The organism is Leisingera sp. S232 (assembly GCF_049800895.1).
GTDB lineage: Bacteria > Pseudomonadota > Alphaproteobacteria > Rhodobacterales > Rhodobacteraceae > Leisingera.
Genome location: NZ_JBNAFX010000015.1, coordinates 1 through 87,295, shown reverse-complemented (window position 1 = coordinate 87,295; position 87,295 = coordinate 1). Strand labels below are relative to the sequence as shown.

Below are 87,295 nucleotides of genomic sequence, written 5' to 3'. Positions count from 1 at the left end.
GGCGCCTTCTGGATTTTTCAGAAGTCCTGCCAGAGATCGCGTGCGGCGTTGCTGCCGCTGTCGGCTGCCGCGGCGGCTGGGGCCGGGCTGGCTTCGAGATCCCAGCTGTTGTCGCCATGTGCGGAAGGGGCCGGGCTGGCGGCCGGTGCGGTCGGTGCTGCGGCAGCGGGGGCTGCCCGGCGGGCGGCAGGTGCTGCGCTGCCGGAGACCCGGAAATGTGCGACCATCTCCGCCAGTTTGCCTGCGTCGGTGTTCAGCATGTGGCCAGCCGCGGTGGCCTCTTCGACCATTGCTGCGTTCTGCTGGGTCACCTGATCCAGCTGGGTCACGCCGGTGTTGATCTCATGCAGGCCGGTCGATTGTTCGGCGGCGCCTTCGGCGATGCCAGACACCAGCTGCGAGATATGGGTGACCTGTTCGACGATGCTCTGCAGCGCCTCGCCGGCCTTGCCGACCAGATCGACGCCGCGTTCCACCTGTTTGGAACTGTCGCCGATCAGCGTCTTGATCTCCATCGCCGCGTCAGAGGACCGCTGCGCCAGGGCGCGCACCTCGCTGGCAACCACCGCAAAGCCCTTGCCGGCCTCGCCTGCCCGTGCCGCCTCGACGCCGGCGTTCAGCGCCAGCAGGTTGGTCTGGAAGGCGATGTCGTCGATCACGCTGATGATCTGGCTGATGTGGTTCGAGCTCTGCTCGATCTCGGTCATCGCCGAGACCGCGCTCTGCACCACTTCGCGGTTGTTCTCCGCCTCGGTGCGGGCCTCGGCCATGGTGGTTTCGACGCTGCGGGCGCCGTCGGCGGCGGATTTGACGCTGGCGGTCAGCTCATCCAGTGCCGCAGCTGTCTGCTCCAGCGTTGCCGCCTGGCTTTCGGTGCGGTGCGACAGGTCGTCGGAGGCCTGGCTGATCTCGGCGGCGCCATTGCGGATACTGCCGGAAGCTTCGATCACCTGCTGCACAGTGCCGCTAAGGTTGCTGACGGTGCTGTTGAAGTTCTGCCGCAGCTGCTCGTATTCTTCCGGGAAGGCAGAGGTGATCGGCTGCGAGAAATCGCCATCCGCCAGCTGCACCAGGCCGGCGCTGAGGTTTTCCACCACCTGCTGTTGCTGGCGCTGCATCTCGGCGCGCTCCTCTTCGGCGGCGCGGGCCAGCTTCAGGTCGTCCTGCATGGAGACCAGGGTCCGGCCGATCTTACCGATTTCATCGCCGCGGTTTGCCGCGTCGACCTCGATGTCGAGATCGCCCGAGGACACGGCCTCCATATCGGTGCAGATCCGGTCAATCGGTCGGGTCACAGACCGCGCGAACAGCCAGCCAAAGAGCGACACAAAACCGGCGCAGATCAGCGAAATCATGATCATGATCTGACGCTGCGCGTTCGCCGGGGCGAGAATTTCTGCTCGGTCCAGTTCTGCAACCAGCGCCCATTGCAAGTTGCGAAAGGCTACTGGCTCTGCGACGGCGGATACGATCCGGCCGCCGGGTTTTTCGATGGCGGGATAAAACGATACCGCATGGGCGGAGCCAGCCTCTGTAGAATGCTCAGGCGCAGCTGCGATTGCATCTTGAATATGAGGCAGCCGACCGACGTCGCCAAGAAGACCATGGCCGCCATCCTGCCGGGACATGGTCCGAGCCTTGAAGTCCGGTCCGACCAGATAGATGTCGAGTGTTTCAAGATCACCGCCGAACGTGGTCGTGATGCTGGAAATCTCATCAATTGCGACCTGCAGCGCAAAAACTCCGAGATAGTGCCCGTTGCTGTCCAGGATGCGGGTAGCGGCAAAGGCCGCCGGAGCGTCCGCACTTGGGGCATAGGGGGCGATGTCGGAGAAGTAGACCTGCTCTTTTTCTCCCTGGGCGGCCAGTTCAAAGGCCTCAGCCAGCCCGGTTTCCTTGTAAAGGCCGGAAATCAGATTGGTGGCATAGTCTGCTTCCTTGGTGACCGAGAAGATCACGTCCCCTTCGGGGTTGATCAGGAAAATGTCGTAAAAGCCAAGCCTTTCCATCATCGCCTGGAAGGCGGTGTGATTGCGGTCGAAGTGAATGTCATAGGGCGATGCAGCCGTAGCAAACATCGACAGGGCGCTGACCTCGGCCTGGTCGCCGCTGCTGCGGCTGCTCCAGGTTGCTCCCATGTCTTTCATAGCTTTGGCCGTTGAGGGCACGGAAGAGACCGTCAAAGTCGCGGCTTCAATGGATTTCAAATAGGATTGAAGCGCGGTTTCGCGGTCCCGGACCAGGGATTGCAGAACAATCTCGGCATCGTGAACGATGCTGCGGCGAAAGTAGCTGCTGCTGAAGGAAATCAGGACAATCGTTACGGTCAGTGCTGCGCCGACAATCAGTAGGGGAAGCTTGCGGGCAGTGCTGCGCCGACAATCAGTAGGGGAAGCTTGCGGGCCAATTTCAGGTTTTTGAACATCGATATGTTTCACTTCTGACAGAAGGCTGACGGCTTGACGCCGCGCAGAAAGCTGCGTTTGAGATGGATACAACGCCAGATTGATTTTTTATTCATTAACGCCGGGCAGGTTGGCGGCGAAAATTGTTCAATTTGATACTTTCTGTCGCCATGCAACAGCCGCCTGAGGTCAGGCACGTGCCCTGCGCAGGGCAGGCAGCCTGCGGGATTGGTTGACTGTCGCATAACTTTCTAAGCCTGGCTGGGAAGCCCATCTGAAACCCGGCGCCGCTGGGTCATGCCGGGTTGGGAGCAACCGCCAAATTTCACAGTGAGCCTTTGGGGCTGACGAGAGAGGTGAAATTAAGGTTTTGGGCGCCGAATGGGCTGAGCAGCCTGCGTGCCGTGTGCCGAGAGCACTGCTTCCTGCAGCCAGGCATGTTAACCAAACTGGCCGTTGGACGGCCGAATCGAAGCCTGTGCGGGCCGGGTTGCGCCTGTTTCAGCCGCGGAAATCTTCTTTATTGTTCGTAGGTTGGAAAAAATATTTACTGTTTGTTTACTTTTCCTGGCCAAGCCCCCGGTTTTTTTGCCATGGTTAAGCATCAATAACCGGGGGGTTAGGGAATTGTTAACGCTGCCGCATTCTGCCCACTTTTTAGTCTCAGCCCGTCGATTTTGGGTCTCATTCCGGCCGCACGCCTGAATGACGATCCCTTTCGTGGGAACCTGGAGTGGGTTATGAGACAGATTATTGCTGCAATTGCGGCGTGCCTGACCCTGGGCACGCCATTCAGCACAGCCGCGGAAGAACCCCGGCAGCGTGCTGGATCAATTCAAGGGCTGGACGCCGTCGGGCGGCTGAATATCGCGAATAAAACCATGTGCACCGGCGCATTGGTGGCGCCGCAGCTGGTGCTGACAGCTGCGCATTGCTTGTTTGATCCCCAAACGGGGGCAAGGATTGATCCGCATAGCATCCGGTTCGAGGCCGGGCTTTCCGGGCGCCGCGCGGTTGCTTTGCGGCAAGTGGTAAAGGCTGTATTGCATCCGCAGTACCAGTACCGCCCGTCCGGCACCCATCAAATTGGTAGTGACATAGCTGTTTTGCGTCTGGACCGGCCGATCAGCCGCAGCCAGATTGCTCCGCTGGTCATGGATGTGGGGGCTGAGCGCGGGGATACTCTGGACGTTCTGTCCTACACGCAGAATCACGCGACACGACCCAAACTGAATCGCTCTTGCAGCGTTCTGGCCCGCAAAAGCCGCACGTTGGTGATGTCCTGTTTGGTGGACTTCGGGGCCTCTGGTTCGCCCGTTCTGACCAGGCGCCCAGGCCAGGCGCCCCGTCTGGTTTCAGTGATATCGGCCAAGGCTGCCATGGGGCACCGTGCAGTGTCGATCGGCACAGCCCTGGATGCGACGCTCCGCGACCTGATCCGCCGGGCCGGCTGATCAGCCGGGTTCTGCCTGTCCAGGCTGATGGGCCGCTGCATGATGGCGCGGTTTACGGTTCGCGCAGGGCTTCGCGGGACTTGTACAGCGGTTTCAGCAGGTATTGCAGCACGGTTTTGGACCCGGTCTGCAGCTCTGCTGTGGCCCGCATCCCCGGGCGGATTTCAATGGATTGCTGACGTTCGTTAAACCCGGATTTGTCGACCCGCACCGTCACCCGGTAGTAGGACTCGGCACGGGGGTTGCGTTCATCTTCGAAGGTATCGGCAGAGACGAAATCGACCTTGCCGCGCAGCGAGCCGTAGATGGTATAGTCATAGGCCGACAGCTTGATCGTGGCATCCTGGCCGGGCTGTACGCTGGCGATGTCTTCGGGCTTTACGCGTGCCTCGACAAACAGCTCTTCGCCCAGCGGGATAATTTCCAGGATCTCCTCTCCGGGGCGGATAACACCGCCAATTGTCGTGACCGCAAGACTGTTCACAATCCCTGCCATCGGCGAGGTGATGATGGTGCGGTTCAACTGGTCCACCGCCAATCGCTGTTCCTGCCGCAGAGTGGTGATCTCGCGCAAGGTCTGGGCGTATTCCTCGGCCTGCTCAAGTTCAGCGTGTGTCCCGATTTCGGTGTATTTGGCGCGCGCATCGGTGGCTGACTTGCGCGCCTTGTTCACCTCTATCAGTGCCACGATCTTCTGCTTATAGAGCGTTTCCATGTTGGCGAGCTCTGCGTTCAGCTGGTTCATGATCTGCCGAGCACTGTCGCGGCGGCTGGCAAAATCTGTCTGCCGCGCGGTCAGTAGTCCGCGTTCTGAGGCGAGGATGCCGGGTGAACGCTGCGCCAGCATATCCGGCACGGCGAATTCAAAGGCGCCTTTCATCTGTGCTTCCAGCCGGTGGCGTCTGATCTCCAGCGCGTCAATCTGGTTCTGAAGCTCATCCGCAGCAGTGCGGAATTTGGTGTCCTGTAGCTTGGCCAGCATTTGGCCTGCAGTGACGATATCGCCCTGACGCACATGTAGTTCTGCCAGGATGCCGCCTTCGAGGTTCTGCACGATCTGCGCACGGGAGGACGAGACCACCTGACCTTCACCGCGCACAATCTCGTCGATGGAGGCAAAGGCAGCCCAAATCAGGAAGGTGGCAACGGCTGCCAGCGCCAGGTAGATTATGCGGCTGGCGCTGCGCGGCGTCTCGGCATTGCCATAGGGGTCGTGCAGCGCCATGCTCATTTACCCTCTCCGGCGGCCAGATGGGCCAGAACCTGATCACGCGGCCCGTCCACCACCATCCGACCTGATTGCAGGATCAGGGTTCGGTTGGTCAGGGAAAGGATCGGCATCCGGTGGGTTGCGATCACTGCGGTGCGACCTTCCAGCCAGCTTTCCAAGCGGCTCACCAAGGTGCGTTCCAGCGTTTGGTCCAAGGCCGCTGTGGGTTCATCCAGCAGCACAACAGAGGGGTTCTGCAGCCATAGCCGCGCCCAGCCGATCGACTGGCGCTGGCCGATCGACAGCCCATGGCCGCCGTCGCTGATAGCCAGATCCAGCCCTTTGTGGTGGTTGCGCACATGGGCGCCGAGCCCGGCAAATTCCAACGCCTCCATCAGCCGGTCGTCGTCGCGTTCCAGCTGGTTCAAGTTCAGGTTGTCGCGCAGAGAGCCTGCAAACAGCCGCACATCCTGGCTGAGGTAGCCGATGTTGGCGCGCAGGTCGCGTGGATCGATCTGCGCCATATCAGTGCCGTCAAGCAGAATGCGGCCCCTGTCGGGTGCGTAAAGCCCCGACAGAAGCTTAAGCAGGGTCGACTTGCCGGAGCCGTTGACGCCCAGCACTGCAATCCGCTGGCCCGGCGTGACAGCCACCGCCTGCACATCCAGCGTCGGTGCGGCATCATCTTCATACCGGAACATGATCTCGCGCAGCTCAAACCGGCCTTCGATCTTCTGGCGGCGCAGGTAGGTGCGTTCTTGTTCTTTCTCCTGCGGCGCCTGAGCAATGGCATCCAACCCTTCCAGAGCCGCTTTGACGTTGCTCCAGCGGGCCAGGGTGGCGGCAAACTGTGTCAACGGCGCCAGCGTGCGGCTGGTCAGGATGCCGGTGGCGATGATGGTACCAACAGTGAATTCACCGGCAAACACCAGCAGGGTGCCCAGTACCACGGCGGTGATATAGGTTGCCTGCTGCACGCCCTGCGACCAATAGGTAAGAGCGCTGGACAGCTTGCGCTGCTCGGTCGCGGAATGGGAGGACAGCGTGTTCAGCTCATCCCACAGCCGCAGCACCCGCTCCTCTCCGCGCTGGGTCTTCACGGTGTCCAGTTCGGTGACCACCTCATGCAGCAACCGCCCGGCCTTGGCATTGGCGCCCTGTGTCTGCCGGGTGAATGTAATCATCTTCTTCTGCATGAAGTAGGCAGGCAGCAGCATCAGAATGCCGCCCGCGATGATTACCCAGACCACGGGCCCCGCAATCGAAGCAACCAGCAGCAAAAACACGGCAATAAAGGGGATATCAGCCAGCGTCGAGATGGTCGAAGAGGTGAAAAATTCCCGGACTGATCCAAAATCGCGCATCGCTGCAAACAGGCCGGAAGGCGGCAGCGGCTTCTTGTCGGAGCGCATACCGATCAGGCGGCGCATCAGGTTGTGCTGCACCGATAGTTCGATCTGGCGTCCGGCTGAATCTGTCAGCCTTGCGCGGGCCAGTTTCAGCATCGCTTCCAGTGCAATTGCCAGGAAGGCACCGATGGCAAGCACCCATAGGGTGGCGTGCGACTGGTGTGGGACCACTCGGTCATAAACCTGCAAGGAAAACAGGGCGACGGACACCGCGAGGATGTTGGCGACCAGCGACCCCAGCATGATCTCGCCGACCTGGCGGCGGTACTTGGGGAATTCGCTCCAGAACCAGTGCCCGGGATCAATCTGCGGCGTATGTTTGGCCGCCATTTGCTTAAGTGAGGGGCGGGCGGACAGAACTGTTCCGGTGAAATATGGCGAGAACTCCGCCATCGGCACTTCAGTGCGGTTGTCCGCGCAGGACGTGTCGTAAATTGTCAGCACGTCCTCTGCCTGGCTCAGCACCAGCACGCATTGGCCGCCTGACATCACCGCCAGGGCAGGCCACAGGGCCGGAGTCAGGCTCTGTTTTTCCAGCACCTTGGGCTGCAGCCCCGTGGATTGCACAGCTTTGGCAAGCGTGTGCAGTGACAAATCGCCCGGCGTTTCCTTCCACAGGAAAGCGGCGATATCACTGACTGGCACCTCACTGCCTTTCAAGGCGGCGAGGGTGGCAATCAGGCTGGCGCGGTGCTGGATGCGCGCAGCTGCGCCTTCCAGAAGAGAGCCGACTTCAGGCTGCGCGTCCTGTGGTTTGGGGCGGTTGTCGGTTTTCGGCTTTATCTGCGCAGTCGGATCAAGAGCGGGACCGGGGGCGGAGGACGGGCCGGGGGCTGGCTCCGCGGCAGTCTGCATTCCACTTTGTGCCGTGGTTTCAGGAGGGGCTGCCGGAACGGCCCGCAGCATTGGTTTGCTGCCGGCGGCGGGCAGGGGATGCGGAGGCTTTTGCGTGGTGTCGGTCAAATCTTGTCCCCATCAGCCAGAAGCCCCAGATCGCGTGCCAGCGCCAGCTGGATCAGCACAACCTCGTATTTTGCATCGATAAAGGCCTGCTCCCGACGCACCAGTTCTTCATAGACCTGGATGACGTCCATGACCGGGCGCTGGCCCGCCTCGAACTGCTTTTGGAACAAGTCATAGGTCTCGCGGCTGCGCCGCACCAAAACCGCGGTTTCGCCCTCCTGCCGCTGATAGGAGGCGATCTGCTGCACTTGGCGGCTATAGGCGCGGCGTGCGGCTTCTTCGGCTTCGCCGACTTGGCGGGTTGCGGCCTCCTTGGAAGCTTCCAGCGCCTGAATGGCTGCAGGTGTGCCCAGACCCAGCGGTTGGCCCACGCCCAATGTGAGGCCTGCACCAGAGCCATCTGACGTCACGTTGCCAGAGGCGGCGATCTGCGGCAGCAGTCCGGCGCGGCCGGATTTGGCTTGTGCAATCGTGCGTTCGGCCTCGGCTTCTGCCCTGAGCACGGACAGGAACTGTCCCTGTCCGGGCGGTGTGCCAATGGACAGATGAGAAGGTTTCTGGCTGAAACTTTGTCCCGTCATGGCCTGCAACTCTGCACGTGCAGTGGCCGCAGCGTCCTGTGCAGTGGCGGTGGAAGTGCGGATGCCGCTGATCTTGCTGTCCACGACATTCAGGTCTGCACGGTCGGATACGCCGCCATCGACCCTGCCTTGCACAATCCGGCGGAACTCCTGCATCCGGCGCAAGGCGCGATCCCCATAGGCGGCTTTTTCGTCGCCGCGCAGCGCCGCAGCATAAAGGCCGACGGCGGTTTCCACCCGACCGTTCATGTCCTCCGACAGGCTGACGGCAGCCACTTCGACATCGGCGGCCGCAAATTCACGCTCCGCTTTGCGGCGGCCGTTGTCGAACAGCACCTGCTCAATCAGCAGGCCGGCAACCAGATCGCCCAGGTCGGTCAGGCTGACAGATGGCCCCAGGGTCGGAAACCAGTTCTTAGACGCAGCTTCGGCTCGCAGTTTGGCACTGATCAGCTCTGCTTCTGCCGCCCGCGAGGAAGCTGCGATAGCGGCGGTGGCCACCTGTCCGTAGGCGCTGTCTTCTGTCAGCAGCGAGCGGCGGTCCATCAGTGCGCTGATCACCGCAGAGGAGGTCTCTCCAGTCTGCGCGAAATTGCTGCGCGGAGCGCCTTCTGGCGCATCTCCGGCAGTGCCAAAAGGGGCGGGTGTGCAGCCCATTAGGCTGCACATCGCTGCGATGGCGCAAAGAAAGCGTCCCGGTTGCATCCTGCCCCTTGCCCTTTGCCCTTTGTTCAAGGCTTTTGATGTGTTGGGCCTGGCGGCAGTAACCGCTGCCAGGCCGGAAAATCAGATTATGGTGTTGATGTCTTCATCGACCACGACCGTAGTGCCGTCGTCACCCAGAGTGTAGACGGCGTAGGTTTCGCCATCGATGGTCTCGGTTTCACTTGTCTTGGCTGCTCCGGAAATGGTGAGCGTATCCTGCTCTCCGGCCGCGTCATCCTTGCTGCCGTGCACAACCAGCCTGTTGCTATTGCCCGACAGGCTGTTGATGTCTGCTTCGGTCAGGGTCAGGTCGGCATTATCTGCATGGATCAGATTGATTTCGCTGATGTTGAACCCGGACAGTCCCGCATGGTTTAGGTCCGCTTCATCGGCATCGCTCTGGAACGCAACCAAAGTGCCTGAGCTGTTCCCTGCTGCATCCACACGGTTTACCACCAGTTGCGAGCCGTCCGGAACATCTGCGTCGAAGTCAAACAGGGTCCTTCCGCCGCCCAGATCTGTCAGAGTTCCGCTGACCTCCGAAACGCCGCCTGTGCTGGTCAGCTCATGCACGGTGTCGCCCGCTGCGAAATCCTCGCTGAAGAAGCTGCTAACGCCGGTGCCGGAACTGATGACTTCGCCAACGTTCGGAGCGTCATAGTCGGTGTCGACGCTGAAGGCTTTACTCAGAGAGGCGGTGTTTCCGGCCGGGTCGGTCGCGGTTATTTCTGCCGTGGCTTCATAGGTGCCTTCTGGCAGGTCGCCGGCATCGAATTCCACGCTCCAGTTGCCATCGTCATCGACGGATGCAGCCCGGGTCACGCCTTCAATGGTGACATCGATCGTAGAGCCGGGTTCCACCGTGCCGGTCAGGGTCAGCCCCGCAGACTGCTCGGCGACATTCACGATGTCATCATCGGTTACGCTGTCAGCCTCGAACGGCACGACCTCAGTGTCGATGGTCAGGGTGTCGGTGATTTCCGCAGTGTTGCCGACTGTGTCCGTTGCAGTAACGATAACATCGGCTTCGTAGCTGCCTTGCGGAATGTCAGAGGCCGCGAAATCCACGCTCCAGTTGCCGTCGCTGTCCACGGTTGCAGTTTCGGTCGCATCGCCCAGCTGCACAACCACGGTTGAACCGGGCTCTACGGTTCCGGTCAGAGTGACACCGTCGCTGTGCTCGTTCTCGTTGACGACGCCATCTCCCTCGACGGTCGCTGTTTCGACTGTGAGCGGGTCGACCAGGGTATCCACATGCAGGTCCGCAGTGGCGGTCGCAGTGTTTCCTGCTTCGTCGGTCGAAGTGACGCTGATCGTTGTGTCATATTCGCCGGCAGGCAGAGATCCGGCTTCGAATTCTGCAGCCCAGTTGCCATCGGCGTCCACCGTGGCGGTCCGGGTCACGCCCTCAACGGTGACGCTGACCGACGCACCAGCCTCGCCAGTACCGGTCAGGGTAAGGCCCGCTGTGGCTTCTGCATTGTTGACGATGTCGTCACCGCCTGCCTGATCAGCGTCGATGGCCACTGAGGTGATGGTGTCTACACGGACTGTTCCAGTAGAAGTTTCTGTGTTGCCATAGGCATCGGTTGCGGTGGCGGTCACTTCTGCGTCGTATTCACCGGAACTGATTTCCGACGCGGCAAAAGCGGCGCTCCAGGTCCCTTCGTCGGTGGCCGTTACCGTACGCGTGACCCCTTGGAACGTCACCTCCACGCTGGCCCCGGCTTCAGCAGTGCCAGTCAGGGTCACCCCGTCCGCGGCCTCTGCGCCATTGATCATGTCGTCGCCGCCAGCCTGGCCGGCATCAACTGCAACCTCGGTTTCCGTGTCGATATGGAGCGTGGACGTGGCTGTTGCCGTGTCGCCGCCAGCATTTGTAGATGTCACAGTGACCGGCGCATCATATTCGCCGCCGGTAATCTCAGAGGCTTCGAAATCTGCGCTCCAGGTCCCTTCATCTGTAGCTGTGACTGTCCGGGTCACGTCCTGAAAGGTGACTTCTACAGTGGAGCCAGCCTCAGCGGTGCCAGTCAGGGTCACGCCAGAAGCGGCTTCGGTTGCACTGATGGCGTCGTCGCCGCCAGCCAGGCCGCTGTCGATAGCCACAAATGTGTTGCCGTTGTTGCCGCCACCTGTGCCGCCGCCATCGTCGTCACCTCCGCCGCCGCTGCCGGCAATTACTGCGGCTCCGACGACGCCCGCAGCAGCACCTGCCGCGCCCAGGCCGCCGAACAGCGGCGCCACGAGCGGTGCCACCACCGGTTCGATCCGGTCAACGTCCAGGAACACCATCTCGTCATAGGCGCTCCATTTGCCAGCCAGATCCAGCGGTTCATAGGTCGCAAACAGCATGCCGCTGGATTTGTCCTCCAGCACCACTTCAACGAACTGGCCTTCTTGGCTCAGGAACAGGTTTTTGCCGCCGGTTGCGCCAAAGGCGTAGTAATTCTCCAGCACCAGCTCCTGACCGTTTGCCAGAGTGATGTGCAAATTGTTGCCTTGGCGGGCGTAGCTCTCGACATCGGCAGGGCTGAGATTCAGCGAAATGTCCTTGGACTGGCCCGCATCAATGCGTGCCGGCGTGCCCTCGGAAAAATTGCCATGCTGTGTGGTGCCCGCCGTATCGCGGGTGATAAATGCGACCGTGCTCATAAATTACCGCCCATCTCACTGGAGCCGCGGCCGGAAAATCGGCCTGCAGCATATGGTTTCGTTGCCTGTGTTTCGCCTCACGACCGTCTTCTGCGGCCATTTTGAGGCCACAATGCGACAAATTTTGCCGTTCTGTCCAGTGCGTGCGGGCGTTTGGCGGGGCAAATTTCATGGCACCGTGTCTTGCTTGCCGCAGATTCATAGAGTTTTTTGACGCTGCTATGACGCTGTGTTTGCCATATCGGCGGGCACTCGAAGCGTATCCGCTGAGTGGAATAGCTCTTGTCAGCGCTGTGTTATCTGTCGGTCGCACGGGTCTGGAATGCTGCCTTTGACCGCCTTTAATACACAGGTGGTTTTTGTGGTTTTATCCCGCATATGCTGCGACGCAGCGACGTCATGCGCTGACAGTGATCGCTGTAATGTGACTACAATTTCTCGCAAAAGTTTCTGGCAATTAATTAAAAATACACCACTTTCAGATAGTAAGAAGTTCGTAATTGGTGTAAGCTCGAAAGTAAGCGATACGACGCCGATAGCCTGGAACCCGGGCGCAGGCCGCCGCCAAGAGCGGCCAACCGGACGCATAACGCCAGAAGCGGCGCCGAGCAGAAATCAGAACTCAACACTAACGCGGACATACATGCCCACGTGCTGGGCACACTCTGTCCGTGCGTGAACTAGAAACGCCAGGAGGAACGGCGCCAGTAAACCAGGAGGCTTGATTCAAAATGAAAGACATTGCCGAACTTTTTGCAGAGCAGTACGGCGAAACGCGCGAGCAGGAGATGCCGCTGCAGGAATATTTGAATGCCTGCCGTGACGATCCCAGCATGTATGCGAACGTCGCCGAGAGGATGTTGAAGGCGATTGGCGAAGAGGAGCTTGTGGACACGTCCAAGGACGCCCGGCTCGGGCCGATCTTTCAGAACAGGACAATCAAGCGCTACCGAGCCTTCCACGATTTCTTCGGCATGGAGGACACAATCGAGCGGATTGTCGGCTACTTCCGCCACGCCGCCCAGGGATTGGAGGAACGAAAGCAGATCCTTTACCTTCTTGGCCCGGTCGGCGGCGGCAAGTCTTCCTTGGCAGAGCGACTGAAGCGCCTGGTCGAAGACCAGCCGATCTACGTACTGAAAGCCGGCGATCAGATTTCGCCGATTTTTGAAAGCCCGCTTGGCCTGTTCGACCCGGTCCGCATGGGTAAAATTCTCCAAGAGGAATACGGCATTGCCCAGCACCGGCTGCCGGGGCTGATGTCACCCTGGGCGGTGCAGCGGCTGGACGAATTTGACGGAGATATCAACAAGTTCACGGTTGTTCGCCTGTATCCGTCACGCCTGCGCCGTATCTGTGTGGCTAAGGTCGAACCCGGCGATGAGAACAACCAGGACATCTCGACCCTCGTGGGCAAGGTCGACATCCGTCAGCTGGAGCATTTCAGCCAGGACAACCCGGATGCCTACAGTTTCTCCGGCGGGCTGAACCGGGCAACGCAAGGGGTGCTTGAATTCGTCGAGATGTTCAAGGCGCCGATCAAGATGCTACACCCGTTGCTGACGGCGACGCAGGAAGGCAACTATATGGGCACCGAAAGCTTTGGTGCGATCCCCTTCAACGGCCTGATCCTGGCGCATTCGAACGAAAGCGAATGGCAGAGCTTCAAGAACAACAAAAACAACGAGGCCTTTATCGACCGGGTGTCGATCGTCAAAGTGCCCTATTGCCTGCGGGTTTCGGATGAAACTTCGATCTATGAAAAGCTGATTGAATACAGCGAATTGCGGGATGCCCCCTGTGCGCCTGAGACAATGAAGATCCTCAGCCGCTTCTCGGTTCTGACGCGTCTGAAGCCGCATGAAAACTCGAACCTCTATTCCAAGATGCGGGTTTACGATGGTGAAAGCCTGAAGGACACCGACCCCAAGGCCAAGACGGTGCAGGAATACCAGGACCGTGCTGGTGTGGACGAAGGCATGAACGGCATTTCCACCCGCTTTGCCTTCAAGGTGCTCTCTACCACTTTCAACTTCGACACCAACGAGGTGGCGGCGGACCCGGTGCATCTGATGTATGTGCTGGAACAGATGATCAAACGCGAGCAGTTCCCGCAGGAGACGGAGCAGAAGTATCTTGAGTTCATCAAGACCGAACTGGCGCCGCGCTATGAGGAGTTCATCGGCAACGAAATCCAGAAGGCGTACCTCGAAAGTTATACCGAATACGGCCAGAACGTTTTTGACCGCTACATCTCCTATGCTGACGCCTGGATCGAAGAGCAGGATTACAAGGACCCCGATACCGGCCAATTGTACAACCGCGAAGTTCTGGACGCTGAGCTTTCCAAGATCGAAAAGCCGGTGGGCATCGCAAATCCCAAGGATTTCCGCAACGAGGTTGTCAAATTTGCCCTGCGCCATCGGGCCAATACCGGCAAGAACCCGGCCTGGAACTCTTATGAGAAACTGCGCGATGTGATCGAAAAGCACATGTTCAGCCAGGTCGAAGAATTGCTGCCGGTGATCTCCTTCGGGTCCAAGAAGGACAGCAAGACCGAAGGCAAGCACCAGGAGTTCGTCGAGCGTATGCGTGGCCACGGCTATACCGACCGTCAGGTGCGGCGTCTGGTTGAATGGTACATGCGTGTCAACAAGGCGGGCTAAAGAGGAGCGCTGTGCAATATGCATCATTTCATCGACAGGCGCGCCAATCCAAAGGGCAAAAGTCTCGGGAACCGGCAACGGTTCCTGCGGCGGGCCCGGGAGAACATTAAGGAGCGTGTTGACCAGTCGGTCCGGAGCAAGTCGATCCAGGGCAGCAGCGGTCTCCCGGACGAAGGCGAACAGGTCACTATTCCAACACGGGGGCTGAAAGAGCCGCGGTTCTTTCATTCTTCCAAGGGCGGCCTGCGCCGCCATGTACTGCCCGGCAACAAGGAATTTGTTGTCGGCGACACGATCAAACGGCCGCAGGGCGGCGCCGGAGAAAGCGGCCGCCAGGCCTCTGAGGACGGGGACGGGGAGGATGAATTTTCCTTTACCCTGACGCAGGAAGAATATCTGGAGATCCTGTTTGAAGGGCTGGAGCTGCCGGATCTGGTGGAAAAAGCCACGGTGGAGACAGAGACCATTGGAACCCGCCGCGCAGGCCTGACCACGGCAGGGACGCCGAATAATCTCAATCTGGTGCGCACCATGCGCAACTCACTGGGGCGGCGTATTGCCTTGCAGCGCCCGACGACCAAATCCCAGCGCGAGCTGGAGGACCAGATCGCTGAACTGGAGGCGCTGGAGGAGCGCACCCCGTCACAGGAGGAGGTTCTGGAGACGTTGCGCAAAAGGCTTGAGGGCATCACCCGCAAGCGCAAGGTCGTCGGTTACATCGACCCGCTGGACTTGCGCTATGACACTTTCGTGCCGGAAAAGATCCGCAACTCCCGCGCCGTGGTGTTCTGTCTGATGGACGTCTCCGGCTCCATGCAGGAACGCGAGAAGGATCTGGCCAAACGCTTCTTCCTTTTGCTGCATCTGTTCCTAGAGCGCTGCTATGAACACACTGAACTGGTGTTCGTGCGCCATACCCATCACGCTCAGGAAGTCGATGAGGATACGTTCTTCTATGCCCGTGAAACCGGCGGCACCATTGTGTCTACCGCACTGGAGAAGATGAAGGAGATCATCGAGGAACGCTATCCGCCGGATGAGTGGAACATCTACGGCGCCCAGGCCTCCGACGGTGAAAACTTTGGCAATGACTCGGTGCGCTGCAAGAATCTGCTGCTGAACGACCTGCTGCCGGTCTGCCAGTTCTATGCTTACCTGGAGATTGTGGACGAGGCGGCGGAAATGCTGCTCACCAACCCTGAAGCAGGCGAAGACCTGTGGCAGAATTTCCGTGAGGTGAAAGCGCAGGCCCAGCATTTTGAAATGCAACGGGTTTCGCTGCCGGGCCATATCTATCCGATTTTCCGGGAGTTTTTTCTCCCCAAGGTGAAAGGATTGCAGCATGCAGGCAGCTGAAAAGGCGCGCGAACCGCTGTTTGACGGGCCGGAGTGGACCTTTGAGCTGATGGGAAAGGCGCGCGACGCGATCGAAGAGATCGCGCTGGGCGACCTTGGGCTGGATGTGTATCCTAACCAGATCGAGATCATCTCAGCCGAGCAGATGCTCGACGCTTACTCCTGTGTCGGCCTGCCGCTGATGTATCAGCATTGGTCTTTCGGCAAACACTTCGCCCGCGATGATGCGCTTTATCGCACCGGTCGCCAGGGGCTGGCCTATGAGATCGTGATCAATTCCAACCCCTGCATCAGTTACAACATGGAAGAAAACACCATGGCGATGCAGACCCTGGTGATGGCGCATGCGGCCTTCGGACACAATCATTTCTTCAAGAACAACTACTTGTTCCGGCAATGGACCGACGCTGACGGCATTCACGACTATCTGGCCTTTGCCAAGAACTATATCGCGGCCTGCGAAGAACGGTATGGCCCGTTGGCTGTCGAAGAGGTGCTGGATGCGGCCCATGCGATGCAGTCTCAGGGCGTGTTCCGTTACGGCCGACCGCCCAAACCCACCAATGAGGAACTGGTGGCAATGCAGAAAGTGCGCGAGGGATATGAAAGCAGCCAGAGCGTGCTGGACATCTGGACCGATTCCACGTTGCGCCGGGACAAGCTGGAACTGGTCGAGGACACCGATTTCAGCGCGCGCCGAAAGATGATGAACCTGCCGCAGGAGAACATTCTGTATTTCCTGGAAAAACACAGCCCGGTGCTGGAACCCTGGCAGTGTGAGATCTTGCGCATCGTGCGTATGCTGGCGCAGTATTTTTATCCGCAGAAACAGACCAAGGTGATGAACGAGGGCTGCGCGACCTTTGTGCATTACTACATCATCAACAAATTGTATGAGCAGGGCCAGATCACCCAAGGCGCCTATATGGAGATGCTGCACAGCCATACCAATGTGGTGATGCAGCCGGAATATGATGATCCACGCTACTCCGGCATCAACCCTTATGCGCTGGGCTTTGCGATGATGCAGGATATCCGCCGGATTTGCCAGGAGCCGACAGAGGAGGATCGGGAGTGGTTCCCGGATTTTGCCGGCAACCCTGATTGGCGCGGGGTGCTGCGCGATGCCTGGGCCAATTACCGCGATGAAAGCTTCATCCAGCAGTTCTTGTCACCGCATCTGATCCGCAAATTCAAGCTGTTCACCCTGACCAATGATGCTGAGCTGCCGAACCTTGTGGTCAGCCAGATCCACAATCGGGCCGGCTACAAGGCGATCCGCCGTGATCTGGCGAAACAGTATGACCTTGCGTATCTGGAGGCGGACATTCAGGTGACCGACGCCGACTTGCGCGGCGACCGGGAGCTGAAGCTGACCCATACCGTGCGCGATGGCATTCATCTGGATGAAGATGACCAGGAGGAGGTGCTGAAACACCTTAGACGCCTCTGGGGTTATGGTGTTCGCTTGGACGCTGTGGAAGCCACCACCGAAACCTGATGGCAGGCTTGTCCTGCTGTTCTCTCAAATAGAAAACGCAGGCCCAATGGCCTGCGTTTTCCTGTTTCACATGAATCCGGTATCAGAACTCAACCACAGCCCGGATCGACTTGCCTTCGTGCATCAGTTCGAAACCTTCGTTGATCTGGTCCAGTGTCAGCTTGTGAGTGATCATCGGGTCGATCTCGATCTTGCCGTTCATGTACCAGTCGACGATCTTGGGCACGTCGGTGCGGCCCGATGCGCCGCCAAAAGCAGTGCCACGCCAGCTGCGACCGGTGACCAGCTGGAACGGACGGGTCGAGATTTCGGCACCGGCAGGCGCTACGCCGATGATGATCGATTCACCCCAGCCCTTGTGGGCGCATTCCAACGCGGTGCGCATCACATTGACGTTGCCGGTTGCGTCAAAGGTGTAATCCGCGCCGCCGCCGGTCAGTTCCACCAGATGTGCCACCAGATCGCCTTCGACCTCAGCCGGGTTGACGAAATCGGTCATGCCGAAATGCTTAGCCATTTCCACTTTGCCGGGGTTCAGGTCAACGCCGACGATCTGGTCGGCGCCGGCCAGCCGCAGGCCCTGGATCACGTTCAACCCGATGCCGCCGAGGCCAAAGACCACCGCGCGGGAACCGATTTCCACCTTGGCGGTGTTGATCACAGCACCGATGCCGGTGGTGACGCCGCAGCCGATGTAGCAGATTTTGTCAAAGGGCGCGTCTTCGCGGATTTTGGCCAGCGCGATTTCCGGCACCACGGTGTGATTGGCGAAGGTGGAGCAGCCCATGTAGTGGTGGATCGGGGTGCCGTCCTGCATCGAGAACCGGGTGCTGCCATCGGGCAGCAGGCCCTGGCCCTGGGTGGAGCGGATTGCCTGGCACAGGTTGGTCTTGGGGTTCAGGCAGTAGTCGCATTCGCGGCATTCCGGCGTGTAAAGCGGAATGACATGGTCGCCCGGCTTCAGGCTGGTGACGCCTTCGCCGACCTCAATCACAACGCCCGCGCCCTCGTGGCCGAGGATCGCCGGAAAGATACCCTCAGGGTCGTCGCCAGAGCGGGTGAACTCATCGGTGTGGCATAGGCCGGTCGCCTTGATTTCCACCAGAACCTCGCCCGCTTTTGGGCCTTCCAGGTTCACTTCCATGATTTCCAGCGGTTTGCCGGGGGCAACCGCAACGGCAGCGCGGGTCTTGATCATGTGTTTGGTCCTTCGTCGTTATTCGCCGGGTCATGCCCGGGGTGAATTCCTTGCCAGCGGCGATGCCGTTTCTGGTCCGGTTCAGCGTTACATTTGCGGGCCACTGCACGCAAGCATTGCCTCGGCATCCTAACAGGGAAGATGTGCCGGGCTTTACTCCGGATGCGACAGCCGACTGGCAGTCCGCGCCATTCCCGAATTTGGAAAAGCTCTCCCTTACAGGGGCTTGCCTGTGGGCTTTCTGTTTTGGGAAGGTTTTTGGCCGCTGCCTCTTGACCTTCCCCTGACTGGAACCCTCATATCTCCTGTCAAAGTACCAAATTCCGGCGGTTTCCCGATGCCAGACACAACCCGTTACGCCTTACAAATCACCGGTCTCAGCTGTGCGGGCTGCGCTGGTCGGGCCGAACGCGCATTGACGGGGGTTGAAGGGGTGCTGGGCGCGTCGGTAAATCTGGCCCATGCCACGGCCCGGGTGGAAGCAGTGGCAACGGTGCCGCTGGCGGATTTGACCCGCGCCCTGACTGCCGCGGGCTATCCGGCAGCGGAATCGGAGGCTGCATTGCTGATCAGCGGAATGACCTGCGCGTCCTGCATCGGCCGGGCTGAGCGGGCTTTGCTGGCGGTGCCGGGGGTGCTTGGGGCACAGGTCAACCTGGCCAATGAAACTGCACAGGTCCGCTACCTGACAGGCATGGTCCGCGCCGCGGACCTGGCCCGCGCAGTGACGAAGGCAGGCTATCCCGCCCGCCTTAGCGGCCCGGCAGAGGACGAAGCAGAGCAAGCCAGTCGACGCAATGCGGAGGCTGTTTTCGCGCTGGGCCGTCAGGTTCTGATTGCCGCACTGCTGACCCTCCCGGTGTTCCTGATTGAGATGGGCGGCCATGTAATCCCGGCGTTGCATCACTGGGTGATGGAAAACATCGGTATAAAAAACAGTAATTTACTGCAATTTGTGCTGACTTTTGCGGTGCTGGCGGGGCCGGGGCGGCAGTTTTACACCAAAGGGTTCCCGGCATTGTTCCGGGGTGCCCCCGACATGAATGCGCTGGTGGCCTTGGGAACCTCAGCGGCCTTTGGATTTTCCATGATCTCCACATTTGCGCCCGGCCTGCTGCCTGCCGGCACCGCCAATGTCTACTATGAGGCAGCCGCAGTGATTGTCGCGCTGATCCTCACCGGGCGCTTCCTGGAGGCCCGTGCCAAAGGCCGCACCGGTGCTGCGATCCGCAAGCTGGTGGGACTACAGCCGAAAACCGCCATGGTGGTCTTGGCCGGTGATCCGATTGAAACCCTGGTCGAGGAGATTGGCGTTGGCGATCTGATCCGGGTCCGCCCAGGCGAACGAATTGCAGTGGATGGCGAGATCAGTTCCGGCAGTTCCTACATTGACGAAAGCATGATTTCTGGCGAACCGGTTCCGGTTGCCAAATCCCACGGCGATGAAGTGACGGCAGGCACCATAAACGGTAACGCCGCGCTGGAATTCCGCGCAACCCGTGTGGGGCGCGATACTGTGCTGGCACAGATCATCCGCATGGTGGAACAGGCGCAGGGCGCCAAGCTGCCGGTGCAGGGGCTGGTCGACCGTATCACCCTGTGGTTCGTGCCGGCGGTGATGGCTGCTGCGGCGCTGACAGTGCTGGCCTGGTCGGTGTTCGGCCCGGCGCCGTCGCTGCCCTTGGCCCTGGTGGCTGGGGTCTCTGTGCTGATCATTGCCTGCCCCTGCGCCATGGGGCTGGCAACACCGACCTCGATCATGGTTGGCATTGGCCGTGCCGCGCAGATGGGGGTGCTGTTTCGCAAGGGCGACGCGCTGCAGCGTCTGCAGGAGGTGCGCGTGGTGGCACTCGACAAGACCGGCACCCTGACCGAAGGCCGCCCGGCGCTGACCGAGCTGATCTGCGCTGAGGGCTTCACCCGTGAAGAGGTGCTGCGCCTGACGGGGGCCGCCGAGGCGCAGTCCGAACACCCTGTCGCCCGCGCCATCACGGCTGCAGCAGGCAAGGGGCTGGCCAAGGCTGAGGCCTTTGAGGCCATTCCCGGCTATGGCCTGCGGGCAGAGGTCGAGGGCCGCACGGTGCTGGCCGGTGCGGCCCGTCTGATGGCACGCGAAGGCATCACGCTTGGTCCGCTGGAGACAGAGGGGCAAAGGCTGGCTGAGCGCGGTGAAACCCCGCTTTTTGCTGCCATTGACGGTACGGCGGCGGCGGTGATGGCGGTGGCAGATCCGGTCAAGCCCGGCACTCCGGCTGCGATCAAGGCGTTCCATGATCAGGGATTGAAGGTGGCGATGATCACCGGCGATGCAGCAGCCACAGCACAGACAATTGCCGCGCGCCTTGGCATTGATGCGGTCAAGGCTGAATGCCTGCCTGCAGACAAGGTCACAGCCCTTCAGGAGTTGCAGACGGAACATGGTGCGCTGGCTTATGTCGGCGATGGTATCAACGACGCGCCGGCCTTGGCCGCAGCGGATGCGGGCATCGCCATCGGCACCGGCACCGATGTGGCCATTGAGGCAGCAGATGTGGTGCTGGTCTCCGGCGATCTGCGCGGTGTGGTCAACGCGCTGACTGTCAGCCGTGCCACCATGCGCAACATTCGCCAGAACCTGGGCTGGGCTTTTGGCTACAATGTGCTTTTGCTGCCGGTGGCGGCAGGCGTGCTTTATCCTTTCGGCGGGCCGCTCCTGTCGCCCGCGCTGGCGGCCGGCGTAATGGCACTGTCGAGCGTTTTTGTACTGTCGAACGCGCTGCGTTTGCGCAGGCTGAAACCTGCAATAGATGAAGAGCGGGCCGCACCGGTACCCGAGACAGGCGGCAAACAGGAGGTGCGTGCATGAATATCGGGGATGTTTCCAGTCGCTCGGGCCTGCCTGCCAAGACGATCCGCTATTACGAGGACATCGGCCTGATCAAGCCGCATCGCAGCGCCAACGGCTACCGCTGCTTTGCCGAGACTGACCTGCACAAGCTGGCCTTTCTCGGCCGCGCCCGGGCGCTGGGGTTCACCATCGAGGATTGCCGCACCCTGATGGCGCTTTATGAGGATGAAAGCCGCGCCAGTGCTGATGTAAAACAATTGGCACAGGAGCATCTGGCCAAGATCCAAGCCAAGATTGCCGACCTGCAGGCAATGCGGGACACATTGGATGAACTGGTCAAGGGCTGCGCGGGCGACAGCCGCCCGGATTGCCCGATACTGAAGGATTTGTCAGGCAAGCGGTGATCCGCAGAGGGCCATGGCATCCGCACCCGTGACTGCGCTGGTAGGGGGCTTGTTGCACACTTCGGCGGTGAGAGCCGGTTTACCTGCACCAGAGTGCCCGTCCAGGATATTTGCAGGCTCGCACAGCTTCGTTTCGCGCGTTAGCTCCCGTGGTGGTTGGCTTCCAAAGTTGGGCATTCTGACGCGGCGGGATGATGGCGACGCGCAACGTTTTCTGGCGGCGACACAGAATTCTGAAGTCCAGTATGTTTCAGTCAAAGCCTGCCAACTGCAACACGCTTTGGACGAGCCTGCCTCGCCATGGTTTCTCGGACCGGTGGCGTTCCCATGGCTCGATCTGGCGAAGTATCGTAAGCGTGAGACAAACTTGGATTGCCGCGTCGCTGAACGCGCGCTGCCTGGGTGCCCTGTTGTATGAAGTCCGGTTTCTGGTCTTTGTACGTCTTAGGGGAGCAACGGCTCATGCGTTGTTGCCACCCCACTGGTTTCAAACAGGGAAACTCTCACGCCGTTGGGGCGGCAAAACCCATTGCTCTGGCTGCCGCCGCTACCGTTTGGCTCTGAAATTCAATGAGACTGGAGCCTACGTCCAGAGGGGAAGGGGGCGTCAGGCCGCAAGAGGGAGTTCTGCAACAACGCCCCTTTGATGCGCGCTTTGCGTGTTTATTCAACGCGTTCATGTCGAAAAGGAGCGGAGGGAGCAGTCGAAAACAATCAATCTCCCTAAGAGGGGCGTGTGGTAATATTATTAATTTACAGTACATTATGAGGATTGCCCGCACAGTCTTTGCTGATTGTGGGTGTGCAGATAGTATGTTTAGCAATCAATGATTGCAAAACAACCTAAAGATGTTCAACATGACGGTGCTTTAATATTGAATGTATCACGCGTTAAGTGGGGGTGCGGATGACCGTCCTTTTGAATATTCGCCGGTTTGGTGCTTTTGGTGTCTTCCATGCGGATGGAGCCTGTCTCCAGCTTGGCGCCAAGCATCAAGCTCTCTTGGCTTTGCTGACCACCGCCGAAGGCGGGATCCGGACACGGGCCTTTTTGGAAAAGACGCTGTGGTGCCTGGCGCAGCCGGAACAGGCCAAAGCCAGCCTGCGCACTGCTTTGTCAACATTGCGTCGGCATTTGGGGCCAGAGGCCGCCCGGCTCCTTTATGCCAACCGGGAGCGGGTCATTCTGGACCTGGATCGGGTTGCGCTGGACAGCCGTACCGGCAATGCCGAGTTCATGGAGGGGTTTGAGCTGCCGCATGAGGCGGTGTTCAACGTTTGGCTGGAAGAGACAAGGGCAGAGTGCTCACTAAGGCCAGCAGCCCCGGCAGCACGGATCGGCGCACCGCCGGGCCGGGTAGTTTTGGACGGGTTGCTGCCCTCCATTGCGGTGCTGCCCTTTGCACACCGATCGCCAGGAGAGGCCACCGCGCCGCTGGGGTCGCTGGTCTCAGAGGAGCTGTCGCGCTGCCTGTCCCGCAGCTGGGCGTTCTCCGTCACCTCTTATTTGGCTTCCCGCCAATTCAACCCCGGCACTGTGCGGCCTGCGGATGTCTCTGTGGTGGCGGGGGCAGATTACCTGGTGTCAGGCGCCGTAACCTGCAGTGGCAGTGGCTTTCATGCTGAGATCGACTTGCATGACGCGGTGCGGGAAAAAGTGATCTGGTCGCGCCGCTTTGAAGGTTCGATGGACAAGCTAATGCAAGGCCGCAGCGCAGTTCTGCGCGATGCAACCCTGCAGATTGGCCAGACCGCCGCAGGAGAAGCGGTGCGGCTGGCGGATTTCAAGCCGCTGCGGGAGCTGGAAAGCCACACCTTACTGATGGCGGCCATATCCCTGATGCAGGAAATGAGCCTGCAGAAGTTCCAGCAGGCTAACAGCATTCTCGCCCATTTGCTTGAGCGCGAGCCCGGCCATGCGCTGCCGCTGACTTGGATGGGGTTCTGGAATGTGATGCGGGTCGAACGCGGTTTGTCCAGCAACCGAGTGGAGGACTGTCGCCTTGCCAGCCAGCTGGCGGATGCGGCAATCGATGCGGCTCCGGGATTTTCGCTGGCGCATACGCTCAAAGGGCTGATCTGCAGCCATCTCACCTTCCGCTTCGATCAGGCGCTGGATGCTTATGACCTGGCGCTGCGCGACAACCCGAATGAGGCGCTGGCGCTGCTGCTCAAAGGGGCGACGCTGGCCTATCAGGATATGGCTGACGAAGCGGTGCAGATGACCGATGCTGCCCGTCGGCTGACGCCGTTGGGGCCGCAGTGTTACTATTTCGATGCGCTCTCGGCGCTGGCCAACCTGTCGGCGCGCAATTTTGGCCGCGCTATTGAACTCTCGGACCGCTCGCTGCAGGCCAAGGGCGCCTTCCCGGTTCCGCTGCGCTCCAAGGCGATCGCCCAGCAGATGTCGGGCCAGAACGCAGAGGCCCGCAGCACTGTGCAAGAGCTGCTGGAAGCGGCACCGGAATTCAGCCTGTCGCAGTTCCAGCGCGACAATCCGGCTGCAATGAGCCCTGCTGGTCAGGAGTGGGCCAGCGCCCTGCGGCAGGCCGGAGTGCCGGAGTAAGGCGGGCTTCGGCCGGTCCTGGTCGGCCGTCGCGGCCTTAGGCGGCGGCACGGTCTCCGCAATAGGATTACTAAAATGCGCAGGAATATTTGCGCCATTCTCACCCTTTCTTTACGTCTTGCCCCCTTCTTTAGAGCAGAAGCAGGCCGCTGCGCTGTGTGCCTGCGCCGCAGAAATGGCCCGGGAGCGCAAGATACGGGCAAAAGGCTTGGGTGATAGTATGAGTTCTACGAAAGACCTCCCGGTCAAAGGCAGGTTTCGGCTGTTCTCCAGCATTGGCGCCAAAATAACGCTGATCTTGATGGCAATGGGGGCCACAGCCGCGGTTGGCGGCGTTCTGGTTACCCTGGTGTTTGCCCAGGCGGGCCGCCAGATGGAGATCCTGACCGGTGAGAAGGTACCGCAGCTGGAACTCAGCAGTGCCTTGGTCAATGCAGCCAGCAAAACCAAGAACGCAATGATTGGTGTTCTGCAGTCGCAAGCCGGCGATCAGTTGGCAGTGGCCGAACAGGAGGCTGCTGAAGCCATCGCAAATCTTGAAAGCACAGTTGGCAGCCTGTCCGGCGCTGAGCGCGATCAGTTTGCCCAAGGCGCAGCTGCGGCATCGGCAATGCTGCACAATCTGATCGCCGCTCGCCAGGGCGCGTTTCGGAACCAGCATGGCATCGACCAGCAGATTGCCAGCCTGCAAACCCTGAGCCAGGCCTTGCAGCAAAAGCTGGTTACAGTGGCATCCGAGGCACGCATCGGGCTGCAGGCCGGCGGTGAGCAAACCATTGACCAGGTTGATGCGGTTCTGGAAAATCTTGTGATACATGAATTCGGTGCGGTCCAGGAGCTGATGGAGGCGCGGGCGGATATCAGCATCCTGTCCGGTGCGGCACTGTCGCTCAGCTACGTGCGCGACGCAGCGACCAAGCGGACTCTCAGAAAAGTGGCGCAGGACTCGCTGGAGCGGATCGCCCCGGTGCTGGCAAGGCTTGAGGAGCTGGGCCTGGATGCTTTCCGGGGCAAGAAGGTGCGCAGCGGTATAGAAATGTTTGAGAAAACCCTGACGGCCAGCAGCAGCGAGCTGCGGGGGATGCGCAAAAAGGTGATTACAGCGCGCAATGCCAGCGTGCGTCCGCTGACCAAGGCTATGGACCGCAAAGTGGCGGCTTTGGCTGAGGCTGCGGCCCAGGCAGGGGCAGACAACAGAAGTGCAATTCAGGACTTGCTGGACAATCAGGTCGGGGTGCTTGGGAAACTGCTTGAAATCAATGGCTCAATCAACGCGTTCCAGATTGCGGCGATGGAAGTGGCCGGTGCCGCCAGTATTCCTGCGGCATCCGCAGCTGCAGAGCCTTTGCAGCAGGCCGCGCGCGTGCTGCAGGGCTTCACCGGGTTCAACGGTGGGGTTTTCGCGTCTGAACTGGAAGGGATGATTGCGCTGGCGGTTTCAGAGCAGGGGCTGCCTGTACTGAAGATTGCCTCCTTAGAGGCCGCGTCAGCCGCTGCGGACGCCACTATGGCAACGGTGGAGGCGGTGCTTGAGTTTGCGGGCGGCGCAACCGCTCTGGGCAACGAAAGCCAGCTGGAAATCGCCTCGATTGCCGGAGGTCTGGCGGCTGACGTAGCAAATGCCCAACGGCAGTTGCAGATCCTGGCGGCGGTCGCTGCCGGGGTGTTCGTGCTGGCTCTGATCTTGGCCCGTATCCTGATCCTGCGCCCGCTGTCGGACATCAGCGGCACAACGGAACGGCTGGCGGCAGGCAACTTGCGCCCGGTAAAGGGCTACGAGCGCTCCAGCGACGAGATCCGCAGGATTGCTACGGCCTTGGCTGTGTTTCGCGACGGGCTGGTGGAAAAGGCTGAGGTTGAAGCCGCCGCCAACGAAGAACGCAATGCGCACCTGGCAGAACAGACGGTCGCCGTGACTGCTATTGGCAAGGGGCTGGAGCGGCTGTCCCAGGGGGATCTGACGATCCGCATCCACGAAGAGATGGGGGAAGGCTATGCCAAGCTGCGCGACGATTTCAACGCGGCGCTGGAACAACTCGAAGCTTCGGTCCGCAGTCTCAGCGCCAACGGTCAGTCCATCGTCGGCGTCAGTGCTGAAATCTCCGCCGCTTCTAACGATCTGTCAGAGCGTTCCGAACGCACTGCCCAGACCCTGGCGGGCACCGCTGCAGCAGTGAATCAGCTGTCGGTTTTGATCACCGGCACTGCTCAGGCCTCGGGCGAGGCTTCCGCGTCTGTTGAAGCGGCCCGGCGCAACGCGACCGACAGTATCGAAGTGGTAAAGCGCACCTATGGCGCCATGGAGGCGATCAAAGAAAGCTCAGAGAAAATTTCCCGCATCATCGGCATGATCGAGGCGATTGCCCAGCAGACCAATCTGCTTGCACTGAACGCCGGTGTCGAAGCCGCCCGCGCCGGCAACGTCGGCAAAGGTTTTGCAGTTGTTGCCTCGGAGGTCCGCACCCTTGCGCACCGTTCCAAAGAGGCGGCGACTGAAATTGCCGCTCTTGTGGATGAAGCGGGTCAAAACGTTGAGCTGGGCGCCGATCTGGTTGAACAGACCCGCGCAGCCATCAGCGAAATCTCAGGGTCTGTTGTCAGTGCTGCAGATCTGATGAAAACGATTTCCGAAGCGTCCTCTGAACAATCCGGCAGCCTGCAGGAAATCAACTCTGCGATGGCCAACCTGGACGACGCCACCACCCGGAATGCCGGCTTGTTTGAGGAAGTCACCTCTTCCAGCCACGGGCTGTCCAAGGAAGCGCAGGCTATGGCCAGTGCTCTTGGGGCTTTCCGCACAGATTCTGCCACGGCGGAACCGACTTGGGAGGAAGCGGAGCAGCCCGGCAACGACGACTGGCGGCTGCAAGCGTGAATCCACCTTGCCGCGTGCCCTGTGCCGGACGCAACCGGGCGCTGTCGCATCCTCAAACCATTCAAAGTCTTAACTGGCAACAATCCTCTGAATGATGAGGAGAGGTGCATGGTTTTGCCCTTGGTGTAAAATATGTTTTAAAGCAGGGGCTTGATGGCATGTTGAAGGGCGGAGCTTGCCTCTCAGTCTATGAGGAATTTCGGTGCAACAGCCACTGCGGCCTTCTCTGGGTCAGGGTTTACCAACGCGGCCCAAGGTTGCGACAAGGCGAAATCTCGCAGCATGGCCCGCATCAAAAACCATAAGCGAAGTGCTTTTGGCCGATGGCCACCGAATGTCAGCTTTGAAAGCGGTGTCAATCACCGTCGGCGACGCCTTGTGCTTTGGCCCGAGAGCGGCGGGCGCGATAGCTGGGAAGGGCAACCAGCAGACCGGCAATGACCAGAAGCCCAAGTGTCATTGGGCGTTCCCAAATGAATGCGATCCCATCGTAAAGCTGCATTGAACGGGCGAAATTGTCTTCTAGCATGCCTCCCAGAATGAAGCCGATCAGTAGCGGTGCCAGCGGATAGTCGGCAAATTTAAGCGCAGTGGCGCAGATGCCGAAAGCAACCAGCAGTAACAGCTCTGTCGCGTTGTTCTGGCCGATGTAGGCCCCCATCAGGGTGAAGAACAGGATGAACGGTATCAGGTAGTTGCGAGGGATGGTCAGCACTTTGGCGATATAGGGGATCAGCGGCAGGTTCAGGATCAGAAGCACCAGATTGCCGATGAACATCGAGGCAATGACCGCCCAGAAAATCTGGGGCTCGTCGATCATCAGGCGTGGGCCTGGCGTGACATTAAGTGCGATCAGAGCGCCCAACAGAATGGCCGTGGTGCCGGAACCAGGAATACCAAGCGTCAATAGTGGCACAAACGATCCCGTACAGGCGGCGTTGTTGGCGGTTTCCGGCGCGGCAAGCCCCTTGATCGAGCCTTTGCCGAATTCTTCCTGCTCCTCCTTGGGCGCGATATTGCGTTCGACGGCGTAGCCCAGGAAACTGGCAATCGTGGCCCCGGCACCGGGCAGGACACCGATGAAGAAGCCTTGCAGAGACTGGCGTCCAACAACTGGTGCAATGGCCCGGGCCTCTTGGCTGGTGATGCGCAGGTTTTTGATTTCACTGCTTTCGCCGGATGTGGTTTTCGGTTTCAAAACAAGGAACAAAGCTTCGGGCAAGGCAAACATCGCCATGGCAAGGGTGATGAAGCCGAAGCCCGATTGCAGATCCATCAGGCCCATCGTGAAACGCGGCATGTTAAACAAGGCGCCTTCGCCGACCGTGGCAAGGATCAGGCCGAGGATCGTCATCATCAGCGCCTTGGCGACCTGGCCGGACCCGGCAAATGCGGCAATCGCCGACAGGCCAACCACCATCAGGGCGAAATACTCGGCGGAATGGAACAGCAATGCGACGGTAGACAGGGCTGGTGCGAAGACCATCAAAAGAAGCGCGCCGATCGTGCCGCCGGCGAAACTGGCGATTGCGGCAATGGTCAGGGCCTTGCCGGCCTTGCCCTGCCGTGCCATCGGATAGCCATCAAAGCTGCTGGCCACTGTTCCAGCCACCCCGGGTGCGTTGAGCAGGATCGATGAAGTCGAGCCGCCGAAAATCGCGCCATAGTATACTCCGGCCAGCAGGATCAGTGCGGCGGAAGGATCGCCCATCGAGATCGCAACCGGTATCATTATGGCGATGATCGACATAGGCCCGAGGCCTGGCAACATGCCGATAAACGTGCCGATCAGGCAGCCGCCTATGACCATCAGAAGATTTTGAATGGAAAAGGCCGTTTCCAGACCGATTAAAAGTCCTTCGAGCATGTCAACCTCCCATTCCAAACGGCAGCGGGCGCAGGTAGATGCCTAGTACCTGCTGCACCAAGTACCAGACGATACCGGTGGCGATCAGAGCAACTGGCACCATCATGAGCCATTTCCGTTCGCCGAGAATGACCGGGCCAAGGACCAGAAAGCCCGCGGTGGAGAGCAAAAAGCCCAACGGGCGCAGGCACAGCGCATAGATCACCATCAGCCCCAGAAGCATCAGTGCCTGCCCAAGGTGGTAATCGCCAAGACGGCGGTAGTCGATATCCGGTTCTTTGAACGCGCTCTTTTCAAGGCCGAGCACGATGACCATGGAAACAAGGATGCCGAGAAGCGACAGGAGCTTGGGGAAGGTGCTGGGCCAGATCGGGTTGCGCCGCATGAAAGGCGCCAATCCGCTGTCCATGGTGAACCATGCCGCATAGCCATAGGACAGGCAGATGCCCAGAAGTATCAGTCCGATCCAGCGATCCAGTGCCATTTTTTCTTCCTCTGTTGGATCGGCAGAGCGGTTGTCCGCTCTGCCATAGTCAGCTTCAGAGGAAGCCGAGTTTCTTCATCAGATCGCCAATGACCTTTTCCTGCTCTTCAAGGAAGGTTCTGAAGTCATCGCCTGAATTGTGGATGTTGACCCAGCCGTTGCGTGCCCGGACTTCTTCCCATTCGGGGGTGTCGTACATCTTGGTCAGGGCCTCCTGGTACATGGCCAGCTTGTCTGCGGGCAGACCGGGAGCACCAAAGAAACCGCGCCAGTTGACGAAAGTAGTATCGATCCCCTGTTCCTTCATTGTCATGGCATCTGGCGCTGCGGCAACACGGTCCGCTGAGGTCACGCCGATGATTTTCACTTCACCGGCCTTGGCCAGATCAACCGCTTCGGAAAAGCCGGTGGAGAGCGCCGCGATTTCACCGGATAGCAGGGCCGCCATCGCCTTGCCGCCCGCGTCATAGGGGATGTATTTCACGCCCAAAGCATCCTTGCCGGCCGCTTCCATCACCATCGCGGCGACAAGGTGGTCCATGCCCCCGGGAACCGAGCCACCACCGATCGCCGTGGCACGCGGGTCGGCGTCATAGGCGGCCATCAGGTCGGCCATGGAATTGATCGAGCTGTCTTTGCCGACAACCATGGCCGCATAGTCACCGATGGTACCGGCCACCAGCGTCAGGTCGCGGAAATTGTGCGGGAACACCCCGGTCAGCGAGCGGATCACGATCGGAGTCGAGTTGACCATCAGCGTGCCATGCTGGCTGTCCGCATTCTCGATCATGTAGCCGATGGCTTTGCCGCCACCGCCCCCCGACATGTTTTCATAGGATGCTGTGCCAACGATCCCGGACTTGGTCAGGGCCTCGCCAGTGCCGCGCGCGGTGCCGTCCCAGCCACCACCGGCACCGCCGGGGATCAGGAAGTGCAGGCTGTCGAGAACTTTTTGCCCATCTGCGAGTGCCGGTGTTGAAAAACCCATTGCGGCAACAGCGCCTGCGATCAATGCGCGGCGGCCGAATTTGAATGTCGTCATAACTCTCTCCCATTTGACAACTGGCCCGAAGGCGGCACAGTTGAGGCAAGACAAGCACACCAACCTGACACAAACCTGTCATGTGCCCGCAAACGTTCGCCGGGTCCTGGAAAGGGCGATGAAGTTTCTATTGATCGAAGACAATCAAGAGCTGGCTCATGCGGTGATGAATCGTATGCAGTTGGATGGCCATGTTATTGACCACGCACCGAATATTTCGGACGCGGTGGCGTTTTCCGACACGGGTGACTATGACTTGATCTTGCTGGACATCATGCTACCCGATGGAGATGGGCGCGATTTTCTGACCCGTCACCGGGCCGGGGAAAAGGACACACCGGTGATCGTTCTGACTGCGCGGTCACAGGTGTCGGACAGAATCAGCATGTTGGATATGGGCGCAGACGACTATGTCACCAAGCCCTTCGATCACGCCGAATTGCAGGCCCGATGCCGTGCCGTTCTGCGCCGCAAGGCGCGCACCGCGCAATCGGTGATCCGGCGCGGGAATGTCGCGCTTGATCCGGTGGCCGGACATATCGAGGTGGCCGGAAAGACTGTCACGCTGCGCAATCGAGAATTCCGGCTGCTTGAGCTGCTGTTCAACGCACCGGGTCAGGTGTTTTCAAAGCAGAAACTGGTCGACCGGTTGTTTTCCTATGACGATGACGTGTCCGAGAATGCAGTCGAAGTATATATCGCCCGGCTTCGCAAACACCTTGATCCATCGAATGTGAGCATCACAACGCTGCGCGGTTTTGGGTATCGGCTTGATCATGGCTGAGACGGCCAACACATCCGGATCGTTGCGCGGACGCTTGATGATCACTTTGATTGGCGGCGCAGCGATCCTGACGGTGGTTCTGTTCCTGGTGGTGCGCAGCTTTTCCGCTCAGATAGCGCAGCAAAGTCAGGACAATGTCCTTGGAGCTTCGGCACGATCCATCCTGGATGCTGCGGTGATCCGTGACGGCCAGGTCGAGGTGGATTTCCCCTATGCTTCGTTTTCAATGCTGAGCACACCATCTGACGACCGGATTTTTTATGTCATATACCAGGATGACAAGGTGCTTTCTGGATATCATGATCTGCCCTTGCCGACATTGCTGGACGACCCGGACACGAAGTTTCTTACCAACTCTTACCTTGATGAAACCGTGCGGCAGGCTGTAGTCTCAAGGCAGCTTGTCGGCGCAGGTCTGCGCACGCGGATCACCGTTTCTGTTGCCCAGACGCAGGAAAACTTTGCGGGTACGCTTGCCCGAATATCGCGCAATGCGTTGATCTTCGGGGCCGGTTTTTTCTGCCTGTCGCTGCTGCTGGCACTCTGGACCACGTCAGCCACCATCGGTCCGCTGCGGCGATTGGCAAATTCGGTGGCGCAACGCGGTCCCAAGGATTTGCGCCCGATCGCGAAACCTGTTCCATCCGAAATGGCGCCACTGGTGTCGTCGCTGAACACATTGATGGGCCGTTTGGGCCAGTCCTTAAACCAGTCAGAAGAGTTTATAGCAGAGGCTGCTCATCGGGTCCGCACCCCTTTGGCCACCGTGCGGTCCCATGCCGAAGCAACGCTGCACCGGGTCGACAAGGAGGACAACCGAAACGCGCTCAAAGCAATGATCCGGGCCATCGATGAAAGCTCGCGCGCAGCAGGGCAGCTGCTTGACCATGCTATGATCACCTTCCGGACCGATCACCTTGAACGTCACGAGGTTGATTTCGCGGCGTTGGTGGATGACGTGATCGACCGGCTGAACCCGGTTGCCGAAATGAAGGATGTCGAATTCACGACACGTGGCGACCGCCCCATCATCGTATCGGGTGACCCCATCCTTTTGCAAAATGCGGTGCGCAACCTTATCGACAACGCTTTGAAATATTCGCCCAGCGAAAGCGAGATTGCGGTTGAACTGCGGGCGACCCCATCACCGCGCCTGATCCTGCAAGATCAAGGCCCAGGTTTTGTGCCGGAAGAAATCGAAACCTTGTCAATGCGGTTTACGCGTGGCCGCAACGCGCAGGGCACTGTTGGTTCGGGTCTTGGATTGGCCATCGCACAGGACGTGGCCATGGCCCATGGCGGGGCGCTGGTATTGGAAAACCGCAAGGAAGAGGGCGCATGCGTTACGTTTTCACTTTGATTCTGCTGATGTCCGCTACACTGGCAGGTGCTGCTGACTGGGAAGACCAGCAAGTGTTCAATCCCGGTGATGGGCGGCAAGTGCTTCGCGTGATATCCAACACGGATACGTCTGTATTCCTGCCGATCCTTGAGGGATATCTGGCCAAGAACCCGGATGTCAGTATTGCCTATTTCGTGGCCAGTTCCCAAGAAGTGTACGAAAGGTTTCGCAACGCACCGGAACAATTTGATCTGGTGATTTCGAGCGCGATGGATCTGCAGCTCAAGCTGGTAAATGATGGCTTTGCGCAGCGTGTCGAAAATGTGCCTCATCCATCATGGGCACAATGGCGAGAGAGCCTGTTCGGCTTTACCCGTGAACCTGCCGCCATCGTCATCAACAGGGATGCCTTTTCCGGTCTCGCTATCCCGCGTTCACGACAGGAATTAATCGAGATCCTGCGTGCCCACCCTGACAGGTTTCGCGCCCGCGCCGGAACCTATGACATCCGCCAGTCGGGGCTGGGTTATCTGTTCGCCACACAGGACGCGCGCGCCTCTGAAACCTATTGGCGGCTGATGGAAGTGATGGGGAGCCTGCAAGCGCGGCTTTACTGCTGTTCCGGCGACATGATCGATGATTTGGCGAGCGGGAAACTGGCAGTTTCGTACAATGTTCTGGAAAGTTATGTTTCGGCGCGGACGGACATTCCGGAAACCATCCAAGTCATCCTGCCTTCGGACTTTCCAACGACCATGATGCGCACTGTGTTTGTCGCACGCGAGGCGGCAAGTTTTCAGCAGGCAATAGATTTCGTGAAGTATTTGTCAGCAACCACGCTGCGTGGACCGGACCTTGACCGTTTTGCCCTACCAGCATTGGGTGTGGAAACAAATTTGGGTGCACAATCCACTATCACGCTGGATCCGGGGTTGATGATCTTTCTGGACGATTTGAAACGGAGAACCTTCATCGCGGAATGGGAAAACGCAGTTATTCAGTAACAGAATTGCAGACGTTCATAGGTTGTGCCGCATTCGGTGCTTTGGGCAGATTGCGTTGAAAAACGCGTTGTTTTGGCGGCCAGCACGAGGCAGACTTTACTTCTTGGGACAGATCTCTTCCATTTTCATGTCTCCACCATCCCCGCTCGCGCCTCTCGTTCCTCCGGTGGCGAAGCCCGCTCTGATTTGCTCCGCGAGAGGGTTGCGGCGGACATTGCCTGAAGCCTTTTCCAAAAGGCACAGCGGGCGGAACTTGGCCATCCGTCAGCACTGCTCTGCCTTATGTCAGCCGACAGATCATTCCGGGAAAGGTCTTTAATCTCCTGATTGTGGCCTATACTGATGAAAGGATAGTCGTTTAAGGCTCGGCTTCAGCGGCATTTTCAGTGCTGCAGACAGGAGTGTTTTTGCCGGGAAAAGTTTGAGTAAATGTATACATCGGATTTCGCCGCCGGAGATTTGCAGCCGGAGCAGAAAAGTGTCTACTTCTCTTGGCTTAGCGCCTTGCAGGACGGCATTTTTCCGTAGCTGACTGCGTTCGGCCTGCCCAGCACGCAAACTGCCCTGGACGTTCTGTCCATCTACGAAATCGAACGTTGCAAAGCTGGCGCTGCCACGGACTTCAAGGCGCTTTACGCCCGCACCAGAAACAGCGACACGCTGCGGAACAAATATGTCGGAACCCGATTGTCCGAACATGCCGGTTTCGGGCCGGGGTCGATGATGTGGGGGTGCTTTTGCGAGATGGCAGAAAACCCGCGGCCTCTGCTGGTTTCGCTGCCGTATGTCGGTGCATTGCCGGGCTATCACTGCACATCTGAGATCTACCTTCCGTTGCTCGGGGAGCAGGGGAGAGCTGATTATGTGTTTGTCGGCGTGGTCCTACTGTCGGCGCAACACTGCGATCAGTAAGCCGAACATGCCCTTCAGGATTGCATGACAAGTTGCGTTTCGCCTTGCCCGGCAGGGCTTTTCCCTTGCGTGCATCCGGGAATCCGCCTATATCGCGCGCTGTCAGAACATGGGCGGCAAACGTCCGGGCGGCATATCTGAGCAGGGCTGGGGACTACCTCGGCCCTTTGTGTTTGTTTGATCAGATATGCTCCGGGCCACGTTCTGGACTGGCTTAACCAAGACCGGCGGAGACAACCGCCCGGCCAGAAACACTAGTAAAGGAAACCTGAGACCTCATGGCTCAAAACGTATCAATGGAGGATTTCGAAGCCCTCCTGAACGAAAGCTTCGAAATGGACACCCCGGACGAAGGTTCGGTTGTCAAAGGCAAAGTACTGGCAATCGAAGCCGGTCAAGCCATCATCGACGTCGGCTACAAAATGGAAGGCCGCGTTGATCTGAAAGAATTCGCAAACCCCGGCGAAGCGGCTGAAATCGCAGTCGGCGACGAAGTGGAAGTGTTCCTGCGCGCCGCCGAAAACGCCCGTGGCGAAGCTGTCATCTCCCGCGAGATGGCGCGCCGCGAAGAAGCCTGGGACCGCCTGGAAAAAGCCTACGCAGACGATCAGCGCGTCGAAGGCGCGATCTTCGGCCGCGTCAAAGGCGGCTTCACCGTCGACCTTGGCGGCGCTGTTGCCTTCCTGCCCGGCTCACAGGTTGATGTGCGCCCCGTGCGCGACGCAGGCCCGCTGATGGGTCTGAAGCAGCCGTTCCAGATCCTGAAGATGGACCGCCGTCGTGGCAACATCGTGGTGTCGCGCCGTGCGATCCTCGAAGAGTCCCGCGCCGAGCAGCGCGCCGAAGTCATCGGCAACCTGTCCGAAGGCCAGGCAGTAGACGGTGTCGTCAAGAACATCACCGAATACGGTGCGTTTGTTGACCTGGGCGGCGTTGACGGCCTGCTGCACGTCACCGACATGGCATGGCGCCGTGTGAACCACCCGTCCGAGATCCTGACCATCGGCGAAACCGTCAAGGTTCAGGTTATCAAGATCAACAAAGAGACTCACCGCATCTCCCTCGGCATGAAGCAGCTGCAGGAAGATCCGTGGGATCTGGTTGGCGCCAAGTACCCGCTGTCCTCCGTGCACAAGGGTCGCGTCACCAACATCACTGATTACGGTGCATTTGTTGAACTGGAGCCGGGCGTCGAAGGTCTGGTTCACGTTTCCGAGATGTCCTGGACAAAGAAGAACGTCCACCCGGGCAAAATCGTCTCCACTTCTCAGGAAGTCGACGTCATGGTTCTGGAAATCGACGGTGCCAAGCGCCGCGTGTCCCTGGGCCTCAAGCAGACCATGCGCAACCCGTGGGAAGTCTTCTCCGAAGCCAACCCGGAAGGCACCGAAGTCGAAGGCGAAGTCAAGAACATCACCGAATTTGGTCTGTTCATTGGCCTCGACGGCGACATCGACGGCATGGTTCACCTTTCCGACCTGTCTTGGGACGAGCGCGGCGAAGATGCGATCCAGAACTACCGCAAGGGCGACATGGTTTCGGCCGTTGTTTCCGAAGTGGACGTTGACAAAGAGCGCATCTCGCTGTCGATCAAAGCTCTGGGTGGCGACAAATTCGCAGAAGCGGTTGGCGGCGTGAAGCGCGGCTCGATCGTGACCGTGAACGTGACGGCCATCGAAGACGGCGGCATCGAAGTGGAATATGAAGGCATGAAATCCTTCATCCGCCGCTCCGACCTGTCCCGTGACCGTGCCGACCAGCGCCCCGAGCGTTTCAGCGTGGGCGACAAGGTCGACGTGCGCGTCACCAACGTCGATTCCAAAACCCGCCGCCTGGGCCTGTCCATCAAGGCGCGTGAGATCGCGGAAGAGAAAGAAGCAGTGGAACAGTACGGCTCCTCGGACTCCGGCGCATCGCTGGGCGACATCCTGGGCGCCGCACTGAAGTCGGGCGACTAATCTCCCCGGCCTCACGGTTTTAAAACGGAAAAGCCCCGCAGCAACTGCGGGGCTTTTTTGTGGACATATGTCCCAATGCATGCCCCGGTGCGCCACAGAGCATCATGTGCTGCACATTTGATATGCTGGGGCGCTGTGCTATTTTCATCCGATGCATGCAGAAGCCCTTTGTTGGCGAAGCTTTTGTTTCAACCCTATGGAGGCGCAGGCTGTGGCCGCAATGCAGTGATGGAGCCAGACTACTGTGTCAATTTCTACCTCAGCCCTTCCAGATCTCAGGACGCTTTTGCAGGTCGGTACTTCTGCTGATGGAGGTGATGATCGTCTGGGGGCTCTGGAGAAAACATGGTGTTTGGTAGTACAGGGGCGGCGCTGTTGTCGTTCATAGCGCAGGCTTGATCAAATTTTTTGGGGTCTGCCAGCGCTTTCGATCACTGCGGAATACTTCGATTTCGGCTAGGAGTTTTTGCGAATCAATGGCTTTCAGCCCGCCTCGGCTGCACACGCTGCATCGCAGCAGGATTGGCAGGCTCCGGATTTTGATGATGGCAGACACAAAAAAGAGCAAAATCACAGGTCAGTTTGCCTCATGCCGATGCGGCATTTTGTTCCCACACGGCAGAGTTTTCCCTATACTCTCAGAATAATAGCCAAAACACACCGGCATCCTGGGAGGAAAAAGAACATGATCCGCTCTGAGTTGATTCAGAAGATTGCAGACGAAAACCCGCACCTGTATCAGCGGGATGTGGAGAGGATCGTGAACACGGTGTTCGAGGAAGTAACTGATGCCATGTCCCGCGGCGACCGGGTCGAACTGCGTGGCTTCGGTGCCTTTTCGGTCAAGAAGCGGGACGCGCGCACCGGTCGCAACCCGCGCACCGGCGAAACGGTCGAAGTCGATGAAAAACATGTGCCGTTCTTCAAGACGGGTAAACTCTTGAGGGACCGCCTGAACGGGAAATCCTGATGCGTTACATTCGCTACGCGGTTCTTGCAGCTCTGGCCATTGTGCTGGTATCGGTAGCCTTGGCCAACAGAGCCTCTGTTGAACTGAAACTGATGCCTGACGCCTTTGCCGAACTGGCCGGATTCAACCATGGCATTTCGCTACCATTGTTTGTGGTGGTGTTGGGCGGGGTTGGCGCCGGGCTGGTGATCGGATTCCTGTGGGAATGGTTGCGCGAGCACAAGCACCGCAGCGAAGCAGCTCAGAAGACACGCGAAGCACGCAGGCTGAACCGTGAAGTGACCCGTCTCAAGAAACAAAAGAACGAAGGCAAGGACGAAGTTCTGGCACTTCTGGAAGACGCAGGCTGAAACAGCCATGTCAGACATCCGGGTCAAGATCTGCGGGTTGAAAACCCCGCAGGATGTGGCTGCTGCTGCCGCGGCAGGGGCGGCCTATGCAGGGTTTGTCTTCTTCGCGAAGTCACCGCGCAACGTGAGCGCCGAACAGGCCGCCGCATTGGCCGTTGAGGCGCCCATCGGCCTGTGCAAAGTGGCTCTGACGGTCAATGCTACCGATGCAGAGCTGGATGCCATCACTGGAGCGGTGCCGCTCGACATGCTGCAGCTTCACGGGAAGGAAAGCCCGGAACGTGTGGCTGAGGTCCGCACCCGCTATGGCCTGCCCGTCATGAAGGCTGTGGGCATTGCGGATGCCGCCGACATGCCGCAGATCGCGCTGTATGAACAGGTGGCCGACCAGTTGCTGATCGACGCCAAGCCGCCCAAGGACGCGGAACTGCCGGGCGGCAATGGGCTTGCCTTCGACTGGCGTCTGCTGGCGGGCCGCAAATACTGGCAGAGACCTTGGATGCTGGCCGGAGGGCTGACACCCGACAACCTGGCAGAGGCGGTCCGCATGACCGGGGCGCGGCAGGTCGATGTCTCTTCCGGTGTAGAAAGTGCACCGGGTGAAAAAGACAAAAGCCTGATCGAAGCCTTCACCAAGGCTGCTCAGGCCGCCCGCGGCTGAGGGCTCGTGGAGCCGCGGCCTTCTGCCTTTGTGGCTGGGGCGGGATTTGAGTATTTGAGGAAAGATGAAATGACCGGGCCTGCGTCTTCATCTTTCTAAAAATACTCACGGCGCATCAGTCGCGCCATGGAACGCCGTCAAGATGTTGCACACTCCACGCGTGCTGGTCTCACAAGGTTTTACGCGGCGCCTGCCACATTGTTTCCTGATCAGCGTCATCTGCCGGGGCTGACACCTCAAGCACCTTGGAACAGGGCCCTTTTGCAGGAACGATCAGAGATAACGTTCAGTGTGCAGCAGGAAACCCCGTCCCGCTTTCGCCTCCTTGGTGGCAGTGCCATTCTATATCTTCCAGTCTTTGTAGACAGGCGGTATGGCGCTTCGGAACTGGCAGGCATCGGCAGGGCAGGGGCCTTGGCCGGGCGTCACCGGTTGGGCTATTTCCCTTGACCAAGCCCCTTTACCAAGGCACCGCCGCGCTATAGTCATGGCGGGCGCTGCGAAAGTGAGGAAAGAACCATGGCCGACGATCTTTTCAACAGCTTCATGAACGGTCCGGATGAACAGGGCCGCTTTGGCATCTTCGGCGGGCGTTTCGTCTCTGAAACCTTGATGCCGCTGATCCTGAGCCTTGAAGAAGAATACAACAAAGCCAAGGATGATCCTTCCTTCTGGGCCGCGATGGACGACCTGTGGAAACATTATGTCGGCCGGCCCAGTCCGCTGTATCACGCGGAGCGCCTGACTGCAGAACTGGGCGGCGCCAAGATCTATATGAAGCGCGACGAGCTGAACCACACCGGCGCGCATAAGGTGAACAATGTGCTGGGTCAGATCCTGTTGGCGCGGCGCATGGGCAAGACCCGCATCATTGCCGAAACCGGCGCAGGACAGCACGGCGTGGCCACCGCGACCGTCTGTGCCAAGTTCGGCCTCAAGTGCATTGTCTACATGGGCGCCCATGACGTGCAGCGTCAGGCGCCGAACGTCTTTCGCATGCGGCTTTTGGGCGCTGAAGTGGTTCCGGTCCAGTCGGGCCGCGGCACCCTGAAGGATGCGATGAATGATGCGCTGCGCGACTGGGTGACCAATGTGAACGATACGTTCTATTGCATTGGAACCGCGGCCGGCCCGCACCCCTATCCGGCGATGGTGCGTGATTTCCAGTCGATCATCGGCAAGGAAGTCCGCTGGCAGCTGGCTGAGCAGGAAGGCGAAGGCCGCCTGCCGGACACAGTGATCGCGGCGATCGGTGGCGGTTCCAATGCCATCGGCCTGTTTTACCCGTTCCTGGATGACTCTTCGGTCAATATCATCGGAGTCGAAGCCGGTGGCAAAGGGGTGGACGACCGGATCGAGCATTGTGCCTCGCTGACTGGCGGCCGTCCTGGTGTCCTGCATGGCAACCGCACCTATCTTCTGCAGGATGCGGATGGCCAGATCATGGACGGATATTCGATCTCGGCGGGGCTGGACTATCCGGGCATCGGCCCCGAGCACTCCTGGCTGCATGAATCGGGGCGCGCGCAATATGTCTCGATCACGGACAAAGAGGCGCTGGAAGCCTTCCAGCTCAGCTGCCGCACCGAAGGTATCATTCCGGCGCTGGAGCCCAGCCACGCGCTGGCCCATGTGACCAAGATCGCGCCGAAGCTGCCCAAGGACCATATCATTGTCATGAACATGTGTGGCCGCGGCGACAAGGACGTGTTCACGGTGGCCAAGCACCTGGGCTTTGACATGTCCGACACCGAAGAGGGCCGCAGCTTCGAGGAGTGACGGGTTTCTGTAGGACAGTTACGGGCTATTTTTAAGCGGCACCTCTGAAAGAGGTGCCGTTTTCTGTTGCGGAGTGGAGCGCGGGGGGACAGGCTTTTGGCAGCCCCGGGCTGCCGGTAATGCTGCCGGATAAACCTGCGGTCTACCGGCGTTCAGCCCCTGGGCAGAAGCAGATAAACCAAAGTTCAATGGCTTGTGAACGCTTTGCGTGGCTCCATATGTGCGGCAGTATAGACGCTGGAAGGATGCCCATGACCCCGCAAATGCCTTGCCTGAAACTGACGCCTGGCCGAGGGCCGCAATGCCCGCAACAGCTGCGCAGTGCGTTGGAAGTCAAACTGTCCCGCCTTGGCTATGGCCGCATCTGCTTTATCGAGGAGGGAGCGGATCTTTTGGTAACGGCCCGCAAGGGGGATCTGGTGCTGGGCGCAGTTTATGACGTGCCCAGCGGTGCGCTGATGGCACAAAACACCTGGCAGGCAGGGGGCGCGGGTGATCCGGATCTTTTGGCCGGGTGATGGCAAGGCGATGGCCGCGCCAGGCCATGCAGAGCAGCGGTAGCAGCTGTGTGCCTGTGTGACGGAAGCAGCCCGGTGTTTTGCAGCCGGAAAGGGACGGCTCAGGCCGGGTCGGCCGCGTAGCTTTGCAGCACGTTCAGTGGCACAATTTCAAGCGCCCGGGCATGTGTGGCTTCCAGATGGACCTTGGGCGCGCAGCCCTCGTCCGCGGCCTGCAGGAACCGCGCAGCGCAGAGGCACCAGCGGTCACCGGGCTGCAGGCCTGTGAAATCGAACTCGGGCCGCGGCGTTGACAGGTCGTTGCCGACGTATTTGGAGAAGGCGAGAAACTCTGCTGTGGTCACCACGCAGACTGTACGGCTGCCATGATCATCGGCGCAGGTGTTGCAATGCCCGTCGCGGAAGAACCCTGTTACCGGTTCGGTGGAGCAGGGCGCCAATGGGCCGCCAAGAACATTGATGCTTTTGTCTTTTTCCATTGAGGGCCTGCCCTTGCTGCGTGCTTCTGTAACTGTAGAGCGATTGCGCCGCCCGTCCCGGGGTTTCCAGCCTCCCGGATTATCCGGTGCAGCATTGACCTATGCGCCCGCAAAAGGCAAACCGCCCGCCAGCATAGCTGACGGGCGGCAGGAATTTCCACTCTGACAGGGGCGAAAACCCGCGTGTCAGGTGTTGAACAGGAAGTGCAGCACATCGCCGTCCTTGACGACGTAGCTCTTGCCCTCGGCCCGCATCTTGCCGGCTTCCTTGGCGCCCTGTTCGCCATCACAGGCGATAAAGTCGTCATAAGCAATGGTTTCGGCCCGGATGAAGCCTTTCTCGAAATCACCATGAATCACGCCTGCGGCCTGCGGCGCTGCAGTGCCTGCGCGGATGGTCCAGGCGCGTGCTTCCTTGGGGCCAACGGTGAAATAGGTTTCCAGGTGCAGCAGCTCGTAGCCGGCGCGGATCAGACGGTCGAGGCCGGCCTCGGCCAGGCCCATCTCCTCGAGGAACATCTGGGCTTCATCGCTGTCCAGCTGGCTGATCTCTTCTTCGATCTGGGCTGAGATGATCACATGGCTGTTGCCCTGTGCCGCGGCCATTTCCGCAACCTTGGCAGAGTGCGCGTTGCCCTCAACTGATTCCGACTCGCCCACGTTGCAGACGTAGAGGACCGGCTTGGTGGTCAAGAGCTGCAGCATCTTCCAGGCCTTGGCGTCCTCGGCGTCGACCTCGACCAGGCGGGCGGGCTTGCCGTCTTCCAGCATTGCCTGTGCGGCGGCCAGCAGGCGGTCCTGCTGCTGGGCTTCCTTGTCGTTGCCCTTCAGCTTGCGGACCAGGTTGGCACGGCGCTTTTCGATGCTTTCCAGATCGGCCAACATCAGCTCGGTTTCGATCACTTCGGCATCGGTCACCGGATCGACGCGGCCGTCCACATGGGTCACATCGCCGTCTTCGAAACAGCGCAGCACATGGGCGATGGCATCCGTTTCACGGATGTTGGCCAGAAACTGGTTGCCCAGGCCTTCGCCCTGGGAGGCGCCTTTTACCAAGCCGGCGATATCGACAAATGTCATCCGGGTCGGGATGATCTGCTTGGACTGTGCGATCGCCGCCAGCTTGTCCAGTCGCGCGTCCGGCACGCCCACTTCACCCACGTTGGGTTCGATGGTGCAGAACGGAAAGTTGGCCGCCTGCGCCGAGGCGGTTTTGGTCAGCGCGTTGAACAGCGTCGATTTGCCAACATTCGGCAGGCCGACGATTCCCATTTTAAAGCCCATTCCGGCCTCCTGATACCACTTGGGAGCTGCTTCTAGGCAGCATTGAGCCCCCGTGCAAGGCGCCAGTGGGTGCAACAGGGCCACAAACGGCATTGGTGCCCGGATGCACATGTCTCTGTGAGTTGCATCCAGAGGCTTAGAAATCGATAAGCATTCAAAGCATGTTCGATTGAGCCAGAAGATTCTTTGTGAGGGGCAAATGAAGAAGACAGCAATTCTTGCGGCAGCCCTGTCAGCCGCTGTGACCCTGCCGGCAACGGCCCAGGAAGTGACGTTGGGTCTGGGTTACTCCGATTATCACCGCGAAATTGCCGAAGATGGTGCGCAGTTCGCCATCGAATACCTGCATAACCCGTTTTTTGAGAAGGGCCGCCTGTCGGCCCGGTTCGGGGCGACGCTTGAAGCGCAGGAAACCGGGGATGTTTTTGCAGGCGTCGGCATCAGCAGTGTTGTGGACCTGAACAACGACTGGTTCATTGAGACCAGCGTGATGCCGGGCGCCTACTCCGAGAGCAGCGCAGGCAATGATCTGGGATCTGCTTTCGAGATCCGCAGCCTGTTTGCCGTGGGAAAGCGCTTTGACAACGGCAAGGCCGTGTCGCTGGCTTTTAGCCACAAGTCGAATGCCTCGACCGCGGATGAGAATCCGGGCGTAAACTCGCTGACCCTGCGCTGGCATATCCCGCTGGGCCGCTGAACCCGGCCTGTCGCGTCTGTCTGCCGGGCTGCCATGCGGCCCGGGATTGATTTCCCGCGCAACATTCGGCACACCGGGGCGGACAGATTGCAAAAGGCCCGCCCATGACCCGTATCGATGCCAAATTCGCCGAACTGAACGCCGCCGGCAAGAAAGCCTTTGTCACCTATGTGATGGCAGGCGATCCGGACTATGACACCTCGTTGGAGGTGGTAAAGGGGCTGCCGGGCGCGGGCGTTGACATCATCGAACTGGGCTTGCCGTTCACCGATCCCATGGCTGACGGGCCGACCATTCAGCTGGCGGGCCAGCGGGCGCTTGACGGCGGCATGACCCTGGAGAAGACGCTGCAGCTGGCTGCTGATTTCCGCAAGGGTGATGACACCACCCCGATCGTGCTGATGGGGTATTATAATCCGATCTATAACCGTGGCGTGGACACTTTCCTGGCGGACGCCAAGGCGGCGGGCATTGACGGGCTGATTGTGGTGGATCTGCCACCTGAGGAAGACGATGAACTGTGCATCCCGGCGCAGAAGGCTGGGCTGAACTTCATCCGTCTGGCCACCCCGACAACCGATGACGCACGCCTGCCCAAGGTGCTGCAGAATACCTCGGGCTTTGTCTATTACGTGTCAATCACAGGCATCACTGGTGCGGCTGAGGCCGAGGCCGGCAATGTGGGCCCTGAGGTGGCCCGCATCAAGGCTGCGACTGATCTGCCGATCATCGTAGGGTTTGGCATCAACACGCCGGAAAAGGCGCAGAACATCGCCTCGATTTCGGATGGTGCGGTCGTGGGCAGTGCCATCGTCAGCCAGATCGGCGCAGGTAAATCCCCGGCAGAGGTGCTGGCGTTTGTGAAATCACTGGCGGACGGCGCCCATAAGGGCTGAGGCTCTTCGACATTCAAGTTCGGAAGAAACCGCGCCTTAGGGTGCGGTTTTCTTGTTTTGGGGCGGCGAATGGTGGGCGTTGCTTTTGCTTGCATCAATTGGTAAATAAACTTTACCAAAAATGATCGAAAGAGAAGCCAGTGCCGGTGATCACCAATATCAACGACCTGAAGCGCATCTATGAACGCCGTGTGCCGCGGATGTTCTATGACTATGCGGAAAGCGGCAGCTGGACTGAACAGACCTTCCGCGAAAACACGTCGGACTTTGAACAGATCCGGCTGCGGCAGCGGGTGGCGGTGGACATGACAGGACGCACCACCGCCAGCCAAATGATTGGCCAGGATGTGGCGATGCCGGTGGCGCTGGCGCCTGTGGGGCTGACGGGCATGCAGCACGCTGATGGTGAAATCAAGGCAGCCCGCGCTGCAGAAGCGTTCGGCGTGCCGTTCACGCTTTCGACAATGTCCATCAACTCGATCGAGGAGGTGGCGGAAATGACCGACAAACCCTTCTGGTTCCAGCTTTATACGATGAAGGATGAGGATTACATCCGGCGCCTGATCCAGCGCGCCAAGGATGCGAAATGCTCGGCGCTGGTGATCACGCTGGATTTGCAGATCCTGGGCCAGCGGCACAAGGATTTGAAAAACGGGCTGTCCGCGCCGCCCAAGCTGACGCCTGCCACCATTGCCAACCTGATGACGAAATGGACCTGGGGCCTGCAGATGCTGGGCGCCAAGCGGCGCAACTTCGGCAATATCGTGGGGCATGTGCATGGGGTCTCCGACACTTCGCAGCTGGGCGCCTGGACCGCAGAGCAGTTCGATCCGGCCCTGGACTGGGGCAAGGTCGAAAAGCTGATGGAGATGTGGGGCGGCAAGGTGATCCTGAAGGGCATTCTGGACGCTGAGGATGCCAAGATGGCCGCCAAACTGGGCGCCGATGCCATCGTGGTGTCGAACCACGGCGGACGGCAGCTGGATGGGGCGCTGAGCTCGATCCGGATGCTGCCGGAAATCATGGAGGCCGTGGGCAGCGATGTGGAGGTGCATCTGGACAGCGGCATCCGGTCCGGCCAGGACGTGCTGAAGGCGCTGGCGCTGGGTGCCAAAGGCACCATGATCGGGCGGGCCTTTGTTTACGGGCTCGGCGCGATGGGCCAGCAGGGCGTGACCGCGGCGCTGGAGGTGATTCGCAAGGAGTTGGACACCACCATGGCGCTGTGCGGAGAGCGGTCTGTAGAAGGGCTGGGTCGCCATAATTTGCTGATCCCTGAGGATTTCGGCGGGCGCTGGCAGGAATAGAGCCTCTGGCAGGCAGCGCAGGTCGCATTGCCCCTTCCAAAACGGCATCAACCGGTCTATAGGCACGGCTTCACGCGGGGTGACAGCCTTGGAGGCACCCCGCCCTAGATATATTGGAGAATAGACATGGCAAAAGAGATTCCTGATCTCGTCGCCGAAGTACGTGCGGGGACGGGCAAGGGCGCCGCTCGCGCTGCGCGCCGCGCAGGCATGGTTCCGGGTGTTGTATACGGCGGCGACGTCGATCCAGTTGCGATCCAGATCCCGTTCAACGTGCTGCTGAAAAAGCTGAAAGCCGGCCAGTTCAAGTCCACCCTGTGGAACCTGAAAGTGGAAGGCCATGAAGACGTGCGCGTGATCTGCCGCGATGTTCAGCGCGATGTGGTGAAGGACCTGCCGACCCACCTCGACCTGATGCGTCTGCGCCGCACCTCGAAAGTCAACCTGTTCATTCCGGTTGAATTCATCAACGAGGACATCGCACCCGGCATCAAAAAGGGCGGCATGCTGAACGTGACCCGCCCCGAGGTTGAGCTGGTTGTGACCGCTGGTGACATCCCCGAGAAACTGGTTGTCGACATGGCAAACCTGAAAATCGGCGACGTTGTCACCATCTCGTCGATCGAGTTGCCGGCCGGCGCCAAGCCGACCATCGACCGCGACTTCGTGATTGCCAACATCGCATCCCCGGGCGGCCTGACCGCATCGGATGATGACGAAGGCGAAGAAAGCGAAGCGGAAGCCGCTGAAGCATAAATCCACCGCCCTTTGGGCTTGGATGTAAACGGGGTCCTTCGGGGCCCCGTTTTTGTTTGACTTTTCGTTGGCTGGCTGTCCCATTTTCCTCAGAGCCGGAGGAAACAGCTATGGCGGATTACGACATTGCCGTTGCAGGGGCGGGCGCCGTGGGTATGAGCTGTGCCTTGTGGGCGCAGATGCGCGGACACAGGGTGCTGCTGATTGATCCGGAAGATCCGGGGTCGGGCGCCAGCTATGGCAATGCCTGCACTCTGGCGACCTATGCCTGCCAGCCGGTGAACACCCCTTCGGTGTTGACCTCGCTGCCCAGTCTGATGTTCTCCAAGAACAGTCCTCTGTCGCTCTCTTATGCCCACGCGCTGCGCAATCCGCGATGGATGCTGTCGTTCCTGGCAAACTGCCGGGCCGGGCCATCGCAGCGGATTTCGGGCCATCTGGCGGATCTACTGGCCCATGCCGACGCGGGGTACAATCCGCTGATTGAGGCGGCAGGCGCACAGGATCTGGTGGTGGAGCGTGGCCAGCTGACAGTCTGGTCAACTGAGAAAGCTGCGCGGGCGGCCAGTGCCGGGCTCGAGCGCCGCCGCAGCCTGGGCGTGCCCTGGCGCGAAGTGACGCCTGAGGAAGCCTGTGAAATGGAGCCGGGCCTGCGCATTCCGGTCAAACGCGCGGTGCATTTTCACGCCGCCCGGCACCTGCGCGACCCGCTGGCGTTCATCACGCGGATGCACAAAGCTTTCACAGAGCTGGGCGGCGCAACCCTGTGCGCCAAGGCAGAGGCCGTGCGTGCGGGCGGAACCGGCGTGGAGCTGCACGCAGGCGGGCAAGTGCTCATTGCGGGCCGCGCGGTGATTGCCAGCGGCGCGTTTTCAAATCAGATCAAGGGGGCAGGCACCGAAGCGCTGCCGCTTGGCACCGAGCGCGGCTACCACCTGATGTTTGAAACCGAGGCACACCGGGTGACGCGGCCGGTGGGGTGGGGGGAGGCCGGATTTTATGCGGTGCCTCATGCCAAGGGATTGCGGTTGAGCGGCACGGTGGAGATTGCCGCCCTGGACGCGCCAGTAAACCGCGAGCGTCTGGCCTATATCGCCCGCATGGGGAACCAGATGCTGGGGCCGCTGCCGGAGCCGGACAGCGAATGGCTAGGCCGCCGTCCCACGATGCCGGACTCACTGCCGGTGATCGGCCGCAGTCCGCAGTCAGAACGGGTGCTTTATGCCTTTGGGCATCAGCATGTCGGGCTGACCCTAGGCGGCATAACCGGGCGGCTGATCACTGATCTGGCAGAGGGTCGCCAGCCCAATATCGATCTCGCGCCTTTTGCTGCGGACCGGGCCTATGCCTGATCCTGTCGGCCTCTGGATTCCGGCGGCCAAATGGGGCATCACTCGGGGTCTGTAGAAACACACGCGGGCAGATCCCATGAAACTCTTTGTCGGCCTTGGCAATCCCGGCCCGAAATATGAGCGCAACCGCCATAACATCGGCTTTATGGCGCTGGACCGGATCGCTGAGGATCACGGGTTTTCCCCGTGGAAGTCCAAGTTCCAGGCGCTGCTGAGCGAAGGCAAGCTGGGCAGCGAAAAGGTGCTGCTCTTGAAGCCGCAGGCCTTCATGAATCTTTCGGGCCAGTCGGTGGGCGAGGCGATGCGGTTTTACAAGCTGACGCCTGCGGATGTGGTGGTGCTGCATGACGAACTGGATCTGGCGCCGGGCAAGGCGCGGATGAAACAGGGCGGTGGTCATGCGGGCCACAATGGCCTGCGGTCAATCCACTCGCATATAGGCGCGGACTACGGCCGGGTGCGGCTGGGGATCGGCCATCCGGGCCACAAGGATGCGGTGGCGGGCTACGTGCTGCGCGACTTCCCCAAGGCGGACGAAGACTGGCTGGACGATCTGATGCGCGGCATCTCGGACGGAGCAACGGAGCTGGCGCGCGGCGACGGCGGCAAGTTCATGAATGCGGTGGCCCTGCGGGTGGCACCGCCGCGCAGCTCTACCACCAAGCCCAAGGCAGAGGCCAAGGCAGGCAAGGCCGAAAAAGAGCCTGCGTCGGATACGCGTTCGGCAATGGAAAAACTGCTCGACAAGTTCAAGTAAGCACAGGTCAAAGGGCAAAAGAGGCAGGCAGATGGTAAAACTGATTATCGACACGGATCCGGGCATCGATGATGCGATGGCGATCTTTTATGCTGCGGCGGCTCCGGACATCGATTTGCTGGGTTTGACCACGATCTTTGGCAATGTGACCACCGCGACAGCCACCCGCAATGCGCTGCGGTTGCTGGAGGCGGCGGAGCTGGAGGTTCCTGTGGCTGCAGGCGCAACCGCACCACTGGTGCTGCCGCCGTTCAAGCCTTCAGCCCAGGTGCACGGAGAAGAGGGCTTTGGCGGCATTCCGGCGGCGGAACCCAAGGGTAAGCCGCTGGAGGAAGACGCTGCGGATTTTCTCTGCCGCATGGCGCGCGCATACAAAGGGGAGCTGGTGGTCTGCCCGATCGGCCCGCTGACCAATATCGCACTGGCGATGCAGCGGGATGCAGAATTCATCAGGAACGTGAAGTCCATCGTGATCATGGGCGGCTCTTTGGAGGAAGGCGGCAATATCACGCCGCACGCCGAGGCCAACATCTATCATGACCCGCACGCAGCTGATGTGGTCTGCCAGGGTGGCAGCAAGGTGGTCTTTGTCGGGCTGGACGTCACCCATCGCATTCTTTGCCTGCCCGAGGATTTTGAGGCGATTGCGGCCAAGTCACCGCAATTGGGCGGCATGCTGCAGGAAATGTCGCATTTCTATATCAAGTTCTATCTGGAAGTTGCAGGCCTCAACGGCTGTTCGCTGCATGATCCGGCAGCGGTGATCGCCTGTACCAACCCGGAGCTGTTCGGGATGCGTGAGGTGGCGTTGCAGGTGTCCTGCGAAGGTGAGACTTCCGGCGCGACACAGGCCGCAGCGGACAGCACTCGCGACGCAGTTCAGGTCTGCATGACCGTGGAGGCGGATGCCGTGAAGTCGCTGTTTCTCAAGCGGCTGGCGCTGTTGCCGTAGCACCGCATGGCGGTCTGACGGCCATCGCATGTACCGCTTGGCTCCGGCTGTGCTGCGAACCGCAAACACGATGGCGCCCAGCATGGCTGGGTCAACACGCGCCAGTGCAGTGGCCCGCCGAAGATCACAACGCTCCAGAACGGCGCTGCCCTGTCCCGAATGCGGTGACTGCATCGCGTGACTGCTTTACCTTGGGGGCTGCCCGCCGGATCAAGTGCTGCTGACACGTGCATCCGCGCGGCACTGCAGCAGGAGCCGATTCTGGTGCCGGTCAATGTGTTCAGCGAGTCACAAAGCGTGGCGCCGTTCATGCGGTTCAATATGAGCCGGATGCCGTAAGACGCCTGCAGGAAACCCCCTGCGCAGCTGTAGGCGCCCGGAGACATATGCGCACCCAAAATCCCCATTAAACAGGCCGGAAATCCTTATCTTTCCGGAGGCTGTAAGAAAATTGGAAAAACGCCTTGTCTCTCCGTGTTGCGGCACATATACGGGTCAGCGGAGACGTGGCCGAGTGGTCGAAGGCGCTCCCCTGCTAAGGGAGTAGGCGGGAAACCGTCTCGAGGGTTCGAATCCCTTCGTCTCCGCCATCAACACAAATTACCCTTATTTTTCATAGTGATACTGTAAAATAGGGTTTTTTGCAACTTGCTCTGCTACAATAGACTGCTACAGTTGATACATGAATCCACGTGTATCTGTTCCCAAAATCTTTCTACGAGGTAGCCGTTGGTACGTGCGTGTGCAGGTGCCAAAGTCGATGCAAAAGAGGCTAAAGCGTAAGGAATATTGGGTTTCTTTGAATACTTCAGAAAAATCTGAAGCCCTTCAACGTGCCACGGCCAAGACCCAAGAGAAGAGACGTGAGATAAACGCAGTATACCGTCGCCTAGAGAATATTCACGAAACGATCACTGAGCTAACGGATGAGCAGGTTACGGCCTTGATACGTCAAGAGTATTCTCTTAACCGCATCGATCCCGATGCCTTGATCGTAGAGCAACAGAGCAGCGGCTTAAGTTGGGACGACTTCGTGGATAAGGTCGCGAGTCGCAACAAGGCGATAGTGGCCTCACTAAGGGTTGAGGGTTATAATAATCCTGCTCTGCGTATTCGTGCGCATCGTTTGATGGAAGAAAATGGCGTGACCTGCCCTAGGACATCTAAGGCTTTCCAACAGGTCTTAGAAATATGTGGTCATGCGTTTGCAGAGGCAAAGCGGGCAGAGTTGGCGCTGCTAGAGGGGTATCCAGTTCACGAAAACCCGAATCCCCAGATCATTGACCTGCAAACTGGCCGTCCTCATCCTATTGTAAGCCTCGGCGAACTTCTCGCTACACCACCTGAACCAACTCCCAGCTTAACCACACTGATGGAGAAGTTCCTGGCAAATCCTAACAAACATCGAACGAAGAAGACTAAGGACTCCATCAGGGGTTATCTTGATGTCGTGTTCCAGATTATTGGAGACACTACACCTGTCAACGACATCAGTGAAGGAACGATAGAAGAAGTGCGTGATCTGATCATGAGGCTTCCGCCGAACTTCAAGAAGCTTCCTGGTGCTGAGCGTCTTACCCTCCACGAACTGGCAGACGTTGCTGAACGCAAAAGGATGGCAAAGCTGTCACCCACAGGGGTGAACAACTATCTACGTTGGCTGATGACGTTCCTTGCTTGGTGCCATCGTAAAGGCATGATGAATCGAATGCCGACGGCCTATGGTGAGATCAAAGTTGCTGATCCTGTGCGCAAGGAAGATAAGAGAGAAGCGTTCAGCAATGATCAGCTAAGCACCATCTTCACAAGCCGTGTGTATGTTGATCAGGACCGCGATAGCAGCTTGTTCTGGGTGCCGTTGATAGCCCTGTGGAATGGTATGCGTTCAAACGAGATTTGCCAACTGGACGCCGCTGACATCAAGTTAGAGGAGAATGTCTGGGGCTTTGATGTAACCCACATTAGCGCCACTGGTGAAGATGATAAGTCAGTCAAGACAGGGAGTTCGATCCGCTTTGTACCGATCCATCCACGCCTGATCGACTTTGGTTTACTTGATTACCATGGAACTCGCCCAACTGGGTCAAAACTGTTTGGTGATATCACTCGTGGTGCAGATGGTTATTATTCCACAAACTTCAGCAAGAAGGTGAATAGGTACCTTAAAGCCATCGGCACTCATGGTCCGCGTCATAAGTTTCACTCCTTCAGGCATAACTTCAGAGATGCGATGCGTAAGGGACGAGTCGACCCTGAGATAGGCCGTGCATTGGGTGGATGGACGCGGAGTAATACCGATGCGTTTGATATCTATGGAAACGGATTTGGCGTGGAGGAACTCAAGGAGGAGATCGTAAGGGTGGACTATCCGCAGGTTGACTGGTCGGCAGTTTGAGTTGCGTCGTGCGTGGCAGCTTAGAAATTTAACCTAGATAGGTTGCCTTAGTCCAAGTCTCTTTTTGTTTGGGTGTACGTGTTCCTTTTGATCAATGCAGCAAACAACCTTGGTAAAAACAAAGTAGAGAGCAACGAAATCGTTGTTCCAAATGCAAAACCCGCAGTGACTATCCTGGTGAAAAGCGCACAGGGTGCCTCTTTTATTGCGACTAAGTAAGCGAGTCCTGTCATGATCGATACTAGCGCGGTTACGTGTAATGCGCCCTGACGCAACAGGGTTCTATCGTCATCAATACTTAGATGTTCACCCATTTTTTTAGCATTCTCTGGATCGTTTGAGAGCGAACTCGGACTCTGCAACTTGACGTGCAGTAGTGATGATATTGCAGCGGTCAATCCGAAAATTATGCTTAATGATGACACCGCGAATCCAGCCGCATCTTTATACGAAGACGGCGACTGAAACCCGTACCAGGCTGCAAATGCCGCGCCAACTAACATCAGTGAAAAAGCAACAACATTGATTAAGGTGCCCCGTTTCAAGACAGATGCCCACCATCTCTGAGATCGTGGAGGTATTCGAGCATTTTCTGGAGTGCTTCAGCCATCTGGTAGCTTGATCCGTCCTTACTGACACTGACGCTTCTTGTGAGTTTTAGCTCTCCCTCTTTCCACTCTGTGCCATCATCCAACACAATTGTGTAGCTGTCGATCTGCTCCTCGTTGTACACTTTAACAGCCGTTTTGCTAAGCCATTCATCTTTGGGTGTTTCTACCACATCAAGGCTGCTGCTCTTGCCCAGATATTTCGGTCGCAGACTTAGCTCGGCAATCATATCTTTGCGCTTTAGTTCTGTGATACCAGCACCTGAACCGAAGACGCTTTCAATGACCCCTTGAGACGAGACGTCCAGGCTGCCCAGTAGGTTGGCAGCATCAAACTTTATGGACTTCACACCAATTGAACGAATGCGTTCAACTGTCAGTTTGTTCGGGATGGTTGCTAAACTCATGCAGCCAGGAGGAAATGAAATTCCGCTGTCAGAAGCGAGTTGTCCTAGTGCTTCAATCAACAGCGTGTGCCTTTTCCCAAGATTGCAAGCGATTAAGAAGTTGCCAGAGACTAAAATGGCAACTTCGTGGTTCAGAAACTCCGCAGCATCTGGTGCGGCGATTGCCGCAGTCGAGTAATCACCCGACGCGGGGCTTCGTTTTACAGTACTGCGCTCAGCCCCCTCTTCGTACAGGGCAAACTGTGCTGCAATAGCTTCATTGGTGCTGGGGAACTGTGGAAATTTTGCTGCGGTGCGATCCCAGAAACCTCGTTTTACAACACGATTGCGATCTCCGCTTTCACGTATTGCACCTAGTAGTTCGGCAAGACTCCATCGGCACTCATCAAAAATTATCGCACGATGAACGGAAAGGGTTACGTCTTTCTTCGTAGACAATGCAATTCTCCAAAAAATATACAGTCGCACGATTGCGCATTAAGAAACGTTGCTCAACCCTGACATGTTCGAAAGTGTGCTTTATCTGAAGGTAGTTTCGATTGTTTCAATGTGACGATACGGATCGAAGTCCGCTTTTGCATCGTGCATGGATGGAGGCTTATGATCCCAGCGCCCGTACCATACCCTCAAACCGTTTGAGGTTTACCACGTGATCGGTCAGGGCTTCATCTGTAAGCCCGTCCACTTCCAGTCGGTACAATTCCACCGTTAGATCACCACGCTGTTGTGGTGTAAGACTGACATCCAGACGGCTTATCATTTCGTCCAGTTGGACGATCACATCACGCATCACGTTCAACTCAAGCCGCTCCTTGGATGTCGCGTTGCGGTACAGATCGTGTGGTTCTACTGCGAACACTTCTGCCAACTGGTTCATCCGTGCCTGCGTCAGAGATGATAGCCCGCGCTCCAATCTGGAGAGTTGGGTCACCGAAATCCCTAGACGGCCTGCCAAGGTATCCTGTGATAACCCCATCTCTTTGCGGAGTTTGGCAATGCTGTTCGGAACCTTGGTTTCCATAGGTATCAGCCTCAGGATGTTGCTTGGTTGTCATCATCACCGAAATTCATCTCCCTGTGCAGTCAATTGATATGGCGGATATGCACTTTATCCGCCATATAATGACGTGTATGATTCCAAAACAGTCTTGTGATGACGTATTTTGGAAAACCCGTCATCTAAGGAGCCTGAATGACCGCTGAAACCCTTGCCCTGATCGCATCATACTTCCTGTGCAGTGAAGCCGCTGAGACACGCCTATTGGATCGTGCTGAAGTCGAAACCTGCACCAGTACATATACTGCGGTGAAGCTCAGCTTTCTGCCTGATGTTGATGTAGCCGACTATGCTGCAATGACAGCAGTGGAACGGGCTGAAGTTAACCAGCGTGGTTATGCGGCTTATGTGGCATGGCGGACTGCGAACCCGACACTGGTTTCAGAGATGGAAGCAGAAGCACGTCATCAGATATCCACATCAGATAGCTAAGTGCGGAATGTCCGTATCAGTAATAACTGGCTACAACGGATTTTGTACCGCTATGGTGGTTCATTCCTGCATCCGAAGTTACCACCTGATACCATACCCAGCTTCGCGACAGAACGCTGGGTACAGGAAATCACCATAGCCCTTATCAACCAGCGTGATGAGCATCGTGGTAGCTTCTATTATTGCTGGTGCCGTATGAACGCTGATGAACGCACAGCATGGGTGCAGCGTCGTAAAGCGTCGTTGATGATCACATGGGTGCGTGGTGAGTCGGAGGGCCTACAGGGGCTTCGAGAGGGGCTGTGTGAGGCTTTGAGTGACATTGATCGGCAGTACCACCAAGCCCCTTACGACCAGTGACCAGCGTCAGCAAGTTTACGAACGTCTTCTCCATCGCAACCTCACCCGTTCTCAGATGGGTGTTAGGACAGCAGCATCGGTTGGTGGACCGGCGCATGGCTCCCCCAGTGATCATCTGTGCAAGAGGCGGCACCGGTGGGTTTATCGGCTTGGGAATTGAACTGGATGTGGTCCTGCACGAAATCGATAGATGATTGTGTCAGCGTGGTAGCTGGCTCAACCCAATCCCCTCAAAGTTCGGCCTCATCGCAAACTGGGTGACCGTCTGCCAAGTATTCTTGCCACAACGCCTCCACAGCATCGTCGATTAAGCTGCCGTAAGTCAGCCGTGTGTATTCCCGCAAGCCTTCAAGTCTGCTCTTTGTTTGCCGTGAAATAGACCGCACGGATAAAGTGATGTTTCCTGTGTTCATGACATGACCTCCACCCATATTTAGGGCTGTCACTTCAAACACAGTGGCAATACGCATGCTCCACATCTGTCGAGATCGTGGGACGGTTGGTCCTGCTTGGAATGAAGGCCGGGGGTTTCGGTGACGACGCCACTCTCGAACGCGCGGCTAAGCAGTTATCGAAACAGACACAGGAGCAGTCGCTGTGAACAGCACACCCCCTCTCGTGATCTCGATGGGCGATCCATCGGGCATCGGACCGGAAATCGTTGTGAAAGCATTTGCGGATCAAAACCGGGGTCGCTGTGTCGTTCTGGGCTGCGCGGACGTGATCCGGATGGCTGCCAAAAAGTCTGCACCCAACATGGCAGTATCTGTCCTGCACAGGATCGAAGACGCGACGGGTGCACCTAACCAAATCGAGATGCTGGAAACCGGGGGCGACGGCCCATTCCCGATTGGCGAGGTCAGCGCAGCAAGTGGTCGTGCTGCCTTCGCTGCGATCCGCAAGGGTATCGATCTGTCCAAATCGTGCTTGGCAAGTGGTCTTGTCACGGCCCCAATCAATAAAGAGGCTCTGTCTGCAGCCGGTCTTCCCTATCCCGGTCACACGGAGATGCTCGCTGAATTTGGCGGTGCGGACCGCGTGGCGATGATGCTCGCCAACGATGAAGTTCGGACCGTCCTTGTGACAATCCATTGCTCGCTTCGTGATGCAATTGACCGGGCAGATCACAACGCCCAGATGTCCGCGATGCGCCTTGCCCACGAAGGGTGTCTCGCCCTTGGCATAAAGAAGCCACGCGTGGCAGTCGCCGGTCTAAATCCTCATGCGGGCGAAGGTGGTTTATTTGGCCGTGAGGAGATCGACATCATCGCGCCGGCGATCAAGGCGGCGCGGTCCGAAGGGATTGACGCCTCGGGGCCGTGGCCGGGGGATACGGTCTACATGCAGGCCCGGAAAGGTCACTTCGATGTCGTGGTCGCGCAATACCACGATCAGGGCCTGATCCCTGTGAAGTATCTGGGTGTCGAAAAAGGCGTGAACATCACGCTTGGACTTCCCTTCGTGCGCACGTCACCGGATCACGGGACCGCGTTTGATATTGTGGGGCAGAATATCGCTGACCCGACCAGTCTGTCGGTCGCCATCGACTACGCGCAAAGACTTGCCGCCACACGCACCGAAACAGAGGAGACCGCCTGATGGGCCTGCGTTTCATTTTCATGCTCACACGCAACGACAAAACCGTCACGGATGCCATGACGCATCTGGAAACAGCACTCTCTCTGGGCGTCCGGCACATCGGCTTCAAGGATGTTGGGCTGCCGGTCGAAGATCTGAAATCCCTGAACAAAGCTATTCAGGCAAAAGGAGCCACCTCGTACCTCGAAGTCGTGTCTCTTGACCAGACTAGCGAAGTCGCATCCGCGCGCGCCGCTGTCGACATCGGCGTTGATATTCTGCTTGGTGGCACACGGGTCGATGATGTGCTGCCAGTACTGTCCGGGAGTGGACTTCTATACTATCCCTTCCCCGGAAAGATTACCGGGCACCCGAGCGTGCTGGAAGGCACCATTGAGGAGATCGCGGCAAGTGCGGCCGATCTTGCCTCCCAAGATGGCGTACATGGCCTCGATCTCCTCGCCTACCGCTCACCGGACCAAAATGTCCGTCAATTGATCGAGGCCGTCTGCCAAGCCGCTGGCAAGCCCGTTATCGTAGCGGGCTCCATTGCCAACAAGGAACGGATTGCCGCCGTTTACGGGGCCGGTGCGGCAGGCTTCACGATTGGGACGGCGGCTCTGGACGAGGAGTATCCTGCGAGCGGACCAGGGCTGGAGGCGCAGTTGACCGCCATTCTACGGGATGTCGCTGATCTGAATGGGCACCTGTCGCCACTTGGGAAAAAGGCGCTCGACGCCGCCTTTGGAACATTCAGTGAAACTTGGTCACCGCGTGTGGCAGGTCAGGTCAACGATATGCAGATCAAGCTGGCGAAATTTGCTGGTCCTTTCGCTTGGCATTTTCACGAACGCGAGGACGAGTTGTTCCTTGTCCACAAGGGCCGTCTTCTCATGCGATTCCGCGACCGCGAGGAGGTCATAGAAGCCGGCGAGTTCATCGTCGTGCCGCATGGCGTTGAACATTGTCCTGTCGCCTTAACCGAAACATGTGAAGTGGTGCTGCTGGAGCCTTCATCGACCTTAAACACAGGCACAGCCGTAGATGATCGCCGAGTGGAGAAGCTCGCGACACTCTAGTCTGCATCAGACCGGACATTTGCGCATGCTGCAGCATCGGGGAGTATGGGCTCAGAACCGCATAATGCTCGCGCGGCAATGCCGTTGCAACGGGCTGACCTAGACCGGTCATCGGAGGGGCATGCCAAGTCTTTGATCTTGTATAACGTCTCTCAGTGCGCTGTCGTTCGCAAATCAGGTGCCGCCGTTCGCGCTTCGGGCGGCGAAACCGGGGGGTGAGCCCTTTACGGTCATCAACCACCGCGCGGCCCTTTGCGAGTGCAGCAGGCCGCAAACGGCGCTAAGCGGCCATTGCAAGGCCCGTCTAAGAAAGGCGGCTGGCGGGGCTTTCCGATCACTCGCCGCAGGTGCGATAAGCGCGACAAAGAACGGCTGCCTCAGGCCTGAGGGATGGGAAGCGGACTTTCTACAGCGCGTTATACGTTACCAGCTTTAAGTAGAAACCAGTCTTCTGAGCGCGGAGAGCTTTCAATACCATGTGCGCTAGAATTGCTTCGATGGCTAGATCTTCACGGCAAAACGTCGGTTTGTACGGAGCAGGGGAAAAGTTGCCGCCTTGCATTTGCAGTCTTCGCAAGTGGCAGAGACAATGTGATCTGCCACTCACCTATCTGCCTATTCAGGCATCATCGCGCCGATTTCGTACATTCCGTTGTCGTTCTTGACCAGCATCAGAGTAACTGAAGCACCCTCTGATATGTCACCCATCACCTGAGCATTTGGCGCCAAGTTGAGATCCATTGTCATCGCAGGCCAACCGATTTCAGGGATTGGCTCGTGACTGACGTTTGCAGAGTTTTCGTCAATCGAATTGATTGTCGCCTTTGTGTGAACAGCACCTTCCATTTGAGCATCGCTCATCCCCATGTTGGAATGGTCCATTGTGCTATGGCTCGTCTGAGCGGCAGCGATTGGTGCAGCCAAAAGCGAGGCCACTAGGGTTACAGCAAGTTTTTTCATTGGATTGTCTCCTTAGGGTGATTTCACATTTCGGGCTATTCTGCCGGTACCGGTGATGTCTCTCGGCCGGGTTCCTGCAGCAGGGTTCGGTTGACCCGTGCAAGAGCCAACCGCTTCCAGATCACGAAGATGGAAGGAATGACGAAAAGGGTTAGCAGTGTGGCAGTCGCCATCCCGCCAACCATCGGGGCTGCGATACGCTGCATGATTTCCGAACCGGTGCCTTGGCCATACATGATCGGAATTAGGCCGGCGAAAATTGTCGCCACTGTCATAACCTTGGGGCGTACTCGTAGAAGTGCGCCTTCGAATACCACCTCTTCTACATCATCAGTTGTCAACTTGCGCTGTGCCTCAGCAGCGAGGATTTTCCGCTTTTCCCAGGCTAGATTGAGATACAGCAACATAACAATCGCGGTTTCTACCGCGACACCGGCAAGCGCAATGAACCCAACCAGAACGGCGACAGAGATGTCGAAGCTCAGGTACCACAGGAACCAGACTCCTCCTGCGAGGGCTACCGGCAACGCGGCAAGGATGATCCCAACCTCAATTACTCGATTGAAGGCTAGAAAGAGCATCAGTGTGATGATAAGCAGCGTTGCCGGCGCTACCAGCTTCAGCCGCTCCTGCATGCGCTCAATATACTCGTACTGACCGGACCATGTAATCGAGTAGCCAGGCGGCAATTCCACCTCATCGGCGACTAGTTGACGGGCTTCGGTTACGTAGCCTCCCAGATCCCGGCCCGCGATGTCGATGAAGACAAAACCAGTGCGGCGTGCGTTTTCAGACCGGATCATACCGGGGCCGTCCACCACTTTGATCTCTGCCAGGTTGCCAAGGGGGATATGCGCGCCGGACGGTGTGACCACCGGAAGGTCCCGCAGGCGTTCGGGGCTGTTCCGCCACTCCTGGGGGTAGCGAAGGTTTATTGGAAACCGCTCAAGGCCTTCCACGGATTCCGACACCTGCATCCCGCCGATTGCGGTCTGAACAACATCCTGCACTTCACGTACGCTCATCATATAGCGCGCAGCGGCATCTCGGTTGACGTCGATCTCCACAAACCGCCCTCCTACAGGCCGCTCTGCATAGGCTGATGCCGTGCCGTCGATACCTGCAACCACGCGTTCGATATCGACACCAATCTGCTCGATGACGCTCAGATCAGCGCCGGAGATTTTGACACCGACGGGTGTCTTGATCCCTGTGGCAAGCATATCGATGCGGTTCTTAATCGGCTGAATCCAGACATTGGTCACACCAGGAATTTGCACAGCGCGGTCAAGCTCGTCGCGTATGCCTTCCATCGTCATGCCCGCGCGCCATTCGGATTCAGGTTTCAGCTGAATCGTCGTCTCGATCATTGTGAGCGGGGCGGGATCCGTGGCGGTATCGGCGCGTCCAAGCTTGCCATGCACCGTCGCGACCTCAGGGACCGTAGCAATCAGCCGGTCGGATTGCTGCAGCACTTCGCGCGCCTTGCCGATGGAGACACCGGGGTACAGTGTCGGCATGTAAAGGAAATCGCCCTCGTTCAGCTCTGGCATGAACTCGGTCCCGATACGCTGCAGCGGCCACCACATCGAAGCGACCAGCACACCGGCGAGCAACGTCGTGGCCCACGGCCACGCGACAGCAGCATCCAGAAAGGGCCGGTAAATCCAGATCACGATACGGTTCAGAGGGTTCTTGTGCTCCGAAAGAATCCGGCCGCGCACAAAGTATCCCATCAGAACTGGCACCAGCGTGATGGAAAGGATCGCCGCCGCTGCCATTGCGTAGGTCTTTGTGAAGGCCAGCGGCTTGAAAAGCCGCCCTTCCTGGCTTTCCAGAACAAAGACCGGCAAAAAGCTCACGGTGATGATTGCCAGGGAAAAGAAAAGTGCCGGTCCCACTTCGGTTGCGCATTCGGTGACGAGGCGCCAGCGGTTTTGATTGGTCAGCTTTTCCTTCTCTAGCCTTCGGTGCATAGCTTCGATCATCACGATAGCCGCGTCCACCATCGCGCCGATGGCGATGGCAATCCCGCCCAAACTCATGATGTTGGCATTCACCCCCTGCAGCTTCATGATGATGAAGGCTGCAAAGATGCCGAGAGGCAGTGACAGAAGGATCACCAGGGACGAGCGGATGTGCAGCAGGAAGGCTGCACATACCAAAACGACAACGATAAATTCTTCGGTCAGCTTTGTTTCGAGATTCTCGATTGCACGCTCGATAACACCCGCGCGGTTGTAAGTTGTGACTAGCTCAACCCCTTCGGGCAGGTTTGCCCGCAACTCTTCGATACGCGCCTCAACAGCTTTGATTGTAGCCAGGGCGTTCCCGCCCCAGCGCAGGATAACGACACCGCCAACGGCATCGCCTTCGCCGTTAAACTCCCCGACGCCGCGTCGCATTTCCGGACCCAGGCGGATGTCTGCCACGTCGCCAACTGTCAGTGCTGCACCGCGTTCGTTGACCATGAGGGGTGCTTTGGCCAGGTCTGCCAGTTCATCAACATAGCCAGTAGAGCGGATCATGAATTCCGCTTCGCCCATTTCAATCACGGAACCACCGGTCTCGCGGTTGGCGTTTTGAATGGCACTGCGGATCTGCGGCAGGGTGACGTCAAAGGCGCGCAGTTTGTTCGGGTCCACAACGACCTGATACTGTTTGACCATGCCGCCGATGGTTGCGACCTCGGACACACCGTCGACGGTTTGCAGCTCATACTTCAGAAACCAGTCCTGGAGTGTCCGCAGTTGGGCCAGGTCGTGCCCGCCAGTCCGGTCAATAAGCGTATATTGGTAGATCCAGCCGACACCGGTTGCATCCGGCCCGAGCTGGGGCGAAACCCCTTCTGGAAGGTTCGCAGTAATCTGACCCAGATATTCGAGCACACGGGTGCGCGCCCAGTAAAGGTCAGTGCCGTCCTCAAAAACGACATAGACGTAGCTGTCGCCGAAAAAGGAAAAGCCTCTCACATCACTGGCTCCGGGCACAGCGAGCATGGCAGTGGCAATGGGGAAAGTGACCTGATCTTCAACGACCTGAGGGGCTTGCCCGGCATAAGGCGTGCGGACAATGACCTGAACATCCGACAAGTCGGGAATAGCATCTACGGGGGTTTCGCGGATCGCCCAGACACCAATCACGCCCATCATGACTGCAAGTGCAAGAACGACGAAGCGATTTGCAACAGACGCCCGGATAACAGAAGCGATCATTGCGTCACCTCAACCGGCTTTGTGCCTACCAGGGTCATTGAGAAGTCTGCGTTCTGGGTGAAAAGCAGAGTCACTTCTTGTCCGGACGGCAATCCAGCTAAGTCGAGGGCTGGATCAATCGAGAAGTCCATGGTCATACCTGGCATGCCAATCTGCGTCACTGGGCCATGCGTGATGTTCGCGGTTCGCGTTTCGGAGTCGACGCTATTGATTTTGCCCAGCACCTCCATCGGCGGTGAGGCGGTTTCCACCCCGGTGAGCACCATGGTCATGCCGTCTGGACGCGCAAATGTCAGAGCCAATTCATAGCCGACCGGAAGGCTGGTAATTTCCAGCTCTTCACTCACTGCAAAACTCATGGTCATGCCTGGCATGCCAATTTCCGTGATAGGGCCGTGGGTTATCGTGGCCATGCGGGATTCTGCGTCGACCTGGTCAATGGTTCCTGAAACGAGAACATCTGAAGCAGCCTTGGAGGTCTCTGGTTCACTCGCCTCTGGGGCAGAGCCGGCTGAGGGCGGGGCGCCTGCAGCCCGGACTGCGACAATGGTGAACATCCCGTCATCACTTTTTGAGAGATCGAACTCGACTGGCACATCCATGGGTACTTCGGCAGTGTCTAGACCTGCCACTGGCATATCCATTTGCATTGCAGGCCAGCCGAGTTCAGGAATGGGGTCATGTGAGAGCGACAGCTTTCCCTCTGCTGTGACGCTGCTCACAATACCGGTGCCTGTGGCAGCAACACCGTCGTCTGGACCAAGCTCAATGAGCCCTAGCAGGCCATCTGCTCCACGAGACAGCCGAAACGACACCTGCTGACCTTCAACCAAACGCGAAAGAGAAACATCAGCCCGGATCGGGAAACTAGACGTCATTTCTGGCCAGTCGAGGCTGTCTAGAGCACCGTGCCGGATCTTTGCCATACGGGACTCAAAATCCAGAGCAACCAACTCTCCTGATCCACGTGCAGGAGCTTCATCAGTCGGCGCCATGCGCATAAGTCCGGCGCTCAGCGCGCTTTCGCTGTCGATCAGGAATTGAGCGGAGGCTACAACCTCTTCTCCAGGCTCCAATCCCTGTGCAACTTCTGTACGCCCGCCGTCACCAAAATTGTCGCGTAGTCCCGCTGTAATGAGGCGGGGTTTGAAAGTGCCATCCCCGGTTTTCAGTATCACCCGTTCTGCAGTCCCGGTGCGAATGATAGCCTCGGTTGGGACAGTCAGCGCCATGCGGTTTTCTGAGGGGATCAGGCTGACCGTGCCGAACATGTTCGGGCGTAGCAGCATGTCGGAGTTGTCAAATTGCAAGCGAACGGGAAGCGTTCGGGTTACTGCGTCAAGTTCAGGGTAGATGTAGTCAACTGAACCTTTGAAAACCCGGCCAGGCAAATGCTCAAACCGCGCTTCGGCAAGCATATTGTCAGTCAGCTTTGCAATGTCGCGCTCAAACACATCGACTATCAGCCACACAGTTGAAAGTTCTGTCAGCGATGCAGCGCGTGTGCCGGGCTGCAGAAACATTCCGTCTGCAGCCTCAAGTGAAATCACAACACCGTCCTGCGGAGCCTCGACTTCAATGTTGCGCTCAGGAGTACGGCTGGCTTCTATACGCTCGATCTGCCTGTCAGACATGCCGTGACTGCGCAGCTTGTTACGGGCGGCATCAATGATCTGAGGGTTTCCTGCCTCGATGGCGCGAACCAGGTCGCCGGCTGACGAGCCGATCTGTGGCGAAAACATCTCAAACAAGACATCGCCCTTTTGAACGGGGTCTCCGACAGCGCGCACGTTCAGCTTTTCGATCCAACCGTCCACACGAGTGTGAACATGGCTTGTCCGGTGCTCGTCATAGCCAACAAAGCCAACGGTTTCGATCTTTCCGGACACCTCGGACATGCGTGAAATCGCGGTGCGGACGCCAATGGCGTTAATCTCTGCCGCAGATAGCTGCACTTCTGCAGGGTCCCCGGAAGGCTCTTGGCCTGCATATACAGGGACAAGGTCCATCCCCATTGGCGATTTACCCGGCCCTGGTTGCCGGAAGTTCGGATCCATCGGTGCAACCCAATACAAGATCTCGGCCTCGTTTGCCCCGGTCATTGATGACGGGTTGAGGAAAAGTCTTTCGAGAGAGATGCCTCCCGCAACCCCTGCAGCAAGCGCAAGAATACCGAGAGCAAAATAGCGTCCACGCATGGAATACCTCGTTCTGGCTTGCAGCATGCAAACCTTGTCTGATCAGAAACAGATGGCGCACTCGATTGAGCGCCAAGCGGATTCAATCAGATTGAACGGGGAGGACGATCATGCGGGAGTTCTGACCTGGAAATTACTCCAGTCGAGCTCGCTATCACGAGTTGAACAGTTACCAGGCGGCGCTCAACAGACAGAATTGGTGCTGCGTTGAATTCGTGAAAACAGCAAACGGCCACCGAACAAGTGGCGTGCCGTTCTTCATCAGGGATTTCGCAGGCGCCCTTTTGATGGTGCCTGTGCTGCACTCTTTTTGCCGCTTTGTGCAAAGTGCATGTCTCGTGCTGTACGTCAGAAACAGCGGTGACGGCATTTGCGGGAGGCGATGCATGAGCAGAAATTGTCGCAAGTGTATTCAGGAGAACCACAGCAACAAGGATGGTTGACGCAACGGCGCGTATCAACCGACCAAAGTCACTCCTGAACCCAGTAACTGCCATAGCGTGGCACATAATGGAAATTTTCTTCGGCGCAACCCCTCCCGGTGCGAAATAAAGGCCATCAGGCTCCCTGGTCCCTAGCTAGTGACACTGGAGTAGTGCCTTGGGCGCGTTGTCTGCCAAGCCTGGGCAACAGCTTCCCTGCGCATCGTTTGGGATCTCCTCAGCCTTTCTTTTCCTAGAAGCACTGATGATCGCTCTCTGCTCAGAAGGCCGCAAATGTGCTGAACGTTTTGTGGCGAACTGACGAATGCGCACCCGGTTTGCAAATGTATCAAAACGTATCCTTGAGTTGGAGACCCGCACTGGCTAGCTAGATAGAGCGAAAGCAAACGGAACTGTTTTATGCGCTCAAAAGCGGGAAAATTGTGGACATCATTGACGCTGGCGTTGTTGCTGGCGCTGTCCGCACTTTTCGCGCCCCTGACTGCAGAAATAGAAAATCGGGCTGAAGCTGTTACTGTTGCCCAGCATGAAACGGCAGACGGGCACAGCCATTCCAGCACCGGCCTATGCCACAAGGCTGCGGCCTGTGAAGTCCCGGTTGCACTTCAGGTTTGGCAACAGGTGTCCATCATCGGAAAAGCAGGAAAGCTGGCGGTCGTCCTGAATGATTTTGGCCTGGCTTCCGTGGCGCCCGAAGCCCACCTTCCACCTCCCAAAGTATGATCCCAAGCACTTGAACCCACTGCTTGCCATTCCCTCTGCTTGAGGACTTCAGCAGCGTGCAATTGCGCCGCTCTATGAGTGAACGCTGCATCGGTTGATCCCGGCGCGTAAAAAATTGCGCTTGCGGATGCTTGCAGGGGATGACCGGACCAACATCTCAACAGACCAAAGGACTGACGATGCCACCCATCGCACCTTGGCGCACGGCCATTGCCGGCGCCGCCCTTGCCCTGTCCGCGGCTGCCTCGGCCCAGGCCGGGACCTATGACATCACCGTGGACAAAATCCGCATCGACGCCGGAGACTTCCGCAAGTCCGGTGTCGGCTACAACAACAGCCAGACGCCGACCATCCTGCGCTTTAAGGAAGGCGAGGAGATCACCCTCAATGTGACCAACAACCTGCGCGAGGACACCTCGATTCACTGGCACGGGCTGATCCTGCCGTTTGACCAGGACGGGGTGCCGAAGATCAGCTTTGACGGTATCAAGCCGGGCGAAACCTTCACCTACAAGTTCCCGATCGTGCAGGCCGGTACTTACTGGTTCCACAGCCACTCCGGCTTTCAGGAGCCGGACGGGGCCTATGGTGCCATCGTCATCGAGCCAAAACGCGGTGAAACAGTGCGGGCGGACCGCGACTATGTGTTGCAGCTGACGGACACCCACCCGCACCGCGGCAAGCGGATCATGCGGAACCTCAAGATGTCGGCGGATTACTACAACCGCTCGCAGCGCACGCTGCAGGACTTGATCCAGGATTCCGGCAGCATGGGCCTGAAGGCGGCGTTGGAAGACCGCAAGATGTGGGGCCGGATGCGAATGATGCCGACTGACATCGAGGATGTTCAGGGCTTTACCCCGATGATCAACGGCCAGAGCACGGCGCAGAACTGGACCGGGCTGTTTAGGCCGGGCGAGAAAGTCCGGCTGCGGCTGATCAACTCCTCCGCGATGGCCTATTTCGATGTGCGGATACCGGGGCTGAAGATGACCGTGGTGCAGGCTGACGGCAATGACGTGAAGCCGGTCACCGTGGATGAGCTGCGGATTGCGGTGGCAGAGACCTATGACGTGATCGTTCAGCCCCGCGAAAGCCGCGCCTACAGCATTGTGGCGGAATCCATGGGCCGCACCGCGATGGTGCGCGGCACCCTGGCGCCGCGCGAGGGCCTGGCCGGGCCGGTCCCCGCGATGCGGCCCAAGCCGCGGCTGACGATGGCCGATATGGCCGGCATGATGGGCGGCATGGGCATGGAAGGCCATGTGATGCGCAGCGACACAGGCTCGTCCGACAGCGTGATGATGATGCCGGGCATGGATCACAGCCAGCATCAGATGCAGGCCGCCTCGGACAGCCAGTCCATGGCAGGAATGGACCACAGCCAGCACAATATGGCCGCGCCTGCCAAGGCAGAGCCGATGGCGGGTATGGACCACAGCCAGCACAGCATGGGAGGGGCCAAGGCGTCCAAAGACAGCGGCATGGCCGGGATGAACCATGGCGGGCATCAAATGGCGATGGCTGGCGAACAGGAAGGGTTCTATGCGGCGGGCAGCGGCCTTACCCCAAGCGCGGCAAACGGCGGCAAGTTCCTGTCCTACGATGACCTCAGCGCCCGCCGGCCACTCTATAGAGACCGTCCTGCGACACGGGAAATCGAGCTGCGCCTCACCGGCAACATGGAGCGCTACATCTGGTCGATCAACGGCAAGAAACTGTCGGAGGCCGAACCGCTGCGGCTGAAATACGGCGAGCGGGTGCGGTTCAAATTCGTCAACGAAACCATGATGGCCCACCCGATGCACCTGCATGGCATGTGGACGATCGTGGACACCGGCAAAGGCCGCAGGGATCCGATCAAGCACACCGTCAGCGTCGCGCCGGGCACCACCGTCTACACCGAAACCGAAGTCGATGTGACCGGCCAGTGGGCCTTCCACTGCCATCTCTCCTACCACGCCGACGCGGGCATGTTCCGCAAAGTGATCGTGGAAGGCGGCCCGGCTTAACCCTGCAAGATCAGAAAGAGACGTAAACATGAGCAAGACACGCAACGCGGCGTTTGCCGCGGCCAGCGCGGTGGCACTTTGGTCCGCCCCTGCCGGAGCAGAGCAGCTGATCTACGGCTTTCAGGCTGAGCAGCTAGAGTACCGGCAGAACGACGGCGCGGACGCGTTCGTCTGGGATTTCGACACCCTGATCGGCACCGATGAGTTGAAACTTGTCTGGCGCAGCGAAGGCGAGCGGGTTCAGGGATCGGGCGAGTTCGAAGCTCTGGAAAACCAGCTGCGGCTTCAGTTCCCGGTTTCCACCTTCTTTGATGCGGTGGTCGGGGTGCAAGCCAGCACGCCGGACGGGCTGCCGGACCGCTATAACGCGGTGCTGGGCCTGAAAGGGCTGGCGCCGCAATGGTTCGAGATCGATGCCGATCTCTACCTGTCGGACCATTCGTTCTTCCGCTTTGAGGGCGAGTATGAGGCGCTGCTGACCAACCGTCTGGTCCTGGTCCCGAGCCTCGAGCTGACGCTGCCGCTGCAGGACGACCTGGCCTACGATCAGGCCGCTGGCGGCGCCACGGTCGAGGCCGGGCTGCGGCTCAGCTATGACCTGATCGACCGGGCGGTCTCTCCCTATGTCGGCATCAACTACGAGGAATCCTTTGGCGGCACAGCGGATCTGCTGCGCGTCAATGGTGAAGAGAACGGCGTGTTCTCCGTCGTCTTCGGGACCCGCCTGATGTTCTGAAGCCCCTGCGCCCGGCCGGGGCAGTCCGGCCGGACGCACTCCCTTCCCGCCGTGAACCTGGCGGCGGAAGGGCAATTCCCCCTCATAAAATCAAGGAGATACCAATGAAGAAGCTTTTCCTTTCAGCGGCGCTGGCCGTCCTGGCCGGCACGCCTGTTCTGGCTGGTGTATCGGGCCACGGCGACGGCCATGGCGCCCATAGCAGCCACGGTGAACAGATGGCCGCGGGCGTGCCAGGCAAGCTCAGCGAGGTCAGCCGCACCGTGAAGGTGGCGATGGAGGAAACCGATGATGGCGATATGATCTTCACCCCCTCGGCCATGGAGTTCAAACAGGGGGAAACCATCCGCATTATGGTGGTGAATGAGGGCGAGCTGGATCACGAGTTCGTCCTGGACACGCCGGAGCGCAATGCCATGCACAAGCAGGCTATGGCCGGAGGGATGGAGCAACACAACACGCCGAACGCTGTCACCCTGGCACCCGGCAAACGCGGCGAAGTTATTTGGAACTTCAGCAATGGCGGCACATTCGAATTCGCCTGCCTGATCCCGGGGCACTATGAATCCGGCATGTACGGCCAGGTTACGGTTCAATGATTTGCTGAGTGCCGCTGCCTCGCCCCTCAGGCAGCAGCACCGCAGCGCGGCAGCTCCAATGGGGCTGCCGCATTTCCCTCTATCTCAGCAGACTTATTTCGATGCCGCCCGAGCACAGGTTCCCGCACTACCATTCTTTCGCCCATGAGGCCGCGAATTGGCTGGGCTTCAGCTACGATGAAGCCTCTCCGGAATGGGTGCATCCGGCGATGCATCTGGTATTGCTGCTGGCCCCGGCTCTGCTGGCAATCTCTGCGGCTACGCTGCTTGGCCGGGCGCTCCATCTGCGGCTTGCGCGTTCCTCCGCTAGCCTGGTGCCCCCTACGACCGTGTCCATCGCTGGTCTAGACCGGAACCTAATTACCCACATTGCCCGGACCACGCGCCGGCAGCAGTTTTTCCTTCTGCTTCTGAGCCTGTCCTTATTGCCTGTGTTGTATCTATCGCTGGAACTGCCCAAGCAGATCGTGAACAACGTCCTGAGCAAATCGCACGCACCGCTGAGCCTGTTGGGATATGATCTGACTGCTACACAGCATCTGGCAGTTCTGAGCGGTGTTTTTCTGCTGGCAATCACGCTGAACGGTGTCGGGAAGTACCTGCTGAATGTGCTGAAAGGGCGGCTTGCCGAACGCTGTCTCAGACGTCTCCGGCTGCTCATCTATTGTCGTTGGCGCAAACAAGCCGGCCGCCCGCGAAAAAGCGAGCTTTCGCAAATTTTAGGGCAGGAAGCAGAGCCGATTGGCGGCTTTGCAGCGGATCTGGTTGCGCTTCCAGTGACCCAGGGCGGAACGTTGCTTACGATCCTGCTGTTCATGTTCATTCAGGATCCGATCCTGGGTGCTGCAGCGCTGACTATTCTGCCGCTGCAACTGTTTCTGCTGCCCTATCTGCAGCGGATCGTGAACCGGCTGAGCCGGGAACGTATTCAGGAGATGCGGAGACTTACCCGCGGTCTAACGGAACAGCTGAACCCGGCGCAGGACCGCCCCAGAGATGTGCTGCATACAATGGCCTCGTTGCGGCAGTTGGAAGCGATCCGCAGGCGGATCCACCGGGTGAAGTTCTTTGCCAAGGCGTTGAACAATTTTCTGACCGCGCTGACGCCGTTCCTCTTCTATTCGCTAGGCGGGTACTTTGTGCTTGAGGAACGCATCACTCTGGGCGCTCTGATCGCGGTACTGGCGGCGCATAAGGATTTCTCGGCTCCGCTGAAAGAGCTGTTCCGCTTTTACCAGCAGCTCGAAGACACACGGATACGCTACAAGGAGATTCTAGGGTTTCTGTTGGAACAGCAGCAAGCGGATTTAAAGTCGGCAGTGAAAAGCTGACGTCCAGCAGCGCTGCTGCCTGGCCTTCTGGCGGAAAAAGCTATGCAGACAAGTCTGTCCGATCTCAGTGGATCCCGTTTGCGCGCTGCAGCTCGCGCACGTAGCGTGTCACCAGGTTGACTTCGCCATCAGTCACCCCGGGCACTGGCGGCATGTTTCCGAACCGCCAGTGATGTGCTCGTACGCCGTTTTTGGCAGCCAGCAGGAATGCGGTATCGGAGTGGTGGCTTGGCTCATAGATCTTGTGAACCAGCGGTGGGGCAACCCCTTCGTGACCAGCGGCGTTTTCGCCATGGCAGGATGCGCATTTGGCTTCAAAGATGCGTTTTCCGATCTGAGCGTTTTCAGAAAGGGTCTTGGGCAACTTCACCTCAACAATAGCCACGCCCTCCAATATGGCTTCCGCTGCTTCCGGGTTCTGCTCTGTTGGTCGGGAAACGCCCCACATGGCAAATCCGCCGATGGCAATCAGCGCTGTTGCAAGCAAAAGGCCCGTTCTGTTCATGTCTTCCCCATCCAATTGTCAAAGCCGCCACCGTTGCGGGAGCTGTCCTAGCGGCCAATAGATTTGCGGCCTTCCAGCGCAGGAAGGTCAACGCCTGTACGGCCGGTGATTTGTATCGGTATGTATCCGAATATAGCCGGTCTCACTGTCCAAGCGGCAGCTTCAGCACGGCGCAGAGACCGCCCTCCGTCTGGTTGCGCAATGTGAGGCTGCCGCCATGCGCGCGCAGGATGGTGCGGGCAATCGACAGCCCCAGCCCGTGCCCGCCCGTTTCAAGCGAGCGAGAGTCTTCCAATCGCGTGAAGGGATCGAATACACGCTCCAAGTCAGTTTCCGGAATACCCGGTCCTGGGTCCGACACAGTGATTACGGCGCCACCGTCCTGTAATCGATATTCAACCTGCGCCGCGCCGCCATACCTCAGCGCGTTTTCAATCACATTGCGCAGAGCCCTGCGCATGGCGTTCTGCCGCAGGCAGATCTGGACGGGATCCCCAGGCAGCAGTTCAAAACCGTTCAGCATGTCGTTTCGTAAAGCCTGGAGAAAACTGCCCAGCTCGCAGTCTTCAGGCTTTTCTGCGTCCGCCAAACCACGGGCAAAGGAGAGTGTTGTTTCGACCATGCTCTGCATCTCCCCGATAAGGGATATCATGCTACTGCGGGTTTCACCGTCTTCCACAAACTCTGCCCGCACCCGCATTGCTGTCAGCGGCGAGCGCAGGTCGTGGCCTAAGGCGGCCAGCATCCGGGTGCGCTCGGCTACGAGGCTGGTTATTCGATGCTGCATCCTGTTGAACGCACAGATGAGTTCTTGTACCTCCAGAGGCCCGTCTGCGGGAAGCGGTTCAGTAGCTTCCTCACCCCCCAGGTTTTCAGCCGCTGAGGAAAGCATGCGCAGCGGAGCCGTGACACGGGTCAGCACAAACAGAAAAATTGCAGCCAGGATGAAGCCTGCGCTGAGGGCAAAGGTGATCGTCGGCTGTAAGGACCATTGCAGCGGTGGCCGCTCGAACAATGTCTCTGCGTTCAGCCATTGGCCATCGCTCAGCGCAATTGACAGGTTCAATTCAATTGCCAGCATCTGGCCGCGCATCATTTCCCGATGGATCTCAGCCATCTCTGGTTCCAGATAGGGAAGTGGCAGTCCAGCACTATCAGTCTCGTGCAGTTCAGCCCGGATCTCCCGGTTGGTGTCTCCACCCAGAAGTGCGCGAACCCGTGCCTCGGCAGCACCATCAGTGTCATGTGAAGTGTGCGTTACGGCCGGGCTGCCGCTAAGTTCGAAACGCACCAGGGGAGAATTGGCAGCCCGGACAATCGAGGGATGGAGGGACGGGGGAGCTTCTTCAATCAGCCTCGCGACATTGGCTGCCCTGCCGGCTGCCTCGGTGCTCATCGCAGCCCGGATCGCTAGGCTGCGTTCCCCAGACAAGAAAAACAGGCTTACGCCTTGTGCGGCGGCCAGCGCCAGCACGACCAAAAGCACTAACTGCGACCGCAATCTGCGCGGAACAAAACTCATTGATCCAAAACCTCAATATCCACGGACAGGCAGTATCCGCCATTGCGAACCGTGGTAATCAGGCGCGGGCGCAAGGGATCACTCTCTATCTTGCGGCGGAGGCGGCTGATCTGGTTGTCAATTGTCCGATCCATTGGCGCCGCTGCCCGGCCAGCGGTCAGATCCATCAACTGATCGCGGCTCAGTACCAGGCGGTTACGCTCTAGCAGCGCGACTAACAGCTTGAATTCGGAGCCGGTCAAAGCCGTCTCTTGTCCTGCGCTGTCGAGGATCACCCGCCTGTCGCTATCCAAGACCCATTGCCCGAATTTCACACGTTTTCCTGCTAATCGGCCTGCGGGTGGTTCTTCCTTTGCTGTACGGCGCAGGATTGCCCGGATGCGAGCCAGCAGCTCGCGCGGGTTAAAGGGTTTGGCCAAGTAATCGTCTGCACCGGTCTCCAGCCCGGTGATCCGATCGTGCTCCTCGCCCAAGGCGGTCAACAGCAGCACAGGCAATTGCCCTTCTTGAGACAAGCGTTTGCAAACAGACAGCCCGTCCTCACCTGGCATCATCACATCCAGAACAACCAGATCGAAGCTTCCGGAAGTGAGCATCGCATCCATTTCTTCGGCGTCTTTGGCGGCGGAGGACCGCATGCCGTTTTTCTCCAGGTAACGTGTGACCGCAGACCGGATTTCACGGTGATCGTCGACCACCAGAATATGGGGGGTGTTGCTCATACTTGATTGAAATATACGAACACTGCGGCAAGGTTCGAGAGAGATTTGTCGCGAAGTGTATCAGAGGCAGCTTCGCTTGCTTCTCTGCTTGCGCAGTAATGAAAACACTCAGCAGCGAGCGAGCAGTGTGAGGTTATCTACCTTACAGAAGGCTTTCCTGCTTATCTTCGAGTGCATAAATTTAAGCTCCCACATGAACGAGCCGCGTGGTTCAGCAGAGTGAACTGCAACGGTCGGCCGCTTGACCTGGATCGGTAGGAAAGGCATCGTTGTCTGTGTCCGTGAACTTAGCCACGAAAACAGGATAAACTGAGCAGTGCGCCACTTTGGCAGACTAAAAACCGGGTATTTGCTGCTGGCTGCGGGTCTGCTCGTCGCAGTTATCTTCCTGTCTGCAAGTCAGGCAGATGCACACGGGGCTGGCGGCGGAGCGCATATCGCTGTCACTGCTCAGGACACTGATCAAGAACAGGCGGGCAGTAGCCATACTGAACACTGTCATGGCAGTTTGCTCTGTGGTGGCTTTGCTGTTCTCATAGGCAATTGCCTTTCAACGAGGCCGAGCAAGCAAATCTCTCGTGATGATATGCCGATAGCCCTGTTGAGGCCGTTTACGATCACTGGCTTTGATCCGCCGCCTCCCCGTTACCTTTCCTGAGCACTGATCCTGCGCCTTCAAAGCGCAATCTCAAACTATTTCAGGAAAACAAGATGACACTTTCCAAACTGGTTTCCGGCGCCGCATTGGCGTCGCTCATTGCTGTCGCTGCTCATGCCCATAGCGGTGCAACAGGCATCGTAAAGGAACGGATGGATGGCATGGGAGTTATGAAAGACAGCATGAAAGTGCTGGCTCCGATGATGCAGGGAAAAACGGCCTATAATGCAGCGGCAGTCCGCCGGGAAGCCAAAAAAATTGGAGCCCATGCGGGTGAAGTCCTGACGGCGCTCTTTCCGGAGGGTTCAAATGGGCATCCATCTGAAGCCAAGGCTGAGATATGGGCCGATTGGGAAGGTTTTGTCGATCTCGCAGAAAAATTGCAGACCTATTCTGATGGTCTGGCCTCGGCGGCGCAGAACGGGTTGATGATGTCAGAAGCCCAAGGGACGGGCATGATGTCCAACAGCACAATGATGGGATCATCTCATATGGGTTCAGGAAGCATGATGGGCGGCAGCATGATGGGGGGCGGCGCAATGATGGGCGGCAGTTCAAGTGCTGAGGCCCTGTCTCAGATGCCTGCTGACGGTGTGTTCCTAATGCTGAGCCAAACCTGTTCAGCGTGCCATACTCGTTTCCGCGAAGAGTGAATTCGGATTATGAAACGCATGTTTCGTTTTGTCCTTGCCGCGGCAGTTACTGCGTCGGCAGGGCTCGCCGCAGTGGTCGCTTGGCCTATCGGTGTGCCGCTGAGCGAGCTTAACCTCAAGGGAGATGTGAACCGCGGAGCTTATCTGGCCAGAGCGTCTGGTTGTATCGCTTGCCACACCGACTTTTCTAACGGCGGAGCACCTTTGGCGGGTGGAGTAAAGCTAGAAACCCCATTCGGTACTCTGTACTCGCCCAACCTCACATCGGACAGCGAACATGGAATAGGCAATTGGACGGTTGAAGAGTTTGCTCAGGCTGTCCGCCAGGGTGTTTCCCCTGACGGTCAGCCCTATTATCCGGCTTTCATCTACCCGTTTTATAGCAACTTCACGGATCAGGATATTGCTGATCTCTGGGCCGCCTTTCAGACAGTTCCGGCTGTGGCCCAGCCGTCCAGGCAGCAAGAGATGGCATTTCCGTTCAACCAGCGATGGGGGCTGAAGCTCTGGCGCGCTGCGTTTCTTGAACCTCCAAGAACGGAACCTGTCCCTGGGAGCGGTGATGTTTGGAACCGCGGGCGGCTTCTGGTTGAGGGAGCCGCGCATTGTGCGGCGTGCCACACCGGGCGCAATTTGGCCGGAGCCCGGAAAACAGACACAGAGCACTTCAAGGGTAGTGATGCCCTGCCTGGCGGCGGGAAAGCTCCGGCCATCGACTACTTGTCGCTTCAGAAACGCGGCTGGACCGTCGACAGCCTGGCTTACGCACTGCGTACTGGCGTGATGCCGGATGGCGACGCATTTGGCGGAACGATGGGGGAGGTTGTTCTCTATGGAACTGCTTTTCTGACCGAGAACGACCGTAAGGCAATGGCGACCTATCTTCTGGATGATCATTCCGGTGGTTGAAGATTTCGCAGAAAAGCAAGCCCGGCACAGAAAGGAACAATGGCATGAACCTCAATTGTCGTCAGGCCGCAGGTATGAAGACTTGGTTGGACGTTACATGAGAACAATTTCCGCCATAAAGAAGACCGCCTTAGCTGGAGCTTTTGCTTCCTTGGTTGGGGTTGGTTCAACTCAAGCGCAGGTGCAACCGGCCAACGCTGACCTTTCAAGAGGTGAAGAGCTTTATGGCGAACACTGCGCCAGTTGCCACGGCGTGAATCTTGAAGGGCAGGAGGATTGGCAGTCACCTGATGGAGATGGCGTGCTTCGCGCGCCACCGCATGACCGTACAGGTCATACTTGGCACCACGATGATGCCTTGCTGTTCAGCTATACCAAATTTGGGGGGAAAGCCGCACTCTTGAGCATGGGTGTAACGGGAGTCATCAGTGGAATGCCGGGATTCGAGGACACGCTATCCGATCAAGATGTTTGGGACGTTCTAGCTTTCATAAAGTCAACTTGGCCGGAACGCCTACAGGAGGCCCAAAAGCAACGCACGCTAATGGCACAACCCCAAGGAAACTAATGTGAGACTGGTTTTCATGTGTTTACTGACATCCGTTGTTTCACTGTAGGCAAACTGCGTCGCGGTGCCATCATGAAGCAAGATGGCAGTTCAAGGCCGCCTGTGTCGGCCAGAACCAATTGGCTTTGATTGACAGCGGGGCGTCGGTTCCGGCGGTTTAACCCAATTTAGTCATCGCTTGCCTAGCAGCACTTCACAAGCGAAGCCCCTAGCCGGCTTAGGCGCGCTCCTGCCGTCCGCCGCATGTGGCACCAATGTCGGCTTCCTGTGCAAGCTGATGTACTTCGTAACCGATGCTGCAGCGGCAGCGAATGTCCGCTCGGTCCGCTCCACGATGGTCGATCCTGGTTGCGGCGAAAGGACGGTTTGAATTCGGCCCCGCAGACTGGCTTTCGATGGCCGGTCTGGTGACATCGACTGCAACGCAGCGATAGGTGTGCCGCACATGCAAGGGGATGCTGCGTCAGCAAGCCACGCGAGCAAAAGGCGGCAATGTCACGATTGTCGATCCCCATCAATTCAACTTTACGGGCTGTTGTGACCAAGCCAATGTTCACTTGACTAAGAACGCCCCATTACGGAAGGCTGAGCGAAGCGAGGGGATCGCGTCACCCGCAGGGACGAAACAAACATGGGCAGGCGACCATTTGGCCGCGGTTAAAGCTGGCTCGGATGAGACAGATTTCACCGCACCAGGTCAAAGGGAGTTCGCACATGGTTGGTTCGGGTCGGAGGCCGGTCTGCCGGCGTCCGACTAGGGACCGGTCACGCCGCCCAGGCGGCGGGATTTGCCATAGAAATCGCACTCCCAGTCCGGCATAAAACGGGGATGAAACCTTTGAGCGATCTATCCGTTTCCGAGATACTTGCCCTGCACTCCGACACCTTGATTGCCCTCCGCGACCGAGGTGTTGTCAGGTCGGGAAACAATCCTACCGGGGATCTCGCGGAATACCTTTTCTGCAAAACCTTTGGTTGGAAACAGGCCAAAAGATCGGTGAAAGCCTACGACGCCAAGGATTCTGAAAATCGTCGGATCCAGATCAAAGCGCGGCGGCTTACGCCGGAAAGCACGTCGCGGCAATTGTCGGGTTTCCGTTCTCTGTCTGGTTTTGAAATACTGGCAGCGGTGCTGTTGGACGAACAGTACCAGGTGCAGCGCGGCTTGCTGCTGCCAGCTGATGTTGTGAGGCAAAAAGTAAAGCCGGACGGCCACACCAATAGCCATATCCTCAGATTGACAGACGCGCTTTGGGATCTGCCCGAGGCGAAGGACGTAACCAGCGAATTGCAAGCAACGCTTGGAAAGCTGTAAAGTCGTAAGGCGCACGGCCGCAAAGCGGTCCTCCCGCGCGGATGGCACCAGTCCTGGGCGGGCAAGCTCGGGGTTTGCCCATGATCCGCCTAAGAAAAAGAGGCCAACAGAACTCTGCTGACCTCTCTCGTGAGTGGAAGACTTAACCTATGGCCTCAGCCTAACACTAAAGGCTGAAAAGTGCATACGGTAAAACCCGTAATTCGGGCGTTAAATTTCTGATTTTTATAAAAAAAGGCCCTGCCGAAGCAGAGCCAAGTGCCTCCTTCACCACGAAGGAAACAGGGGGAGTGATTAGGTTCTGGTTGTGGGGTCTAACCCCATAGCCGGGTTTCGCGGCGTGCTGCCTCTCCGCGCAGCTCGACGGTCTGCCATACGCAGACGCCGGTAAGAATAAACCCGGCCAGCAACAAAACTGGCGGAGCAGGTTGAACCGCCCCGTTATGGACCATCTGAAAGAAAGGAAAGGCGGCCAAAAGAAAGGTGATTGCCAAGCCTCCGAGGGCACCAATTTTCCACCGGACACTGCGGCTGCGCAGATCGGAAATCATGTCTAGTTCGTGCTGTTGGGCCTGATCCATGCTCGACTCCTTTTGGACAAGCATAGGAGACGGGCGAAGCTTCTGACTAGCCCGTTTCTGCCTCTGGTTTAAAATGTGATCGAGCGCTCACCCTCATGGTTCTCGCCCCGCGAATGCGGTTCCGCGCGAATAGCGCCGGGCGGGCGTGGCAGGGCGCAGTCCTGGCACGCACGTCACTACTGAGCGATAGAGAGTGAGAGGTAAGGCGTCAGTTTCGACTAACGCCCTTTGCCTTTCGCGATTTGATGGCTTCGACCATCTTGCCTTGAACCAGCTTAATGAACATCGAGGAAAACTGACCTTGGTGTGCCCCCGGCTCAAGGTAATAGGTGCGCTTGTACGCCTCGAAATTATATTCGTTGGCAATGACCCATGCCTGAACCGCCGGATCCAACCCAGCCCGCCGCAATTCGGTTTCGGGAACCTTAACCGCGAAGGGGTTGCCTGCTGGGTCCAAGGTCGTCAGCGGCACCAGCATCACAACGTCTTCACCCTCTTTGTTGGTTGTCAGCAGTGATACTGCTGTCGGTCTTTGCTTTGCACCTTCTATGCGCCCGGCATCGGCCTCATGCGACCACAAATAGGGGTAGCGCCAAACCTGTCCGATCTTTGGAGTGTCGCTGTCAGTCATTGTCGATGCTGGCCTGTAGCTCGTTCATAAGGCGCGCGGCCTCGGTATCGTCCAGATCGTCAACATGATGTGCGGACCGGCTATCCTTGCCTTGTCGTAAGGCTTCGAATTCCTCTGTGGACAGGACCACAAAGCGCGGCTTGCCGTGGCGAGCGATGGCGACGGGCTGTTGCGCTGCAAGCGCCAAAACATCGCCGGTCTTGTTGGCGAGTTCAGTTGCAGAAAACTGTCGCATAGTGCCTCCTTTTCGTTTCAGCTAATTTAGCTAATATATAGAATATACAGATTATTCGTTCAATGGGGAAATTAGCTAAAATACCTAAAAAAAAGGCCCTGCCGAAGCAGAGCCAGTTGGTTCCTTCACCACATGTGTGGATGCCTCCGCTTGTGCAAGTGATTTTGTCTGGTCTGGGTCAAGTGATCGGGTGCGGTCATGTGTAAGGCCTCAAATGTGCGGCTCTTCACATGGCCGCGGGCCGGTATGGTAAGTTCGCGGAACAAGTCCAAATCAAGGAAACGCGCTATCTGCGCTTTGTGGTGAACTGGTTTTCCTGTTCCCGATCTGATCGATCATTTGCCCATACTGTTCAAAACCTCCTCACACTCTCAACACCGATAGGGCAGGGCTGCTATGCAGCAACCCCTGCTATCGGATTCCTGTAATCTTCGCCCTTGGTCAACATCGCCCAGATTTGCCGGGCCATTTTGTTTGCCAACGCAATGGCTGCAACCATGCGGGGCTTGCGGTCCAGCTTGTCCTGAAGCCATGGCTCAACCTCACGCGGATGGCGGTGTTTGCTGCCTATCCGCCCCATCGCGCCAATTATCAGCAAGCGCCTGATATCCTTCTGGCCCATTTTGGAAGTTCGCCCAAGGATTTGCTTCCCGCCAGTGGAGCGTTGCAAGGGAACCAGGCCGAGCCAGGCCGAAAAGTTCCGCCCATTGGCGAAACTGGCCATCTCCGGTGCGAAAGAGTCAATCGCAACAGCGGTGATTGGCCCGACGCCGGGGATGGTGCGCAAACGCCGGGTCGTCTCGCTGGCATTTGCCGCGGCCAGGATAGATTTTTCCAGCCCCTTAATCCTCTGCGTCAGTTGCTCAATCTGAGTGGTGAGCTGCTGCCCGATTTCCACGATCTCCGCAGGCAGGCCGTGTCCTTCTTCGCCGATGTAGCTAACCAGCCGTTTGACGTTTTGCACCCCTTTGGGCACGACAACACCAAACTCCGCCAGATGCGCTCGAAAGGCGTTTACGGTTTGAGTGCGCTGATTGACGATCAGCTCTCTCGTGCGAAACAAAGCACTGCGCGCCTGCTGCCCCTGGCTTTTCACCGGCACAAACCGGGTAGTGGCACGGACAGCGGCTTCCGCAATCGCCTCTGCATCAGCCGCATCATTCTTTTGCCGGCGGACAAAGGGTTTAACATACTGTGGCGCAATGAGCTTTGCCTCATGCCCGAAACTTTCCATTTCCCTTGCCCAGAAGTAAGCGCTTCCACACGCCTCCATCGCCACAACACATTTGGGATGTTCAGCCATGAACCGGGGAAACTGCTTGCGCGTCAGTTTCTTTCTGAAAAGGACTGTACCGTCTGCCGCTGCTCCATGAACTTGAAAGACGGACTTTGCCAAATCTACCCCAATTACTGTAACTTCTGACATGGGTGTCTTCTCCTCTGCTTGTGGCTCTGACCACGTATCTTGGCACGTAGATGCCGTCGGGAGGAGGCATCCACTCCATCAAGGAAAACACGTTGTCCAGGAGCGTAGGCCGGGTGCCTGGGCGCGCCCTGGGAAAATCTTGGTCAGATCGGCGCGGATGGCTCCGGCCTTGGCCGGATGCCGACGCGCCCGCGCGGATCGACGGCCCAGCCGTCTCCGACGCGCTCTATACTTGCGTCCGGGCCGTGCTGGTCGATGAACTCCCGGTCAGCCTCAGCCTTTCGGCTGGCGTGAAAATCGCTTGCCATGTGACCACTCGGGCGGCGGCACCAGTTTCCCGGTGCGCGGCGGCAATCCGGGCAACGCACGGCTAGAACGGGGTGCCGGTGGGCGGTAAAATCAGGCATTGCATTCCTCCAATTCTCCAAGGCGCAGGAACAATTCGGACGCCCGTACACGATCTCGCATGGCTTCCGTGCGGTCTTTGTTCGAGGACGCCGCAGCTTGCAGATGATGGTAGGCGGCATGGCGTTCGGCCAACGGATGCGCGTCAGGGTCTTCAGCAATGTCGCGCGCCTTCAGGATCGTCACGAACAACTCGGATGTTGCAAAGAGGCTGCCTTTCCGTGCGCCTGATGCATCTGTGCGAGACAGCGGAAATGGCGGGCGTTTCAGGTCGATCCGGCCAAGGCTGTAGCTGTGCAGAACGCTCAACAGATAGGACGGGTCGGCTGGGTATGGGGCGCAGTCCCATGCCCGCCGAACGGCGCGGCGCTCGTCCTTTGGCATCGAGTCAATCATGCGTCGGGCTTCACGCCATTTCCCGGCCCGTGCGCTCCGGTCCCTGATTTCCTGATCGGACCACGCCCTTGCCCGGTTTTCCATAACCTGATCTTCGCTCGGCTGTTCTTCGGCAATCTGGTCGGCAAAGAGCGGCAGGGCTTCCCGCTCCATGCGCTGCTTGCGGCGCAGAGCGGCCCGCTTTCGCGGTGTGTCGGTGAATGCGTGGCGGGGCCAAGATTTGAAGCGCATTTGTTCAATCTCCTGCGGATGGGGCAGGGCGCGTTAGCGCCCTGCCAGCGGTTTTTATTCCATGCCCTCGGGCAACCATGCGTCGATCTTCGCGGCCTGCTCGTCGGTGACGTTGTGAGCCTTGCGTGTCTCAGCACTGGCGAACAGGCTTTCCAGCTTCTCCGCCTTCTCGCCCTTTTTCAGCTTGGCAAAACTCGTTGCGGTCGGATGATCTTCGGCAAGGTCCAGCAGATCGCGCCAAATCTGGTTCATGTAGGGGCCACCCACACGGCTGAAAAAGTTCGCAGCGGTGGGCATCCAAACTTCGCGGATGCTGGGCTTTGTCTCCTTGGCAATCATCGCCGCCAGCTTCGCATCACCGCCCTGATACTGGGCTGCAAGGAAGCGGGTCAGTTCACCGCGAATATGCTCTGCGCCCTTCTTGCGGAACGCCCGGAACGACGCGCCAAGGTCTTTTGCATCGTACATGTCGCGGGCCGGGTTGGTGGTCAGCCGCTCGTCCAGTTCATAGCCTGCCGCCTCGGTGCTGGGCCAGTTCGGCACATAGCTTTGGGACAGACCGAAAGGATTGGACCACCGCATCTCGTGGCTCAACTGATAGGCCAGAAGGTCAATCATCAAATCCGGATCGCGCAGGATCGCGTGTTGCTGCGCACCCTGAGCAACGCGGTTCAGATCGTCGCGCAGCGCCTGAGAAATCGGAGATTTCGGCGCAGCGGCGGCGGTTGAACCGGCTGACGCTTTGATAACACCCGCCGCAATAGCGTCTTTCTTGTCCTCGGGCCGGATCATTTCGCCAGAGCGCTCTAACACGCCTTGATGGTTCACATAGACGTAAAGACCGGCATGGGATTTCTGTGCCTCGGTGTATTCACCGTCGATGATCTTCTGCAGGTCAGCAAGTTCCGCCTGCCCGTCCTCGTCCAGAACTTCGCCTTCTGCCAGTTCGGCAAGCTCGTCATAGCGCTCGGATTGTTCTTCGGTCAGATCACCACCTTCGCTGTAAATCCGCTCATACTTGCCCAGCTCCATCGTGTAATGGCACAGGTAATGCTCGGTGATGGGTTCGACCCATTTCCAGCCCTCTGCCTGTGCGATTTCGCGGGCCGCATCTTCAAGCGCGACCTGAAAGCAACCATCCAGAATTTCCGGGCTGTCATACAGCTTTTCGTCGGCAAACAGATCACCGCCCATCTTGCCGCCTGCTTCGGTGTAGGCATCATCGCCCACGAACTTCACGCGGCGGTCAGTTGCTTTCACGCTGGCGGGTTTCAGTTGCTTTTTTAGCTGGTGATCAGACCAGTTCTCGCCGCGCACCCGGTCCAGCACAGCAAGGGCGTGGGCCTCGTCGTCACAGATCGTGAAACATGCCGCCATGCTCAGATTGATTTCCTGTGCGGCCAGCGCATCAAGAACCGGCTCCGGCAGATCGGCCAGCGCAAGGCGGCGGTAGACGTGTTTTTCAGTCACGCCGAAGTTCGTAGCGATGGCGCTGACGTCTTTGCCCTCGGCGCGCATTTCGCCAAAGGTGCGGATTTCCAGCGCCGGGGGCAGGTTCTTGCGGACCACGTTTTCCATCTTCGCCCAATCGGCGGCGGTTTCGCGGTCGGGTGCCAGCATCACCAGCGGGTTTGCCAGTTCAGGCCGTACCTTGGCAAAGTCCGGCTTGGTTTCAGCCAGATATTGCAGGGCGCGCAAACGGGTGCCACCGGCAACAATCTCGGCTCCGTCCAAGTCCTCGGTGTATCCAGCAAGGGACTGGATCATGCCTTTTGCCCAGAGGGTTCCTGCTAGGTCTTTGATGTCCTGTTCCGGCACATCTTGACGCGGGTTCATGGGCGACAGGATCAGCTTTGCCAGCGGGAAACGGGCCTCGGTCGCTGTGATTGTCTCGTGTTTGCTCATTGGGTTCATCCTTGTTCGGTGGTGAAGTTTTGTGTTATGGATGCCCCAGCCCTTTTGGGCTGAGGCGAGGGGGCTTAGATTGCCCCGTGCTGGATCAGGAAGCGGCGGCCTATGCCAAAGTGATCGCCCTTCCTGAGAAGCGCCCAAGCCTCGGCAACGCGGCGCTTCATGTTTTCATCGCTCATGTTCTCACCTCCTTTCCGGCGCGGGTTGCGCCTGCGGCTCGTGGCCGTTCTCAGAGGTCTCGGGAAAGCATGATGGTCAGGACACGCCGGGTCATTTCCGGATTGTCGGGCTGATCCGAGCCATAGTGATAATCGACGTCATAGCAGTCGATTTTGAACCACACGGTTTCCCCTTCGATGGTGAATTTTCCCATCGCGTGATCGCCGTAAGGATCAATGTCGGTGTTGAAATCGTCATAGCTGCCGATTGCGGCATAGGCTTTCATGACGAATGTCGGCCCCATCGCGGCGACGCTCTGGGTGTGCAGCCAGCGGCCTGCGTTCTGGGGTGCCGGGAACACTGCGCGGAATGCGTCATTTTGCTGTGCCAGCAGCTTCACGTCTACGCTGTATTCTTCTTCGATAGCGGTCTGGGACATGCCCATCTCCTTCGTGGTGATGCGGTGGCCGATGTGCGCCCGACCTATCCGCGTGAGCTTCGGTTTGTTCCAATGGGTCAAGGAAACGACCCATTGGCCCTGACGCCTGCCACCCGCACCCATCCGCGTTTTTCCCCGGAAGGGAGGGGGGGCGACAAAAAGAGGGGCTGTGCCGAATCCAGGGGCTTTCACACCCGTAGGGCCGGAACACAGTGGAGGACCGGCGCTTGCGCCGGTTGGGGAAGACACTGGATTCGGCTAAAGACACTCGTCGCCCCCCTGACCGCCGGGGAAAAGCAGCGCAGCAGACCGCCAACGGCGGGCTGCGATCATCAATTGCAAAGATGACAGGGCAGGGGTGAGCGCGCTTTAGCGCGTCGATCCCCTGTCCTGGCTAATGGATATATGTGAGCCGCGCGCCCCGCGCGGATCTCGAAACCCTCTTATGCCCGATGATTGTCCAGCGCGGGCAGAGGTCCGACCTTGGGAGGCCGACCCCGCGCCAAAGCAGGTCCGGAACGCAGACCCCAAATAATCGAAGTGACGGCCTTGTGGGCAACCATCGGGCTCCCGCAAAAGCCGAAGCGCAGCTGAGGGAATGACCGTTACCCGAAGGGCGGAGACGGCCTGTTTCGGGCGACCATGCAGCCGCGGCGCAAGCTGGCTCGGAGAGACAGGTTTCGCCGCACCTGGGCTGCAGGGAGAACGGGGCAGGATGGCTCCGGCCTGGTGCCGCCTGCCGGCGCCAGGCTAGAGTATCCGTCTTGCGTCAAGGCTAATTGAAAGGGCTTCTAGAGCCATTTGAACCTCAGCAATCTGCATTAACGGTTTTGGCACAAAGCTTTCGTACGTTCGCAGTTCGAAGGTGTGTGGCCCAGATAGCCTTGGAGTAATCGAGATGTTCTTCAAAAGCAGGAAAACTGCGGATTCAAAACAGCCGGATACGAATGCCATCATTGCTGGCATGGTTGACCGGACACAGGCAACAATTCAGTTCCACCCCGATGGAACAATCATCACAGCCAACCAGAATTTTCTGAACGCACTTGGCTATGATCTCGAAGAGATCCAGGGAAAACATCACTCCATGTTTGTTGCTCCTGAGCTGGTTGCCTCTGAAGAATACAGGACATTCTGGTCCGACCTCGCCAGCGGAAAGGCATTTACGGATCAATTTCCCCGGATGACAAAGTCCGGCGAAACCATCTGGATTCAAGCGACGTATGCGCCTGTCGAGGATGACACCGGCAAGGTCGAACGGGTTGTGAAGGTTGCTTCAGACGTGACCGAGCGCCGCCGCGGGCTGGAAGCAATCGGGGCTGGCCTGAAGGAATTGAGCGAAGGCAACCTTGCCTACAGAATTGAAGCATCCAATCAGCCGGACATTGCAGCCCTTGGAGACGCTTTCAACCATTCTCTGGAGCAGCTTGCCACCACCGTTGGTGCCGTAAAGCAGGTTTCTGCAGCAGTAGGGCGGACATCGGATGAAATCGCCCAGGCCGCCAATGATCTTTCCCAGCGCACCGAAAGCCAGGCTGCAACCCTTGAGGAAACGGCTGCAGCGCTGGAAGAATTGACGGCAACAGTTAAAGCCTCAGCAGACGGCGCACGAAATGTCGAAGAGATCGTGACTGACGCCAAGGCCTCTGCGGAACGCAGCGGCGAAGTTGTAACTAGCGCTGTTGATGCGATGTCAAAAATTGAAAACTCTTCGGAACAAATCTCCAAGATTATCGGTGTGATCGACGACATTGCGTTCCAGACCAACCTGCTAGCTTTGAATGCTGGCGTGGAAGCTGCACGGGCAGGTGAGGCCGGCCGCGGTTTCGCAGTTGTTGCATCGGAAGTCAGAGCACTTGCCCAGCGGTCTTCTGATGCTGCAGGAGAGATCAAGCAGCTGATCAGTGAAAGCAACCAGCAAGTAGGCAATGGTGTGAGCCTCGTCGGAAAATCCGGCCAAGAACTGCAGCAGATTATCAAGAGCGTGGCAACGATTTCAGATCACATCCGTGAAATCGCCACAGGGGCCTCTGAGCAATCGACAGCTTTGAGTGAGATCAACATGGGGGTTTCCCAGCTTGATCAAGTGACGCAGCAGAATGCAGCAATGGTTGAGGAGACATCTGCTGCAAGCCAGATGCTGTCGAACGACGCCAGCCAGCTCACACAGGAGATCTCCAAGTTCAAAGGAGATACAGCTCCGCCCGCAGCGGCTAAATCCTTGCCTCAAGCGCATCCTCCGATGCCAGATGCTGACGCGGCCTTTGATGACTTTGATCAAGAGGTGCTTCCGGCGGCGCAGGGCTGGGATAACTTTTAAACACAAGGTGTCTGCTACGGCAGGTTGGGTAAGAGGAAGCTGAGAAATCGCTCCTCTTACCCGTTTCATCTCAATTGATTGGCGAAAGCAATGCTGGGTTCCGGACCAGGTTCCGGACACCATGCGCATGTGTTTCCGAAAACGGGTTGTCGCCCAGCCAGGCGTCAACTGAATGGATATCAAGCTTGAGAACTTTCGGCCGGACATTCCAGGTAACCTGGAAGGGAGATCCCTTCTCGTTATAGGCCGGGCCCGTGGTTGATCCTGTGTAGGTCACCGGTGCCCCCAAATCGGTCGGCAGGTTTGGAAGCTGGTTCAGCCCGCCAGTTTCCTGGATCCGCGCCAATTCGGTAAAGTCTGCGCCTCCCTCAGAAACAAGGACTGCAACAACAGCTTCCACCCGCAATTGGGGGTTGCTGGTCGCTTCACCAAGGCAGGTGCCCAATCCATTTCCAAGCGTTGCCTGTGCGGTTGAATAAACGAAATGGGCTTCGATTGTGTCGCCAGGCACCAGGTCTCCATGCTCGCTGGCTCCAACCGCTTTGCCGGCAGAAGCTTTCTCGGCTGGTGTCAGTTCTCCGGAGAATTTGTAACCTGTTCCGTATCCATTGCCATCACCATTGCCGGCATAGGTGGTGAACTCTCCACCACGATGCTCAGCGTTCTCATGAAAATGAATATCGCAAAGAGTCATCCCTGTAACAGCTGGCGCCTTGCTGAACACGCGCGGGTTGGTACCTTCCGCCTGTCCAATATCACGCGGTGACTGAGGGCCAAAACCTGTCCCTTCCGTTGCAGCGGCCAAAGAGGCGCGCTGCGCAGCAATAACCTCGTCTGGTACGGGTTCACTGTTCTCCGCAACCGACATTGATGCATCCGCAAAGGCGGCCGCACCCAATGCCAGTGTCCATTGTCTCAAGTTCGTCAATTGGATCAAACTCCTGCGATGAGTTAACGAAACCTAAGTCTACTTCACCTATAAGGAGAGTCGAGATTGGTTCCTCCATCTCATATACTCTAGGCACACCATGATGGGCACCTTCATCTCGCGATGAGGGTGCTCACTTTCGGTTGAAAGCAAAACACTCTGAACCTGTCCTTGAGAAGGAAAGGCCGCTGTCGAACAGGAAAGCCCTTAGCAGTGTTCACGGTCATTCACCCATCTGCGGGTCATGCAGCGGGCCTCATCGGCACTTACCAGATCCGGGTTATGCATCCAGTAGACGTTGCCATTGCCTGAAAAGTAGCCGGCACCGCGGGCAATTGGCTGAGAGTAACCGGCCAGCCGAAGATCAGAAATTATTGCGTCTCCATGATCTTTGAACGCGATTGCACCCAGGCCCTGCTCGTCGTTGACATAACCATCTTCAAGCAGCCTCGTCTTGATGGCCCTGATTTCCTCATCGTCGAAGCTCATCGCGTCTCCAAAATCCTGAAATTCCGCTCGGGAAAATCAATCTAAGCGGTACTGACGCTTAGAATACTGTATTGATCTTTTGGAGGCTAGAGGGCAGGACGCACTTCCCAAGGCCTGTCAGCCTTGATCAGGACATTGGCTAAAACAATCAGCTTACGCATCACCGCTGTTATCGCAACCTTGGCTGGCTTGCCGGCTGCAACAAGCCGTTCATACAGGGCGCGCAGGTCCGGGTTATGACGGGAGGCGACAAGTGCAGGCATATACATAGCGTGCCTCAAGACCGCCCTTCCGCCCTGGATGAAGGACTTTCCCTTCCACTTTCCGGATTCCCGCGTCATCGGCGCAAGGCCTGCCAGGCTGGCAACCTGCGGCGAAGAAAGTGTCCCGATTTCCGGCATCTCCACCAATACGGTGAAGGCAGTAACATCCGAAATGCCAGGAATGCTGATCAGGATTTCCTTCTGCCGCTTCAACTGTCTATCTGCCTCGACAGTGTTACGGATCTCGGCATCCAACTGCTTCACCTGCCGCTCGATCTGGCGCAACTGGGCCGCACACTGGCGTCTCAGCAGGGGGTGGGTCAGCACCTTCTGCCTATTCAGTGTTGCTGTGCGCTCTTTAACCAATCCCCGTCTGAACATCGCCAGCTCACGCAAGATGGCAACCAACTCCCGCTGCGGCTGCTGTGGCTCAAGGTCCAAGGCAAATCCCATCCGTGCCAGCATAGCTGCATCAACCCGATCGGTCTTGGCCAAGACACCAGCGGATTGCGAAAACCGGCGCGCATACAGTGGGTTCACCTTACAAACGGGGATTCCTGCCGTGTGCAAAGCCTGTTCGAATGCTCGATGATAGGAACCTGTCGGTTCGAAGACGACGATCTCCGGCTCCAGCTTCCGAAGCCATCGGATCAGCTTGGGAAAGCTGCCTTTCCTGTTCTGGATCCTCACTTCCTCTCCTGAAGGCAATGCGTGAAGGTCCAAATGGTCTTTTGATATATCCACGCCAATAGTGTGTCTGGTCATCTTTCCCTGTCCTATGCTTGTCATACGGGGCGGGTTCTCCCCCGCGTATCCGTTCAGGCCCCATGGAAATTGACGGGAACGATCCCACTCTAGCACGGTTCCGAGAACCTGCGCGGTCTCGATCCATCCCCGCCACTGCCCGGCATAAATGCCGTGCCAGGCAGTGGCTCCAGTTTGCCATTGGAGCCACGAAATTCATAAGACA

72 protein-coding genes, 1 tRNA gene and 1 pseudogene are annotated in these 87,295 nt (G+C 58.3%); 40 read left to right on the top strand and 34 right to left on the bottom strand.

All coding sequences use genetic code 11. The annotated features are described in order from the left end of the window. Positions 1 to 17: 17 nt before the first annotated feature. A complete protein-coding gene (locus ACP151_RS11310) occupies positions 18 to 2,408 on the bottom strand; it encodes a methyl-accepting chemotaxis protein (RefSeq protein WP_424979003.1) in 2,391 nt (796 codons plus the stop codon). A 737-nt stretch (positions 2,409 to 3,145) separates the two neighbouring features. Here ACP151_RS11310 and ACP151_RS11305 point away from each other — a divergent pair. Then, positions 3,146 to 3,859 (top strand): trypsin-like serine peptidase, encoded by a 714-nt coding sequence (locus ACP151_RS11305; RefSeq protein WP_424979001.1) that lies wholly within the window; start codon positions 3,146 to 3,148, stop codon positions 3,857 to 3,859. 52 nt (positions 3,860 to 3,911) lie between these two features. Here ACP151_RS11305 and ACP151_RS11300 read toward each other — a convergent pair whose 3' ends face one another. From ACP151_RS11300 to ACP151_RS11285, 4 genes are all read right to left on the bottom strand, one after another. Then, positions 3,912 to 5,090 (bottom strand): HlyD family type I secretion periplasmic adaptor subunit, encoded by a 1,179-nt coding sequence (locus ACP151_RS11300; RefSeq protein WP_424979000.1) that lies wholly within the window; start codon positions 5,088 to 5,090, stop codon positions 3,912 to 3,914. Further along, positions 5,087 to 7,333 carry a type I secretion system permease/ATPase gene (locus ACP151_RS11295; RefSeq protein WP_424978998.1) on the bottom strand — a complete coding sequence of 749 codons (2,247 nt, stop codon included), beginning with the start codon at positions 7,331 to 7,333 and terminating at the stop codon, positions 5,087 to 5,089. The genes ACP151_RS11300 and ACP151_RS11295 overlap by 4 nt, the downstream gene beginning before the upstream one ends. Positions 7,334 to 7,437: 104 nt before the next feature. Continuing rightward, positions 7,438 to 8,727 carry a TolC family protein gene (locus ACP151_RS11290; RefSeq protein WP_424978997.1) on the bottom strand — a complete coding sequence of 430 codons (1,290 nt, stop codon included), beginning with the start codon at positions 8,725 to 8,727 and terminating at the stop codon, positions 7,438 to 7,440. Positions 8,728 to 8,808: 81 nt separating this feature from the next. After that, the gene (locus ACP151_RS11285; RefSeq protein WP_424978996.1) at positions 8,809 to 11,382 is read right to left on the bottom strand and encodes an Ig-like domain-containing protein; all 2,574 of its coding nucleotides are present in this window, start codon (positions 11,380 to 11,382) and stop codon (positions 8,809 to 8,811) included. A gap of 731 nt (positions 11,383 to 12,113) precedes the next feature. On the opposite strand from ACP151_RS11285, the gene ACP151_RS11280 reads away from it, so the two are divergent. From ACP151_RS11280 to ACP151_RS11270, 3 genes are read left to right on the top strand one after another with little or no spacing between them, the layout of a single operon-like run. Continuing rightward, on the top strand, positions 12,114 to 14,048 hold the full coding sequence (locus ACP151_RS11280) for a PrkA family serine protein kinase (protein WP_424978995.1): 1,935 nt from the start codon (positions 12,114 to 12,116) through the stop codon (positions 14,046 to 14,048). An 18-nt stretch (positions 14,049 to 14,066) separates the two neighbouring features. Next, entirely contained in the window at positions 14,067 to 15,404 is a 1,338-nt protein-coding gene (locus ACP151_RS11275; RefSeq protein ID WP_424978994.1) for a YeaH/YhbH family protein, read from the top strand. Beyond that, entirely contained in the window at positions 15,391 to 16,905 is a 1,515-nt protein-coding gene (locus ACP151_RS11270; protein WP_424978993.1) for a SpoVR family protein, read from the top strand. The genes ACP151_RS11275 and ACP151_RS11270 overlap by 14 nt, the downstream gene beginning before the upstream one ends. Positions 16,906 to 16,987: 82 nt before the next feature. Here the strand turns inward: ACP151_RS11270 and ACP151_RS11265 are convergent, their stop codons facing one another. After that, the gene (locus tag ACP151_RS11265) at positions 16,988 to 18,100 is read right to left on the bottom strand and encodes an S-(hydroxymethyl)glutathione dehydrogenase/class III alcohol dehydrogenase (RefSeq protein WP_424979002.1); all 1,113 of its coding nucleotides are present in this window, start codon (positions 18,098 to 18,100) and stop codon (positions 16,988 to 16,990) included. Positions 18,101 to 18,440: 340 nt separating this feature from the next. On the opposite strand from ACP151_RS11265, the gene ACP151_RS11260 reads away from it, so the two are divergent. Together ACP151_RS11260 and cueR are read left to right on the top strand one after the other, a co-directional pair. After that, positions 18,441 to 20,948, top strand: a complete 2,508-nt coding sequence (locus tag ACP151_RS11260; protein ID WP_424978992.1) for a heavy metal translocating P-type ATPase — start codon at positions 18,441 to 18,443, stop codon at positions 20,946 to 20,948. Next, positions 20,945 to 21,334, top strand: coding sequence for a Cu(I)-responsive transcriptional regulator (cueR, locus tag ACP151_RS11255; RefSeq protein WP_424978991.1), 390 nt, complete (start codon positions 20,945 to 20,947; stop codon positions 21,332 to 21,334). The genes ACP151_RS11260 and cueR overlap by 4 nt, the downstream gene beginning before the upstream one ends. Positions 21,335 to 21,416: 82 nt before the next feature. Here cueR and ACP151_RS11250 read toward each other — a convergent pair. Further along, a pseudogene (locus tag ACP151_RS11250) lies at positions 21,417 to 21,533 on the bottom strand (IS5/IS1182 family transposase); the annotation flags it as partial. 708 nt (positions 21,534 to 22,241) lie between these two features. Between ACP151_RS11250 and ACP151_RS11245 the strand changes: the two are divergent. Both ACP151_RS11245 and ACP151_RS11240 read left to right on the top strand, forming a co-directional pair. After that, a complete protein-coding gene (locus ACP151_RS11245; protein ID WP_424978990.1) occupies positions 22,242 to 23,900 on the top strand; it encodes a transcriptional regulator in 1,659 nt (552 codons plus the stop codon). Between the two features lie 220 nt (positions 23,901 to 24,120). Next, positions 24,121 to 26,775, top strand: a complete 2,655-nt coding sequence (locus ACP151_RS11240; protein WP_424978989.1) for a methyl-accepting chemotaxis protein — start codon at positions 24,121 to 24,123, stop codon at positions 26,773 to 26,775. A 355-nt stretch (positions 26,776 to 27,130) separates the two neighbouring features. Here ACP151_RS11240 and ACP151_RS11235 read toward each other — a convergent pair whose 3' ends face one another. The 3 genes from ACP151_RS11235 to ACP151_RS11225 are packed head-to-tail and all read right to left on the bottom strand — an operon-like array spanning position 27,131 to position 30,168. Next, on the bottom strand, positions 27,131 to 28,642 hold the full coding sequence (locus tag ACP151_RS11235) for a tripartite tricarboxylate transporter permease (protein WP_424978988.1): 1,512 nt from the start codon (positions 28,640 to 28,642) through the stop codon (positions 27,131 to 27,133). Between the two features lies 1 nt (position 28,643). After that, positions 28,644 to 29,126 carry a tripartite tricarboxylate transporter TctB family protein gene (locus ACP151_RS11230; RefSeq protein ID WP_424978987.1) on the bottom strand — a complete coding sequence of 161 codons (483 nt, stop codon included), beginning with the start codon at positions 29,124 to 29,126 and terminating at the stop codon, positions 28,644 to 28,646. A gap of 55 nt (positions 29,127 to 29,181) precedes the next feature. Next, positions 29,182 to 30,168 carry a Bug family tripartite tricarboxylate transporter substrate binding protein gene (locus ACP151_RS11225; protein ID WP_424978986.1) on the bottom strand — a complete coding sequence of 329 codons (987 nt, stop codon included), beginning with the start codon at positions 30,166 to 30,168 and terminating at the stop codon, positions 29,182 to 29,184. 118 nt (positions 30,169 to 30,286) lie between these two features. Here ACP151_RS11225 and ACP151_RS11220 point away from each other — a divergent pair, with 118 nt between their 5' ends. From ACP151_RS11220 to ACP151_RS11210, 3 genes are read left to right on the top strand one after another with little or no spacing between them, the layout of a single operon-like run. Continuing rightward, complete coding sequence (locus ACP151_RS11220) at positions 30,287 to 30,952, top strand: response regulator transcription factor (protein ID WP_424978985.1); 666 nt, start codon at positions 30,287 to 30,289, stop codon at positions 30,950 to 30,952. Between the two features lie 37 nt (positions 30,953 to 30,989). After that, positions 30,990 to 32,312: a sensor histidine kinase gene (locus tag ACP151_RS11215; protein ID WP_424978984.1), complete on the top strand. Its 1,323-nt coding sequence runs from the start codon at positions 30,990 to 30,992 to the stop codon at positions 32,310 to 32,312. Then, positions 32,309 to 33,298 (top strand): ABC transporter substrate-binding protein, encoded by a 990-nt coding sequence (locus ACP151_RS11210; protein ID WP_424978983.1) that lies wholly within the window; start codon positions 32,309 to 32,311, stop codon positions 33,296 to 33,298. Before ACP151_RS11215 ends, ACP151_RS11210 begins: the two co-directional genes overlap by 4 nt. 315 nt (positions 33,299 to 33,613) lie before the next feature. Here ACP151_RS11210 and ACP151_RS11205 read toward each other — a convergent pair whose 3' ends face one another. Next, positions 33,614 to 33,997 carry a hypothetical protein gene (locus tag ACP151_RS11205; RefSeq protein WP_424978982.1) on the bottom strand — a complete coding sequence of 128 codons (384 nt, stop codon included), beginning with the start codon at positions 33,995 to 33,997 and terminating at the stop codon, positions 33,614 to 33,616. Between the two features lie 491 nt (positions 33,998 to 34,488). Between ACP151_RS11205 and rpsA the strand changes: the two genes are divergently transcribed. The 6 genes from rpsA to ACP151_RS11175 all read left to right on the top strand — a co-directional run bounded on the left by rpsA (position 34,489) and on the right by ACP151_RS11175 (position 40,446). Next, positions 34,489 to 36,168 (top strand): 30S ribosomal protein S1, encoded by a 1,680-nt coding sequence (rpsA, locus tag ACP151_RS11200; RefSeq protein ID WP_424978981.1) that lies wholly within the window; start codon positions 34,489 to 34,491, stop codon positions 36,166 to 36,168. 685 nt (positions 36,169 to 36,853) lie between these two features. After that, on the top strand, positions 36,854 to 37,138 hold the full coding sequence (gene ihfB, locus ACP151_RS11195) for an integration host factor subunit beta (protein WP_424978980.1): 285 nt from the start codon (positions 36,854 to 36,856) through the stop codon (positions 37,136 to 37,138). After that, a complete protein-coding gene (locus ACP151_RS11190; RefSeq protein WP_424978979.1) occupies positions 37,138 to 37,488 on the top strand; it encodes a lipopolysaccharide assembly protein LapA domain-containing protein in 351 nt (116 codons plus the stop codon). The genes ihfB and ACP151_RS11190 overlap by 1 nt, the downstream gene beginning before the upstream one ends. A gap of 7 nt (positions 37,489 to 37,495) precedes the next feature. Further along, entirely contained in the window at positions 37,496 to 38,149 is a 654-nt protein-coding gene (locus tag ACP151_RS11185) for a phosphoribosylanthranilate isomerase (RefSeq protein ID WP_424978978.1), read from the top strand. Between the two features lie 519 nt (positions 38,150 to 38,668). Further along, the gene (trpB, locus tag ACP151_RS11180; protein WP_424978977.1) at positions 38,669 to 39,928 is read left to right on the top strand and encodes a tryptophan synthase subunit beta; all 1,260 of its coding nucleotides are present in this window, start codon (positions 38,669 to 38,671) and stop codon (positions 39,926 to 39,928) included. A 251-nt stretch (positions 39,929 to 40,179) separates the two neighbouring features. Further along, the gene (locus tag ACP151_RS11175; RefSeq protein WP_424978975.1) at positions 40,180 to 40,446 is read left to right on the top strand and encodes a hypothetical protein; all 267 of its coding nucleotides are present in this window, start codon (positions 40,180 to 40,182) and stop codon (positions 40,444 to 40,446) included. A 101-nt stretch (positions 40,447 to 40,547) separates the two neighbouring features. Here ACP151_RS11175 and ACP151_RS11170 read toward each other — a convergent pair whose 3' ends face one another. Together ACP151_RS11170 and ychF are read right to left on the bottom strand one after the other, a co-directional pair. After that, positions 40,548 to 40,925 carry a DUF2237 family protein gene (locus ACP151_RS11170; protein WP_424978974.1) on the bottom strand — a complete coding sequence of 126 codons (378 nt, stop codon included), beginning with the start codon at positions 40,923 to 40,925 and terminating at the stop codon, positions 40,548 to 40,550. A gap of 186 nt (positions 40,926 to 41,111) precedes the next feature. After that, positions 41,112 to 42,209: a redox-regulated ATPase YchF gene (ychF, locus tag ACP151_RS11165; RefSeq protein WP_424978973.1), complete on the bottom strand. Its 1,098-nt coding sequence runs from the start codon at positions 42,207 to 42,209 to the stop codon at positions 41,112 to 41,114. Between the two features lie 199 nt (positions 42,210 to 42,408). Between ychF and ACP151_RS11160 the strand changes: the two genes are divergently transcribed. The 10 genes from ACP151_RS11160 to ACP151_RS11115 all read left to right on the top strand — a co-directional run bounded on the left by ACP151_RS11160 (position 42,409) and on the right by ACP151_RS11115 (position 51,321). Next, positions 42,409 to 42,906: an acyloxyacyl hydrolase gene (locus tag ACP151_RS11160; RefSeq protein WP_424978972.1), complete on the top strand. Its 498-nt coding sequence runs from the start codon at positions 42,409 to 42,411 to the stop codon at positions 42,904 to 42,906. Between the two features lie 104 nt (positions 42,907 to 43,010). After that, positions 43,011 to 43,802 (top strand): tryptophan synthase subunit alpha, encoded by a 792-nt coding sequence (gene trpA / locus ACP151_RS11155; RefSeq protein ID WP_424978971.1) that lies wholly within the window; start codon positions 43,011 to 43,013, stop codon positions 43,800 to 43,802. A gap of 140 nt (positions 43,803 to 43,942) precedes the next feature. After that, complete coding sequence (locus ACP151_RS11150) at positions 43,943 to 45,109, top strand: alpha-hydroxy acid oxidase (protein ID WP_424978970.1); 1,167 nt, start codon at positions 43,943 to 43,945, stop codon at positions 45,107 to 45,109. A 126-nt stretch (positions 45,110 to 45,235) separates the two neighbouring features. Beyond that, positions 45,236 to 45,865, top strand: coding sequence for a 50S ribosomal protein L25/general stress protein Ctc (locus ACP151_RS11145; protein ID WP_424978969.1), 630 nt, complete (start codon positions 45,236 to 45,238; stop codon positions 45,863 to 45,865). A gap of 110 nt (positions 45,866 to 45,975) precedes the next feature. After that, on the top strand, positions 45,976 to 47,217 hold the full coding sequence (locus ACP151_RS11140; protein WP_424978967.1) for an NAD(P)/FAD-dependent oxidoreductase: 1,242 nt from the start codon (positions 45,976 to 45,978) through the stop codon (positions 47,215 to 47,217). A gap of 76 nt (positions 47,218 to 47,293) precedes the next feature. Continuing rightward, positions 47,294 to 47,974, top strand: coding sequence for an aminoacyl-tRNA hydrolase (gene pth, locus ACP151_RS11135; RefSeq protein ID WP_424978966.1), 681 nt, complete (start codon positions 47,294 to 47,296; stop codon positions 47,972 to 47,974). A gap of 31 nt (positions 47,975 to 48,005) precedes the next feature. After that, complete coding sequence (locus ACP151_RS11130) at positions 48,006 to 48,926, top strand: nucleoside hydrolase (RefSeq protein ID WP_424978965.1); 921 nt, start codon at positions 48,006 to 48,008, stop codon at positions 48,924 to 48,926. Between the two features lie 177 nt (positions 48,927 to 49,103). Continuing rightward, on the top strand, positions 49,104 to 49,265 hold the full coding sequence (locus ACP151_RS11125) for a hypothetical protein (RefSeq protein ID WP_424978963.1): 162 nt from the start codon (positions 49,104 to 49,106) through the stop codon (positions 49,263 to 49,265). 161 nt (positions 49,266 to 49,426) lie between these two features. After that, positions 49,427 to 49,516 (top strand) — tRNA-Ser (locus tag ACP151_RS11120). 92 nt (positions 49,517 to 49,608) lie between these two features. Continuing rightward, entirely contained in the window at positions 49,609 to 51,321 is a 1,713-nt protein-coding gene (locus tag ACP151_RS11115) for a DUF6538 domain-containing protein (RefSeq protein ID WP_424978962.1), read from the top strand. 47 nt (positions 51,322 to 51,368) lie between these two features. Here the strand turns inward: ACP151_RS11115 and ACP151_RS11110 are convergent, their stop codons facing one another. The 3 genes from ACP151_RS11110 to ACP151_RS11100 all read right to left on the bottom strand — a co-directional run bounded on the left by ACP151_RS11110 (position 51,369) and on the right by ACP151_RS11100 (position 53,357). Continuing rightward, positions 51,369 to 51,866 (bottom strand): hypothetical protein, encoded by a 498-nt coding sequence (locus ACP151_RS11110; protein WP_424978961.1) that lies wholly within the window; start codon positions 51,864 to 51,866, stop codon positions 51,369 to 51,371. Further along, positions 51,863 to 52,774: a hypothetical protein gene (locus ACP151_RS11105; RefSeq protein WP_424978960.1), complete on the bottom strand. Its 912-nt coding sequence runs from the start codon at positions 52,772 to 52,774 to the stop codon at positions 51,863 to 51,865. The genes ACP151_RS11110 and ACP151_RS11105 overlap by 4 nt, the downstream gene beginning before the upstream one ends. Before the next feature lie 160 nt (positions 52,775 to 52,934). After that, positions 52,935 to 53,357, bottom strand: a complete 423-nt coding sequence (locus tag ACP151_RS11100; RefSeq protein WP_424978959.1) for a helix-turn-helix domain-containing protein — start codon at positions 53,355 to 53,357, stop codon at positions 52,935 to 52,937. A gap of 171 nt (positions 53,358 to 53,528) precedes the next feature. Here ACP151_RS11100 and ACP151_RS11095 point away from each other — a divergent pair, with 171 nt between their 5' ends. Beyond that, positions 53,529 to 53,825 carry a hypothetical protein gene (locus tag ACP151_RS11095; protein ID WP_424978958.1) on the top strand — a complete coding sequence of 99 codons (297 nt, stop codon included), beginning with the start codon at positions 53,529 to 53,531 and terminating at the stop codon, positions 53,823 to 53,825. Positions 53,826 to 54,415: 590 nt separating this feature from the next. Here ACP151_RS11095 and ACP151_RS11090 read toward each other — a convergent pair. After that, entirely contained in the window at positions 54,416 to 54,640 is a 225-nt protein-coding gene (locus tag ACP151_RS11090) for a hypothetical protein (protein WP_424978957.1), read from the bottom strand. Between the two features lie 142 nt (positions 54,641 to 54,782). Here ACP151_RS11090 and pdxA point away from each other — a divergent pair, with 142 nt between their 5' ends. Both pdxA and ACP151_RS11080 read left to right on the top strand, forming a co-directional pair. Continuing rightward, positions 54,783 to 55,784 (top strand): 4-hydroxythreonine-4-phosphate dehydrogenase PdxA, encoded by a 1,002-nt coding sequence (gene pdxA / locus ACP151_RS11085; protein ID WP_424978956.1) that lies wholly within the window; start codon positions 54,783 to 54,785, stop codon positions 55,782 to 55,784. Next, a complete protein-coding gene (locus ACP151_RS11080; RefSeq protein ID WP_424978955.1) occupies positions 55,784 to 56,842 on the top strand; it encodes a cupin domain-containing protein in 1,059 nt (352 codons plus the stop codon). Before pdxA ends, ACP151_RS11080 begins: the two co-directional genes overlap by 1 nt. Before the next feature lie 615 nt (positions 56,843 to 57,457). On the opposite strand, the gene ACP151_RS11075 is transcribed toward ACP151_RS11080, so the two are convergent. The 3 genes from ACP151_RS11075 to ACP151_RS11065 are packed head-to-tail and all read right to left on the bottom strand — an operon-like array spanning position 57,458 to position 63,215. Then, positions 57,458 to 57,802 carry a copper-binding protein gene (locus ACP151_RS11075; protein WP_039193091.1) on the bottom strand — a complete coding sequence of 115 codons (345 nt, stop codon included), beginning with the start codon at positions 57,800 to 57,802 and terminating at the stop codon, positions 57,458 to 57,460. Between the two features lie 35 nt (positions 57,803 to 57,837). Next, positions 57,838 to 61,017 (bottom strand): efflux RND transporter permease subunit, encoded by a 3,180-nt coding sequence (locus ACP151_RS11070; protein ID WP_039193093.1) that lies wholly within the window; start codon positions 61,015 to 61,017, stop codon positions 57,838 to 57,840. Beyond that, complete coding sequence (locus ACP151_RS11065; protein WP_039193095.1) at positions 61,014 to 63,215, bottom strand: efflux RND transporter periplasmic adaptor subunit; 2,202 nt, start codon at positions 63,213 to 63,215, stop codon at positions 61,014 to 61,016. The genes ACP151_RS11070 and ACP151_RS11065 overlap by 4 nt, the downstream gene beginning before the upstream one ends. Before the next feature lie 842 nt (positions 63,216 to 64,057). Here ACP151_RS11065 and ACP151_RS11060 point away from each other — a divergent pair. From ACP151_RS11060 to ACP151_RS11040, 5 genes are all read left to right on the top strand, one after another. Then, positions 64,058 to 64,381 carry a hypothetical protein gene (locus tag ACP151_RS11060; protein WP_082020379.1) on the top strand — a complete coding sequence of 108 codons (324 nt, stop codon included), beginning with the start codon at positions 64,058 to 64,060 and terminating at the stop codon, positions 64,379 to 64,381. 179 nt (positions 64,382 to 64,560) lie between these two features. Continuing rightward, the gene (locus ACP151_RS11055) at positions 64,561 to 66,393 is read left to right on the top strand and encodes a copper resistance system multicopper oxidase (protein ID WP_039193100.1); all 1,833 of its coding nucleotides are present in this window, start codon (positions 64,561 to 64,563) and stop codon (positions 66,391 to 66,393) included. A 28-nt stretch (positions 66,394 to 66,421) separates the two neighbouring features. Beyond that, positions 66,422 to 67,129 carry a copper resistance protein B gene (locus tag ACP151_RS11050; RefSeq protein ID WP_052269618.1) on the top strand — a complete coding sequence of 236 codons (708 nt, stop codon included), beginning with the start codon at positions 66,422 to 66,424 and terminating at the stop codon, positions 67,127 to 67,129. Positions 67,130 to 67,233: 104 nt separating this feature from the next. After that, entirely contained in the window at positions 67,234 to 67,728 is a 495-nt protein-coding gene (locus ACP151_RS11045) for a cupredoxin domain-containing protein (protein WP_039193101.1), read from the top strand. A gap of 8 nt (positions 67,729 to 67,736) precedes the next feature. After that, the gene (locus ACP151_RS11040; RefSeq protein ID WP_424978954.1) at positions 67,737 to 69,059 is read left to right on the top strand and encodes an ABC transporter transmembrane domain-containing protein; all 1,323 of its coding nucleotides are present in this window, start codon (positions 67,737 to 67,739) and stop codon (positions 69,057 to 69,059) included. Between the two features lie 64 nt (positions 69,060 to 69,123). On the opposite strand, the gene ACP151_RS11035 is transcribed toward ACP151_RS11040, so the two are convergent. The 3 genes from ACP151_RS11035 to ACP151_RS11025 all read right to left on the bottom strand — a co-directional run bounded on the left by ACP151_RS11035 (position 69,124) and on the right by ACP151_RS11025 (position 71,808). Next, positions 69,124 to 69,564 (bottom strand): c-type cytochrome, encoded by a 441-nt coding sequence (locus ACP151_RS11035; protein WP_039193105.1) that lies wholly within the window; start codon positions 69,562 to 69,564, stop codon positions 69,124 to 69,126. Between the two features lie 142 nt (positions 69,565 to 69,706). Then, the gene (locus ACP151_RS11030) at positions 69,707 to 70,960 is read right to left on the bottom strand and encodes an ATP-binding protein (protein ID WP_424978953.1); all 1,254 of its coding nucleotides are present in this window, start codon (positions 70,958 to 70,960) and stop codon (positions 69,707 to 69,709) included. A gap of 122 nt (positions 70,961 to 71,082) precedes the next feature. Then, positions 71,083 to 71,808, bottom strand: a complete 726-nt coding sequence (locus ACP151_RS11025) for a response regulator (protein WP_039193109.1) — start codon at positions 71,806 to 71,808, stop codon at positions 71,083 to 71,085. A gap of 711 nt (positions 71,809 to 72,519) precedes the next feature. Between ACP151_RS11025 and ACP151_RS11020 the strand changes: the two genes are divergently transcribed. The 4 genes from ACP151_RS11020 to ACP151_RS11005 all read left to right on the top strand — a co-directional run bounded on the left by ACP151_RS11020 (position 72,520) and on the right by ACP151_RS11005 (position 75,911). Then, positions 72,520 to 73,119 (top strand): c-type cytochrome, encoded by a 600-nt coding sequence (locus ACP151_RS11020; RefSeq protein WP_039193110.1) that lies wholly within the window; start codon positions 72,520 to 72,522, stop codon positions 73,117 to 73,119. 9 nt (positions 73,120 to 73,128) lie between these two features. Then, entirely contained in the window at positions 73,129 to 74,028 is a 900-nt protein-coding gene (locus ACP151_RS11015) for a c-type cytochrome (protein ID WP_424978952.1), read from the top strand. Then, positions 74,009 to 74,596, top strand: coding sequence for a c-type cytochrome (locus ACP151_RS11010; RefSeq protein ID WP_342586310.1), 588 nt, complete (start codon positions 74,009 to 74,011; stop codon positions 74,594 to 74,596). The genes ACP151_RS11015 and ACP151_RS11010 overlap by 20 nt, the downstream gene beginning before the upstream one ends. Positions 74,597 to 75,434: 838 nt before the next feature. Continuing rightward, on the top strand, positions 75,435 to 75,911 hold the full coding sequence (locus ACP151_RS11005) for a hypothetical protein (RefSeq protein ID WP_254682972.1): 477 nt from the start codon (positions 75,435 to 75,437) through the stop codon (positions 75,909 to 75,911). Between the two features lie 314 nt (positions 75,912 to 76,225). Here the strand turns inward: ACP151_RS11005 and ACP151_RS11000 are convergent, their stop codons facing one another. The 8 genes from ACP151_RS11000 to ACP151_RS10965 form a co-directional block, all read right to left on the bottom strand. After that, a complete protein-coding gene (locus ACP151_RS11000; protein WP_123618957.1) occupies positions 76,226 to 76,492 on the bottom strand; it encodes a hypothetical protein in 267 nt (88 codons plus the stop codon). Positions 76,493 to 76,700: 208 nt separating this feature from the next. Beyond that, positions 76,701 to 77,123: a hypothetical protein gene (locus tag ACP151_RS10995; protein WP_096873645.1), complete on the bottom strand. Its 423-nt coding sequence runs from the start codon at positions 77,121 to 77,123 to the stop codon at positions 76,701 to 76,703. After that, positions 77,116 to 77,358, bottom strand: coding sequence for a type II toxin-antitoxin system prevent-host-death family antitoxin (locus ACP151_RS10990; RefSeq protein WP_096873646.1), 243 nt, complete (start codon positions 77,356 to 77,358; stop codon positions 77,116 to 77,118). The genes ACP151_RS10995 and ACP151_RS10990 overlap by 8 nt, the downstream gene beginning before the upstream one ends. A gap of 394 nt (positions 77,359 to 77,752) precedes the next feature. Then, a complete protein-coding gene (locus ACP151_RS10985; RefSeq protein WP_424978951.1) occupies positions 77,753 to 78,784 on the bottom strand; it encodes an IS110 family transposase in 1,032 nt (343 codons plus the stop codon). Between the two features lie 143 nt (positions 78,785 to 78,927). Beyond that, complete coding sequence (locus tag ACP151_RS10980) at positions 78,928 to 79,191, bottom strand: zinc finger domain-containing protein (protein WP_303571229.1); 264 nt, start codon at positions 79,189 to 79,191, stop codon at positions 78,928 to 78,930. Next, positions 79,184 to 79,816, bottom strand: a complete 633-nt coding sequence (locus ACP151_RS10975; protein WP_192870627.1) for a hypothetical protein — start codon at positions 79,814 to 79,816, stop codon at positions 79,184 to 79,186. The genes ACP151_RS10980 and ACP151_RS10975 overlap by 8 nt, the downstream gene beginning before the upstream one ends. Before the next feature lie 54 nt (positions 79,817 to 79,870). Further along, positions 79,871 to 81,721: a ParB/RepB/Spo0J family partition protein gene (locus ACP151_RS10970; protein ID WP_424978950.1), complete on the bottom strand. Its 1,851-nt coding sequence runs from the start codon at positions 81,719 to 81,721 to the stop codon at positions 79,871 to 79,873. Positions 81,722 to 81,956: 235 nt separating this feature from the next. Next, positions 81,957 to 82,325, bottom strand: coding sequence for a DUF3768 domain-containing protein (locus ACP151_RS10965; protein WP_254682967.1), 369 nt, complete (start codon positions 82,323 to 82,325; stop codon positions 81,957 to 81,959). 898 nt (positions 82,326 to 83,223) lie between these two features. Between ACP151_RS10965 and ACP151_RS10960 the strand changes: the two genes are divergently transcribed. Continuing rightward, positions 83,224 to 84,645: a methyl-accepting chemotaxis protein gene (locus ACP151_RS10960; RefSeq protein WP_424978948.1), complete on the top strand. Its 1,422-nt coding sequence runs from the start codon at positions 83,224 to 83,226 to the stop codon at positions 84,643 to 84,645. Between the two features lie 70 nt (positions 84,646 to 84,715). Here ACP151_RS10960 and ACP151_RS10955 read toward each other — a convergent pair whose 3' ends face one another. The 3 genes from ACP151_RS10955 to ACP151_RS10945 all read right to left on the bottom strand — a co-directional run bounded on the left by ACP151_RS10955 (position 84,716) and on the right by ACP151_RS10945 (position 87,090). Beyond that, complete coding sequence (locus tag ACP151_RS10955; RefSeq protein ID WP_424978947.1) at positions 84,716 to 85,573, bottom strand: delta-class carbonic anhydrase; 858 nt, start codon at positions 85,571 to 85,573, stop codon at positions 84,716 to 84,718. 207 nt (positions 85,574 to 85,780) lie between these two features. Beyond that, entirely contained in the window at positions 85,781 to 86,062 is a 282-nt protein-coding gene (locus tag ACP151_RS10950; RefSeq protein ID WP_424978946.1) for a hypothetical protein, read from the bottom strand. 86 nt (positions 86,063 to 86,148) lie between these two features. Then, positions 86,149 to 87,090 carry an IS110 family transposase gene (locus tag ACP151_RS10945; protein ID WP_424978945.1) on the bottom strand — a complete coding sequence of 314 codons (942 nt, stop codon included), beginning with the start codon at positions 87,088 to 87,090 and terminating at the stop codon, positions 86,149 to 86,151. Between the last annotated feature and the right edge of the window lie 205 nt (positions 87,091 to 87,295).

Bases quoted from the DNA above. Each gene is read 5' to 3' on its own strand.
- ACP151_RS10980 (WP_303571229.1), bottom strand. From the start codon at position 79,191: ATGCCTGATTTTACCGCCCACCGGCACCCCGTTCTAGCCGTGCGTTGC.
- ACP151_RS10995 (WP_096873645.1), bottom strand. From the start codon at position 77,123: ATGACTGACAGCGACACTCCAAAGATCGGACAGGTTTGGCGCTACCCC.
- ACP151_RS11055 (WP_039193100.1), top strand. From the start codon at position 64,561: ATGCCACCCATCGCACCTTGGCGCACGGCCATTGCCGGCGCCGCCCTT.
- ACP151_RS10945 (WP_424978945.1), bottom strand. From the start codon at position 87,090: ATGACCAGACACACTATTGGCGTGGATATATCAAAAGACCATTTGGAC.
- ACP151_RS11260 (WP_424978992.1), top strand. From the start codon at position 18,441: ATGCCAGACACAACCCGTTACGCCTTACAAATCACCGGTCTCAGCTGT.
- ACP151_RS11010 (WP_342586310.1), top strand. From the start codon at position 74,009: ATGATCATTCCGGTGGTTGAAGATTTCGCAGAAAAGCAAGCCCGGCAC.
- ACP151_RS11075 (WP_039193091.1), bottom strand. From the start codon at position 57,802: ATGAAAAAACTTGCTGTAACCCTAGTGGCCTCGCTTTTGGCTGCACCA.
- ACP151_RS11280 (WP_424978995.1), top strand. From the start codon at position 12,114: ATGAAAGACATTGCCGAACTTTTTGCAGAGCAGTACGGCGAAACGCGC.
- ACP151_RS11065 (WP_039193095.1), bottom strand. From the start codon at position 63,215: ATGCGTGGACGCTATTTTGCTCTCGGTATTCTTGCGCTTGCTGCAGGG.
- ACP151_RS11060 (WP_082020379.1), top strand. From the start codon at position 64,058: ATGCGCTCAAAAGCGGGAAAATTGTGGACATCATTGACGCTGGCGTTG.
- ACP151_RS10960 (WP_424978948.1), top strand. From the start codon at position 83,224: ATGTTCTTCAAAAGCAGGAAAACTGCGGATTCAAAACAGCCGGATACG.
- ACP151_RS11215 (WP_424978984.1), top strand. From the start codon at position 30,990: ATGATCACTTTGATTGGCGGCGCAGCGATCCTGACGGTGGTTCTGTTC.
- ACP151_RS11100 (WP_424978959.1), bottom strand. From the start codon at position 53,357: ATGGAAACCAAGGTTCCGAACAGCATTGCCAAACTCCGCAAAGAGATG.
- ACP151_RS11190 (WP_424978979.1), top strand. From the start codon at position 37,138: ATGCGTTACATTCGCTACGCGGTTCTTGCAGCTCTGGCCATTGTGCTG.
- ACP151_RS11115 (WP_424978962.1), top strand. From the start codon at position 49,609: ATGAATCCACGTGTATCTGTTCCCAAAATCTTTCTACGAGGTAGCCGT.
- ACP151_RS11225 (WP_424978986.1), bottom strand. From the start codon at position 30,168: ATGACGACATTCAAATTCGGCCGCCGCGCATTGATCGCAGGCGCTGTT.
- trpA (WP_424978971.1), top strand. From the start codon at position 43,011: ATGACCCGTATCGATGCCAAATTCGCCGAACTGAACGCCGCCGGCAAG.
- rpsA (WP_424978981.1), top strand. From the start codon at position 34,489: ATGGCTCAAAACGTATCAATGGAGGATTTCGAAGCCCTCCTGAACGAA.
- ACP151_RS11305 (WP_424979001.1), top strand. From the start codon at position 3,146: ATGAGACAGATTATTGCTGCAATTGCGGCGTGCCTGACCCTGGGCACG.
- ACP151_RS11015 (WP_424978952.1), top strand. From the start codon at position 73,129: ATGAAACGCATGTTTCGTTTTGTCCTTGCCGCGGCAGTTACTGCGTCG.
- ACP151_RS10990 (WP_096873646.1), bottom strand. From the start codon at position 77,358: ATGCGACAGTTTTCTGCAACTGAACTCGCCAACAAGACCGGCGATGTT.
- ACP151_RS11240 (WP_424978989.1), top strand. From the start codon at position 24,121: ATGAGTTCTACGAAAGACCTCCCGGTCAAAGGCAGGTTTCGGCTGTTC.
- ACP151_RS11000 (WP_123618957.1), bottom strand. From the start codon at position 76,492: ATGGATCAGGCCCAACAGCACGAACTAGACATGATTTCCGATCTGCGC.
- ACP151_RS11205 (WP_424978982.1), bottom strand. From the start codon at position 33,997: ATGTTCGGACAATCGGGTTCCGACATATTTGTTCCGCAGCGTGTCGCT.
- ACP151_RS11050 (WP_052269618.1), top strand. From the start codon at position 66,422: ATGAGCAAGACACGCAACGCGGCGTTTGCCGCGGCCAGCGCGGTGGCA.
- ACP151_RS11235 (WP_424978988.1), bottom strand. From the start codon at position 28,642: ATGCTCGAAGGACTTTTAATCGGTCTGGAAACGGCCTTTTCCATTCAA.
- ACP151_RS11025 (WP_039193109.1), bottom strand. From the start codon at position 71,808: ATGAGCAACACCCCCCATATTCTGGTGGTCGACGATCACCGTGAAATC.
- ACP151_RS10970 (WP_424978950.1), bottom strand. From the start codon at position 81,721: ATGAGCAAACACGAGACAATCACAGCGACCGAGGCCCGTTTCCCGCTG.
- ACP151_RS10950 (WP_424978946.1), bottom strand. From the start codon at position 86,062: ATGAGCTTCGACGATGAGGAAATCAGGGCCATCAAGACGAGGCTGCTT.
- ACP151_RS11095 (WP_424978958.1), top strand. From the start codon at position 53,529: ATGACCGCTGAAACCCTTGCCCTGATCGCATCATACTTCCTGTGCAGT.
- ACP151_RS11145 (WP_424978969.1), top strand. From the start codon at position 45,236: ATGGCAAAAGAGATTCCTGATCTCGTCGCCGAAGTACGTGCGGGGACG.
- ACP151_RS10975 (WP_192870627.1), bottom strand. From the start codon at position 79,816: ATGCGCTTCAAATCTTGGCCCCGCCACGCATTCACCGACACACCGCGA.
- ACP151_RS11275 (WP_424978994.1), top strand. From the start codon at position 14,067: ATGCATCATTTCATCGACAGGCGCGCCAATCCAAAGGGCAAAAGTCTC.
- ACP151_RS11030 (WP_424978953.1), bottom strand. From the start codon at position 70,960: ATGAGCACCGAGGCAGCCGGCAGGGCAGCCAATGTCGCGAGGCTGATT.
- ACP151_RS11070 (WP_039193093.1), bottom strand. From the start codon at position 61,017: ATGATCGCTTCTGTTATCCGGGCGTCTGTTGCAAATCGCTTCGTCGTT.
- ACP151_RS11230 (WP_424978987.1), bottom strand. From the start codon at position 29,126: ATGGCACTGGATCGCTGGATCGGACTGATACTTCTGGGCATCTGCCTG.
- ychF (WP_424978973.1), bottom strand. From the start codon at position 42,209: ATGGGCTTTAAAATGGGAATCGTCGGCCTGCCGAATGTTGGCAAATCG.
- ACP151_RS11130 (WP_424978965.1), top strand. From the start codon at position 48,006: ATGGTAAAACTGATTATCGACACGGATCCGGGCATCGATGATGCGATG.
- ACP151_RS11245 (WP_424978990.1), top strand. From the start codon at position 22,242: ATGACCGTCCTTTTGAATATTCGCCGGTTTGGTGCTTTTGGTGTCTTC.
- ACP151_RS11160 (WP_424978972.1), top strand. From the start codon at position 42,409: ATGAAGAAGACAGCAATTCTTGCGGCAGCCCTGTCAGCCGCTGTGACC.
- ACP151_RS11300 (WP_424979000.1), bottom strand. From the start codon at position 5,090: ATGAGCATGGCGCTGCACGACCCCTATGGCAATGCCGAGACGCCGCGC.
- ACP151_RS11170 (WP_424978974.1), bottom strand. From the start codon at position 40,925: ATGGAAAAAGACAAAAGCATCAATGTTCTTGGCGGCCCATTGGCGCCC.
- ACP151_RS11290 (WP_424978997.1), bottom strand. From the start codon at position 8,727: ATGCAACCGGGACGCTTTCTTTGCGCCATCGCAGCGATGTGCAGCCTA.
- ACP151_RS11140 (WP_424978967.1), top strand. From the start codon at position 45,976: ATGGCGGATTACGACATTGCCGTTGCAGGGGCGGGCGCCGTGGGTATG.
- ACP151_RS11080 (WP_424978955.1), top strand. From the start codon at position 55,784: ATGGGCCTGCGTTTCATTTTCATGCTCACACGCAACGACAAAACCGTC.
- trpB (WP_424978977.1), top strand. From the start codon at position 38,669: ATGGCCGACGATCTTTTCAACAGCTTCATGAACGGTCCGGATGAACAG.
- ACP151_RS11175 (WP_424978975.1), top strand. From the start codon at position 40,180: ATGACCCCGCAAATGCCTTGCCTGAAACTGACGCCTGGCCGAGGGCCG.
- ACP151_RS10965 (WP_254682967.1), bottom strand. From the start codon at position 82,325: ATGTCCCAGACCGCTATCGAAGAAGAATACAGCGTAGACGTGAAGCTG.
- ACP151_RS11185 (WP_424978978.1), top strand. From the start codon at position 37,496: ATGTCAGACATCCGGGTCAAGATCTGCGGGTTGAAAACCCCGCAGGAT.
- ACP151_RS11045 (WP_039193101.1), top strand. From the start codon at position 67,234: ATGAAGAAGCTTTTCCTTTCAGCGGCGCTGGCCGTCCTGGCCGGCACG.
- ACP151_RS11220 (WP_424978985.1), top strand. From the start codon at position 30,287: ATGAAGTTTCTATTGATCGAAGACAATCAAGAGCTGGCTCATGCGGTG.
- pth (WP_424978966.1), top strand. From the start codon at position 47,294: ATGAAACTCTTTGTCGGCCTTGGCAATCCCGGCCCGAAATATGAGCGC.
- ACP151_RS11285 (WP_424978996.1), bottom strand. From the start codon at position 11,382: ATGAGCACGGTCGCATTTATCACCCGCGATACGGCGGGCACCACACAG.
- ACP151_RS11020 (WP_039193110.1), top strand. From the start codon at position 72,520: ATGACACTTTCCAAACTGGTTTCCGGCGCCGCATTGGCGTCGCTCATT.
- ACP151_RS11270 (WP_424978993.1), top strand. From the start codon at position 15,391: ATGCAGGCAGCTGAAAAGGCGCGCGAACCGCTGTTTGACGGGCCGGAG.
- ACP151_RS11035 (WP_039193105.1), bottom strand. From the start codon at position 69,564: ATGAACAGAACGGGCCTTTTGCTTGCAACAGCGCTGATTGCCATCGGC.
- cueR (WP_424978991.1), top strand. From the start codon at position 20,945: ATGAATATCGGGGATGTTTCCAGTCGCTCGGGCCTGCCTGCCAAGACG.
- ACP151_RS11295 (WP_424978998.1), bottom strand. From the start codon at position 7,333: ATGCAGACTGCCGCGGAGCCAGCCCCCGGCCCGTCCTCCGCCCCCGGT.
- ACP151_RS10985 (WP_424978951.1), bottom strand. From the start codon at position 78,784: ATGTCAGAAGTTACAGTAATTGGGGTAGATTTGGCAAAGTCCGTCTTT.
- ihfB (WP_424978980.1), top strand. From the start codon at position 36,854: ATGATCCGCTCTGAGTTGATTCAGAAGATTGCAGACGAAAACCCGCAC.